116 protein-coding genes (2 of these 116 running past the window's edge) are annotated in these 110,759 nt (G+C 64.8%); 66 read left to right on the top strand and 50 right to left on the bottom strand.

Annotation, left to right across the window (positions count from 1 at the left end; all coding sequences use genetic code 11):
- Both DTX69_RS16115 and DTX69_RS16110 read left to right on the top strand, forming a co-directional pair.
- Positions 1-77, top strand: the end of a protein-coding gene (locus tag DTX69_RS16115) for a 2OG-Fe(II) oxygenase family protein (protein WP_284735814.1). Its footprint begins 613 nt before the window's first position; 77 of the gene's 690 nt are visible here — the last part of the coding sequence; the start codon falls outside the window, past its left edge; it ends in the stop codon at positions 75-77.
- Between the two features lie 111 nt (positions 78-188).
- A complete protein-coding gene (locus tag DTX69_RS16110) occupies positions 189-788 on the top strand; it encodes a hypothetical protein (protein ID WP_119302572.1) in 600 nt (199 codons plus the stop codon).
- 1 nt (position 789) lies between these two features.
- On the opposite strand, the gene DTX69_RS30690 is transcribed toward DTX69_RS16110, so the two are convergent.
- Positions 790-1,362 (bottom strand): CGNR zinc finger domain-containing protein, encoded by a 573-nt coding sequence (locus tag DTX69_RS30690; protein ID WP_119302571.1) that lies wholly within the window; start codon positions 1,360-1,362, stop codon positions 790-792.
- A gap of 91 nt (positions 1,363-1,453) precedes the next feature.
- Here DTX69_RS30690 and DTX69_RS16100 point away from each other — a divergent pair, with 91 nt between their 5' ends.
- The 3 genes from DTX69_RS16100 to DTX69_RS16090 all read left to right on the top strand — a co-directional run bounded on the left by DTX69_RS16100 (position 1,454) and on the right by DTX69_RS16090 (position 3,635).
- Positions 1,454-2,401, top strand: a complete 948-nt coding sequence (locus DTX69_RS16100) for an alpha/beta fold hydrolase (protein WP_119302570.1) — start codon at positions 1,454-1,456, stop codon at positions 2,399-2,401.
- 120 nt (positions 2,402-2,521) lie between these two features.
- Positions 2,522-2,911 carry an antitoxin Xre-like helix-turn-helix domain-containing protein gene (locus tag DTX69_RS16095; RefSeq protein WP_119302569.1) on the top strand — a complete coding sequence of 130 codons (390 nt, stop codon included), beginning with the start codon at positions 2,522-2,524 and terminating at the stop codon, positions 2,909-2,911.
- On the top strand, positions 2,889-3,635 hold the full coding sequence (locus tag DTX69_RS16090; RefSeq protein WP_119302568.1) for an RES family NAD+ phosphorylase: 747 nt from the start codon (positions 2,889-2,891) through the stop codon (positions 3,633-3,635). Before DTX69_RS16095 ends, DTX69_RS16090 begins: the two co-directional genes overlap by 23 nt.
- Position 3,636: 1 nt before the next feature.
- On the opposite strand, the gene DTX69_RS16085 is transcribed toward DTX69_RS16090, so the two are convergent.
- Positions 3,637-3,870: a dodecin family protein gene (locus tag DTX69_RS16085; protein WP_119302567.1), complete on the bottom strand. Its 234-nt coding sequence runs from the start codon at positions 3,868-3,870 to the stop codon at positions 3,637-3,639.
- Between the two features lie 131 nt (positions 3,871-4,001).
- Between DTX69_RS16085 and DTX69_RS16080 the strand changes: the two genes are divergently transcribed.
- From DTX69_RS16080 to DTX69_RS16070, 4 genes are all read left to right on the top strand, one after another.
- The gene (locus tag DTX69_RS16080; RefSeq protein WP_119302566.1) at positions 4,002-4,634 is read left to right on the top strand and encodes a hypothetical protein; all 633 of its coding nucleotides are present in this window, start codon (positions 4,002-4,004) and stop codon (positions 4,632-4,634) included.
- Between the two features lie 103 nt (positions 4,635-4,737).
- Complete coding sequence (locus DTX69_RS30210; RefSeq protein WP_162917264.1) at positions 4,738-5,325, top strand: hypothetical protein; 588 nt, start codon at positions 4,738-4,740, stop codon at positions 5,323-5,325.
- Positions 5,322-6,212, top strand: a complete 891-nt coding sequence (locus DTX69_RS16075; RefSeq protein WP_162917263.1) for a translation factor GTPase family protein — start codon at positions 5,322-5,324, stop codon at positions 6,210-6,212. Before DTX69_RS30210 ends, DTX69_RS16075 begins: the two co-directional genes overlap by 4 nt.
- A gap of 12 nt (positions 6,213-6,224) precedes the next feature.
- Positions 6,225-7,145, top strand: a complete 921-nt coding sequence (locus DTX69_RS16070) for a translation factor GTPase family protein (protein WP_119302564.1) — start codon at positions 6,225-6,227, stop codon at positions 7,143-7,145.
- Between the two features lie 10 nt (positions 7,146-7,155).
- Here DTX69_RS16070 and DTX69_RS16065 read toward each other — a convergent pair whose 3' ends face one another.
- Positions 7,156-7,653, bottom strand: coding sequence for a DUF302 domain-containing protein (locus DTX69_RS16065; protein WP_119302563.1), 498 nt, complete (start codon positions 7,651-7,653; stop codon positions 7,156-7,158).
- Between the two features lie 142 nt (positions 7,654-7,795).
- Positions 7,796-9,010 carry an EAL domain-containing response regulator gene (locus tag DTX69_RS16060; protein ID WP_162917262.1) on the bottom strand — a complete coding sequence of 405 codons (1,215 nt, stop codon included), beginning with the start codon at positions 9,008-9,010 and terminating at the stop codon, positions 7,796-7,798.
- 322 nt (positions 9,011-9,332) lie between these two features.
- Here DTX69_RS16060 and DTX69_RS16055 point away from each other — a divergent pair, with 322 nt between their 5' ends.
- A complete protein-coding gene (locus DTX69_RS16055; protein WP_162917261.1) occupies positions 9,333-9,527 on the top strand; it encodes a hypothetical protein in 195 nt (64 codons plus the stop codon).
- A 58-nt stretch (positions 9,528-9,585) separates the two neighbouring features.
- Here DTX69_RS16055 and DTX69_RS16050 read toward each other — a convergent pair whose 3' ends face one another.
- The gene (locus DTX69_RS16050) at positions 9,586-9,861 is read right to left on the bottom strand and encodes a hypothetical protein (RefSeq protein ID WP_162917195.1); all 276 of its coding nucleotides are present in this window, start codon (positions 9,859-9,861) and stop codon (positions 9,586-9,588) included.
- A gap of 121 nt (positions 9,862-9,982) precedes the next feature.
- On the opposite strand from DTX69_RS16050, the gene DTX69_RS16045 reads away from it, so the two are divergent.
- The 4 genes from DTX69_RS16045 (at position 9,983) to DTX69_RS16030 (ending at position 13,778) form a co-directional block, all read left to right on the top strand.
- Positions 9,983-10,309, top strand: a complete 327-nt coding sequence (locus DTX69_RS16045) for an antibiotic biosynthesis monooxygenase family protein (RefSeq protein WP_119302559.1) — start codon at positions 9,983-9,985, stop codon at positions 10,307-10,309.
- 384 nt (positions 10,310-10,693) lie between these two features.
- On the top strand, positions 10,694-11,203 hold the full coding sequence (locus tag DTX69_RS16040; protein ID WP_119302558.1) for a PAS domain-containing protein: 510 nt from the start codon (positions 10,694-10,696) through the stop codon (positions 11,201-11,203).
- Between the two features lie 216 nt (positions 11,204-11,419).
- Positions 11,420-12,328, top strand: coding sequence for a 2OG-Fe(II) oxygenase family protein (locus tag DTX69_RS16035; RefSeq protein ID WP_119302557.1), 909 nt, complete (start codon positions 11,420-11,422; stop codon positions 12,326-12,328).
- Between the two features lie 121 nt (positions 12,329-12,449).
- Positions 12,450-13,778 carry a sugar-transfer associated ATP-grasp domain-containing protein gene (locus tag DTX69_RS16030; RefSeq protein WP_162917260.1) on the top strand — a complete coding sequence of 443 codons (1,329 nt, stop codon included), beginning with the start codon at positions 12,450-12,452 and terminating at the stop codon, positions 13,776-13,778.
- A gap of 2 nt (positions 13,779-13,780) precedes the next feature.
- Here DTX69_RS16030 and DTX69_RS16025 read toward each other — a convergent pair whose 3' ends face one another.
- On the bottom strand, positions 13,781-14,809 hold the full coding sequence (locus tag DTX69_RS16025) for an LpxL/LpxP family acyltransferase (RefSeq protein WP_119302555.1): 1,029 nt from the start codon (positions 14,807-14,809) through the stop codon (positions 13,781-13,783).
- Between the two features lie 215 nt (positions 14,810-15,024).
- Here DTX69_RS16025 and DTX69_RS16020 point away from each other — a divergent pair, with 215 nt between their 5' ends.
- The 3 genes from DTX69_RS16020 to DTX69_RS16010 all read left to right on the top strand — a co-directional run bounded on the left by DTX69_RS16020 (position 15,025) and on the right by DTX69_RS16010 (position 18,761).
- Positions 15,025-16,287 (top strand): DUF2252 domain-containing protein, encoded by a 1,263-nt coding sequence (locus tag DTX69_RS16020; RefSeq protein ID WP_119302554.1) that lies wholly within the window; start codon positions 15,025-15,027, stop codon positions 16,285-16,287.
- 133 nt (positions 16,288-16,420) lie between these two features.
- The gene (locus DTX69_RS16015) at positions 16,421-18,112 is read left to right on the top strand and encodes a sensor histidine kinase (protein WP_119302553.1); all 1,692 of its coding nucleotides are present in this window, start codon (positions 16,421-16,423) and stop codon (positions 18,110-18,112) included.
- Between the two features lie 262 nt (positions 18,113-18,374).
- On the top strand, positions 18,375-18,761 hold the full coding sequence (locus DTX69_RS16010) for a nuclear transport factor 2 family protein (protein ID WP_119302552.1): 387 nt from the start codon (positions 18,375-18,377) through the stop codon (positions 18,759-18,761).
- 10 nt (positions 18,762-18,771) lie between these two features.
- On the opposite strand, the gene DTX69_RS16005 is transcribed toward DTX69_RS16010, so the two are convergent.
- From DTX69_RS16005 to DTX69_RS15990, 4 genes are all read right to left on the bottom strand, one after another.
- Positions 18,772-19,563 carry a DUF2182 domain-containing protein gene (locus tag DTX69_RS16005; RefSeq protein WP_119302551.1) on the bottom strand — a complete coding sequence of 264 codons (792 nt, stop codon included), beginning with the start codon at positions 19,561-19,563 and terminating at the stop codon, positions 18,772-18,774.
- A gap of 176 nt (positions 19,564-19,739) precedes the next feature.
- Positions 19,740-21,089 (bottom strand): adenylate/guanylate cyclase domain-containing protein, encoded by a 1,350-nt coding sequence (locus DTX69_RS16000; RefSeq protein ID WP_119302550.1) that lies wholly within the window; start codon positions 21,087-21,089, stop codon positions 19,740-19,742.
- 235 nt (positions 21,090-21,324) lie between these two features.
- Positions 21,325-22,176, bottom strand: coding sequence for a class I SAM-dependent methyltransferase (locus tag DTX69_RS15995; protein ID WP_119302549.1), 852 nt, complete (start codon positions 22,174-22,176; stop codon positions 21,325-21,327).
- A 343-nt stretch (positions 22,177-22,519) separates the two neighbouring features.
- Complete coding sequence (locus DTX69_RS15990) at positions 22,520-23,350, bottom strand: MBL fold metallo-hydrolase (RefSeq protein ID WP_284735813.1); 831 nt, start codon at positions 23,348-23,350, stop codon at positions 22,520-22,522.
- A gap of 161 nt (positions 23,351-23,511) precedes the next feature.
- Here DTX69_RS15990 and DTX69_RS15985 point away from each other — a divergent pair, with 161 nt between their 5' ends.
- Entirely contained in the window at positions 23,512-24,714 is a 1,203-nt protein-coding gene (locus DTX69_RS15985) for an MFS transporter (RefSeq protein ID WP_119302547.1), read from the top strand.
- A gap of 49 nt (positions 24,715-24,763) precedes the next feature.
- Complete coding sequence (locus tag DTX69_RS15980) at positions 24,764-25,528, top strand: sulfite exporter TauE/SafE family protein (protein ID WP_119302546.1); 765 nt, start codon at positions 24,764-24,766, stop codon at positions 25,526-25,528.
- 8 nt (positions 25,529-25,536) lie between these two features.
- Here the strand turns inward: DTX69_RS15980 and DTX69_RS30205 are convergent, their stop codons facing one another.
- Together DTX69_RS30205 and DTX69_RS15970 are read right to left on the bottom strand one after the other, a co-directional pair.
- Positions 25,537-26,133 carry a hypothetical protein gene (locus DTX69_RS30205; RefSeq protein WP_162917259.1) on the bottom strand — a complete coding sequence of 199 codons (597 nt, stop codon included), beginning with the start codon at positions 26,131-26,133 and terminating at the stop codon, positions 25,537-25,539.
- A 75-nt stretch (positions 26,134-26,208) separates the two neighbouring features.
- Positions 26,209-26,784 (bottom strand): NADPH-dependent FMN reductase, encoded by a 576-nt coding sequence (locus DTX69_RS15970; RefSeq protein WP_119302544.1) that lies wholly within the window; start codon positions 26,782-26,784, stop codon positions 26,209-26,211.
- 120 nt (positions 26,785-26,904) lie between these two features.
- Here DTX69_RS15970 and DTX69_RS15965 point away from each other — a divergent pair, with 120 nt between their 5' ends.
- Both DTX69_RS15965 and DTX69_RS15960 read left to right on the top strand, forming a co-directional pair.
- Positions 26,905-27,300 (top strand): winged helix-turn-helix transcriptional regulator, encoded by a 396-nt coding sequence (locus DTX69_RS15965; RefSeq protein WP_119302543.1) that lies wholly within the window; start codon positions 26,905-26,907, stop codon positions 27,298-27,300.
- Positions 27,301-27,325: 25 nt separating this feature from the next.
- Positions 27,326-27,931: a gamma carbonic anhydrase family protein gene (locus DTX69_RS15960; RefSeq protein ID WP_119302542.1), complete on the top strand. Its 606-nt coding sequence runs from the start codon at positions 27,326-27,328 to the stop codon at positions 27,929-27,931.
- 14 nt (positions 27,932-27,945) lie between these two features.
- Here DTX69_RS15960 and DTX69_RS15955 read toward each other — a convergent pair whose 3' ends face one another.
- Positions 27,946-28,641 (bottom strand): response regulator transcription factor, encoded by a 696-nt coding sequence (locus DTX69_RS15955; protein ID WP_119302541.1) that lies wholly within the window; start codon positions 28,639-28,641, stop codon positions 27,946-27,948.
- Positions 28,642-28,786: 145 nt separating this feature from the next.
- Here DTX69_RS15955 and ribA point away from each other — a divergent pair, with 145 nt between their 5' ends.
- From ribA to DTX69_RS15935, 4 genes are all read left to right on the top strand, one after another.
- On the top strand, positions 28,787-29,944 hold the full coding sequence (ribA, locus tag DTX69_RS15950) for a GTP cyclohydrolase II (RefSeq protein WP_119302540.1): 1,158 nt from the start codon (positions 28,787-28,789) through the stop codon (positions 29,942-29,944).
- A gap of 198 nt (positions 29,945-30,142) precedes the next feature.
- A complete protein-coding gene (locus DTX69_RS15945) occupies positions 30,143-30,985 on the top strand; it encodes a hypothetical protein (protein WP_162917258.1) in 843 nt (280 codons plus the stop codon).
- A gap of 123 nt (positions 30,986-31,108) precedes the next feature.
- Positions 31,109-32,176, top strand: a complete 1,068-nt coding sequence (locus tag DTX69_RS15940; protein ID WP_162917257.1) for a hypothetical protein — start codon at positions 31,109-31,111, stop codon at positions 32,174-32,176.
- Between the two features lie 33 nt (positions 32,177-32,209).
- Positions 32,210-32,725: a L,D-transpeptidase family protein gene (locus DTX69_RS15935; protein WP_119302537.1), complete on the top strand. Its 516-nt coding sequence runs from the start codon at positions 32,210-32,212 to the stop codon at positions 32,723-32,725.
- Between the two features lie 129 nt (positions 32,726-32,854).
- Here DTX69_RS15935 and DTX69_RS15930 read toward each other — a convergent pair whose 3' ends face one another.
- The 7 genes from DTX69_RS15930 to DTX69_RS15900 all read right to left on the bottom strand — a co-directional run bounded on the left by DTX69_RS15930 (position 32,855) and on the right by DTX69_RS15900 (position 41,369).
- Positions 32,855-33,538 carry a YggS family pyridoxal phosphate-dependent enzyme gene (locus DTX69_RS15930; RefSeq protein WP_119302644.1) on the bottom strand — a complete coding sequence of 228 codons (684 nt, stop codon included), beginning with the start codon at positions 33,536-33,538 and terminating at the stop codon, positions 32,855-32,857.
- A 22-nt stretch (positions 33,539-33,560) separates the two neighbouring features.
- Positions 33,561-34,793 carry a porin gene (locus DTX69_RS15925; protein WP_119302536.1) on the bottom strand — a complete coding sequence of 411 codons (1,233 nt, stop codon included), beginning with the start codon at positions 34,791-34,793 and terminating at the stop codon, positions 33,561-33,563.
- A 213-nt stretch (positions 34,794-35,006) separates the two neighbouring features.
- Complete coding sequence (locus tag DTX69_RS15920) at positions 35,007-36,215, bottom strand: porin (RefSeq protein ID WP_119302535.1); 1,209 nt, start codon at positions 36,213-36,215, stop codon at positions 35,007-35,009.
- 451 nt (positions 36,216-36,666) lie between these two features.
- Complete coding sequence (locus DTX69_RS15915) at positions 36,667-37,692, bottom strand: porin (RefSeq protein WP_162917256.1); 1,026 nt, start codon at positions 37,690-37,692, stop codon at positions 36,667-36,669.
- A 102-nt stretch (positions 37,693-37,794) separates the two neighbouring features.
- On the bottom strand, positions 37,795-38,814 hold the full coding sequence (locus DTX69_RS15910; RefSeq protein ID WP_284735824.1) for a 2OG-Fe(II) oxygenase family protein: 1,020 nt from the start codon (positions 38,812-38,814) through the stop codon (positions 37,795-37,797).
- 201 nt (positions 38,815-39,015) lie between these two features.
- Positions 39,016-40,206: a porin gene (locus DTX69_RS15905; RefSeq protein ID WP_162917254.1), complete on the bottom strand. Its 1,191-nt coding sequence runs from the start codon at positions 40,204-40,206 to the stop codon at positions 39,016-39,018.
- Between the two features lie 329 nt (positions 40,207-40,535).
- Entirely contained in the window at positions 40,536-41,369 is an 834-nt protein-coding gene (locus DTX69_RS15900; protein WP_162917253.1) for a sulfotransferase domain-containing protein, read from the bottom strand.
- 240 nt (positions 41,370-41,609) lie between these two features.
- Between DTX69_RS15900 and DTX69_RS15895 the strand changes: the two genes are divergently transcribed.
- From DTX69_RS15895 to holA, 4 genes are all read left to right on the top strand, one after another.
- On the top strand, positions 41,610-42,167 hold the full coding sequence (locus DTX69_RS15895; protein ID WP_119302530.1) for a DUF3576 domain-containing protein: 558 nt from the start codon (positions 41,610-41,612) through the stop codon (positions 42,165-42,167).
- A gap of 78 nt (positions 42,168-42,245) precedes the next feature.
- The gene (gene leuS, locus DTX69_RS15890) at positions 42,246-44,825 is read left to right on the top strand and encodes a leucine--tRNA ligase (protein WP_119302529.1); all 2,580 of its coding nucleotides are present in this window, start codon (positions 42,246-42,248) and stop codon (positions 44,823-44,825) included.
- Positions 44,812-45,393: an LPS assembly lipoprotein LptE gene (lptE, locus tag DTX69_RS15885; RefSeq protein ID WP_119302528.1), complete on the top strand. Its 582-nt coding sequence runs from the start codon at positions 44,812-44,814 to the stop codon at positions 45,391-45,393. The genes leuS and lptE overlap by 14 nt, the downstream gene beginning before the upstream one ends.
- A 22-nt stretch (positions 45,394-45,415) precedes the next feature.
- Positions 45,416-46,468 (top strand): DNA polymerase III subunit delta, encoded by a 1,053-nt coding sequence (gene holA / locus DTX69_RS15880; RefSeq protein WP_119302527.1) that lies wholly within the window; start codon positions 45,416-45,418, stop codon positions 46,466-46,468.
- 43 nt (positions 46,469-46,511) lie between these two features.
- Here holA and DTX69_RS15875 read toward each other — a convergent pair whose 3' ends face one another.
- On the bottom strand, positions 46,512-47,354 hold the full coding sequence (locus tag DTX69_RS15875; protein ID WP_119302526.1) for an alpha/beta fold hydrolase: 843 nt from the start codon (positions 47,352-47,354) through the stop codon (positions 46,512-46,514).
- A gap of 77 nt (positions 47,355-47,431) precedes the next feature.
- Here DTX69_RS15875 and DTX69_RS15870 point away from each other — a divergent pair, with 77 nt between their 5' ends.
- Both DTX69_RS15870 and DTX69_RS15865 read left to right on the top strand, forming a co-directional pair.
- On the top strand, positions 47,432-48,574 hold the full coding sequence (locus DTX69_RS15870; RefSeq protein WP_119302525.1) for a 2OG-Fe(II) oxygenase: 1,143 nt from the start codon (positions 47,432-47,434) through the stop codon (positions 48,572-48,574).
- Between the two features lie 103 nt (positions 48,575-48,677).
- Entirely contained in the window at positions 48,678-51,389 is a 2,712-nt protein-coding gene (locus DTX69_RS15865; protein ID WP_119302524.1) for an ATP-binding protein, read from the top strand.
- Positions 51,390-51,404: 15 nt separating this feature from the next.
- Here DTX69_RS15865 and DTX69_RS15860 read toward each other — a convergent pair whose 3' ends face one another.
- The 3 genes from DTX69_RS15860 to DTX69_RS15850 form a co-directional block, all read right to left on the bottom strand.
- On the bottom strand, positions 51,405-53,930 hold the full coding sequence (locus DTX69_RS15860; RefSeq protein ID WP_119302523.1) for a TPR end-of-group domain-containing protein: 2,526 nt from the start codon (positions 53,928-53,930) through the stop codon (positions 51,405-51,407).
- Between the two features lie 178 nt (positions 53,931-54,108).
- A complete protein-coding gene (locus DTX69_RS15855; protein WP_162917252.1) occupies positions 54,109-54,261 on the bottom strand; it encodes a hypothetical protein in 153 nt (50 codons plus the stop codon).
- A gap of 114 nt (positions 54,262-54,375) precedes the next feature.
- Positions 54,376-56,076: a winged helix-turn-helix domain-containing tetratricopeptide repeat protein gene (locus DTX69_RS15850; protein WP_119302521.1), complete on the bottom strand. Its 1,701-nt coding sequence runs from the start codon at positions 56,074-56,076 to the stop codon at positions 54,376-54,378.
- Between the two features lie 360 nt (positions 56,077-56,436).
- On the opposite strand from DTX69_RS15850, the gene DTX69_RS15845 reads away from it, so the two are divergent.
- The 3 genes from DTX69_RS15845 (at position 56,437) to DTX69_RS15840 (ending at position 57,760) form a co-directional block, all read left to right on the top strand.
- A complete protein-coding gene (locus DTX69_RS15845) occupies positions 56,437-56,916 on the top strand; it encodes a PAS domain-containing protein (RefSeq protein ID WP_162917249.1) in 480 nt (159 codons plus the stop codon).
- Positions 56,917-56,996: 80 nt separating this feature from the next.
- On the top strand, positions 56,997-57,149 hold the full coding sequence (locus tag DTX69_RS30200) for a hypothetical protein (RefSeq protein ID WP_162917243.1): 153 nt from the start codon (positions 56,997-56,999) through the stop codon (positions 57,147-57,149).
- 140 nt (positions 57,150-57,289) lie between these two features.
- The gene (locus tag DTX69_RS15840) at positions 57,290-57,760 is read left to right on the top strand and encodes a hypothetical protein (RefSeq protein ID WP_119302519.1); all 471 of its coding nucleotides are present in this window, start codon (positions 57,290-57,292) and stop codon (positions 57,758-57,760) included.
- A gap of 12 nt (positions 57,761-57,772) precedes the next feature.
- Here the strand turns inward: DTX69_RS15840 and DTX69_RS15835 are convergent, their stop codons facing one another.
- Complete coding sequence (locus DTX69_RS15835) at positions 57,773-59,731, bottom strand: BTAD domain-containing putative transcriptional regulator (protein ID WP_162917236.1); 1,959 nt, start codon at positions 59,729-59,731, stop codon at positions 57,773-57,775.
- A gap of 190 nt (positions 59,732-59,921) precedes the next feature.
- On the opposite strand from DTX69_RS15835, the gene DTX69_RS30195 reads away from it, so the two are divergent.
- The 3 genes from DTX69_RS30195 (at position 59,922) to DTX69_RS15815 (ending at position 66,484) form a co-directional block, all read left to right on the top strand.
- Positions 59,922-60,878 (top strand): DMT family transporter, encoded by a 957-nt coding sequence (locus DTX69_RS30195; RefSeq protein ID WP_162917231.1) that lies wholly within the window; start codon positions 59,922-59,924, stop codon positions 60,876-60,878.
- Between the two features lie 98 nt (positions 60,879-60,976).
- Complete coding sequence (locus DTX69_RS15820; protein WP_119302516.1) at positions 60,977-65,794, top strand: calcium-binding protein; 4,818 nt, start codon at positions 60,977-60,979, stop codon at positions 65,792-65,794.
- A gap of 219 nt (positions 65,795-66,013) precedes the next feature.
- On the top strand, positions 66,014-66,484 hold the full coding sequence (locus tag DTX69_RS15815; RefSeq protein WP_119302515.1) for a hypothetical protein: 471 nt from the start codon (positions 66,014-66,016) through the stop codon (positions 66,482-66,484).
- Between the two features lie 290 nt (positions 66,485-66,774).
- Here the strand turns inward: DTX69_RS15815 and DTX69_RS15805 are convergent, their stop codons facing one another.
- From DTX69_RS15805 to DTX69_RS15775, 7 genes are all read right to left on the bottom strand, one after another.
- Entirely contained in the window at positions 66,775-67,233 is a 459-nt protein-coding gene (locus DTX69_RS15805; protein ID WP_119302513.1) for a response regulator, read from the bottom strand.
- A gap of 347 nt (positions 67,234-67,580) precedes the next feature.
- Positions 67,581-68,483, bottom strand: a complete 903-nt coding sequence (locus DTX69_RS15800) for a ParB/RepB/Spo0J family partition protein (protein ID WP_119302512.1) — start codon at positions 68,481-68,483, stop codon at positions 67,581-67,583.
- On the bottom strand, positions 68,480-69,301 hold the full coding sequence (locus tag DTX69_RS15795; RefSeq protein WP_119302511.1) for a ParA family protein: 822 nt from the start codon (positions 69,299-69,301) through the stop codon (positions 68,480-68,482). Before DTX69_RS15795 ends, DTX69_RS15800 begins: the two co-directional genes overlap by 4 nt.
- Positions 69,301-69,975, bottom strand: a complete 675-nt coding sequence (gene rsmG / locus DTX69_RS15790) for a 16S rRNA (guanine(527)-N(7))-methyltransferase RsmG (RefSeq protein WP_119302510.1) — start codon at positions 69,973-69,975, stop codon at positions 69,301-69,303. The genes DTX69_RS15795 and rsmG overlap by 1 nt, the downstream gene beginning before the upstream one ends.
- A complete protein-coding gene (mnmG, locus tag DTX69_RS15785; RefSeq protein WP_119302643.1) occupies positions 69,975-71,861 on the bottom strand; it encodes a tRNA uridine-5-carboxymethylaminomethyl(34) synthesis enzyme MnmG in 1,887 nt (628 codons plus the stop codon). The genes rsmG and mnmG overlap by 1 nt, the downstream gene beginning before the upstream one ends.
- Positions 71,862-71,891: 30 nt before the next feature.
- Positions 71,892-73,220: a tRNA uridine-5-carboxymethylaminomethyl(34) synthesis GTPase MnmE gene (gene mnmE / locus DTX69_RS15780; protein ID WP_119302509.1), complete on the bottom strand. Its 1,329-nt coding sequence runs from the start codon at positions 73,218-73,220 to the stop codon at positions 71,892-71,894.
- Positions 73,221-73,382: 162 nt separating this feature from the next.
- Complete coding sequence (locus DTX69_RS15775) at positions 73,383-73,754, bottom strand: (2Fe-2S) ferredoxin domain-containing protein (protein ID WP_119302508.1); 372 nt, start codon at positions 73,752-73,754, stop codon at positions 73,383-73,385.
- Positions 73,755-74,021: 267 nt separating this feature from the next.
- On the opposite strand from DTX69_RS15775, the gene DTX69_RS15770 reads away from it, so the two are divergent.
- A complete protein-coding gene (locus DTX69_RS15770; protein ID WP_284735812.1) occupies positions 74,022-74,543 on the top strand; it encodes a molybdopterin-dependent oxidoreductase in 522 nt (173 codons plus the stop codon).
- Positions 74,544-74,617: 74 nt separating this feature from the next.
- A complete protein-coding gene (locus DTX69_RS15765) occupies positions 74,618-76,045 on the top strand; it encodes a sensor histidine kinase (RefSeq protein ID WP_162917225.1) in 1,428 nt (475 codons plus the stop codon).
- Positions 76,046-76,060: 15 nt separating this feature from the next.
- On the opposite strand, the gene DTX69_RS15760 is transcribed toward DTX69_RS15765, so the two are convergent.
- Positions 76,061-76,309 carry a DUF6489 family protein gene (locus DTX69_RS15760; RefSeq protein ID WP_119302506.1) on the bottom strand — a complete coding sequence of 83 codons (249 nt, stop codon included), beginning with the start codon at positions 76,307-76,309 and terminating at the stop codon, positions 76,061-76,063.
- 131 nt (positions 76,310-76,440) lie between these two features.
- Between DTX69_RS15760 and DTX69_RS15755 the strand changes: the two genes are divergently transcribed.
- Entirely contained in the window at positions 76,441-77,262 is an 822-nt protein-coding gene (locus DTX69_RS15755) for a DUF6065 family protein (RefSeq protein WP_162917224.1), read from the top strand.
- Between the two features lie 191 nt (positions 77,263-77,453).
- On the opposite strand, the gene DTX69_RS15750 is transcribed toward DTX69_RS15755, so the two are convergent.
- Positions 77,454-78,422 (bottom strand): hypothetical protein, encoded by a 969-nt coding sequence (locus DTX69_RS15750; RefSeq protein WP_119302504.1) that lies wholly within the window; start codon positions 78,420-78,422, stop codon positions 77,454-77,456.
- A complete protein-coding gene (locus DTX69_RS15745; RefSeq protein ID WP_162917223.1) occupies positions 78,419-79,489 on the bottom strand; it encodes a glycosyltransferase family 8 protein in 1,071 nt (356 codons plus the stop codon). The genes DTX69_RS15750 and DTX69_RS15745 overlap by 4 nt, the downstream gene beginning before the upstream one ends.
- A 155-nt stretch (positions 79,490-79,644) precedes the next feature.
- Between DTX69_RS15745 and DTX69_RS15740 the strand changes: the two genes are divergently transcribed.
- Positions 79,645-80,106: a carboxymuconolactone decarboxylase family protein gene (locus DTX69_RS15740; protein WP_119302502.1), complete on the top strand. Its 462-nt coding sequence runs from the start codon at positions 79,645-79,647 to the stop codon at positions 80,104-80,106.
- Between the two features lie 12 nt (positions 80,107-80,118).
- Positions 80,119-80,526, top strand: a complete 408-nt coding sequence (locus tag DTX69_RS15735) for a cupin domain-containing protein (RefSeq protein ID WP_119302501.1) — start codon at positions 80,119-80,121, stop codon at positions 80,524-80,526.
- Positions 80,527-80,530: 4 nt separating this feature from the next.
- Here DTX69_RS15735 and DTX69_RS15730 read toward each other — a convergent pair whose 3' ends face one another.
- Complete coding sequence (locus tag DTX69_RS15730; protein ID WP_119302500.1) at positions 80,531-81,361, bottom strand: methyltransferase domain-containing protein; 831 nt, start codon at positions 81,359-81,361, stop codon at positions 80,531-80,533.
- 140 nt (positions 81,362-81,501) lie between these two features.
- Between DTX69_RS15730 and DTX69_RS15725 the strand changes: the two genes are divergently transcribed.
- The 3 genes from DTX69_RS15725 to DTX69_RS15715 all read left to right on the top strand — a co-directional run bounded on the left by DTX69_RS15725 (position 81,502) and on the right by DTX69_RS15715 (position 83,670).
- Complete coding sequence (locus DTX69_RS15725; RefSeq protein WP_119302499.1) at positions 81,502-82,275, top strand: helix-turn-helix domain-containing protein; 774 nt, start codon at positions 81,502-81,504, stop codon at positions 82,273-82,275.
- A 42-nt stretch (positions 82,276-82,317) separates the two neighbouring features.
- Positions 82,318-82,692: a VOC family protein gene (locus DTX69_RS15720; protein ID WP_119302498.1), complete on the top strand. Its 375-nt coding sequence runs from the start codon at positions 82,318-82,320 to the stop codon at positions 82,690-82,692.
- A 129-nt stretch (positions 82,693-82,821) separates the two neighbouring features.
- Positions 82,822-83,670 (top strand): CmcJ/NvfI family oxidoreductase, encoded by an 849-nt coding sequence (locus tag DTX69_RS15715; protein WP_119302497.1) that lies wholly within the window; start codon positions 82,822-82,824, stop codon positions 83,668-83,670.
- A 1-nt stretch (position 83,671) separates the two neighbouring features.
- Here the strand turns inward: DTX69_RS15715 and coaE are convergent, their stop codons facing one another.
- The 5 genes from coaE to DTX69_RS15690 all read right to left on the bottom strand — a co-directional run bounded on the left by coaE (position 83,672) and on the right by DTX69_RS15690 (position 87,082).
- A complete protein-coding gene (coaE, locus tag DTX69_RS15710; protein WP_119302496.1) occupies positions 83,672-84,268 on the bottom strand; it encodes a dephospho-CoA kinase in 597 nt (198 codons plus the stop codon).
- Entirely contained in the window at positions 84,269-84,634 is a 366-nt protein-coding gene (locus DTX69_RS15705) for a hypothetical protein (protein WP_119302495.1), read from the bottom strand.
- Between the two features lie 4 nt (positions 84,635-84,638).
- Positions 84,639-85,490, bottom strand: a complete 852-nt coding sequence (locus tag DTX69_RS15700; protein WP_119302494.1) for a shikimate dehydrogenase — start codon at positions 85,488-85,490, stop codon at positions 84,639-84,641.
- The gene (locus DTX69_RS15695) at positions 85,487-86,092 is read right to left on the bottom strand and encodes a Maf family protein (RefSeq protein WP_119302493.1); all 606 of its coding nucleotides are present in this window, start codon (positions 86,090-86,092) and stop codon (positions 85,487-85,489) included. The genes DTX69_RS15700 and DTX69_RS15695 overlap by 4 nt, the downstream gene beginning before the upstream one ends.
- A gap of 138 nt (positions 86,093-86,230) precedes the next feature.
- Entirely contained in the window at positions 86,231-87,082 is an 852-nt protein-coding gene (locus tag DTX69_RS15690; RefSeq protein WP_119302641.1) for a pyruvate, water dikinase regulatory protein, read from the bottom strand.
- Between the two features lie 399 nt (positions 87,083-87,481).
- Between DTX69_RS15690 and hemE the strand changes: the two genes are divergently transcribed.
- The 8 genes from hemE (at position 87,482) to DTX69_RS30190 (ending at position 93,328) form a co-directional block, all read left to right on the top strand.
- Positions 87,482-88,522 (top strand): uroporphyrinogen decarboxylase, encoded by a 1,041-nt coding sequence (hemE, locus tag DTX69_RS15685; protein ID WP_119302492.1) that lies wholly within the window; start codon positions 87,482-87,484, stop codon positions 88,520-88,522.
- A 157-nt stretch (positions 88,523-88,679) separates the two neighbouring features.
- Positions 88,680-89,720, top strand: coding sequence for a ferrochelatase (gene hemH, locus DTX69_RS15680; protein WP_119302491.1), 1,041 nt, complete (start codon positions 88,680-88,682; stop codon positions 89,718-89,720).
- The gene (gene hemJ, locus DTX69_RS15675) at positions 89,717-90,145 is read left to right on the top strand and encodes a protoporphyrinogen oxidase HemJ (protein ID WP_119302640.1); all 429 of its coding nucleotides are present in this window, start codon (positions 89,717-89,719) and stop codon (positions 90,143-90,145) included. Before hemH ends, hemJ begins: the two co-directional genes overlap by 4 nt.
- An 83-nt stretch (positions 90,146-90,228) precedes the next feature.
- Positions 90,229-90,549 carry a hypothetical protein gene (locus DTX69_RS15670; RefSeq protein ID WP_119302490.1) on the top strand — a complete coding sequence of 107 codons (321 nt, stop codon included), beginning with the start codon at positions 90,229-90,231 and terminating at the stop codon, positions 90,547-90,549.
- A 15-nt stretch (positions 90,550-90,564) separates the two neighbouring features.
- Positions 90,565-91,206, top strand: coding sequence for a hypothetical protein (locus DTX69_RS15665; RefSeq protein ID WP_162917222.1), 642 nt, complete (start codon positions 90,565-90,567; stop codon positions 91,204-91,206).
- A 201-nt stretch (positions 91,207-91,407) separates the two neighbouring features.
- Positions 91,408-91,548, top strand: a complete 141-nt coding sequence (locus DTX69_RS30685) for a hypothetical protein (RefSeq protein ID WP_284735811.1) — start codon at positions 91,408-91,410, stop codon at positions 91,546-91,548.
- A 242-nt stretch (positions 91,549-91,790) separates the two neighbouring features.
- On the top strand, positions 91,791-93,047 hold the full coding sequence (gene rho / locus DTX69_RS15660) for a transcription termination factor Rho (protein ID WP_119302639.1): 1,257 nt from the start codon (positions 91,791-91,793) through the stop codon (positions 93,045-93,047).
- Positions 93,048-93,187: 140 nt separating this feature from the next.
- The gene (locus DTX69_RS30190; protein ID WP_162917221.1) at positions 93,188-93,328 is read left to right on the top strand and encodes a helix-turn-helix domain-containing protein; all 141 of its coding nucleotides are present in this window, start codon (positions 93,188-93,190) and stop codon (positions 93,326-93,328) included.
- 166 nt (positions 93,329-93,494) lie between these two features.
- On the opposite strand, the gene DTX69_RS15655 is transcribed toward DTX69_RS30190, so the two are convergent.
- The 5 genes from DTX69_RS15655 to DTX69_RS15635 form a co-directional block, all read right to left on the bottom strand.
- Positions 93,495-94,085, bottom strand: coding sequence for a TetR/AcrR family transcriptional regulator (locus DTX69_RS15655; protein ID WP_162917220.1), 591 nt, complete (start codon positions 94,083-94,085; stop codon positions 93,495-93,497).
- Between the two features lie 413 nt (positions 94,086-94,498).
- A complete protein-coding gene (locus DTX69_RS15650; RefSeq protein ID WP_119302487.1) occupies positions 94,499-95,479 on the bottom strand; it encodes a quinone oxidoreductase family protein in 981 nt (326 codons plus the stop codon).
- Positions 95,480-95,557: 78 nt separating this feature from the next.
- Positions 95,558-96,295 carry a class I SAM-dependent methyltransferase gene (locus tag DTX69_RS15645; protein ID WP_119302486.1) on the bottom strand — a complete coding sequence of 246 codons (738 nt, stop codon included), beginning with the start codon at positions 96,293-96,295 and terminating at the stop codon, positions 95,558-95,560.
- A 154-nt stretch (positions 96,296-96,449) separates the two neighbouring features.
- Positions 96,450-96,740 carry a GIY-YIG nuclease family protein gene (locus tag DTX69_RS15640; RefSeq protein WP_119302485.1) on the bottom strand — a complete coding sequence of 97 codons (291 nt, stop codon included), beginning with the start codon at positions 96,738-96,740 and terminating at the stop codon, positions 96,450-96,452.
- 82 nt (positions 96,741-96,822) lie between these two features.
- A complete protein-coding gene (locus tag DTX69_RS15635; RefSeq protein WP_119302484.1) occupies positions 96,823-98,025 on the bottom strand; it encodes a penicillin-binding protein activator in 1,203 nt (400 codons plus the stop codon).
- 30 nt (positions 98,026-98,055) lie between these two features.
- Between DTX69_RS15635 and rsmI the strand changes: the two genes are divergently transcribed.
- The 4 genes from rsmI (at position 98,056) to DTX69_RS15615 (ending at position 101,008) form a co-directional block, all read left to right on the top strand.
- Positions 98,056-98,952: a 16S rRNA (cytidine(1402)-2'-O)-methyltransferase gene (gene rsmI / locus DTX69_RS15630; protein WP_119302483.1), complete on the top strand. Its 897-nt coding sequence runs from the start codon at positions 98,056-98,058 to the stop codon at positions 98,950-98,952.
- Between the two features lie 76 nt (positions 98,953-99,028).
- Positions 99,029-99,463, top strand: coding sequence for a YraN family protein (locus DTX69_RS15625; protein ID WP_284735809.1), 435 nt, complete (start codon positions 99,029-99,031; stop codon positions 99,461-99,463).
- Between the two features lie 13 nt (positions 99,464-99,476).
- On the top strand, positions 99,477-100,166 hold the full coding sequence (locus DTX69_RS15620) for a BON domain-containing protein (protein ID WP_119302481.1): 690 nt from the start codon (positions 99,477-99,479) through the stop codon (positions 100,164-100,166).
- Positions 100,163-101,008 carry a SirB1 family protein gene (locus tag DTX69_RS15615; RefSeq protein WP_119302480.1) on the top strand — a complete coding sequence of 282 codons (846 nt, stop codon included), beginning with the start codon at positions 100,163-100,165 and terminating at the stop codon, positions 101,006-101,008. The genes DTX69_RS15620 and DTX69_RS15615 overlap by 4 nt, the downstream gene beginning before the upstream one ends.
- Positions 101,009-101,159: 151 nt before the next feature.
- Here DTX69_RS15615 and DTX69_RS15610 read toward each other — a convergent pair whose 3' ends face one another.
- The gene (locus DTX69_RS15610; protein WP_162917219.1) at positions 101,160-102,512 is read right to left on the bottom strand and encodes an arylsulfotransferase family protein; all 1,353 of its coding nucleotides are present in this window, start codon (positions 102,510-102,512) and stop codon (positions 101,160-101,162) included.
- A gap of 159 nt (positions 102,513-102,671) precedes the next feature.
- Between DTX69_RS15610 and DTX69_RS30185 the strand changes: the two genes are divergently transcribed.
- Both DTX69_RS30185 and DTX69_RS30180 read left to right on the top strand, forming a co-directional pair.
- Complete coding sequence (locus DTX69_RS30185; RefSeq protein WP_162917218.1) at positions 102,672-103,052, top strand: hypothetical protein; 381 nt, start codon at positions 102,672-102,674, stop codon at positions 103,050-103,052.
- 11 nt (positions 103,053-103,063) lie between these two features.
- Positions 103,064-103,474 carry a gamma-glutamylcyclotransferase family protein gene (locus tag DTX69_RS30180; protein WP_162917217.1) on the top strand — a complete coding sequence of 137 codons (411 nt, stop codon included), beginning with the start codon at positions 103,064-103,066 and terminating at the stop codon, positions 103,472-103,474.
- A gap of 6 nt (positions 103,475-103,480) precedes the next feature.
- Here DTX69_RS30180 and DTX69_RS15600 read toward each other — a convergent pair whose 3' ends face one another.
- A complete protein-coding gene (locus DTX69_RS15600; protein ID WP_284735808.1) occupies positions 103,481-103,870 on the bottom strand; it encodes a VOC family protein in 390 nt (129 codons plus the stop codon).
- Positions 103,871-103,949: 79 nt separating this feature from the next.
- On the opposite strand from DTX69_RS15600, the gene DTX69_RS15595 reads away from it, so the two are divergent.
- From DTX69_RS15595 to gshB, 4 genes are all read left to right on the top strand, one after another.
- Positions 103,950-105,152 (top strand): FAD-dependent oxidoreductase, encoded by a 1,203-nt coding sequence (locus DTX69_RS15595; RefSeq protein WP_119302478.1) that lies wholly within the window; start codon positions 103,950-103,952, stop codon positions 105,150-105,152.
- A 21-nt stretch (positions 105,153-105,173) separates the two neighbouring features.
- Positions 105,174-105,515, top strand: coding sequence for a TraR/DksA family transcriptional regulator (locus DTX69_RS15590; RefSeq protein ID WP_119302477.1), 342 nt, complete (start codon positions 105,174-105,176; stop codon positions 105,513-105,515).
- Between the two features lie 23 nt (positions 105,516-105,538).
- Positions 105,539-106,765, top strand: a complete 1,227-nt coding sequence (locus tag DTX69_RS15585) for an MFS transporter (protein WP_119302476.1) — start codon at positions 105,539-105,541, stop codon at positions 106,763-106,765.
- Positions 106,766-106,873: 108 nt separating this feature from the next.
- The gene (gene gshB, locus DTX69_RS15580) at positions 106,874-107,821 is read left to right on the top strand and encodes a glutathione synthase (protein ID WP_119302475.1); all 948 of its coding nucleotides are present in this window, start codon (positions 106,874-106,876) and stop codon (positions 107,819-107,821) included.
- A 15-nt stretch (positions 107,822-107,836) separates the two neighbouring features.
- On the opposite strand, the gene DTX69_RS15575 is transcribed toward gshB, so the two are convergent.
- Positions 107,837-108,247, bottom strand: a complete 411-nt coding sequence (locus DTX69_RS15575; protein WP_119302474.1) for a hypothetical protein — start codon at positions 108,245-108,247, stop codon at positions 107,837-107,839.
- 302 nt (positions 108,248-108,549) lie between these two features.
- Between DTX69_RS15575 and DTX69_RS15570 the strand changes: the two genes are divergently transcribed.
- The 3 genes from DTX69_RS15570 (at position 108,550) to DTX69_RS15560 (ending at position 110,253) form a co-directional block, all read left to right on the top strand.
- Entirely contained in the window at positions 108,550-108,969 is a 420-nt protein-coding gene (locus DTX69_RS15570) for an ester cyclase (RefSeq protein ID WP_119302473.1), read from the top strand.
- Position 108,970: 1 nt separating this feature from the next.
- Positions 108,971-109,591, top strand: coding sequence for a TetR/AcrR family transcriptional regulator (locus DTX69_RS15565; protein ID WP_119302472.1), 621 nt, complete (start codon positions 108,971-108,973; stop codon positions 109,589-109,591).
- Between the two features lie 170 nt (positions 109,592-109,761).
- On the top strand, positions 109,762-110,253 hold the full coding sequence (locus DTX69_RS15560) for a c-type cytochrome (protein ID WP_119302471.1): 492 nt from the start codon (positions 109,762-109,764) through the stop codon (positions 110,251-110,253).
- 9 nt (positions 110,254-110,262) lie between these two features.
- Here DTX69_RS15560 and DTX69_RS15555 read toward each other — a convergent pair whose 3' ends face one another.
- Positions 110,263-110,759: the 3' portion of an EamA family transporter gene (locus DTX69_RS15555; protein ID WP_119302470.1), read on the bottom strand. Its footprint extends 379 nt past the window's final position; only the last 497 of its 876 coding nucleotides appear in the window; the start codon falls outside the window, past its right edge; it ends in the stop codon at positions 110,263-110,265.

Genomic DNA, 110,759 nt, shown 5'->3' with positions numbered 1-110,759 from the left:
TCTCGTTCAACCTGATGTTCCGGAGCTACGCCGAAACCATGGCGCGCCCGCTCTGGGAGCCGGGAACAAGGTCGTGAGCTTGCGGCACGCGGATCCGGTGCAAGATCCGGGTCGCGCGGTAAAGGCAGCTGACACACTCCGTCACACTGCCGGCGCAGTGTCTGGCACCGACGATGGCGGAGACCCTTATGCCCCTGCAGAACCGCGTGAACCCCTTCGGCGAGCTCGTCGCCACTGCGGCGCGCGGAACCATGATGGGCAATCGCGGCGGAAAGTTCCATCGGGACGATCGCACCCTCGGCAAGCGCCGGTGGGCCAGCCGGCATTGGATCTGCTGCGACATCCACTACAAGGGCAATCAGCACGAGGCCATGGGCGATGGCTATACCTCGCTCTTCTTCCTCGATGAGGTGACGGCGCTCAGCGCCGGGCATCGGCCGTGCTTCTTCTGCCGGCGGCAGGAGGCGTTGCAGTTCCTCTCGCTGGCGGAGCCACCGCTGATGGCGGACGCGGCGGACCGCATTCTGCACGATGAGCGCCGCGCCTCGCGCAGGGACGCCGTCGCGCAGAAGCACATCGTTGCCGATCTGCCGGACAGCGCAATGATCGCGATCGACGGCGCCGCCTATGCCGTGCGCGGCCAACGCCTGCTGCGCTGGTCGTTCGACGGCTACACCGAAGCGCTGCCGCGCAGCGCGGTGCGCCAGGCAGACCTCATCACCCCGCCGCTGTTTCTCATCATCCTCGCGCGCGGCTACAGGCCGCGCTGGCACGCAAGCGCCGGCTAGCCTAGTTGGCAGCGCTGCGGGCGCGGTGGCGCGCCACCTTGTGCCGGTTGCCGCACGCCGCCATCGAGCACCAGCGGCGCGTCGCGTTGCGGGCGGTGTCGTAGAAGACGAGGCTGCAGCCGGGGCCGTTGCATGCGCGCAGGCGGTGCGGCTCGAACCCCGCGATGAAGTCGGTGAGGTCGGAGGCGATGCGGCCGAACACGTCGCTTTCCAGAGTCTCCGTCACGCGCAGGTGGCCCTTTGCCGATTCGAGCGTCCGCAAGCGCGGCGCCTCGGCCAGGTGCCGGTTGATCTCGGCAATCGCCTTGGCCGGCGGTGCCGTTCCCTCCGACAGTGCGTGATAGATACCGCGCAATGCGCTGCGCAGGGCGTGCGCGGTCGCCAGGTCGCCGCGCGTGAAGTGGGCGCGGCCATCCCGTGCGATCCCCGCCGCCGCGGCCCAACGCCCGAGATCCTCCGGCGTGGCGATCAATTCGCCCATCGCGGCGGGCGCGGAGTTCAGGAAATCCAGCCACAAGCGGCCGCCTAGGAACGGAAAGCCCTCCCGTATCTCCTCAGTGCTCGTATCAACCATCGTTGAAACCGCTCAAATACCACTTGACAGGTTACGGCGCGCTGGCGTAACCGTTCACATGCTGCTTGAACGGTAACACACGGAGCCTCCCATGGTCAAAGTCCATCGCATCCTGGCCGCCGCCGCTGTTCTGGCCGCGGCATCGCTCGCCTCGCTTCCCGCCAGTGCCGACGAAGTCGCCTACAAGACCGTCCAGGTGAATGGCCTCGACATCTTCTATCGCGAGGCTGGCCCGACCTCGGCGCCGACCGTGCTGCTGTTGCACGGCTTCCCGTCCTCCTCCCACATGTTCCGCAATCTGATTCCGGACCTCGCCACCCGATATCACGTGATCGCGCCGGACTATCCCGGCTTCGGTCAGTCGAGCGCGCCGTCGGTCGATCAATTCGACTACACCTTCGCCAATCTCGCCAACGTGATCGAAGGCTTCACCGAGCAGCTCGGCCTCACCGCCTACGTGCTCTATATGCAGGATTACGGCGGGCCGGTCGGCATCCGCCTCGCGATCAAGCATCCGGAAAAAGTGCGCGGCATCGTGGTGCAGAACGCGGTCACCAGCATCGACGGCTGGCACCCGGTGAACACGGCGCCGCTGCAGGCCTATTGGAAGGAGCGCACGCCGGAGACCGAAGCGCCGGTGCGCGACATCATCACCGCAGAAGGCACCAAGTGGCAGTACGTGACGGGCGAGTCGCGTCCGCAACTCATCAGCCCCGATTCCTGGACCATGGACCAGGTTGGGCTCGACCGGCCCGGCAACGACAGGATCCAGCTCGAGCTGCTGTATCAATACCGCGACAACGTCGCGAACTATCCGAGGTGGCAGCAGTTCCTGAAGGAGCTGCAGCCGCCCATGCTCATCACGTGGGGCAAGAACGATCCCGTGTTCACCAGGGCAGGGATGGAGAAATTCAAGGAACTGGTGCCGGACGCGGAGGTGCACCTGCTGGATGCCGGCCACTTCGCGCTCGAGAGCCAGGAACCGGCGATCGCCGCCGCCATGCTCGCTTTTCTCGACCGCCTGCCGGCCGCGAATTGATCGCTGTCGCAGACCACAGCGCCGGGCCGCAGCCAAACAGGCTGCGGCCTGCGTGCAGTCGCCCCTTCGAAGCAGCCGTATCCTTGATTTCCATGGAAATATTCCGGTATATTATTCCACATGAAATCACCCTCTGTTACTGCCAGGCATCCCGACGAAAGCGCAGACGGCGCCCTGGTCACCAAGGCCACCTTGCGCGCGGCCGCGCGGCTGGACGTCTCGAACAGAGAACTGGCACGCATCATCGGTGTTTCGGAGGCGACCGTGTCGCGCATGGGCAGTGGGGCCTATGCTCTGCCTCCTGGACAGAAGCCGTTCGAGCTGGCGCTTCTGCTGGTGCGCCTCTATCGCTCGCTGGATTCGATCGTGGGCGGTGACCAGCGGGTGGCGCAGGCCTGGCTGCGGGTGGAGAACACGGCCTTGGGCGGCGTTCCGCTCCAGCGCATCATGAACATCGCGGGGCTTCTCGAAACAATCGCCTATCTCGATGCCCGCCGCGCCGTTGCGTGATGCGCGCCGCGCGGCAGGCGCCTGCTGGCGCGTGGTGGAGGGGCAGCACCACGTTTCCACCCTGGCGCTGGTGGATTCTCTCGCCGAACAGGAGCGGCTCGAGCGGCTGATCGACGCGACCAAGCCGACGGTTCCCATCGAATGCCGGGATCTTCACTACCTGCTGTTCACTCCGTTCCGCTACCGACCCTATCCGCGAGGCTCCCGCTTTCGCCCGGCCGGGCTGTCGCCGGGTGTCTTCTATGCCTCCGCCGAAGTGGAGACTGCGATCGCAGAGCTGGCCTTCTATCGGCTGCTTTTCTTCGCCGAATCACCTGCGACGCCCTGGCCCAGCAATGCGAGCGAACACACCACCTTTTCCATGCGCTACGGCAGCGGGAAAGCGATCGATCTGACACGCCCACCCTTTTTGCGCCGGCGCAAGGACTGGATGCATCCGACCGATTACGCGCCATGCCAGGCCTTGGCCGACGAAGCGCGGGCGGCCGGCGTCGAGATCATACGCTTCGCCTCGGTGCGCGACCCGCAACACCGGCTCAATATCGCGCTCCTAACCTGTCGCGCTTTTCGCGCCAAGGCACCGGCCGAGCGGCAAAGCTGGCGCATCCGCGTCGGTTCCACTGGAGTTCAAGCCGTGCGCGACTTTCCGAGATCCAGCCTGGAATTCGGCCGCGATACCTTTGCGGCCGATCCGCGCATTGCGGAAATGGATTGGAGGAGATAGCTCAGCGCGCTTTCTTCCGTGCCACTTCTTCCTCGTATTTGAAGGAGACCTTCAGCTTGGTGCGGAAGGCTTCGACCTTGCCGCCTTCGATCACCAGGTCCTGCTCCACGACTTCCGCGACGCGCAGGTCGCGCAGCGTGCGAGAGGCACGGTTGACCGCGACCATTGCCGCGTCTTCCCAGGATTTGGTGCTGGTTCCGATCAGCTCGAGGACTTTGTAGACGCTTTCCGCCATTGTTTCCTCCCAGCTTGTGAGCCGCGCCGCGAAGGCCGGCAGGGCCCTTCCCTTATACGCCCACAATCATTGCTTAACCAAGCGCGGCTACCCTGGGCGTCACCGTTACGCAACAGATGGCCACGCCAAGCATGCCATCACCCGCCGTCCGCATCCTGATCGCCTTCATCTGCATCGCGAGCGGCGTCGTTCCCATGCTCGCTGCCTTCGATCTCGGGCCGCTCGACAGCAGCGCCATCAACGGCCCGCGCTGGCTCGGCTTCCTCGCCGGTGCAGTCTTCGTCGCGGCCGGTATCGCCCTTGTGCTCGGCGAGCGGCTGCAGCGCAGCGTGCTCGCCTCCGGGTTCTTCGCCCTCGTCATCGGATCCTTCGCCGCCATCGGAAACTGGATCGCATTCGGTCCCGGCCCACGCGAATGCACGATCGCGATGGCCGGCTTTCTGCTCGACTCGTACTGGGCGAACGCGATCGCCTGCCGCGCCGGTTTTGGTATCGGCGCACTGCTGCTCGACGGGATCGTGCTGTGGATGATCGCCGCGTCGCTGCGCACCATCCTCGGTCCCGGCGCCTTGCCGACATTCGTCGAGAAGGTCGGCGTCACGCTGATGCTGCTTGTGCTGGCGCCGATCCTCCTGCCGATGCTGCTCTTCGGAATCGGAAGAATTTTGCTCGAAAGCTTCGCAACCTGGCGTGCCACCGGCCGATGGCCGCGCAATGAGGCCTTCATCCGCCGCATGAAAGCCAAGCGCGCCACAAAGCCTTGAGCAGCAGCGCGCGATCCGTCGTCAGCAGGTCAGCGTTCCCAACCTTTGATTAACCATCGGTCGCTAGGCTCAGTCGAAAGTCATAATCGCTTGGGGAACGACGATGAATGCAGGGCAGCGCGCAGCCGACGCGCTAGACATCGTTCAGACACGCGCGTTCACCGCGCAGGAGAAGCGCGAGGTTGGCCACCTGTGGGAAAAGGTGATCTGGCGCGGCGGAGCGGGCCGTCTCCACGCCATATCCTTCTATCTCTGGTATGCCTTTGCCGCGTTCATGATCGTGTCAGTCCTGATGGCGGTGAAGGCTCTTGACGTTGTCAAGCCGGACCTCGCGCTGCAGCTGGCCGTTGCGGCCGCCGGTTTCGCATTCGCCCTCGGCTTCAACCGTTGGGTCACGACGCGGCTACACCTGGAAAAACATTGGAGCATCTTCGATGCCGGCGATCGCTATGCCCTGCAGGCCGACGGCATCCAAAAGATCACGCGGCGCGGCCGGTTCTCATGCAACTGGGAGAACATCGAGACCATCATCAACGACGGCCGCACTCTGGTGGCCGTGTTGCCGGGCAACGCCGGCTTGGTCATGATCAAGGCGGCGTTCGAAGGCCAGGATGTCGAAAGCTTCGGCGCGGAACTGGTGCGCCGTTGGCAAGCCAGCCGGGACGCCGTGCGGCCGGAATCCTCGCCATGACTGTCGTGACCCACGTCCTCTCCATCCCGCTCGAGCCGGGCGATGCGCGCGCCGCGGAAAGGCTGCGCGCCAGTCTGGAAGCGGTGTGCGCGGAAGATGCAACGCTGACTGTCGAGGATGGACCCACCGGCGAAGTCATCCTTAAAGGCATCAGCGAACCGCAGCTGGAATGGGTCATTGGCTATCTGCAGCGTCAACCGGAGCTTGCGTTCCAGGTCGGCATGCCGGAGGTCCAATATCGCGAGACTGTCACGCGCACCCTCGAATGGACCTACACCCATAAGGAATCCGACCCGCCGCAATTCGCCGTGCTGCGCATCCAGCTGACGCCGCTCATCCGCGGGGCAGGGATCGAGACGGAGATCCGCTGTCCGTCCGACGAGATCCCGACCCACATTCCGCTGGCAGATTTTCAGCACGCCATCGATACCGGCGTGCATGCCGCGTGCAAGGCCGGTGTGGTCGACGGATTCCCACTCACCGATCTGCAGGTGGTGATCCTGGACGCCGGCTGGCACGACACGGATTCGACGCCCGAGGCGTTCGAGATCGCCGCGCGCCTCGCCCTGCGCGAGGCCCTGCCGCGCGCGCGGCCATGGCTGCTGGAGCCGATGATGGTGGTGGTCGCCCTGACGCCCGAAGAGTTCATGAGCGACGTGATCACCGATTTGGGCGGCCGGCGTGGCAAAGTGCAGAACCTCGCGATGCATGGCAGCATCGCCGCGATCACCGCGCTGGTGCCGTTCGCCAATCTAGCAGGCTATGACAACGACCTGCGCGCCATGACCCAGCGCCGCGGCGCCAGCACCATGGCCTTCGACCACTACAGCGAAGTGCCGCCCCGCCTCGACAGCGAGGAAGCGCTCCCCCTGCGCCTGCGCGCGTAGAGCGTGTGGCAAATGGGACGCGCGCGCGAAAATCGTGTAGTGTCTGCCCCCATGGTGACCCACCTTATCTCCGTCGACCTCGTGCCTCCCGATGCGATCGCGGCGATGAAGCTGCGCGCTGCCATCGACGAACTATGCGCTGAGGATCCTACGCTCGGTGTCACGACCGGTCCGATCAACGAGATCGTGCTGCAAGGCATGGGCGAACTGCACCTGGAGATCGCCATCGATCGCCTGAAGCGCGTCAAAGGCCTCGACTTCGAGGTCGGCGCCCCGGAAGTCGCCTATCGCGAGTCGATCACCAAAACCATCGAGTGGAACTACACCCACAAGAAGCTCGCTTGCCCACCGCAATACGCGAAGGTCAAGATCCGTTTCGAACCGGGCGACCCCGGCAGCGGCTTCGTCTTTGAGAACGCAGCCACCGGCGGTGCAGTGCCCATGGAGTACGTGCGCGGTGTCGAAAAAGGCCTGGCGGCCGCGAAGGAGACTGGCGTCTTAGCCGGCTTTCCGCTCATCGACATCAAGTGCACGTTGGTCGACGGCGACTATCACGACGTGGACTCGAACGTCATGACGTTCGACATCGCGGCGCGCGCCTGTTTCCGCGGAGCGATGCCCAAGGCCGGTCCGCGGATCCTCGAGCCTGTCATGAAGATCGAGGTCGTGACGCCGCAGGAGCACATGGGCGACGTGATTGGTGACCTCAATTTGCGGCGCGGTCAGGTGCAGAGCACGGAAAGTCGTGACAACGCACACGTTATTGCGGCGCTGGTGCCTCTTGCGAACATGTTCGGCTACACGGCCACACTGATGCAGATGTCGCGCGGCCACGCGCAATACACGATGACCTTCGACCACTACGAACAGATCCCGCCAAATCTTCCTGATGACCGTGGTCCGTTCGCGCCGGCGGCCGCGTTGCGCTGGTAGCGGCTTCTAGCTAGTTCGCGACGCTGCCCGCGATCGACGCGATCACCTCCGACGCCTTCTGGAATTGTGGGTCGCGGCTGGCGATGGCGTGGCGTTCGGCGATGTAGGCGAAGTCGGTGTATTCGGCCCACACCGCGCCTTGCGCGTCCTGATAGACCAGGAGGCGCACCGGCCAGTCGATGCCGGCCTGCGGGTTGGCAGTGATGAATTGCGTGCCGAGCGCGGGATTGCCGAACACCAGCAGGGTCGAGGGCTGGGTCGCGATGCCCGCCTCCGCCGCCAGCTTCTGCTGGTCCACTTCCTGGAAGAACACCAGGCCCTTCGCCGCGACGTCTTCCTTTAGCCGCGCCACCGTCTCGGGGAACGGATGCGCGCTCTTCACCGCCACGATGCCATACGAGCTGGCGGCGGGATGAGCGGCAAGCCTGGTTTCCGGCTGCGACGCGCAGCCCGCGAGACCGGCAGCGAGAACGGCCGCCGCGCACACGGCACCGATGCGGATGGACATGGATCTTCCTTCATCTTTTCGGCCGCGCGCCATGCCGGCCTCTCCGCTGCATCATGATGACGGCGACGCGCAGGCGGAAATGCCGGGTGCCTATGATGTCGATGCGTCTGGACTATGAGGGGATACTGGCCGGCGCCGGCGCTCAGCCGCGGCTGGCAACGTCGTTCGTGCTTGGCGCGCTCCGGGATCGCAGCTGGCGGACCCAGTCGCTCTGGCTATGTCGCTCGATCGCGAGCGGCACCTCGCTTGCCGCGACCGGGCGGGAGATGAAATAGCCCTGCGCTTCATCGCAGCCAAGCGTGCGCAGCAGGTCGAGCGCCTCGGCACTCTCCACCCCTTCCGCCACCGCTTGCATGCCCAGCGCGTGGGCCAGGTCGATCACCACGCGCACGATGCTGCGGCTCTCCGCCGAGGTCGTGCAGTCTGCGACGAAGGTGCGGTCGATCTTGATCTCGTTAAACGGCAGGCGATGCAACTGCACCAGCGAGGAATATCCGGTGCCAAAATCGTCGATTGCGAGCTTGAATCCCTTCACCCGAAGGCGCGTCAGCACGTCCATCATCTGGATCGCATCCTGCATCGCCGCGGTCTCGGTCAGCTCCAGCGTTATGCGCGCGGGCGCCAGCTCCGCCTTGCGGCATTGACTTTCCAGCGCTTCGGCGAGCCGCGGCTCATGCAAGGTGCGGGCGGAGATGTTGAGCGCGACGTCCAGTGTCAGTCCGGCTTCGTTCCATGCACGTACCTGCTCGCACGCGGCCCGATTCACCCAATGCGTCAATTGGTCGATAGCGGCGGAGGATTCCGCGAACGGAATGAATTCGAGCGGCGAGATCGGGCCGCGTTGGGAATGCTGCCAGCGGATCAGCGCCTCCACGCCCTGGATCTCGCCCGATTCCAAGATCACCTTCGGCTGATAGACGAGATGGAATTCGTCGTGGTCGATCGCGGCGGCGATGGCGGCGACGGTGAGCCACGGCTCCTCGCGCTTGAGCTCGTTCAGAATTCCAGTCAAGTCCGCGACGCGGATCGGCTTGGTCAGCGCGCTGACCACATCGAGTCCGCGCTCGATGGCGATGCGGCGCGCCGCCTCCACCACGCTGCGGTCAACACCGCTGATCAAGATGATGCTGGCTTTGCATTTCTGCGCCGCCAAATGCGAGAGCAGGGCGAGGCCGTCCACCACCGGCATCTGCAGGTCCATCATGATGTGGGTCGGCCGCCAGTTGCGGACATGCTCCAGGAACTTGTCCGCGGTGGACACTGCGAGGATCTCGTAACCCGCATTGGCCGCGACGCGACCGATGAAAGCGCCGATCGCCGGTTCGTCATCGACGATCAAAAGACGATTGGCCGTCATCGTCCAATCCTCCCCAACGCAATGGACCCTCTGTCGAGCGAAAGTATAGGGAAGGTTAGGACTAACCTCCGAGCTTTGCCAGAACATTCAACCAGCCGGCAGCCACTAAACTCGCGATATCTCTGTACAATAGTGCCTTACTGTACAAGATGCGCAGTTCTGCGGATCAAGAGCTGCGCCCGAAGCGCCGCTGCCGGATTTGCAACTGGAGATTCCTCCACCCGAGCGGATCCATTGGACTCCACGGCAAGCAGAATGGGCCGGACCCATGGGAACCTACTCCGCGACGCGGTGTTTCCTTCCCAAGTGCCGCGTGGACGCCATGACCAGTTCGGACGAATATCGCCGGCGAGCGGGGGAATGCCTTCTGTTCACCCACTATGTGACGAGCGAGCGGAGCAAGCATCTGCTGGTTGAGATGGCGCGCGGCTGGTACGATCTCGCCGAACGCGCGGAGCAGCAGAAACTGGCGGCGAACGCAGCCGAGCCCCGCGTCGACAAGCCCGACAAGACCTGATCCGCAACCGCCGACTCGCCTGTCATGGACAAGGCGCTGGCGCGCCCTAACCTAAGAGCTACCCGTGCACGAGCACGGCGCCCGGCGGCACCCGATATTGCAGGACGTGGCATGGGCCCGGCGGCGGCTGATGGCCCGGCGGACGGTCGGGATACCAGACGCGGCATTGGCCCGGTGGCGGATAGTGCCCCGGCGGAACATGCACCGGCTGCCCGCCATGATAGACCGGCACCGGCTCCGCATAGACCGCACAACCGGCCAGCAGGGCCGTGGCGATCAGAAGGCCGGCTCGCGGAAATACGCCCCGAAATACGCCCTGTGTGACTCGCAGCATGCTGGCTCCCTCCACGCGAGCCTTGAGCTTGGCGAGGCAAAGATGAATGTTTCCTGAATAGGACAGCAGCTCTCTCGTTTGTGAGCAGATCATATCTACGTCATATCTGGGGAGAAGCATCATGATCGTGCGCATGTGGCGCGGGCAAGCGAAAGCGTCGAATGCCGATGCCTATGAGCGTTTCGTCACCAGCCGCGTGTTCACGGAACTGCCGGCGCTCGAGGGCCATCGCGGTGCCTACCTCCTGAAGCGTTCGATTGGCGAGGAGGTCGAGTTCATCGCCGTCACGCTGTGGGAGTCGCGCGATGCGATCCGCAAGTTCGCCGGCGATTCCATCGATCACGCCGTCGTCGAACCTGAAGCGCGCGCGGTCCTTTCCAGCTTCGACGACTTCGTGCGCCATTTCGAGCTGGCATACGGCGACTGCCCCGCACCGCAGGATCGGTGACGCACCTCAGCGCACCTGCCAGACTCGCAGCGGCCTGATCTCCGCAAGGCCAAGCGCTTTCATGCGCGCGAGATCATCGCCGCTTTCATGGCCGACCAGCCGCGCCCGGTGCACAACGCGTCGCTGCGCGGCGAGGTATCCGCTTTGCTCTTTCCATGATGCGGCGGGCAATCGCATGTGACAGGATGAGTTGCGAAGAATGCGTCTGGCGTTTCGGACCAACAGCGCTCCCACACTGCGCACCTTCGGCGCAACGCGTCGATGGCGGCGCGGTGCGCCCGATCGCTTAAACAGGTTTTGGAGCGCGCGCGGTACTGGCGCTTTCCAAATACCTCCTTTCGGCAGGTTGACAGGGCCGCAGCGGCAGGCTGAGGATAGCCGTCCATGACCGATCATCCCACCTCCGATACAATCTATGAGAGCGTGGAATCAGTACGCTCGCCCCTGATCCTTTCCATGCTGGATTACTGGCGGAGCAAGGTCGCGGGCGGCCGCCTGCCGCGCCCGGCGGACATCGACCCGACCGAGATCCCGAAGCTGATCGCCTCGATGGTGATCTGCGATCTGGAGGAGCAGCCGTTCCGCGTGCGCTACCGTCTGGCCGGCACCCGCCAGGTGCACATCCTGGGCAACGAGCTGACCGGCCGGTACGTCGACGAGCTGAACTGGGAAGAAGGCCCGTTCGTGCACAGCATCTTCGCCCGCGCCCGCGACACGAAGGCGCCGGTTTTCGGCTTCTATCACTGGGGCTTCCGCGAGAATACACCGGGCGCGTCGGAGTTCGGTCTGTTCCCGTTGTCGGAGGACGGGCAGACCGTGACCCGCGTCATCGGCATCGACGAGTTCTTTCCCCGGCCGGGTTCCCCGGCCTTCGGCGGGCGCTCACGCCTGTAACGGTGCCGGTCGCGGTTCACAGCATGCCGCGGCACTATGTCGCCGAATCGCGGGGCCTTTGGTCAGCGTTCCATCACACCGGAGCCCATAGGTTGAAGCCGAAACGGATACTACCGAGAATAGTCCTTTGGATCCGCGCTAGACACAACCAATCTGATAGGTATTTTGGGGGTCATTGGGGACCCACTCGAATCCGCCTTTGAGGAACGTTTGCTCATGAGTCCGCTTTCTGTCGACCGTGCGCCGTCGCGCGATCGCAGCAGCTATTTGGCGATGATGCCCCAACTGGAGCGGAGGGGTTTCCTGCGCATTCCGGTCGATTTGGAAATGCGCAAGGCCGCCGATCATGTGTTCATGCTGGCCAACACGTTCTTCGCGCGTCCCGCCGCTGAAAAGTATCGCTATGCCAATCCGGCCTGGGTCGAAGGCTACCGTGAGATGGGACCGGAATATGCCTTGGTGCCGGAGCGGCCGGACCTCACCGAATCCTTTTCCGTCTGGAACCACACCCGGATGCGGCCCAATCTGGATGCCTGGGCGGTCGGCTGCCCGCTGCACGGCGCGCTGCGCCGGGCCTCCGATCTCCTCGGCGACGTCGTGCGTGACCTGTTTGCGGCGATGGCGGACTACTTCCAGCCGGGCGCGCCGGAGCTCCGCTTTTTCAGAACCACGCATGTGCAGCTCAATTTCTATGAGCCAGCCAAGCATTCTCGCGACCTGCTGCAGGACTCCCACGAAGACGGTCATCTGGTCACGATGGTCAGCACAAACGCGCCGGGTCTCGAGATCGAAGTGGATGGGGAGTTCATCCCGGCGGGGGTGGATAAGGATCAGCTACTGGTGATGCCCGGCAGCCTCCTGTCACTGATGACCGGCTATCGGGTGAAGCCCCTCTATCACCGGGTCGTGAACACGCACCGCGCCGATCCGCGCTGCTCGATGCTCTATTTCGTGAATCCGGAAATCGACCAGCAGCTGACACCCTGGATCACAAATGACAGCAACAGGGGCGTTGACGTCATCGAGCGCGCCAATCTTGCTCCCAAGAAGTTCGGCTTGCCCACGCTCGAGGAGACCCTTGCCGGCAAGGCCGGCTCTCGCGTGATCGCTGGCGCGGCGCAGTAGGCGCTCCACCTGCCTTGCCGAGCTGATATCCCACGTGTTAGGTGGCGGCATGCGGCGCCAGGAATTGGCGCCTGCAGGTATCTCCGGTTGTCGTCCAACAGTGGTGTGGAACGCGCGTCCTATGCGTCAGTCAGCCTTGCCCGAGGATAGCGCCCAGCAGCCGCTCGCTTCAGCCACCGCAGCCATCTCCGATCGGCCGGCATCGCAGGCGAAGCCTGTGTCGCTGCCCGTCGGCACCCGCGCGCGTCGCCTGCAGCGCCGGATCCTGCTCCGGGACCGCTCGCTCGAGGGCCTCTACTGGCTATTCGACCAGTTCCTCGGCCGGCCGCTGGTGAATCTCTATCGGATCGCGGCGATGATCAGGCTGGTGGGTGCACAGGCGCGCCGCGATTGCAGCGTCTCGGTTCGGCGGCAGGTCTGGGATCAGGTGCGCTTGATCCTGTTCCACGGCGCGAAGCCCTGGATCTACTATGTGCTGGAGCTGTATCGCGACGGCGGCATGGCAGAGGCCGGCGCCTACATGATGCGCAACGAGGTGAAGCACGGGCTATTCAAGGCGCTGAACCGCATCGATCCGGATGCGAAAGACCGCGCGCAGAAGCTGGGCGACAAGCTGGAAGTCTCGCGCTGGTGCGCCGAGAACGATATCGCGCACCCCCATCCGATCATGCTGGTGGAGGGCGGCCAGATCTCCTGGCCTGGCGGTTCGCGGGCCGACCTGGACCGCGACCTGTTCGTGAAGCGCCGTCGCGGAAGAGGCGCGTATAGTTCCGCTTCTTATTGGCGCACCGGGCCATTCGAGTATCGGGACGAGGAGAACCGGCCCGTGACGCTGGAGCAGATCACGGAAGGGCTTCAGCGCCGCTCGGAGCGCTCGGAGCGCGAACGGCTGATGGTGATGCCGCTGCTGCACAACCACCCGGCGATCGCCGATCTGGCGGACGTGACGCTGATCACGTTCCGCCTGATCACCTGCCTCGACGAGGAGCTGCGCCCGGTTCTGACCAACGCCTATCTTCGCTCGATGACGAAGCTCGAGCCGAACTGGGACGTGGGCTGGATTGAGGAGTACGGCGCGCCGATCGATCTCGAGACCGGCGCACTCGACCGGATTACGGGCGACAAGCCGCCGTGCCTATCGGGGTGGTTCGACCACCATCCGGTCACCGGCTCTACGGTGACGGGGCGCATCGTGCCCTGTTGGCCCGAGCTCGCCGCGCTCGCGGTCAAGGCCCATAGCATCGTCCCGGAGCGTGTCATGATCGGCTGGGACATGGCGATCACGCCGGACGGCCCGGCGCTGTTGGAAGGCAACAGCTTTCTGGATCTTGTCTTTCCTCAGCGCGTGTTCCGGCAGCCCGTCGGCCAAATGCGGCTCGGCCAGCTGCTGGACTTTCATCTCGATCGCCTGGAAGCCAAGCTCAATGAGCCGGGCTGGCGCTATCCCTGACGTTACTTCTGCCGCCACTTGCTCCAGGCGCGCCATTGCTCCGGAAATTGTCGCACCCACGGCTCGCTGCGACGCAGGAATTCGGCGGTCGCGGCGATGCAGCGCTCATCGTTGCTTCGACCGGAGGAAATCTCGACCGGATGCTCGATCGCGATCCGCCAACCGCGCTTTGGATCGCGCACGGTGAAGACCGGCAGCAGTGGCGCGCCGGTCAGCATCGCGAGGCGCGGCGCGCCGACCGCGACCGGTAGCCGGCCACCGAAGATCGACCCCTTGATCATCTCGTAGCCTTCGGTGGAGGAGGCGACAATCGACACCACCTCGCCTGCCTTTAGCGCACGCACCATGCGGCGCATCGCGGTCGAAGGCGCGGCGCTGTCGAACACGATGCGATCCACCAGATAGCGGTCTTCCGGAATGCAGCGAATGCGATTGAGGGTGCGCACGCCGAAACGTGTCTCCGACACGCCATGCTTCGGGCTGCTCAGGTGCGAGACGCGATAGCCCTTCTGATGGAACACGATCTTGGTCGGGCCGCTGTTGAAGACGAACGGCGCCAGCCAGAGGATCGCGCCTTTGCCGCCCTTGAGCGCGCTGCTGAGATGCTCTTCGCCCTCCAGCGTCGTTTGCGGCGTCCATCCGCCCGGCCGCCAGCCGCGCAGATCCTGCATCCGCATCTCGTAGACCGCGGCTTTCAAGTCACGCGCGATCGCTTCCGAGTGCGCGACGTCCGACAGCCCCAGAGCTGTTCGGATGGTCTTGCCATTGCGCTTCATGGCGCTCCGCTTGACCAGGGAGACGACGCCGATCCAGCCGCGCCACAGCGGCGCCCACAGCCGCTCCGGCAAAATCCACGCCGGCAGCACCAGCAGGATGAGGCTCGCAGCGGTGACCAGGTCGGACAGCTTCCAGGCCGGTCCCGCCTTGAGCTTGCGCTTCTTGCGCTTGATCGCGTCGCCCGGACCTGCACGGTCGGCGGTTGTCCCAGGTTGCTCCGGCAGCACGGTGCCCGATTGCTTCACATCACTCATGGCGCCGAACTATAGCGCGCACGCGAAAATCAGCCAGTCATTCTCCTTCGTCCAGGCCGGCAAAACTATCGCGCATTGGGAACGCACGCTGTGATCCCATCCCCCAAACTGGGGGAGGGTTAGGGACGGGGAAGCCGCGTCTCGGTGCGAGGCAATCATCGCTCGCTTCCCCCCACCCCGACCCTCCCCCCGTTTGGGGAGGGGGAACTCGCGCGATGAGTCTGCTCGCGCTACCATGCGCCATGCCGAGTCGCGCCGACCCGCTTCGCAAGATCGCTTCGTTCAACAAGGGCCGCCATCCGGAGCTGCTCGCGCTCAAATATCGCAAGATGGCGGCGAGCCCCTTCGGCTATTTCCGCGGTACCAATCATCTGTTCCACGCCGACTGGCCCGGCCATGGCTGGCTGGAGCGCATGCCCGCGGTGTGGCTGAACGGCGATCTGCATCTCGAGAATTTCGGCACCTATCGCGGCGACAACCGCCTGGTCTATTTCGACGTCGGCGATTTCGACGACGGCGCGCTCGGGCCGCTGGGGCGAGACCTGGTGCGCTTCATGGTCGGCGTGCACATCGCCGGGTACGAGATGGGATTCGGTGCGCGCCGCGCGCAGGCGCTCAACCGCATCTTCGTCGCCGCCTATCGTGCGGCCCTGATCGAGGGCAAGGCGCGCTGGATCGAGCGGCGCACCGCGCGCGGCGTGATCGGCGAGCTGCTGATGAAGCTGGACCGCCGCACCCAGGCCGATCTGCTCGCCAAGCGCACCGTCACCCGCAACGGCAAGCGCCGCCTGCGCACCGACACCGGCAAGGCGCTCGCCCTCTCGCCGGAGGAGCGCGCACGCGTCGTCGCCTTCATGAAACGCTTCGCCGAAGGACGCGCGGTTCCCAGCTTCTTCAAGGTGCTGGATGTGGCGCAGCGCGTCGCCGGCGTTGGTGCACTGGGCCTCAAGCGCTATGTCGTGCTGATGCAAGGCGACGGCGGGCGCGACGGTGCGGCCTTGATCGACCTCAAGAGCCAGATCGGCTCCACCCTCGCCCCGCGCCTCAAACAGCGCCAGCCGAAATTCGGCAGCGAGGCAGCGCGCGTGGTCGCGATCGAGAATCGCATGCAGGCCGTCGGCCCTGCTTTCCTGGCCGCCGTGCGCATCGCGGGGCGCAGCTTCACGCTGCGCGAACTGCAGCCGAGCGCCGACAAGCTCGACCTCTCCATCACGCATCCCGAGCGTGCCGCGTTCGAGACCGTCATCGCCGCGATGGGCGAGCTGACCGCCTGGGCGCAGCTGCGCTGCGCCGGGCGCGACGGTGCGACGGACATCGAAGGATTGATGGCATTTGCGCGAAATACCGGCTGGTCCCGCCCCCTGGTCGCTCTCGCCAAGGACTGGGCCTCGGTGATCTTCGAGGATTGGCGCAGCTTTCGCGAGTCGAAGCTCGCCGCCTGGGCGGAGGCGCAGACCGGATTGGCCCGCCGCACCTAGACCAATCTGCCGTGACAAAGCCATGCTGCCGGCATGACTTTTCCCCGCGAATCGTGAACAATGCGTCGCGGCAACCGGCGAGGGCGGATTGGGAAAAGCCGGCAACCGCGCTTTGGCTGTATTGGGCTGATGCATGGAATTCGGGTCCTTCGCGATCGTCGTGATCGCGGTGCTTGCCCCACTGGCTGCGGTCGGCGCCTGGCATCTCTGGCGCGGCGGTGCCGCGTTTATGCGGCCGGAGCGACAGCCCCCGCAAGCACCCCTTTCCCCATTCGATCCCTGGGCCAAGCTGCCGCTCGCCATCGCCGGCTTCGATCGGGAGGATCGCCTGATCGGCGCCAGCCATGCCTTTCGCGACGAGCTTGGCGCACGCAATATCGCGCTCGATGATGTGCTGAAGCCCGGCGTCGCGGCGCAGGCCCTGTTCGATGCCTGGAGCCAGCGCAGCGGCGGCACCATTACACCCATCACAGCCATCGCGACCCTGCCGGCGCACGAACTGATCTGGCCGGCCAACGGCAACCGCGCGCCGCATCGCTTGGCGTGCGTGGCACTGCACGATGCAGCAGGCGCGTCCTATCGCCTGCTGGTTGATCCCGCCATTCTCAGCGCCGCGCCGATCATTCCGGCACCCGAATCGGCCGCCGACACGCGCGCGATCATCGCGCGCAATGCGGTACTCGCCTCCGCGCTGCAATCCATCACCATCGGCGTTGCGTTGTGCGATGCGACCACGCCGGAGGCAACCATCCTCTATGTCAATCCTGCTTTCGGGCGCATCACCGGCTATGAGCGGCAGGAGGTGATCGGACAGCCCTTGCGCTTCCTGCAAGCCCGCGGGACGCCACAGGACCAGCTGGAGCGGCTGGAGCGCGCCCTGATCCAGCGCCGCGCCGCCAACCTGCTGCTGCGCAGCCAGCGCAAGGACGGCAAGCCGTTCTGGAACGACATGCATGTCAATCCGATCCTGGAGGATGGCGGCCACGTCGCGCACTTCGTCGCTTTCATCACCGATGCTTCGCCGCGCATCCGCGCCGAGGAGAATCTGCGCGAGGCCAAGCACCAGGCGGAGATCGCCAACCGCGCCAAGTCCGACTTCCTTGCCAATGTGAGCCACGAGCTGCGCACGCCCTTGAACGCCATCATCGGCTTTTCCGAGATCATGAAGATGCAGATGTTCGGGCCGATGGGGCACAAGCAATACGCCACCTATGCCGATGACATCCATGCCAGCGGCAACCATCTGCTCAGTATCATCAACGACATCCTCGACCTCTCGAAGATCGAGGCGGGGCGCTATCAATTGCACATCGAGGCCGTCGATCTCGACGAGACGTTCGAGGATTGCGCCCGCCTGGTGCGCGAGCGCGCGGAGAATGCCGGCCTTAAGCTTACCCGCGCGATCGACCCCGCGACCCCGCAGCTCGTCGCCGACAAGCGCGCGGTGAAGCAGATCCTGATCAACCTGCTCTCCAACGCGATCAAGTTCACGCCGCAGGGCGGCGCGGTCACGATGACCGCGAAGCCCGCCGGCGCCGGCTGGGTCGCGCTTTCGGTCACCGACACCGGCATCGGCATTCCGCCCGAGCAGCTCGACAACGCCTTGAGCGCCTTCGGCCAGGTCGACAACCCCTTCACCCGCAGCCAGGAAGGCACCGGACTAGGCCTGCCGATCGTGAAGTCGCTGGTGGAGCTGCACGGCGGCCAGTTCCAGATCGAAAGCGCCGTCGGCAAGGGCACCAAGATCACCATGACCATGCCCGCGCAGAAGCTGGAGGCCAGCCGCCAATCCGACGCGGACGCGGAAGCGGCGCATGGAGTGTAGTCGGCAAGCCCGCCGCATCATCATGGTCGTGCCAACGATGCGCCTCTTTCTGTCACCCCGGACAAGCCACGAAGTGGCGCGATCCGGGGCCCATCGTTGGGCTTGGCGCGAGCGGCGCAATGGACCCCGGGTCAAGCCGGGTGACAGTGGAGGTGGTGGGTAGAGCGGTGCATTACCCGCGCGCTCCCGGACCATCACGAATCGAGAAAGCGAAGGTGCTTCAGAGCCACTTTCGATAGGGCAAACGCAAGGGAGTAGAGTCGTGAAGACGACATCCGACAAGCGTGCGAGTGATTTTGCGGCGGTGCATGCGGTTGCGTGCGACTATCTCGACGGCATGATGTATGCGGACGAGGCGAAGCTCCGACGTGCCTTTCATCCGAAATGCCTCATTGTTGGCCACTTCAGGGACCGGCTCGAATACGACCCGCTCGATGCCTTCATTGAGGCTTGCAAAAAGGAAGGGTCGATCCCGCCTGGCACGCCCTACTTCGCCGAGATGCTCTCCATTGACGTCACCGGTGACACCGCCGTGGTCAAGTTGACCGACGACTATCTGGGTGTCCGGTTCACCGACTATCTGACGATGGTCAAAACTGAAGGCCGTTGGGTGATCGTCAACAAGGCTTTCTACGTGCACGCTGATTGAACGGCGCGGATTACCCCAATACCAACCACCCTGCGCCCATGATGAGCGCGGCGCCCGCGGCGTGGGACGGCAGCCGCGTCCGTGGCAGCAGCCGTTCCAGCAGCACGAAGGCGGCGATCGCAGCGAGCCACATCACATTCATGATCCCGAGCGCGAACAGCAGCAGCATCAGCGCCCAGCAGCAGCCGACGCAATAGGTGCCGTGGCGCAGCCCGAGAGACAAGGCACCGCCCGCCGTCCTGCGGAAACCGCCATGGCGCTGGATGAAAGCAAGTGGCGATTGGCAATGCGAGAGGCACGCCTCTTTGAGTGGCGTGAACTGATAGCATCCGGCCGCGAACAGGATCGCCGCAGCCAGCGGCGTGCTCGCGAGCGCCATCGATCCGGTCAGCAACGCCGCACGCTCCAGCGCCCATTGGCCGATGGTTGCGGCGAGGGAGAAGAGAGTCCAGGCGAGGAGATAACCGCCGAAGAACCAGCCGCTGCCGGTCATGACATGGCCGCTTGCCGCCGCCTGCCGTCCGACGCGCGCATGGAGCAGAACCATCGGCGCAGCCGCTGGCGTCATCATGCCGACCATCATGATGGCCCACATCGCAAAGAGGAGCGCGAACTCCGTAGGGCTCCAGGGCTGGATCTGCGGCATCATCGCCGGCGCGAAGGGATTGGCGTCCATGCGCAGGTCGGGCGTTCCCATGCCCGGCATGCGCATGAGATCCGCCAGCCAGAGCGTGTAGCTCCAGGCCAGGGCCGCGAGCAGAGCCAGGGCGGCGGCGATGACGCGCCGGTCCCGCCGCAGCATCTGCTCGAGCGCGGTTTCGGCCCTCGCGCTCAGTGGACCACGCCGCTCTGGGTCATGTTGAGCTGCGGCGGTGATGCTTCCTGCGAATTTCGAAAGTGCGCGAGAAGCCTCGCCGCGACGGCGCCGCTTGTCAACCTTTCCAGAGTGCTAAGGACTCCAATCCTCGGATCGCGCCTTTATGCGATGGCCACCAGATCGAGCGGCACGGCAACGCCGCCCACCATCGCTCCGCTCAGCACGCGATACAGACCCTGCGGTTTGTACCCCTGCGCCAACGCTGCGTCATGCGTCTCCTTCAACGCGAGCGCACGGCAGCCTTCCGTCTTGTTGTGCTTCTCGAGCTTGGCGGACAAGTTCACTGCGTCGCCGATGACCGTGTATTCCAGCCGCGTCGCATCGCCGACGGCGCCGGCGACGATACGCCCTGATGCGAGCGCGCCGTTGATGATGAGCGGCGGGCGGCCCGCCGCCGCTTGCTCGGCGCTCCATTCGGCCGCCGCCGCCATGCATTCCTCCAGCGCCCGCATGGCCCGCGCCGCGTAGTCTTCCACGGGCCGCGTGGCGCCGAAGGTCGCCATGATGCCGTCGCCGAGGAACTTGTCGATGGCGCCGCCATGGCGCTGGATGATCGGCACCATGCGGCGTTGATAGTCGGCGAGCACGCTCATCACCTCCTGCGGGCTTGCCATCGACGCAAGCTTCGTGAAGCCGCGCACATCGAGGTTGAGGATGGCGGCGTCGCGCGCCTCGCCGTCACCGGCACGGATCGCATCGCCCGAGCGGCTGATTTGACGCGCGATCTCCGGCGCGAAGAAGCGCGACAGGTTCTCCTGCGCCTGGGCGCCGGTCACCGCCTGGGTCATCATGCGCCGGGCGCCGTGGATCGCGAAGGCAAGGATGGTGGTGACCGCGGCGATGGTGATGATCTTGTCGAACTCCGCGCCCAGCAGCACGGAATTCGAGGTCAGATATTGCACGTAGTTGCGGGTGATCATCGCGTCATGGGGATCGGCGAACACGACATAGCCCACCATGGTGAGCCAGCCGAGCGCTGCCGCCGCGCCCGCGAGCACGACATAGCGCACCTCGAAGCGCAGCGCGCGCAACGCGATGAAGATGTAGACGTATTGCTGGGTCGGCGCCTTCAGATAGAAGGACGCCGGCTGCATGTATTGCAGATGGAAGCTCCAGATGAGGCTGTAGAGCAGCGCCATGTCGATCAGGATCGATCCCGCCAACAGCCAGAAGCCCATGCGGATGCGATAGGACAGCACAAGGCGGATCACCGTCGCGATGAAATAGAGCCCGATCGCCGCCGGCGTAATGAGCCAGATCGCCGTGGTCATCGGCGCGGTCTGGCGGCTCAAGCCATAGAGCACGCCGAACATGATGATGATGGCGAGCTGGATCCAGCCGATCAGCCGTTCGCTCGAGTCCTGCAACGTGATGATGCGCGCCCGCACCGCCGGCGGCAGGTCGGCGTTGGCATCGTCATCAGCGACCAGCTGTATGCGCTTGAGCTCCAAAGTATATTCGCTCCTCTGCCGCCCGCTCTCTTCCTGTCATCCCCGCCTTGAGCCGGGATCCATTTGTCGGCCGCACGAGCGTCTGCCCAATGGACCCCGGCTCGCGGCTCACACTTGGCCGGGGTGACGGGTGCAGTAGGGTCGCGCGTTGTGCGCGAGGATGGCCCAAGTCTAGGCCAACTGTTCCACCACGCCAGTCACGGGCGAGTGTACGCGTGTCCGCGATGTTTTTTGGTTATCGTTTCGCGAGCCACAGGCTGGTGGCCGGGCCTGCGGCATCGACATGGGCGCCGAGCGGTCCCTCGCGCAGGCGCTTATCGAAGCGCGCTCGGGCAAAGCGGCTGGCGAACAGGATGTCCCAGCGGCCGCCGGCCAGCAGGGCCGCCACTGCCGCCTGCTCGTTATAACCGCGCCAAGCCCAGCTCTCCGGATAGGCTTCGGGCAGGAAGATGTCGTGGATGTGCACCAGCGCGCCTTCCGGCAGGCGCGGCAGCAGCTCGGCCAGGATCAGCTCCACGTCGGTGCCCGGCATCAGGATGTGGCTGGAATCCACGAACAGCAGATCGCCCGGATGCAGCGCGGCAAGGAGGTCCCCGCCTGAGTTCTCCAGCGCCTCTTGCAGCGTCGCGCGGTGCCATTCCACCTTCAGCGCAGCCAAGTTCGCGCGCGGCTTGGGATCGATCGCGATCAAGCGCGTTGCAAGTCCGCCATCCGCGATCGCGCGCGCGGCGAAGCGTGTGGAATGACCGCTGCCGATCTCGACCACGTGGGCAGGACGATGCTGGCGGATCTGCGCATAGAGCATCGCGGCATCGAGGCCGCAGAACCAGTCCTGGTCCCACCGCGGTTCGGGCGCTTTCGCGTCACGTGCAATGCGCGTCAGGTCCTCCGCCACCGCTTCGAGCGCATCAAGCGCTGAGGCCATCTCCGGCAGCGCTTCCTCGAACATCGCCTCAATCGCGGGATAGCGCTTTGGCGGTGTCACCGACCGCGCATAGCGGTACGGAATGAAAAATCCCAGCCGATCGAGCGACAGCACCGTGTCGAGCCCGAAGCGCAAGCGCCGGAACCACTCGCGGGGAGTCATGATGATGCCCCCTGTTCCCGCATAGCAATTCCCTTCCCCCCTTGCGGGGGAAGGATGCGAAGGCTTAGCGAGGCGCAGCCGACCCCCGGGTCGAAAGAGCCCGGGGGCGAAGCTGGGTGAGGGGGCCGCGCCGACAGGCGCGCATCGCGCGAGCGCTGTGGCTCAGATGTTATCGCGTGCATGGCGCTCTTGCGAGCGCGCGCAGCTATCGGTGCGCTACCCCCCATCCAGCTCCGCCGAAGCTCACTGTCGTTCGCTAAGGCTGCGCATCCTTCCCCCGCAAGGGAGGAAGGGGAACTCTTGGAGGGGGAAGAGCGCGCGCAATCTGCCATCGCACTGTGCGCTAGATGCCGAGTTCCAGCCCCTCGCGCGCGGCGATGGTGCCGGGGCGGAGCTTGTTGGCTTCGGCCACCACCTTGTCCATGAAATCGTCGTCATGGCTGGGGTCGTGGTGGAACAGCACCAGCTGCTTCACCTGCGCCGCGTCCGCGAGGCGCACGCCCTCCTGCCAGGTGGAATGGCCCCAGCCGACATATTTCGAGAACTCTTCGTCGGTGTAGGTCGAGTCGTAGATGAAGAGGTCCGTGCCGCGCACCAGGTCGAGAATGAGCGGATCGAGCGTGCCCGGCTTGTGCTCGCAATCGGTGACGTAGCAGAACGACCGGCCGCCGAACTCGACGCGATAGCCGGTGGCGCCGTTGGGATGGTTGAGCGGCGTGGTACGCACGTGGATGCCGGGCTGCGGATCGAATTCGTCGCCGGCCGCGAAGTCGTGATAGTCCGGCCGGGAGGCGAAGACGTCGAGCGGCACCGGGAACAACGGCTCCACCATCATGCCGGAGAGCGCGTCCTTGAGAGTCGTGCGCGGCTTCAGGTGCCCCGCCCACAGATGGAGGTTGCAGGCCGGCTGATAGAGCGGCGCGAAGAACGGCAAGCCGACGATGTGGTCGAGATGCGTATGGGTGAAGAAGATGTCGGCTTCGATCGGCCCATTTGTGAGCAGCTTCTTGCCCAGGGGCCGCATGCCGGTGCCGCCATCCATGATGAGCAGATGCGGCCCGCATCGTACCTCAAGGCACGACGTATTGCCGCCATATCTGACATATTCCTGTCCGGGGCAGGAAAGCGATCCGCGTACGCCCCAGAAGCACACCGTAAAGGCTGCCGTCGTCACCTTGCTTACTACTCCCGGCGTCCCCGGTGTCGGCGGCCGCACCCTCGGCCGAGATGATGTCCGTCCGAGCGCAGACCGACTCTTGGTGGCCGGTTCCAAGCTAGGCGTTTCGTCAGGGATGATGGCATTGTTTCGCCGCCGAGGAAAAGGGGAAAGTCGGGATGGTCACAGGCACCGTAGGGGCAAGTGAATCCCATCACAGAACCTGGTGGCCGGGCGTTGCGCTGGGGGTGGGGGTCAGCTGCGCCGGCGCCTTCCAGCAGTTCAAGCTGCCGCCGGTCCTGCCCGATTTGCTGCGCGCCCACCCTCATGACCCGGCCGTCGCCGCCGGCTTCATGTCGATTTATGCCCTTGTGGCGGTTGTGGTTTCCCAGCCCTTGGGCCGCTGGCTGCAGGATACGGGGCGGCCAGGTCATGGACGTTTGGGGCGCGGCCTTGCGCTCGCCGGCCTGGTGATGGCCCTGGGCGGTGCGCTGGCGCTGATCTGGCCGGATTCCTCCGTCCTGTTTCTGGCCGGACGCGGATTGGAAGGGCTGGGTTTCGCGCTCTGCGCCATTGCCGGCCCGGCGATCGCCGCACAGGCGGCCGCACCGCGCGACCTGCCGCTGGTCACCGGGCTGCTCGCCGGCTGGATCCCCATTGGCCAGATCATCGCCGCGTTGGTCGCTGCGCCCTTTCCCGATTGGCGGGTCCTGTGGTGGCTCGGCATCGTCCTGGCGCTCGGGCTTGCTCTGCTGGGCCGGCGCAGCGCCGGCGCGCTGACCCGCAAGACAACGGCGGAAGAAGCGCTCACCGCGCGGCAGAAGAAGCTGCTCTGGCTCGGCGGCTCGATCTTCCTGCTGTGGTCGGGCCAGTATTTCGCCTTCATGACGTGGCTCACCTCCTATCTCGAGATCCGCTACGGCCTCTCGCTGCGTGAGTCGGTCGGCGCCTATCTGCTGCCCGTCGTGGTGTTGCTTGGCTTCAACATCCTGACCGGCTGGGCGCTGGGCCGAGGACTGCCGCTGCTGCGCGCGCTCACTCTCGGCCTGCTCTCGCAGGCAATCGTGTGGATGGCAGCGCCCTTCGCGGAGGGCTGGATCGGGCTTGCGCTCCTGCTCTTCTACGGCATCGGCGCGGGCATCGTGCCGACCTGCCTCTTCCAGGTGCCGCATCGCATCGTCGGCGGCGCCGCGCGCGCCGGCGCCTTCGGCATCGTGATGGCGGCGCGCAACGTCGGCGTCTTCCTGGGCCCCCTTCTACTGGGTGTTCTCATCAAAGGACCGGAGGACTGGCCGCTATCCTTCACCATCATGACCGCCGTGACACTCGGCGCGACCGCGCTCGCGATCGCACTGCGCTGGCTGTTGCTGAGACAAAGCTGATGGCAGGCACGCGGTGCAATCCCCTCCCCCGACACGGGGGCGCACGCGCATGATGAGTGAGCTTTTCACGCGCCAGTCCGTCGGCGCACTCTTCTTCCTGATCGTCGCATCCTTCATCGCCTCGCTGGCGCGGGGCTTCTCGGGGTTCGGCGGTGCTCTCATCTTTATGCCACTCGCCAGTGCCGCGGTCGGGCCGCAGGCCGCGGCGCCGATCCTGCTGGTGATCGATGGCGTCGCGCAGCTCGCACTACTCAAGAGTGCCTGGCGGGAGGCCGATCGCCAGGAAGTGGCGATCATGGCGGCCGGTGCGCTGATCGGCATTCCGCTCGGCGCGGCGATCCTGCGTTCCGTCGATCCGATCCTGCTGCGCTGGGCGATCGCCGCGTTGATCATCGCCATGCTGGCGCTACTGATCTCCGGCTGGCGCTATCACGGCCGGCCGACACCCGCGACGACCGGCAGCGTCGGCTTCGCCGCCGGCATCCTGAGCGGCGCCGTGCAGACCGCCGGCCCGCCGATTGTCGCCTATTGGCTCGGCGGCAGCGGCGCGGCCTTGACCGTGCGCGCCAACATCATCCTGTTCTTCTTCTGCACCTCCGTCGTCGCGGCGATCAGCTATGTCGCGACCGGCCTGCTGGGCGTGCATGTGCTGCTGCTCGCCCTGATCACCGCGCCCTTCTATGCGCTCGGCATGTATCTCGGCACGCGCATGTTCGGCCTGGCGAGTGAGCGCCTCTTCCGCCGCATCTGCCTGGCGCTGATCGCGGGCGCTGCGCTTGTTTCACTGCCGACTTTCGATTCAATATTGCGCTGAGTTCGCAATCAGTTCGAAACGCCATGTTCACTATGGATGCATAGTCTTCTGTGGAGAAGCCGCACATTCGACTTTTCTGCCGCCAACTTGCTTAGCATGCGAGAGGCTTCAATTTCACCACTGAGCAAATCGATGACTTGCTTGCGCTCGGGAGGCGTAAGTTGGTCTGACCCGAGCGTCATCATGAAATCAAACTGCTGACCATGGCGTATCAGTCGCTTCGGCACTGGGCCATCGTAGTTTCCTACAATGATTCCGTATCGGAGGTAGGGATGCAGCGACCTATGGGTTGCCGCTTTGGCCGAGTAGGTGAGAGCATCATGAGTTGTCACGGATGAGAATTTGAACTCAACGACTACACGGGGCGCCCATTCTGGACTCTCTCCTGCGACAACGCGCTCGGAAATCAGCAGATCTGTATGATATCCGTGATTGGCCGGCGGAGTTGGATCGTCGAGATTGGGGCTCTCGAGGCTCCCTCGATAGGTGACCACGTTACTCGCGTAACTGAGGCGACGTTGCGTCTCAATTGCCAAGCGTTGATCCCGGATGGCTTTTTCAAGCTCACTCCGGATTGTCTCGACCCATTCCCGTTCGCTCGCCATGGCTCCCTCCGCTAACGAGGCTTCTACTATAGCAGAGGGAGCGCAATTCAATGCAACTTAAGATGGTGGGATAGCTTACGCCGCCTTCTCCTTGCCCGCCGGGGCAAGTTGTGCCACCCACGGGACGAATGTGTCGACGAAGCCCTGCAGGATCTGCTTGGCCTGCGGGTCCGTCACGTTGTGCTCGGCATCGAACACGCCGTCCTTGTAGGTGAAATAGATTTCGGGACGCCCCAGCACGGCGATGCCTTGGGTCAACGCAACGGAACGCAGGTGATCCTGCGCGAGGGCCGTCCCGATCTGGCCGCCGGAGGTGCCGACGATGGCGCCCGGCTTGCCGAGCCAATTGCTCTTGCCATAGGGCCGCGCCACCCAGTCGATGACGTTCTTGAGCGCCGCGGGAATCGAGCGGCTGTGCTCCGGCGTCACGAACAGGACTGCATCGGCCGCGGCGATCTCGTTCTTCACGCGCGTCGCGGCGGCGGGGAAGTTCGCCTCGAGATCCTGGTTGTAGAGCGGTAAGTCGGCGATATCGAGCAGCTGGAGATCGAGCCTCCCGGCGGCCAGCTTCGCGATCGCCAGCGCCAGCTTCTTGTTGATCGACTCCTTGCGCAGGCTGCCGTTGATGACCGCGACCTTGGGAAGTGCCATGATTTCCGCTCCTATTTCACAGTAACCAAATGTGACTGGTATTCTTTTGTTCCTGGGGCTACATATGTGACCAAGCGTGCCGTGCACAAGAAGGCACATCCCTGAAACGAGGGCACACCGATGAAACCGGACAAGCGTTACCTGTCGGAGAATTGCCAGGCGGTGAGTGAAGTCCTGCAGCGCGTCGGCGATAAATGGACCGTCCTGGTGGTCAAGATCCTGGGCCGCGGGCCGATGCGCTTCAACGAGCTGAGGCGCACCATCGACGGCATCTCCCAGCGCATGCTGACCTTGACGCTGCGGGCGCTGGAGCGCGACGGCCTGGTGACGCGCACGATCTATCCCAGCGTTCCGCCGCGCGTCGAGTACGAGCTGACTGCGCTCGGCCGCTCGCTGCTGCAGCCGGTCTCGGCACTCGCCGCCTGGGCGATCGATCACCGCACCTCGATCGACGGCGCACGCAAGAAGTTCGACGCACGCGAAACCGCGAAAGCGCCCAAGCCACGGGCGGCATAGCGGCCGCCTTCATAAGGAGGACGCCATGATCCTCTCTCATGCCGGCAAGGCGCCGCGCATCGATCCGGCCGCCTGGGTCGCGCCGGACGCAACCATCTGCGGCGATGTCGAGATCGCGGCGGGCAGCCGCGTGCTGCATGGCGCGCGCATCATCGGCGAGGCGGGCGGCACGATCCGCATCGGCCGCAACGTCATCGTGATGGAGAACGCCGTGGTGCGCGCCGGGCCGCGCCACCCGTGCCAGATCGGCGATCATTGCCTGATCGGCCCGCACGCCCACGTCACCGGCTGCACGATCGAGGAGCAGGTGTTTATCGCAACCGGCGCCTCGATCTTCCACGGCGCCCACGTGGGCAAGGGATCGGTCATTCGAGTCGACGGCATCGTGCACCTGAAGACGCGGCTGGAGCCGGGCGCGGTCGTGCCGATCAAATGGATCGCGCTCGGCAATCCGGTGCAGATGTTCCCGCCGGAGAAGCACGATAAAGTGTCCGCCGTGCTGCGAGAGCTGAACTTCTCGATGACGGTCTACGGCATCGATCCGGCGACCCCGAACCGGATGATGGAAGTGACCAAGCGCCTATCCGCCGCGCTCGGCACGCACGTGAGTGATCTGACTTCTGATAACTGATTACTGACTTCTGATCACGGCACCAGCCGATAACCACCCTGATCCGTCACCAGGATCGCCGCCTTCGACGGATCCTTCTCGATCTTCTGGCGCAGGCGGTAGACGTGGGTCTCCAGCGTGTGCGTGGTGACGCCGGCGTTGTAGCCCCACACCTCGCCCAGCAGCGTATCGCGGCTCACCGACTTCTGCCCAGCGCGGTAGAGATATTTCAGGATGGCGGCCTCTTTCTCGGTCAAGCGGATCTTCTTCTTGGCCGCCTCCTCCACCAGCATCTTCACCGCCGGCTTGAACACATAGGGGCCGATATGCAGCACGGCGTCTTCGCTGTGCTCGTGCTGGCGCAGATGCGCACGCACCCGCGCCACCAGCTCGCCCAGTCGGAACGGCTTGGTGACGTAGTCGTTGGCGCCGGAATCCAGGCCGCGGATGGTATCCGCCTCGCCTTCCACTGCGGTCAGCATGATGATGGGGGCGGCGATCTGGGCTCGGCGCATCTCCAGGCACAGGTCGCGGCCGTCGCCGTCGGGCAGGCCGACGTCCAGCAGGATCACGTCGAACCGTCCCGCCTTCGCCTTCTGCAGCCCTTCGGTCGCGGTTGCGGCCTCTTCGGCCTCGAACTCGCCATCCATGGTCAGCTGCTCGGCCAAGGTCCGCCGCAGATTATCGTCGTCGTCAACCAACAGGATTTTCTTTGCCGCAGCAGCGGGCATGGGTCTCCCCTCAGCTCTCCCGGTTCCGTCCGGCCCACATAACACCTTGGAACAGCGGGAAACAAGCCTACTTCCCCCGTTCTGGGGCCGTCCGCCGCAGCCCCCGGGCCTTGACCCGTCATCGCTGCGGGAGCCATATCCAGGCATGAACAGCGATTTCCAGGCCCGCAGCGCCACCTATCGCGCCACCGTCGAGCGGTGTCTGGCGGAGCTGCGCCGTGGCGGGGCCATCGGTCTGACCGGGCGGGGCTTTGCCGGCATTGCGCTGGCCGCCGAGATGGTCGAGGAGGCGAGCTTCGCCAATCTGCAGTCGGCCAGCCCGGACGGTGCGCCCCTCGATTCCAACGGCGGCCCGCGTCTCATCCTGACCGCCTCGCGCGCCGCCGATCTCGGACTGATGCCGCCGGGCGGCGCCGGCCGTGCGCTCGCCATCTGCAAGCTGCCCGCCGCGATCGGCGCCGAAGCCGTCCGCCAGCTCGCCGACCCGACGACCGAGACGCCCGACACGCCCGCGCTGGGTGTCACCCTGGCTGATGACCTGCCGCTGAAGCTGGCGGAGGCCGCGATCGACCTGGCCAAGGCCGCGCGCCTGCTGCCCGCCGCCATCATGATCGCGCTGGCGCCGGACGCCCTCACCAATTGGGTCGATGAAACCTTCGTGCTGGATTGCACCGGCCTCGCCGCGCACCAGCGCGCGCTCGCTGGGTCGCTGAAGCGCGTCGGCTCCGCGCGCGTGCCGCTGCATGGCGCGGAGAATACCGAGATCATCGCCTTCCGCCCCGCCGACGGCGGCAAGGAGCATCTGGCGATCGTGATCGGCAACCCCGATCCGGCGCAGCCCGTGCTCATCCGCCTGCACTCGGAATGCTTCACCGGCGATCTGCTCGGTTCCTTGCGCTGCGATTGCGGCGACCAGCTGCGCGGCGCGATCGAGACCATCGCCCGGAATAAACCAGGGGCCGGATCGGGCATCGTGCTCTATCTCGCACAGGAAGGCCGCGGCATCGGTCTCATCAACAAGCTGCGCGCTTACAACCTGCAGGACGAAGGCGCCGACACGCTCGAAGCGAACCTGCAATTGGGCTTTGGCGCCGATGAGCGCGTCTATCAGCCCGCCGCGGAAATGCTGCGCCAGCTCGGCTTCACTGCCGTGCGCCTGCTCACCAACAATCCCGAAAAGATGAGCGGCCTCGAACAATGCGGCATCCGCGTCGTCGAGCGCGTGCCCCACATCTTCCCCTCCAACGAACACAACACGCAGTACCTGGTCACCAAGGCACGCCGCTTCGGGCACATGTTCTGATTCAGTGACCAGAGGTCAGAGATCAGAAACAGATCACGACTGTCGGATCGCCACGGCGTAGATTGATATCCGCCTGGTCTTGCCATCGACCGCCCCCACATGCGGTGGCTTCATTCCAGTGCGCTAATCCTAGAGAAATTATCCGATTCTTAACCAACGGCGTGATCTCTTGGTTGTGCAATCGCTGAGGGGCACGCCATGAGATCACCCACTTTCGGTGCTCGCCGCACGCGCGCCAGCTTGGCGGCGACCCTTGCCGCGCTCCTCGCCCTCTCCGCTATCCCCGCCTCTGCCGACGATCCGACCGCCGAGAAGATCCAGGCCGATGCCTATCTGATGGCGCGCCTGCGCGCCGGGCAGTCGTGGGATTCGCCCAAGTTCTCCATCACCGAGATGCGCCCCGGCACGGTCGATCAGGGCCATTTCGCGAAATACATCCAGGAGGTCAACGCGGAGCCGTCCGTCAACACCTCGACGCTTGAGATGCTCGCGGCGCTGGGTCCGCAGATCGTGACCGAAGAGGGCGACATCCTGATGCTGCAGACCGCGTCTGCCAGCTGGGGCGACCCCGGCATCATGCCGCGCTCGCATCTTGGCGCCGACGGCGTGTGGGAATTTCCCCGCCGGCCCGACAAGGACGAGCTCGACATGCTGGACGGGCAGCGCTGGCGCATCGTCGAGAATGTCGAATCGCAGATCCTGTTTCTCGGCCCCGATCAGGAATTCGGCTGGGACGATTTCGCCGACCTGGTCAATCCGCTGCAGCATATCCCCCTCATCAGCATCGCCTATCGCGCCATCACCGGGGACAAGATCTATGGCGCGGCCAGCCTGATCGATGTCGGCTTCGGCCCGTTGGCCGGCGCCGGAACCATCTTCCAGTTGGCCTACCAATCGACCACGGGCACATCGCTCGAGGATCAGGCCGTGGCCGCCGTCTTCGGCCCGCGCGCGACCGACGATCTCGCCGGCCTCTACACCACCACCGCCAGCCGGCAAGTCGCCGACCGCCAGCCCGTCCGCCGCGGCAGTAATCAGTAATCAGGCATCAGGAATCAGAAGAGCGCATCTGATCCCTGATTCCTGATGCCTGATCCCTTCGCAATCGTTGGCATAGCCCATGCAGACGAGCTGACAGGGCAAAGTCCCGTCAGGAAAGACGCCATGGCGCAAATGCCGATTCACTTCATGTCCGGTCGCGCGGATCCCTATTCCGCCGCAGGTCCGGCCCAGGCTTCCACCCCGCCCCAGGCGGCGGTGCCGCGCGCCTCGTATCGCTATGATACGAATGGAATTTCGGGCGGCTTGCTGCGCCCAGGTGCGATCGACCAGGAGCTGTTCAAGGCCCATCTGGCCGCCGCCCAGACGGAGGCCGCGGTGGCGCCGCAGGCACCGGCCAGGGCTCCGTCCTTTGCCGGCATTCCGACCCTCAGCCCGGCACAACTTGCCGCCCTCGGGGTCGATGTGGGGGCCGTCGAGGAGCCGGCCCGAAGCGAGCCCGTCCTCGACATCCCCGCGCCGAGAGCGGCCACGCCCGGGAACGGTATTAGCCCTGAGCTGGCACGTGCGTTTCCCTTCCTGGCTGCCGGGGCGAAGAACGGCACCGGCACTCCGGCCACGCCGCTCCACGACACGACGCTGGTCGAAGCGGCGCCAACCGCACCTGAGTCAACGGCCGACGCGACGGGCACGCCCGAGACACCGCCTGCTCCGCCGTCTGCGGCGCCCGCAGCGCAGGCGAGCAGCGCACCCGGGCCCATCCCGGGATCGCGCCGCGGTGCCGACGGCGTGTGGGAGCTGCCGCGCCTGCCCGACAAGGATGAGCGCGAGATGCTGCGCGGCCAGAAGTGGCGCGTGGTGGAGAGCGAGCAGGCGAGCAAGCTGTTCCTCGGCCCTGATGGCGAGTTCGGCTGGGACGATTTCCTCGACATCATCAACCCGCTGCAGCACATCCCGCTCGTCAACGTCGCCTATCGCGCCATCACCGGCGATGAGATCTATGGCGCCGCGCGCATGGTCGACGTGGCCTTCGGGCCATTGGCGGCCGTTTCGACCGTGGTGGACCTTGCCTTCCGCGATGTGACTGGCGAAAGCATGGCGAGCAACGCCGTCGCCGCCTTGTTCGGTCCGGACGAGGAACCCGCGGCCGAGATCGGCAGCATCAACACCGCCTCCGCCAATGACGTGCACCGCACGGAAACCAGATTGTTCCGCCGCGGTTCGAACAAATAGCGGCTGCGCTTTCTCTTCTGCTAAGCTCGCGTCATGGACCTGATCGTCGAAGCGAAGCTGGGCGAGACGCGCGGGCTTGCGCGGCTTGGCGATCGTACCTTTCCGTGTGCGCTGGGCCGCTCCGGCCTCATTGCCAACAAGCGCGAGGGCGATGGCGGCACGCCAATAGGGCGCTTCCCTTTTCGTCGCCTTCTCTATCGCGCCGATCGCGTGCCGCATATCGAGACGCGGCTGCCCGCGCGCCATATCGAGCCTGCGGACGGCTGGTGCGATGATCCCGCCTCACCGGACTACAACCGGATGGTCCACCTGCCCCATCCCGCGCGCCACGAAGAACTCTGGCGCGACGATCATCTCTACGACCTGATCGTGGTGATCGGCCACAATGACGATCCGATCGTCCCCGGCGCCGGCAGCGCCGTGTTCGTGCATGTCGCGCGCGATGATTGGGGCCCGACCGCGGGATGCATCGCGTTCCGCAGAGAGGATCTGCTCGCGATCCTGGCGCAGGTCAGAGTCGGTGACGCCGTTCGCATTCAAGCAACGTGACAACACTCTTCCGTCACCCCGGCCAAGCGAAGCGCGAGCCGGGGTCCATTCCGCAGGCGCACGTGCGGTGGATTGATGGATCCCGGCTCAAGGCCGGGATAATGAGTGAGTGGTAGAGGCCGCGCGCCTCTACGCCTTCGTCTCCCGCGCCCCGAAGATCGCCGTGCCGACGCGCACGTGCGTGGCGCCCATCTGGATCGCGAGCTCGTAGTCGCCGCTCATGCCCATGCTGAGCTGCGTCAGGCCGTGGCGCTTGGCGATCTCTCCAAGCAGCGCGAAGTGCGGCGCGGGATGCTCGTCCGCCGGCGGGATGCACATGAGGCCGACGATCGGCAGCTTGTATTCCTCGCGGCAGCGGCGGATGAAATCGTCGGCATCGCGCGGATGGATGCCGGCCTTCTGTTCCTCCTCGCCGGAGTTCACCTGGATGAAGAGATCGATGTGCCTGCCGCTTTTCGCCAGCTCCGCCGCGATGCCTTGCGCCAGCTTGTCGCGATCCACCGTCTGGATCGCATCGCACGTCTCGATCGCCTGGCGGATCTTGTTGGTCTGCAACGGGCCGATCAGGTGCAGCTTCAGATCGGGATAGCGCGCGCGCAGCGCCGGGAACTTCGCCGCCGCTTCCTGCACGCGGTTCTCACCGAACAGGCGATGGCCGGCGGCCAAGGCAGCCTCCATCGCCTCCGCCGAATGGGTCTTGCCGACGGCGACCAGATGCACGTCATCGGGCGATCGGTTCCAGGCCTTCGCCTGCGCCGCGATGCGCGCCTGCACGTCCGCGAGGTTGGCGGCGATATGCGAGTGGGAGGTCATGCCGAACGATATCAGATGCGCGTCAGAAGGTGAGAGCGGTTCCGATGCCGAATTCCAGGCCATCGTAATCGTCGTCGGTCTCGAGCACCGTGTCGGGATCCCAGTCCCGCCAAGTATAGCCAATCTCGCCATCCAGGTTGATGCCGGGCCCGAGCGCGTAGTTGACGGTCGCCACCGCGCGCTGCTGTACCTGCTCCTGTTTGAAGTCGAAGCCCACAACGTGCAGTCGATAGGTGTCCTGGCGATAGGCGTATTGCGCGCCGAAGGTCCACGCACGGTAGGCATAGGCGATGCCGCCGCCGGCGACCCAGGCGTTGAGATCCTCGCTGAAGTCGAACCCGATGGAACGGCTGCTGTTGAGGTCGTGGTAGTACTCGAACACACCACCGATCGAGAACCGGTCGATATCGAGCGTGAGTGCGGTCTGGTAGAAGTCCTGGTCCTCGTAATCGGTGGACGCAGTCGAGTCCGTGCCGAATTCCCACGACGCGCCGCCGCCCCAGGTCAGGCCCCAATTCCGTCCCTGGTAGCTGTAGGTGAGATAGACCGAGGCGTCATGGTCGGCATCGGGATCGGCACCACCGAAGGTCTTTGGCGGCATGCCGGTGTGTGGGCCGGCACCGTCGTCGTGCGTCTCGGAATCGGGATTGGGCGTGTAGGACGCCGAGAGCTGGAAGCCGTAGAACACCGGCGAGAAGTAGATCACCTTCTGCGCGTCGCCCTTGTCATCGACGCCGGTGCAGGCGCTGTTGCTGACCACGCCGAAAGGGGAGGAGCCGAGCGCGTTGGCACCCCATTGGTTGGGCGAGAAGGCCGAGAAATTGGCAGTGCCGCCCGGCGGCAGGATGCAGGAATTCTCCAGCGCCTCGTCATCAGAGCCGATGCGGATCTCGCCGAAGCCGCCGGCGAAATAGACCCAGGCCTCGTCGATCTGGTCCTCGTCGGTCTCGCCCTCCAGCTCGACCCGGGCGCCGACTTCGAGCCCGTTATCGAGCACCGTCCGGCCGGTCAGATGGATCTCCGCATCGCTGAAGACGCCGTCCTCGCCCCTGTCGTCGCCGGGCTCCTGATTGTTGTTCTCGGGGTCGCTTCGATCGTCATCCAGCACGACCATGTAGGCGGTGCGGAAGAAGCCACCGACCGAAAGCTGGATCGGGCTTTCTGCCACGGCGGGCGACGCGTTCCCCAGGACGCCCAGACCGCCAGCCAGACCGGCGCCAACCAAGGCGGTCGCGCTGAGCAAACCCTGTTTCATTCCGCAATCCCCCGGACTCGGGCGGGGACTGGCGCCCCCGCCGACACCGAGGCTCGCTGAATTATGCGCCGATGTCAAAGAGATGAAGAACCGCAGCAGAAGGCCGGGAGTAGTCCGGCAGGGCCGCCAAATAAAATCCCTCCCCCAGTGGGTTCTGGGAGAGGGAGAGGGGAGGAGGCAATCGCAATGAGACTTCAGAGACCGAAAGGTCGGCTAGAACGTGAGCGCAGTGCCGATACCGATCTCCAAGGCATCGTAGTCATCGATATTGTCGCCGGCCTCGGGGCTGGTATCGATCCAGCTGTAGCCGACCTCGCCGTCTAGATTGATGCCGGGGCCGAGCGCGTAGTCGGCGGTGAGGACAGCGCGATCCATGGTGAAGTCGACGCCGTCGCCACCATCGTCGTCGGCATCCTGGTGGGAGTATTGAGCACCCAAGGTCCAGGCATCCAGCGTGTAGGCCACGCCGCCGCCCGCAACCCAGGCATCGACATTGTGATCGCCGATCAGGTCGCCATCGGCGTTGATGAACGAACCCTGGTCCAGCAGGTTATTGTAGTACTCGAACACACCGCCGATCGCGAACTGACCGAAAGTGAGATTCAAGGCCGCTTGATAGAACTTCTGCTCGTCGCGGTCAGGCGCACCGTTGCTCTGTTCCACGTGCCCTTCGAAGGATCCGCCGCCGCCGGCGCTCAAGCCCCAGCCGTCGCCTTCATAGGTGTAGGTCGCGTAGGCTGCGAAATTGTGGCGCGATTCCGCGTCTTCATTGATCGGCATGCCGATATGGGGGCCGCCGAACTCCTCATGGGTCTCATCGCCGCCGTTCGGCGTATAGGACAGAGCGAGCTGGAACCCGCCGAAGCTTGGCGTGATGTAGACGAGCTTCTGGGCGTCCTCGTTGTCATCGACTCCGATGCACGCTGCGTTGGAGGTCAGGCCGACGACACCGCCGACCGCCGCATTGCCAGTCGTCGCGAGTCCATCGTTGTTGGCGCCCCACTGGTTCGGCGAGAAGGCCGAGAAGTTGGCCGTGCCGCCCGGCGGCAGAAGGCAGGAACCCGCCAGCGCATCGTCCTGCGATCCGGCGCGCATTTCGCCGAATCCGCCGGAGAAGAACACATAGGCTTCGTCGATCTGGTCGGTGCTTTGCTCGCCCTCCAGCTCGACATGCGCGCCGGCGGTGAGGCCGTTGTCCAGCGTGGTTTCGCCGTCGAAATAGATTTCAGCGTCGCTGAACACACCATCCGTGTTCCGCTCATTGCCGAGTTCACCTTCGCTGTCGTCATCGAAGGTCGCCATGTAGGCGGTGCGGAAGAAGCCGCCGAGGCCGAGCTTGATTCCGTCGGCAGCCATGGCGGGGTTGGCCATCATCCCTGCACCGACCAAGGCGGTGCTTCCCAAAAGGGTAATTCTTTTCATTGGGGGACTCCCTCAAATGGCAAGGCGCTGAATCGGCTGCTGAAACGTCCCCCTAGAACGCGCTTCGAAGCAGGCGGGCGGAGATTGGCGGAACCTTTACCTGGGCCTCAAGCGATAAGTGGTTGTAAAACAAAACCCTTCTTGCGAGCCGGATTAGGAATTTACAACTCTTAGCCGTAACCTGCACGGTTACGATAATTGAAAGATGCTGACAATAGGTGCAGGGAATTTTGGCCGTTTGGCCAAGGATCAGAAGGGGATACGGGACTCACCTGCGCGATTGCGGCGGGCCACGATCAGCCCACGTCACGCCACCGTGGACATCATGCAACGTACGGGGTGACTTTTCGGTACAAGCGCAAATCGGCGCAGTGCTGCGGCTGTCATCCCATCTCAGGAGGCAACGCTCGCGCCGAGCGAGTCGCGCGGTCGGGCGCAGGTGTGGCGCACGCTAGAACGTGAAGTTGGTGCCGATACCGATCTCGAGCGCGCTGCCGTCGTCCGCCTCGATGCCCTCGGTGGTGTCGGCCTCCGGATCGGCCTCGATCCACCGATAGCCGATCTCGCCGTCGATGTTGACGCCCGGGCCGAACGCATAGCTACCGGTCAGCGAAAAGCGATCCTGCTGAAGCTCGTCGGCCGCGGCGTCCCCGTTCTGGTCCATGTGCGCGTATTGCGCACCGAACGTCCAGGCGTCCATCGTGTAGGCGATGCCCGCGCCTGCGACCCAGCGGTCGAGATCGGTCAGGTTCCGGTCGACCAGGTCCTTGTAGTATTCGAACACGGCGCCGGCCGCGAAATCGCCGACAGTGAGATTCAAGCCCGCCTGGTAGAACGTTTGCTCGCTGCGGTCGGGGCCAGCCTCCTGGCTGGCTTCACCCGCGAACGATGAGCCCAAGCCGGCGCTCAAGTCCCAGCCGTCGCCCTCGAACGAATACGTGCTGTAGAGCAGGACATCCTGGCGCGGTTCGTCCTGGGGACCGGTCGGCAACCCAGTCAGCCCGCGCGCAGCATCCACCTCAGTACCGCCGCGGGACATGTACGACAGCGCGAGCTGGAAGCCGGCGAAAGCTGGCGTCATGTAGACGAAGGTCTGCGCGTCGTCTGTGTTGTCAACGCCTGCGCATGCACTGGAGGTCAGCGCGTCCGGATCCCACGGATTGAGGGCGAAGGCCGAGAAGTGGCTGGTGCCGCCAGGGGCAACCACACAGGTATTGGGGAGCGCATCGTCGGCGCCGACGCGGACTTCGCCGAAGCTGCCGGAAACCTGCTCGTATCCGAGATCGCCTTCGCCGCTATCATCGGATGTCGCCATGTAGGCGTTCTCGAAGAAGCCACCAGGGCTCAGCGCCACATCATCGATTGCGGCCGCCGGGCTTGCCATCGCGCCCACACCCAAGAGAGCAGTGCTCACCAGGAGCGTCTTTGTCACGTGCACTCCCGAAGAAACCGAACGGCCGGCATGGACCACCACCATGAACCGTGACCGCATTGTTTCAGAGCTATGGTTTCCGAACCGTTAAGGCACGTCAACTCAGCTTTGTGTGTCAAACGTGTATAGGTCATTATTCATGACCCATCAGGCGCTCTGATTCGCGTCCCGAAGGAAGGTAAGGAGGGCAAAGCGCCGGCCCTCAGTCACCGGCAGCGCCTCGTGCAGCAGCGAGCAGGAGAACAGGATCGCGCCGCCGGCCGGCGGCTTGTAGCGCTGGTCGCCATACTCGGGAAAGATCAGCTCGCCGCCTTCGTACCCGCTGTTGAGGTTGAGGGTCAGCGCGAACTGGCGGTTGGCGGTGGCCGGGGTCTGGTTGTCGCGATGACGGCGGAAATAATCGCCGCGCTCCGCGTCGTAGCAGACGATCAGAGGCCGATCCATGCGGAACCGCCGATAGTGATAAGCCTTGTCGAGTTCGGGCGCCAGGCGTCGGGCAAGCAAAGCCAGCAGCGGTTCGGCCACCCGCTGCTCGGCGATCGTGTGGTCGCGGCGCTTTTTCATCTTTTCATATTCGCGCTGGACGACCTCGCCCTTGATGATCGAGGCCACCGTGCCTTCGCGGTTGTCGCGCGACCAACGTTCGATGAGCGCGTGGCATTCCAGGGGTGAGAGCACATTCGGCACGATCAGGACCGGCGCCACCGCGCTCACCTGGTCGCTGCGCTTGGCAGCCTCGATGCCCTCCGTCCAACGCCGGAGCGCCCATTGCGCCAAGTCGCCGTCGCTTTCCACCGCGATGACCCGCTGGTTGCGGTCGAGCAGGAAGGCCAATGGCCGCACCGCCTGTTGCCCGCTCATCTCGCGCAGGCCGGCGCGGACCTTGCCCACGGAGTCGGCGAGGACACAGAGATCGGAGTCGTCGGCCGCTTCGTTGTCCAGCACGATGCAGTCGAGCTCGGCGGCACCGTAACCCGGCCCAAGCTCTTTCAAGGTCGCCCTGAGCGCCTGGTCGGGGTCGAGGAAGACGGCTAGGCCCCAGCCCCGTGCGCGCTCGAGAAGCGAGCGGACCGCGCCGGTCCGATCGGGCAGCAGAAAGTTCGGAAAGCGGTCGCCGCGCTCCAGCCGCGCGCGCCGGGCGGTCAGGATCGCGTCGGCATCAAGCATCGTCACAAAATCCGATCCTTCGCCGATCATTCAAGCTGCGGACAATAACGCCGCCGCCAGCGCCGGAAAAGGCCACCACGCGCGGTGCCGCTCTGAGATGGTTGCCGGCGCCACGCGCGAATAAGAAAGGGGGAGCGGTTGCCCGCTCCCCCCAAAGTGACTGACACTTGAGACCCGGCGAACCGGATCTCGCGTTTCGGTTTAGAACGTGAAACGCGTGCCGAGGCCGATCTCGAAGGCGTCGTAGTCGTCGAAACCAGCCGCGAGCTCTGGATCAGTATCGACCCAGGTGTAGCCGACCGAGGCATCGAGGTTGATGCCCGGGCCCATGGCGTAGTCGCCCGTCAGGACGATGCGATCCATGGTGGTGTCGAGATCGCCGATGACGGAATCGAACTCAGCGTCCTGGTGCGAATACTGCGCACCCACGGTGAACGCATCCATCGTGTAGGCGATACCGCCGCCTGCAACCCAAGCGTCGCCGTCGACAACGCCGTTGAACGAGAACAGGTCGTTGAAGTACTCGAACACACCACCGATGGCGAAGTTGCCGAAGGTGAGGTTCACGGCAGCCTGGTAGAAGTCCTGCTCCTTACGATTCGGTCCCGGCTGCTGTTCGACATGACCTTCGAACGAAGCGCCCGCACCAGCGTCGATGCCCCAACCGTCTCCCGCAAAGGAGTAGGTCAGGTAGCCCGCGAGGTTATGACGGGACTCGCCGTCCAGGTTGACCGGCATGCCGGTGTGCGGACCACCAACATGGCCGCCATTGTGGAACTCGTCACCGCCGTTCGGCGTGTACGACAACGCCAGCTGGAAGCCGGCGAAGTTCGGCGTGACGTAGAGGACCTTCTGGGCGTCGCCGCGATCGTCAACGCCGGTGCAAGCCGTGTTGGACGTCAAAGCGATCGGAGAAGCAACCAAGCCGGCGTTGTTGGCGCCCCACTGGTTCGGCGAGAAGGCCGAGAAGTTGCCGGTGCCGCCGGGCGGCAGCAAGCAGTTGTTGGCCAGAGCGTCGTCTTCCGAACCGATGTGGATTTCACCGAAACCACCGGAGAAGAACACCCACGCTTCGTCGATCTGGTCGGTGTCCTGCTCGGCTTCGAGCTCGACGCGCGCACCGACTTCGAGGCCGTTGTCGAGCACAGTCGAACCGGTGAAGTAGATTTCACCATCGCTGAAGATGCCGTCGGTGTTGGCTTCATTGCCAAGTTCACCTTCGTCATCGTCGTCGAACACGACCATGTAGGCGGTGCGGAAGTAGCCGCCCAGGCCGAGCTTGATCCCATCGGCCGCGAACGCCGGGCTGGCGACCAAGCCAGCACACGCCACGGCCGTGGTACCCAAGAGAACTTTCTTCATCTCGAGATTCCCTAAGTTTGCGATTGCCACCGGGGGAGATTGAAGTTCCCCCAGGTGCCCCACGGCTCAAACCCTGCGTGTTTATCTGGTGCTACCTAGCAACTACGCAGTCACCGGTGACGGCAGAACCAGCCAAACCATCGGGCTTGAAGCCACGCAAACCATCCTCAATGCGCTATCGAGTGTCAAACCAATTGCGCCCGTGGGGCCACTCAGCTGTGGCAAATTCCCAAGACCTGTGGCGGCAGGGCCACAGGACGAAAGGCCAGCCGCAAGTGCCGGTGAAACCATGGAGAATCAGATCATAGTCCTTATACGAAGGGCGACGTGTAGCCCTTCTGTCGACGACCTTCCTGCCCTCAGGTGAGGGGCCAGTAGCCGAATCGCTGCATCTGTTCCTTGTGCAGGGAGACAACTTTGTCTACCTGTGTTGGCGTCAACACATCGCGCCATTGGCCGGCCCGCCCTTCGCGGAAGAACTTCTGGGCGTGCGGGGATTTCTCCTTGAAGCCCTTCTGGTCCTCCTGGTCGCGCAGCGCCTTGAAGGAGGAGCGCTCGATCGCGCGCTCGAGCCGCTGCCGCGGCGGATTGAGGCCCATGAAGCTGACGAGGCCGCCGAAGGACTTGATCGGGTTCTTCAGCATATCTTCGTAACGCAGCACCGCGAGGCCGGGGCGCTGCTGGCCGGTCCAGGAATCGACGTGCGTAGACCAGCCCTTGTGAACCTCGTAGACCAGCTTGTCGTTGGTGTTCGACCCTGTCGTTTCATCCGACATGATATCGATCGCGCGGTCGAGATCGCAGCCGTAATGGTGGGCGAGCGAGATGCACACATCCAGTGGGTTGCGGACGATGTAGATGGCCCCTGCGGTCAGGTCCGGATAGATGAGTGGGTAGCCCAGGAACAGGATCGACGCATTGTGCGTCTTCACGAAGGTGTCGTCGCGCCGCCAGGCGCAGATCGCGAGCTGGGTGCCGCGGCGCATCCGCGCCACGTCGAGCGGCGTCCATTGGTCCCACGGCTTCTTGGTCTGCGCGTGGTACCAGTTGATGGACGAGTCGCTCGTGGAGAAGTCCGTGATCTTGTTGATGTCGTAGGACTCGCTGGGATTGCGCAGCAGGTTATGCAGGAAAGCCCGCATCCAGGTATTGCCGCTCTTGGGATAGCTCGCGAGCCAGATGATCTTGGACATGCCGTCCGCCGTTCCCGTGATTTTTTGCCGCGCCGGCTTGGCCAAAACGGCCCGCTTACGGCGGTTTAGCGTACTTGACCGGGCTGCGCCATTTCGCGTACCAGAATGCTCGTTCGCCAGCATGCCAAGGGGCCTTGGAGGCGAGGTCGCCGGCGGAGCCAAAAGGGGCGCGCCCGAACGTCCCAGCATCCGAAGGCAGCAGCGCGGCGTTCTTAGGAAATGCACAGAAGGGCCGTCAATATGAATGTTGCCGCAAAAAGTGGCGGATCGCGCCAACTGGGAACGTGGGCGCGCAGAGCCTTTGTGGCCGCAGCATGTCTGGTCCTGGCCGGCTGCAACTTTGATCTGGGCGGCGAAGCGAAGTACCCGGTTCCCCGGCAGAAGCCCGGGTCCAGGGTTCAGTACGAGCAGGAAGCCGGCGTCTTCGGCGAAGGCGGCATTTTCGGCCCGGACCTCCCGCAGGACCAGGGCGGCGGGGGCATCGGCGTCAACAACCTGCTGTGGCGCGCCTCCCTCGACACCGTTTCCTTCATGCCGCTGGTCTCGGCCGACCCGTTCGGCGGGGTCATCATCACCGACTGGTACACCCCGCCTTCTGCACCGGATGAGCGGTTCAAGGTCAACATCTACATCCTGGGCCGGGCGCTTAGGGCCGACGGCATCCGCGCCTCGGTATTCCGCCAGCAGATACGCGGCAGCACCTGGGTCGATGCGCCGGTCGCGCTCAACACCGCGACCGACCTCGAGAACGCGATCCTGACCCGCGCCCGCCAGATGCGCCTCGCCGGATCCCAATAACGGCATTACAGGAGCTTGCAGGCCGGCTGGCAGTTGTTATGGTGCCGGCCGAATCCCTTTGTGCAAGTTTAGAGCCTGATGTCGCGCTACAACTTCCAAGAAACCGAGCCGAAATGGCAGGCCGCCTGGGCTGAGCGCCGCGCCTTTGCAAGCGAGGCCGACCCCAGCCGCCCCAAGTATTATGTGCTGGAGATGTTCCCCTATCCGTCGGGGCGCATCCATATGGGCCATGTGCGCAACTACACGATGGGCGACCTGGTTGCCCGCTATAAGCGCGCGCGCGGTTTCAACGTCCTGCACCCCATGGGCTGGGATGCGTTCGGCCTGCCGGCGGAGAACGCTGCGCGCGACCAGAAAATCCACCCCGCCAGCTGGACCTACGACAACATCGCAACCATGCGCGCCGAGCTGCAGCGCATGGGGCTGTCGCTGGATTGGGAGCGCGAGCTCGCGACCTGCCATCCCGGCTATTACGCCCAGCAGCAGCGCCTGTTCCTGGATTTCCACAAGGCCGGTCTCGCCTATCGCAAGGAGGCCTTCGTCAATTGGGACCCAGTGGACCACACGGTGCTCGCCAACGAGCAGGTGATCGACGGCCGCGGCTGGCGCTCCGGCGCGCCGGTGGAGAAGCGCAAGCTCTCCCAATGGTTCCTGAAGATCACCGCCTACGCCGACGACCTGCTGGCAGCGCTGAAGAAGATGGACCGCTGGCCCGAGAAGGTCCGCCTGATGCAGGAGAACTGGATCGGCAGGTCGACCGGCGCCTATGTCCATTTCCAGATCGACGGCATTGCCGAGAAGCAGACCATCTTCACCACGCGGCCCGACACGCTCTATGGCGCGTCGTTCCTGGCGCTGTCGCCCGACCATCCGCTGTCGGACAAGGTGGCGAAGAGCGATCCCGGTGCGGCCGCCTTCATCGCCGAATGCCGCGCGGCCGGCACGTCCGAGGCGGTGATCGAGGCCCAGGAGAAGCGCGGACATCGCCTGAAGCTGGAGGCAATCCATCCCTTCACGGGCAAGCGGCTGCCGGTCTACATCGCCAACTTCGTGCTGATGGAATACGGCACCGGCGCGATCTTCGGATCGGCCGGTCACGACCAGCGCGACCTGGACTTTGCGCGCAAGTACGGTCTCGAGGTCATTCCGGTGGTGCTGCCGCCGGGCGAGACGCCGGAGACCTTCCAGGTCGACGACGTCGCCTATACCGGCGACGGCACGATCTACAATTCCGATTTCCTGAACGGCCTTTCGATCCCGGACGCCATCCAAAAGGCCTGCGACAAACTGCAGGAGATCGGCGCGGGCGAGGGAACCACCATCTATCGCCTGCGCGATTGGCTGGTGTCGCGCCAGCGTTACTGGGGCTGCCCGATCCCGATGGTTCATTGCGGCGACTGCGGCATTGTGCCGGTGCCGGCCGAGCAATTGCCGGTGCTGCTGCCTGACGACGTGACGTTCGACAAGCCGGGCAATCCGTTGGACCACCATCCGACCTGGAAGCACACGAAGTGCCCGAGCTGTGGCAAGGATGCGCAGCGCGAGACCGACACCTTCGATACCTTCGTCGATTCCAGCTGGTATTTCGCGCGCTTCTGCTCACCGCGCGTGATGGACAAGCCGGTCGACCGCGCCGCGGTCGATTACTGGCTCCCGGTCGACCAGTACATCGGCGGCGTCGAGCACGCGATCCTGCACCTGCTCTATTCGCGCTTCTTCATGCGCGCCATGCACCTGACCGGCCATGCCAAGCTGGACGAGCCGTTCGAGGGCCTGTTCACGCAAGGCATGGTGCTGCACGAATCATACAAGGACGACGCCGGCAAGTGGCTCTATCCCGAAGAGGTGGAGAAGCATCCCGACGGGACAGCCGTGCATGTCAAGACCCGGCAGCCGATCGAGATCGGTCGCAAGGAGGTCATGTCCAAGTCCAAGAAGAATGTCGTGCCGCCGGCGCGCATCATCGAGACCTATGGCGCCGATACCGCGCGCTGGTTCGTGCTCTCGGATTCACCGCCCGAGCGTGACATGGAGTGGACCGAGGCGGGCGTCGAGGGCGCCTGGCGCTTCACCCAGCGCCTGTGGCGCATCGTCACCGGCTGGATCGAGGATCATCCGGCCTTGGCCAAGCCGGCCAATGCGTCGGCGGGCTCGAACGGTGCCGCGGAGCAGCTGCGCCGCGCCACCCACAAGGCGATTGCCGGCGTCACCGACGATATCGAGAAGTTCCGCTTCAACCGGGCGGTCGCGCGCATCTACGAGTACGCGAACGTTCTGGCCGAGGTGAAGGCGCCGGATCTCAGCGATCCCGCCGGCTTGGCGGCGCGGCGCGAGGCGCTGGAAACGCTGGTCCTGCTGATCGGCCCCGCCATGCCGCACTTGGCGGAGGAGTTGTGGCAGCGCCTGGGCCATGGCACGTTGCTGGCCGAGACCGCCTGGCCGCTCGCCGATCCCAAGCTGGTGATCGACGAGACCGTGACGGTCGCGGTGCAGGTGAACGGCAAGCTGCGCGCAACCATCCACCTGCCGCGCGACTGCGACCAGGCGGAAGCGGAGCGGGTGGCCCTGGCCGAGCCGGCGGTGATCAAGGCGCTGGACGGGAAGAAGCCCAAGAAAGTGATCGTGGTGCCGAACCGGATCGTCAATGTGGTCGCGTAGGGGGATTCTGCAGTCGCTGGTTCTGGCCGGTGCGTTCGCGGCGCTGGCGGGCTGCGGCTTTCGCCCGATGTATGGCAGCGCCAACACCAATGAGGCCGGCGTCACCGTCCATCAGCAGGTGGCGCGCGTCGAGATCTCGCCGATCAGCAACCGCGAAGGGCAGCAGCTGCACAACGCGCTGCGGGACCGTTTCAATCCGCTGGGCCAGCCCGACTTGTCCACCTATTCGCTGGACGTCAGCCTCAGCATCCGGACGTATGGCGCGCTCTCCAGGCGCGACCTCAGCGCCTCGCGGCGCAATGTCGAGATGAACGCCTTCTATTCGCTGCGCGACAGGTCCGGCAATGTCGTGATGACGGAGCGCGCGGCGATCACCACCGGCTATGACGAATTCGACGATCCGCTGAACGACCTCACGGCATATCAGGACACGCTACGGCGTGGCACCTTGCAGCTGGCGGATCAGATCCACACCCGCGTTGCCGTGTTCCTGACTGCCGGAACGCCGGCGCCGGTGATCCCCGGCCCGCCCGGCGAAGAGCCCGTCGGCGCCTGGGCCAACCCTTAAGCCGATCCCGCCAAGCACGGGCATGAAGCTCGACAAGTCCAAGCTCGACCGCGTGTTGAAGTCTCCCGATTCGATCGGTGCGCTGCTGTTCTATGGCCCCGACGAAGGGCTGGCGCATGAATATGCCGGACTTGCGCAAAGAGCCGTCCTGGGCGCTGGCGACGATCCCTTTCGCCTGGCCGAGCTGACACCAGACGACATCCGCAGTGACGGCGCGCGCCTGACCGACGAGCTCAACGCCATCTCCATGCTGGGCGGACGGCGCGTGGTGTGCGTCGCGCAAGCCACCAACGCCATCGCCGACCAGATCGCCTCGGCCATCGCGGCGCAGGCGCCGGGCTCCGCCCTGCTGATCGTGGAGGCCGGCGACATCGGCAGCAGGGCGGAACTGGTGAAGGTCTTCGAATCCGCCGGGACCGCTGGCGCCTTCGGGTGCTATCGCGACAGCGAATCCCAGCTCGGTCCGCTCATCGCCGCCCATCTCAAGGCCGGTGGCTATTCCATTGCGCGCGATGCGCAGGCCTACCTGGCCGAGCACCTGGGCGGCGACCGCGGCGTCACGCGCAGCGAGCTCGACAAGCTCATGCTCTATATGGGCGAGCCCCAAGTGGGCGCACCGGCGCGCGAGGTCACTTTGGCCGACGCCATGACCTGCATCGGCGATCGCGCCGCCTTTGCGCTCGACGACCTGATCGCCGCGGCGGCGGAAGGCAACGTTGCCGATCTGGACCGGCACTATGCCCGCAGCTTTGCGGAGGTGGAGGCGATCCAGCTGTTGCGCAGCGCCGCGCGCCATTTCCAGCGCCTGCACCAGGTGGTCGCCCGGATGGCGGCCGGCGACACGTTCGAAGCCGCCGCCGGCGCGCTGCGCCCGCCCTTGTTCTGGAATCAGCGCGAGCGCATGCAGCGCGAGGCGCGCCAATGGTCGACCACACGCATCGGCCGCGCCCTCGAGCGCCTGATCGAAGCCGAAGCGCAAGCCATGCGCGCCTACGCCATCAAGGACGAGATCGCCCAGCGCGCGCTGATGGACATCGCCACGCTCGCACGGGCAGGGCAAGCGCGGCGGACGTAGGCCTCCTTCCGCTCTTCAGTCGTGATGAAGTGGGCGGCTTTCATCACTCCGCCAGGAAATCCCGCACCGCCTTGTTGTAGCCTGCCGGGTCCTGCAGCATCGCGAAGTGGCTGGTATTGCGCAGGATCACCTCCTTCGCCCCCGGGATGACCGCGGCCAGGTGGTCGGTATGCTTGCGCGTAATGGCCTCGTCATGGTCGCCGAGCACGATCGCAGTCGGCACAGTGATCCTGGCGAGCTCGGCATCGCTGTAGGCGGGTTGGGTCTCCCACATGTGGCTGAGCTGCTCGACGAAGGCGTCATACTGGTCAGGCGTCTTGGAGAGTTTCTGGTAGTCCTCGCCGCACTTCTCGATGTAGGCGTTGAATATCTTGTTCTCCATGACATCCGGCGCCAAGCCATCGACCGTCGCGTTGGCGGCATGCGCGAACAGCTTGCTCAGCCGCTCTGGATGTTTCATGGCGATGTCGAGGCCGATGATGCCGCCGTCGCTCCACCCCACCAGCGCCACCTTGTCCACCTTGAGATAATCCAGCAGCGCCAAGTAGTCCGACGCCATCAGCTCGTAGCTATAGGGCTGGTCGTTGCGCGTGGAGCGGCCGTGACCCCGGCTGTCTGCCACAATCACCATGTGATCCCTGCTCAAGTCCTTGACCTGGCTGGCCCAGATATTGGCGTGGCCGAGGCCGCCGTGGATCAAGAGGACTGGGTCGCCCGCGCCATAGACGGCGTAATACATGTGAATGACTGGCGCGTAGCCGGCCGCGACCGAGACCGGCATGGCGGGCGGGGACGGAAGCCTTTGCCAGCGTTCGGCGCCGAAAGCAGGGGCGAGCGTGACCGCTGTCCCGAGCACCGCAGCCAGCAAAGTTGACAGAAGACACATGGTGATTTCTCCTCAAGGTGGGATTGCGGCGCCAGCATAGCGCCGATCCACTCGAGGGCAATCAAGGTTACAGATACATGATCCCGCAGAAGGCGAAGCCCAAGACATTCGTCAACCTGTCGCCGGGCGATCCCGCGCCGTGGTTCCATCAGCGCTGCGGCAACAACCCGGCCTATGCATTCGACACGGTCGGCGGGCGCTGGATCGTCCTGTGCTTCTACGGAACCGCAGGCGACGAAGACGGCCGGCGCGCGCTCGCAGCCATCGTCGCCAACCGCGCTTTGTTCGACGACAATCACGCCTGCTTCTTCGGCGTTAGCCTCGATCCCAATGACGAGACGCAAGGCCGCGTCGCCGATTCCATGCCGGGCCTGCGTTTCTTCTGGGATTTTGATGGTACCGTCGCGCGGCTCTATGGCGCCATTTCCACGCAGGCGGTGCCCAATCCCAAGCGGCTGGAGATGCGGCGCTTCTGGGTCGTACTCGATCCCACGCTGCGAGTCAGGCGCGTGATGCCTTTCCAGCCGCAGGGCGGAGAGATTCCCGGCCTCATCGACTATCTCAAGGCTCTGCCCGCGCCCGAGAGATTCGCCGGGATCGACGTGCCGGTGCCTGTGCTCATCCTGCCCAATGTGTTCGAGCCGGAATTCTGTGCGCAGCTGATCGCGATCTATGAGGCGAGAGGCGGCAAGGAATCCGGCTTCATGCGCGAGGTCGACGGCAAGACGGTGGAGATCCGCGACACCAAGCACAAGGTGCGCCGCGACGTGCTCTTGGAAGATCAGGCGATGATCCGCCAGACCCAGGTGCGCATCCACCGCCGCATCGTGCCGGAGATCCTGAAGGTGCATCAGTTCCAGGTGACGCGCATGGAGCGCTACCTCGTCGGCTGCTACACCGCTGACGAGCGCGGCCATTTCCGCGCTCATCGCGACAACACCACCAAGGGCACGGCGCATCGCCGCTTCGCCGTTTCCATCAATCTCAATGATGCGTTCGAGGGCGGCGAGATCAGCTTCCCCGAATATGGCCCGAAAGGCTTCAAGCTGCCGACCGGCACAGCCTGCGTGTTCTCCTGCTCGCTGTTACATCAAGTGTCGCCCGTCACCGCCGGCAGGCGCTACGCCTTCCTGCCCTTCCTCTACGACGACGCGGCCGCCAAGGTGCGCGAAGCCAACAACGAATTCCTCGGCGAGGGGGTCGGGGCGTACAAGGCTTAGCGGCACCGCGCCCGCTATTGTCTCCCATCCGGATTCCATGCGAGCGTTGCCGAGCGCAAGGAGGGACCGCACTCCGGTGCGGCCTCGGCGGATCGGGGGACGCGTGGAAGCCAAGCACGGCATATGGCGGCCGGTGAAGTCGGGCAGGCTGCCCCGGTTCTCGACGCGGGCGCTGCTCGTCTTCCTGATCGTGCTGCTGCTCGGGCCGGGGCTGGTGTTCACCAGCCTTTTGCTGCTGCGCTATGCGACAGGCGAGCGGGACCGCTACGCGCAGGGGGCGCTGACCAGCGCGCGTCATATCGCGGCGGTGATCGACCGCGATCTCAACGGCCTCATCACCACGCTGAACACACTGGCAATTTCATCGCGTCTGAGGGCCGGCGATTTCGCCGGCTTCCACGCCCAGGCCACGCAGGTATCGCAGATGGTGGGGGCTCGCCTGACATTGCGCACTCCGGACGGGCGGCAGATGGTGAACAGTGCTCAGCCATGGGGCGCGACGTTGCCGACGTCCCATCTGGCGGTCGATGCGGAGGTGATCGCGATCAAGCGACCGATCGTGTCCGATGTCTTTCTGGAGCCGGCGACGAACGAGCCGGCTTTCGCCGTCGTCGTGCCGGTGATCATCGACGGGGACTTTCGCTATCTCCTCAGTCTCCAGGCACCGACCCAACGCATCGCCACCCTGTTGACGCCAGGCATGGTCGGTCCGTGGGTGGTTGGCATCGGCGATCGGCAAGGAACTTATGTCACGCGCGCGCCTGGGCACGCCTCCTTCAGCGGCAAGCCGGGCGTGCCGGCCTTCCTCGAGCTGGCCACCGGCCCCGAAGGCAATTTCCGCGGCCCCAACCCTTATCACGAGGAGATTCTGGTCGGCTATGCCCGCACCTTGCTCTCGAACTGGCTGGTCGCCGCCAGCCTGCCGACCGCGACCATCGAGGCGCCGCTGCGCGACGAGGTGATCGGGTTCCTGGGCTTTGGCGTCTTGACCTTGACGGTCTCGATCTTCCTGGTGTTCTCGCTCTGGCGTGTGGCGTCGCGCCCGTTGCGGGAGCTTGCGAACACTGGCTTCACGAACGCCGAGGCGATGCAGGCACTCGACCTGCATTCGCCGGTGCGCGAGATCCATGATTTGGCGGCCGCCTTGTTGCGGCAGGCGCAGGCACGCGACTGGATCGAGGATGAGCTGCGCCGCAACGAGTCGCGCGTGCGCGCCATCCTGGATACGGTGCCTGTCGGCGTAGTGATTGCCGGGCCGCAGGGCGAAGTGCTGGACGGCAACCGGGAGCTCGAGCGGTTCCTGGGCCCCGAGAGCCGCCGGGCCGGATCCTTCTTCGCCTGGCCGCTCAGCCATGGTGACGGCACGCCGGTGCGCGAGGACGAGCTGCCGGTCTATCGCGTGCTGCACGGCCATGCCGAGACCGCGGAGATCGAATGTATCGCCGAGACCGCCGACGGCACGCGCCACTGGATCCGCAAGATCGCGGCGCCGATCCGCGACCTCTCCGGCAGCATCGTTGGCGCCGTCGCCTCGGTCATCGACATCGAGCGCGAGAAGCGCGCGGAGGAAATCCTGGAGCGACAGGTCGCAGCGCGCACGCAGGAGCTGGAGGCCGCCAATCGATCGCTGGTCGCCGAGATGAGCAGCCGCCAAGAGGCCGAGCAGCAGGTGCGCCAGCTGCAGAAGATGGAGGCGATCGGCCACTTGAGCGGCGGCATTGCCCACGACTTCAACAACATGCTGGCGGTCGTGATGAGCGCCCTCAACATGGTCGAGCGGCGGCTGGCCAAGGGCGAGACGGATTACGCCAAATATCTTGAGATGGCGCGCGATGGTGCGACGCGCGCCGCCAACCTTACCAAGCGCCTGCTCGCCTTCTCGCGCCAGCAGGCGCTGGCGCCGGTGCCGGTCGATGCCAACAAGCTGGTCACGTCCATGTCCGACCTGTTGCGCCGCACCCTGGGCCCGAGCATCCGGCTGGAGACCGTGCTGGCCGGCGGGCTCTGGCTGACCCATGTCGACGCCAACCAGCTGGAAAGCGCCATCCTCAATCTCGCGCTCAATGCGCGTGACGCAATGAGCGGGCAAGGCCGGCTCACCATTGAGACCGCGAACTACCTGCTGGACGAGGCTTACTCTCGCCAGCACGACGACGTGCCGCCGGGCCAATATGTCCTGATCGCCATAACCGACACCGGCGCCGGCATGAGCCCGCAGGTAATCGCGAGGGCGTTCGATCCGTTCTTCACCACCAAGGACGTGGGCAAGGGTACCGGGCTCGGTCTTTCCATGGTCTATGGCTTCGTCAAGCAGTCGGGCGGGCACGTGAAGATCTATTCGGAGGTCGGACAAGGCACGACGATCAAGATCTATCTGCCGCGCTTCTACGGCGCGGAGGAGGTGCCGAGCGAGGATACGCGGCACGCCGCCGAAGCAGATGGCCAAGGGCAGCTCATCCTGCTGGTCGAGGACGAGCAGAACGTACGCACGCTGACTGCCGATTCGCTACGCGAGCTTGGCTACGCCGTGATCGAGGCCGAGGGCGCCGCGGCGGCGCTGCGTGCGCTCGATGCCAATCCGGAGATCGCGCTGTTGTTCACCGACATCGTGATGCCGGACATGAACGGCCGCAAGCTGGCGGAGGAAGCCGTGAAGCGCAAGCCGGACCTGCGCGTCATCTACACCACCGGCTTCACGCGCAATGCGGTCGTGCACAACGGCGTGCTCGATCCCGGCGTCAATTTCCTGCCCAAGCCCTTCACCGTGCAGCAACTCGGCGACAAGCTGCGCGAGGTCCTGGCCCGCGGCACATGACGCCGGCCGCCTGACCTACTCAGCCGATCGCAGGAGTGACGCCGTTTCCGCTGAATGATCCAGGAGCTCCTCCTCCAGCCTGTGCTCCAGGCGCTGGAACTCCGGCAGAGGGCGCAGGGGGTCGAGCGAGATGTCCATCCGCATCCACGCGGTGAGAGCCCGCCGACTGAGCGGATCGCCTGGGATCGCGCAGTGCAGGCAGCGCATCGCGCGCTCGAACTCGCCGAGCGCCGCGTAGGTGCAGGCAAGATTGTAATTCACCACGAGATCGTCGGGATCGATCGCGTTTGCCCGCGCCGCCCAGTCCAACGCCAACTCCCGGTCGTGCAGCTCGGCCGCGATAATGGCGCCGAAGGCAAGCGCGCTGGAATTGTCGGGATGGGCGGAGACCTCGACGCTGATCCGCTCCAGGCAGCGGCGCGCGGCATCCATGCTGTCCTCGTGCCGGCCCAGCTGGCGATACGCATCGACCAGCAGGCCGAGCGCACCGTAATCGTTCTGGTTCAGGTCCGCAGCCAGCTCGAACAAGCGCGCCGCGCCGGCGTGCCGTCCCTCCGACAGGCAGTGCCTGCCATAGAAGAAGTGCGCATCGAAGCAGCACGGCCCCAGCGCGATCGCCTGCTGGAACGCTTCGTCGGCCAGCTCGGATTCGCCAGCCGCGAAATGCGCCATCCCCTTGGCGGCATAGGCCTCGGGAAGATCGGGCTTGAGCTCTAGCGCACGGGCGCTTTCCATCGCGATGGTCTGGAAGGTGACGTCGGGCACCTCCAGCAGCAGCCGATGACAATCGCAGCTGGCCAGTGCCGCATAGGCTTGTGCGAAATCGGGATCGGCCTCGATCGCCTTGACGAACAATTGCCGCGCGACTTCGAGCGCGCGCTTGCCCCAGCCGCCATTGATGAAGAAGGAGCGGCCCATCAGGTAGTACTGGTGCGCCTCCGCGCAGTTGGTCTGCGGCACTTCGGCTGCGGGCTCGGCCGCGGCCAGAAGCCCCGCCAAATGCAAGCCGACGCGCAGATGCTCGAGATCCGTGGCCTTTTGGTAGGGCTCCTTGCGCAGCAGGTCGGCAGCGGAGAACTCCGGCGCGTCCGCCGCCAGCTTCGCGGCCGCCGCGCGTGCAGCGTCGATGCGGCCGGCCAGCGCCTGGGCGGCGGCGGCATAGGCCCTGACCCACGCCGGCGGCTTCGGATTGCGCGCGATCGCAGCGAGCGCGTCCTCGTACCGCCGGAGATTGAAACAGGCGGCACCCAGCAGGCTCCAGTACCAGTACGGCTCGAAGAACGGATCGACCTTTTTCGCCAACTCGAACCAGCCGATGCCTTCCTCCGGACGGCCGAAATAGGAACAGGCGATGCCCATCGCGGCCAGTTCCTCGGGGGAGTTGGGGTTGAGCTCGACCGCGCGGCGATAGTGCTGCTCGCTCAGGTCGAACGAACGCCGATGCAACAGGACCCAGCCCAGTGTCTCCTGGCACTCGTTGTCGTCGCCGTCCAGGGCCACCGCCTTCTGGGCGTGGAACAACGCGCGCTCCATGGCGGTCTCCGCGCCGGCGCCGCCGTGGAACCAGTCGCGCAGCATCATGATGGCGACGCCGACATGCGCGCGCGGATAGTCCGGGTCCAGGCGCAGCGCCTGCTCGAACAGGCGCAACGCCTCGGCTTCCGCTTCGGGATCCCCGATCTTGTGCGACGCCAAGTGTCCGCGCAGGGCACAGTCATAGGCCGCGAGATTCGCCGGCGGCCTGCGCTTGGCGAGGGCCGCGCGCACGCGGCCGGCGAGGGTGCCGACGATGGTGCGCACCAGCTCGTCGGTCGCCGCGAACACATCCTCTGTGTTGCGGTCGAACCGTTCGGCCCACAGCTCGTTGCAGCCGTCGGCAGCCGTCAATTGTGCGCTGAGGCGCAGCTGCGATCCTTGCCAGCGCACGCTGCCGGTCACCACGTAATCGGCGCCGAGCGCCTTGGCGATCTCCTTGATGCCCGCGCTGGACGCGCGGTGGCGGAAGCAGGAATCGCGCGCGATCACGCGCAGCTGGCGGAAGCGCGACAGGTCGGTGATGATGTCTTGGGTCAGGCCGTCGATCAGATGGCTATGCTCTGGATCGCCGCCGGCATTGGCGAAGGGCAGCACGGCGATCGACGGCACGCCGGCACTCGAGGAGAGATCCGGCGCGATCTCTGGCGGCGGTCCCACGTGTGCCGCTGCTGAATCGGGCGCCACCCTGACTTCGCCGACGAAGCGCACACCGCGACTATGGACGGTCTTGATCAGCCTTTGCTGCTCGCCGTCATCGCCAATGGCCCGGCGCGCGGATTTGAGCCGGCTGGCGAGGGTGGCATCGGACACGATGCGCCCGCCCCAGACGTGTTCGATCAGATCGTTCTTGGTGATCAGCCGGCCGGCATTGCGCACGAGATAGACCAGCAGCTCCAGCACCTGCGGCTCCACCGCGCAAGGCTGGCCGTCCCGGCGCAGCTCAAAGGCTGCCACGTCGATTTCATAGGCCCCGAGGTAAAGATGCAGAGGTTGGGGATCTGCCATGCGCCGCCCTCAGTCTGCGGCATCATCCCCCGCGCGCTCTCTTCCCTGCAAGCTTCCCTGCAGCAATCCATGAAATCTGCAAGAATTCTGCAGGTTTTTTCCTGGAAGCCGGGAGTGTTAGGGACTTTTTGCGGCGGCTGGCCGTCCGTCCCTGCGGCCAGCTGCACCCACCCCACCGTCACTCGTTCACGTGCCGCGGATGGTGATTTGCGCGATCATTCGGGTGGTAGGACACGGGCTCCTCGGCGGTCAGCGACACGCTGACAAAGCCGGCAAGAACGATGGCGCTGAGCGCCGCCAGGGCGATCAGAACAGCCTTCTTATAGTGCACGATCTCCTCCTCATCGGTTGCGCCGCCCATCGACGGCGGCGCGGACCCTACGCAGGTGCGCGCCGGAATGCTTGGAGGATGCGTGGAGATTTCGAGGAGAGCAGATGATCGCGATCACGAAGAGGCGCGGAAGGTCGGCTTGCCGCGCAGACCGTGGATGAACGGCGAACGCCCGGTCAGATAGTACTGCGAAGAGCCATCGATGTCGCGGTCTTCGTGATTCGTTCCCGGAGTTTCAGTCAACAATCCTGCCTTGCTCAGCCCTTCCGCCAGATGCGCCAGGTCTGCGGGATTCCGGTAAGGCTCCTTGCGCACGATGGCCCGGGCGCAGAAGCTGGGCGCGTCTTTTGCCAGGGCGGCGGTGATATCCCGCGCCGCATCGATGCGGCCGGCCATGGCGTGGCTGGCCGCCGAATACGCCTTAACCCAAGCTGGCGGATTGGTCACGCGGTCGAGCGCCACGACCGCATCGTCATAGCGCCGCGCATTGAAGTAGGTGGCTCCCAGCAGATTCCAGTACCAGGTGGCGTCGAAATAGGGATCGACGCGCCGCGCCAACTCGAACCACTGGATGCCTTCGTCGGGACGCCCGAGGAAGCTGCATGCCGAGCCCATCGCCGCCAATTCCGCAGGACTGTTGGGATTGAGCTCGATGGCGCGGCGATAGTGCAGCTCGCTAAGCTCGTATGACTTGCAGTGCAGCAGGATCCAGCCGAGGGTTTCGCGGCACTCGTAATCCTCGGGATCCATCGCCACCGCCTTTTCCGCATGCTCCAGCGCGCGGTCGAGCAGCGCCTGCGCATCATCCGGCGTGCGGAACCACTCGCACAGCAGCACCACAGCCAACCCGGCATGCGCACGGGGATAATCGGGGTCGAGCGCCAGCGCCTGCTCGAAGAACTGGCGCGCCGCCGTTTCCTGCGCCGGCTCGCCGATCAGCGCCTGCGCCGCCTGTCCGCGCAGCACGCATTCATAGGCCGCGAGATTGGCTGGCGCCTTGCGCCTGGCGAGCGCGGAGCCGGTCGATCGTACCCGGCCGACCAAGGTGCCCGCGATGGTGCGCACCAGCTCATCGGACAGCGCGAACAGATCCTCGGCATTGCGGTCGAAGCGCTCGGCCCACAGCTGCTCGCCGCTGTCGGTCTGGGTCAGCTGCGCGGTGAGGCGCAGCTTCGCGCCGCGCCGGCGGATGCTGCCGGTGACGACATAATCGGCGGAGAGGTCGCGGCCGATGGCCTGCAGATCGGCGCCGGGCGTGCGGAAGCGGAAGCAGGAATCGCGCGCCACCACCCGCAGTTCGCGGAAGCGCGACAGGTCGGTGATGATGTCTTCGGTCACACCGTCCGCGAAATGATCCTGGTCCGCGTCGTTGCCGAGGTTGGCGAAGGGCAGCACGGCGATGGCGGGCCAGCTGGGCCGCGCCGCCGCGCGCGGCGCCGCGTTGCCGCTCGGTGCACCGCCGGTCGCGATGATGTCAGCGCCGGTGCGGCACGCTCGGGTCCTGACGGGGGCGATGAAGCGCACGCCGCGGCCATGCACGGTGCGGATGAATTTCTGCTGGCTGCCGTCGTCGCCGATTGCCTTGCGCGCCGACTTGACCCTGCTGGTCACGGTCGTGTCGGAGACGATCCGCCCGTGCCAGACATGCTTGATGAGATCGTCCCTGGTGATCAGTCGGTCGGGATGGCGCACCAGATAGAGCAGCAGCTCCAGCACCTGCGGCTCGATCGGACTCGGTTGGCCGTTGCGGTACAGCGCAAAGCCCGCGACATCGATTTCGCAGTCGCCGAATTGGATACAGATGGAGTCAGCCATGCAGCCCGGTGCCCATGCAGGCACCTCCCCAGCCGTACGGGCCCTGATCCGCAGGCTGTCGCGCCGCAATCTACGCGTTTCGCGGGAAACCGCCAGTCTCCTGACGACACGATTGTCGCTCTAACCGCCAGCTGCGGATACGCCTCAGCTGATAGATCAAGGGGTTAGCCAAATCTGCCTTTGCGCGATTTATGCGCTGATAAGCCGGCGCGATGGCGCCGGCACAGCCTTAGTGCTTCTGACTTAAGTGCGGCCGCGCCCGCTTTCATATGTGCTTAATTTCCCGGGCGAAGAATGCAGGTCAGTGGCCGGAGTCGTGCCGTGACCCTTTTAGTGACAGAGCAGGAGCTGCGGTCGGACATGGTCCGATCGGTTCACCGCTGGTGGCTCGATAAGAGTGCCGGCGACATTCCCGATCGTGCCGATCTTGATCCGGCCGACCTGAAGCGCCTCCTGCCGAATCTCTTCATTGCCGATGTCGAGCACGCACCGTTCCGCATCCGCTACCGCCTGATGGGAACACGGGCGATCGAGGCAACCGGCATGGACCTGACCGGCCGCTATCTCGATGAGCTGCTGCCCGCTGATCTCGACGAGCCGTGGATGGACTATTATCACCGCGCCTACCGGACGCGCCGGCCCTTGTTCGGCGCGTGCGAGGCGCCAACCACCAGCGGCCGCCGCTTCATCTACGAGTTCGGCCTGTTCCCGCTGCGCAAGGGCGGGGCCACGGTCGAGCAGTTCCTGGCCATTGAGGATTATTTCGACCTCACATCCACGCTCATTGAGCTGGTGGAATGGCGTGCCCGCAAGGCCGCCGGCGCACCGAGGAGCGCATAGCGCGGCGCGATCGACGCGCGCTGCACCCAAGCCGGCCGCCCTGTTGCGGGATGCCGGTACGCGGTAAGATTGCGCCCGCCATGCGGTCGATGATCACGCTCGGCCTGGTCCTGATGCTCGCCGGCTGCCAGTCCTGGGACTGGCGCGGCGTCGGGCGCAGCCTGCTCTATTCCGCCTGCTACACGGTCGACAATTGCTCGGCCAGCGACGGCCAGCTTCCGCCAGAAGAATAGCGGCGAAGAAAAGCGCGCAACATTTCCGCGCCGTCTGAGTTTCCCCCGTTACAGCAAAAATCCTCTGCTCACCCGCGCGGCGGGGGCAGGCGTATAGTTCCGCTCTATGGCGGGCTGTTGATCAAGATCGAGAGGACGTCATGAAACACCAGGGTCTGGACGAGATCCGCACGCGCGCTTTGGTCCAATCAAGCCAGCCCAAGGCGCGGCCGTTGTCCAAGGTCGAACGGCTCGAGCGGTGGGCCGCCGCCCTCGAACGCGAAGGCGACAAGCAGCTCAATACCTTGTTCGAGATCGAGCACATGCCGCGCGCGAAGCGCCGGGCGATGCGGGCCGACAATTCGCTGCTGAGCGTGGCGTACGCCGACCCCGTCCTACGCGCCGATGGGCTCGCCGGCGACGCGGTGGGCGACGTGCTCACCTATTTCCGTATTAAGGAGCGTGAGCTGCACGACGTCGCCTGCTATTGCAACAACGGGCCTTCGCGATCCGGCTGGTCGGCCGCGGCGCGGGTCCGCGGCCTCGCCACGCGCCCGCCGGCCGACGTACGGCCGCTGATCGCCGCCGCCGGCGTCGCGCTGTCGCTCGTGGCTGCCGTGGTACTGCTCTAGGGCGTACGGGGGTCAGCGTCGCTCCAGGCGAACGACCGTTCCGCCGCGCGTCAAGGCGATCGCCTTCTCGATGCCTTCGACCAGCCGCGCGCGGTCCTCCTCGCGCCAGAACGGCTCCATGCGCGCCGCCTCGATCAGCGGCAGCTTGGAGAACTGTGCACGGAACCAGGCTAGCAGCGTGTCGGCTTCCTCGCGCAGACCGAGATGCCCATTGCAGGCGAGGAGATAGAGCTTGTCCCAATAGGTGTCCGGCGCGTTCTCGAAGCCGATCCTGGCATCCTCGTACCGGCCGGCGACAAAGGCGGCGACGGAGTGGAACTCCTCGTGCCAGGCGGGGGGATAAGGGTTGAGCGCCTGGGCCGCGTCCAGATAACGGAGGCATTCGTCGGGCCGGCCCTTGTAGGCCTCGATGAGGGAGAACTGCGCAGTGATATAGGCGTCTCCGGGATTGAGCGCCAAGGCGCGGCGGCCATGCGTCTCCCCCCGCACCCGGTCGCCAGCGGTCAGCAGGCAATAACCCAGCATCATGTGGCAGCGCGCACTGTAGGGGTCGAGCTCCACGCCCTGCTGCGCGACCTTGATGGCGCGATCGAGGGCGGGCCGGTCGTAATCGAACTGCCATTTCAGGAGCAGCGCGATCGAAAGCCAGCCATATGCTTCCGAGTAGCTGGGGTCCAGCGCAATTGCCCGCTCCAGGTAGTCGATGGCGAGCGGGGTGTCTTTGCGCGTGGTGCGCTGCTGGTGCTGAAGGCCACGCATCCCGAGATCATAGACCGCTACGCTCCCTGGGTGCTTGTGCGCGGCACGGGTCGCTATATCGAGTTCCACCTGGTCGGTCAGCGTGGCCGCGATGGTCCGGACGACCTCGTCCTGCAGCGCGAAGATCTCGGCGAGTTCGCGGGCATAGTTCTGAGCCCACACCACCGCCTGTGTGCCCACATCGATGAGTTCGACGGAAAACTGCACGCGCTTCCCGAGCGTACGGAGGCTTCCGGTCACCAGGTAGTTGGCGCCAAGTTTGGTGCCGATCTCGGCGATCCCCAGCGGGCTGTCCCGGAATGCAAAGGAGGAGGGGCGTGCGATGACGGCTAGGCTGCGAAAGCGGGACAGCGCCAAGATGATGTCGCTTACGATCCCGTCACACAGAAACTGTTGGTCCGCGGGCGCGCCGAGACTTGTGAAAGGTAGGACGGCGATGCTCGGTCTTGCGTGTTGCGCGCGCTGCGGTGCCGGCGCGACTGGCTGCGGCGTGTCCTTGGCGATTGCGATGGCGCGGCGCAGCTCCTCGGTCGCCTGCGCCGCTGCGACGCCCAGTTCGCGTTTCAGCATGTCGCGGCAGGCTTCGTATTGCTTGAGCGCAAGAGCCGTTTCCCCGGCCTCGTGATAGGCGGACATCAGGGCGCGGTGTGACGCTTCCCGTAGCGGGTCGAGCGCTAGCAGTCGCTTGGCAGTGGCGATGCGCGCCTCGCCCCGCTGCTCCGCCGCCAATTGTTCCAATACGGTGACAGCCTTGCCGATGACGAGGTCGCGCTGCAGGCGCAGCCAGTCCTCGAATGCTTCACCGCTGGGATTGAGCCCCGCGAGCAGTGTGCCGCGGTAGAGCTCCGCCGCTGCGCTCCAGTTGCCTGCGGCGGCCAGGTCGCGGAACGCGACGACATCGATGCTGAAGCGCGCGAGATCCAGCTTCACCCGGTCATCCTGGAGCACGAGCGGCGAGGGCTCGATCGCAGCCAGGTCGCGCCGCAGCGCCACCAGCGCCTGGCGCAGGCTGTTGCGCGCCTGTTGCTCGCCGCGATCGCCCCATAGGAGAGGAACCAGCTGGTCGCGCGAGGCCGTGCATCCTGGCGCCAGTGCCAGGATGGCGAGGAGCGCGCGGTTTTTCCGGCTGGACACCGCAATGTCCGCTCCGGTTGCCGAGGTCAGTCGGAAGCCCCCGAACAGCTCGAGCCGCGCAGCTTCCGATCCCGGCATCACCGCATGCAATGGCCGAAACTCCCTCTTCGGTCCCCCGTATAGTCTTTTAGCGTCTTTTTCACGCTCATTTATAGCACTTTTCACGCGAGATCGACGGTGGCGGGCGTATCTCGCGGGCCTCGGACTGCCGGGCGCCGACATGGTTCGGGCGCGGCGCCGAAACGAGAACCAATCCTCGGAGCCCGCGATGTCTACGCTGCACGCCAATTTGCTGCTTCTTCTCTCCGCAATCTTCTGGGGCGCGGGCAACGTCGCACAGAAATCGGTGCTGGAGGATCTAGGGCCGCTCACCACGGTCGGCCTGCGCTGCCTGACGGGCGCCGTGATCGTTGCGCCACTGCTGTTGCGCGAAAGCGGCTGCAGCGTCCCCATTCACCGTTTCTGGCGCCATATCCTGATCGCGGCTGGGCTGTTCACGGCTGCAATTGGTTCGCAGCAATTCGCCTTCAGCGGCACCTCTGTGACCAACGGCAGCTTTCTCATCACCACGACGACGGTGATCACGCCGATCGTCGCCTGGCTGCTGCTGCGCGAGCGGCCGAGCCTCATCCTGTGGCCCACGGTCGGCCTTACGCTGCTCGGCGTGCTTCTGCTCGGCGGTGGCGGTCTCTCCGCGCTTGCCTGGGGTGATCTCGTCGCGCTGGCTTCGGCGCTGATCTATTCGATCTGGATCGTCTATCTCGGCCGGCTGGTGGCCGAGACGCGGCGTCCCGGCGCCGTCACGCTGGCGCAGTTCCTGCTGGCCGGCGCGCTCGCCCTCGCGTTGGGGCTTGCGCTCGAACCGCTGTCGCTCGCCGGCCTTGGCAACGCGCTGCCGGAGCTGATCGTGCTCGGGGTGTTCTCAACCGGCCTTGCCTATGTGTTCCAGGCGCTGGCGCAGCAGCGCACCTCCGCCAGCATCGCCGCCGTCATCATGAGCGCGGAATGCGTGTTCGGCGCGCTGGGCGGCTATCTCGTGCTGGGTGAGCGCTTGACGATGATGGCGGGCGTCGGCGCCGGCCTCATCCTCACGGCCGTGCTGCTGGTGCAGGTGAGCCCGACACCGGCGCAGCTCGCCGCGTTGCGCCACCTGGTCACGAGCATCACGCCGCGGTCACGCGCCGCGCGCCCAGCGCGCCTCAGCGGCTCATTTCGGTCGATTTGACGTCTTTTTCACGCGCTCCGGCCGGCGCTTTCACACGGCACTGACGGCGGGGCGCGTATCCCCATCGCCAACGCAAGCCTGATTTGAGGAGGGACAACATGGCTACGATTCGAGGTACCAGCGGCAACGATGTCATCACCGGTGGCATCCAGAACGACTTCATCAATGGCCTTGCAGGCGCCGACACGATGGTGGGCGGCAAGGGCAACGACGTCTACTACGTCGACAATCTGGGCGACACGATCCTGGAGAATGTGGGCGAGGGTGTCGACACCGTCGTCGCGACCGTGGCAATCAGCACCGCCTATACTAACGTCGAGAACTATGATTTCAGCAAGCTGGCACCCGGGATCAACTTCACCGGCAACGGCCTCAACAACGAGAGCAAGGGCACTAGCGGCATCGATACCCTGGCCGGCAGCACCGGCAGCGACACCTACTATCTCAACAGCAAGCAGGATGTCGTCGTGGAGAACGCCGCGTCCGGCAACGACACGATCGCAACCACCTTCAGCGCCGATCTTGCCGACTATGCCGACGTCGAGAACATCCGCCTGCTGGGCTCGGCGGCGCTCAACGCGACCGGCAACGCGGTCGGCAACGTGCTCGAGGGCAACAGCGGCGCCAACATCCTGGATGGCAAGGGCGGTGCCGACACCATGGCCGGCGGCAAGGGCAACGACACCTACTATGTCGACAGTGCCGGCGATGTGGTGAGCGAGAACGCCGGGCAAGGCATCGATACGGTCATCAGCTCGGTTACGTACGAGCTGCCCGCGAATGTCGAGAACATAACCCTGGCGGCGGGTTCCGGCGCGTTCCAGGCCAGGGGGAACGATCTGAACAACCGCCTGATCGGCAACGAGAGCGACAACTTCCTCGACGGCAAAGGCGGCGCCGACACCATGACCGGTGGTAAGGGCAACGATGCCTATGTCGTCGATCACGTCGGGGACAAGGTCATCGAGAATGCCAACGAAGGCACTGATGATGTCGTCTACAGCTACATCGATTTCAGCCTGGCATCGCTTCCCAACATCGAGCACCTGCTACTCGTAGGCAGCGCGACCAAGGGGACCGGCAATTCCCTGAACAACCTGCTTGTCGGCAATGACTATGACAACGTGCTCAATGGCCGCGCTGGCGCCGACACCATGGTCGGCGGCAAGGGCAACGACACCTACTACTTCGACAATCCTGGCGATTCCGTGACGGAAGTGGCCGGCGAAGGTGTCGACACCATCATCTCCACCATCGCCTTCAACAACGCCATTGCCAACATCGAAAACTACGATTTCAGCAAGCTGACGGGCGGCGTCGATTTCACCGGGAACGCGCTGGACAACGTCATCAAGGGGGGCGCCGGCAACGATTTGCTCATTGGCGGGCTCGGCAACGATACCTACTACCTCAACAGCAAGCTCGATCAGATCTGGGAGATTGCCGCTGGTGGCACTGACACGATCGCGGCGACTTTCAGCGCCAGCCTTGGCGACTATTTCCATGTCGAGAATCTCCGCCTGCTCGGCGCCGCGGCCCTGAATGCCACCGGCAACGGTGCGGCCAACGTGCTCGAAGGCAATGCCGGCGCCAACATCCTCGACGGCAAGGCCGGCGCCGACACCATGGCCGGCGGCAAGGGCAACGATACTTACTACGTCAATCATGCCGGCGATGTGGTCGTCGAATACGCCAAAGAGGGCACTGACACTGTCATCAGCACAGTCAGCTACACCCTCAGCGACCACGTGGAGAATCTGACCCTGGCGGGCACGGGCAACAGCGGCGGCGGCGGAAACGCGCTCAACAACGTCATTATCGGCAACGAGGGCAACAACACGATCTCCGGCGCCGGCGGCGGCGACACCATGAAAGGCGGAAAGGGCGACGACACCTACTATGTCGACAATGCCAAGGACAAAGTGATCGAGAACGCCAATGAGGGCAACGACTGGGTCGTGAGTTCCATCGACTTCAGCCTTGCGGCCTTGGCAAATGTCGAGAACCTGGCCCTGACGGACAATGCCGTGAAGGCGACCGGCAACGCGCAGAATAACCGCCTCTATGGCAATTTCGTGAATAACGTTCTGGATGGCGGCGCCGGCGCCGACACGATGGCGGGCGGCGACGGCAACGACATCTACTACGTCGACAATGTCGGCGATCTGGTCACGGAACTGTTCGGTGAGGGTGTCGACACCATCATCTCCACCATCGCCCTCACCAGCGCTATCAACGAAGTCGAGAACTATGATTTCAGCAAGCTCGCGATCGGAGTCAACTTCACCGGCAGCGATTCCTACGATAACGTCATCAAGGGCGGGGTGGGCGCCGATACCCTGGCGGGCGGAGCCGGCAACGACACCTACTACCTGAACAGCGCCAAGGACGTCGTAGACGAAGAAGGCGGCGGCGGAGACTCCGATACCATAGCCGTCACCTTCAGCGCCGACCTCTCTAACTATAATTTCGTCGAAAACATCCGCCTGCTCGGCGCCGCGGCCCTGAATGCCACCGGCAACGCCGGCGCCAACGTCCTCGAGGGCAATGCCGGCGCAAACATCCTGGACGGCAAAGGCGGCGCCGACACCATGGCCGGCGGCAAGGGCAACGATACTTACTACGTCAATCATGCCGGCGATGTGGTCGTCGAATACGCCAAAGAGGGCACTGACACTGTCATCAGCACAGTCAGCTACACCCTCAGCGACCACGTGGAGAATCTGACCCTGGCGGGCACGGGCAACAGCGGCGGCGGCGGAAACGCGCTCAACAACGTCATTATCGGCAACGAGGGCAACAACACGATCTCCGGCGCCGGCGGCGGCGACACCATGAAAGGCGGAAAGGGCGACGACACCTACTATGTCGACAATGCCAAGGACAAAGTGATCGAGAACGCCAATGAGGGCAACGACTGGGTCGTGAGTTCCATCGACTTCAGCCTTGCGGCCTTGGCAAATGTCGAGAACCTTTACCTGCAAGGCACAGCGATCCGTGCGACCGGCAACGCCAAGAACAACCTGATATACGGCAATCTCGAGGATAACATCCTCAACGGCGGTGCCGGTGCCGATGTGATGGTGGGCGGCCTTGGTAATGACAGCTATTATATCGACAACGTCGGCGACCTGGTCAGCGAGGGAGCCGGAGAGGGCGTCGATACCATCATCTCCACCATCGCCTTCTCCAATGCCGTCGCCAACATCGAGAACTACGACTTCAGCAAGCTGGCAGCCGGCATCAACTTCACCGGCAACGATCTCGACAACGTCATCAAGGGCGGCGCGGGGGTGGATACGCTGACCGGCGGGCTCGGCAACGACGCCTACTACCTCAACAGCAGCAAGGACGTGGTGATCGAAAGTGGCGGCCAGGGCAACGACACCATCGCCACGACCTTCAGCGCCAACCTCGCCGATTATGCCCATATCGAGAACATCCGCCTGCTCGGCACCGCGGGGCTGAAGGCGACGGGCAATATCACGGCCAATGTGCTGGAGGGCAATGACGGCGCCAACATCCTCGACGGCAAGGCCGGCGCGGACACCATGAAGGGCGGCAAGGGGAACGACACCTATTATGTCGATCATGCCGGCGATGTGGTGATCGAGTCAGCCAACGAAGGAATCGATCAGGTCATCAGCTCAATCAGCCACATGTTGGCCACCAACGTGGAAAACCTGACACTCAGTGGAGCCGCCAACCTCAATGGATACGGCAATGCCCTCGGCAACAAGATCGTCGGAAATGCCGGAGACAACATTCTTGACGGGAAAGGCGGCGCCGATACCATGACAGGCGGCAAGGGGAGCGACACCTACTACGTTGACAATGCCGGCGACAAGATCGTCGAGCTCGCCAACGAAGGCACCGAGGTCGTCTACAGCAGCATCAATTTCAGCCTGGCCAGCCTGGTCAATGTCGAGGAGCTCCATTTGACCGGCGCAGCCATCAGCGGTACCGGCAATGCGCTTGCCAACCTCATCGTCGGCAACGACCTCGATAACGTCATCGACGGCGGCAAGGGCGCCGACACCATGCGGGGCGGTCAGGGCTACGATACCTACTATGTCGACAATGTGGGCGACGTGGTCGAGGAGTTGGCGGGTCAGGGCACCGATATGGTCGTCTCAACCGTTGCCCTAGTGAATGGCTTTGAAAACGTCGAGAACTACGACTTCACCAAGGCGAAGACGGCTGTCAATTTCGCAGCAACCGACGATGTGAACTTCATCTGGTCCAGCGCCTTTGCCGACACCTTGGCGGGCGCGAAGGGTGACGACTTCTACTTCCTCAACACGTCCGGCGACACGATCGTGGAACTGGCCGGCGAGGGCCACGATACCGCCTATGTGAGCTTCTCGGTGAGCAAGCTCTGGGACAACGTGGAAGACCTTGCGCATATCAATGGCACAAGCACAACTGCCTGGAATGCTACCGGCAACGATCTCGACAATCTCATCTCGGGCAACAACGGAAAGAACGCGCTGAGTGGCGGCCTTGGTGCGGACTACCTGTTTGGTGCTGGCGGTGACGACACGCTGACCGGCGGAGCGGGTGCGGACACTTTGTTCGGCGGCGCCGGCAACGATGCGCTGACCGGCGGAACGGGCGCGGATCACTTCTCGTTCACTCAGATCTCGACCGGCAATGCCTTATCGGGCCACGACGTCATCACCGACTTCGACAAGGGCCTCGACATCCTCTACTTCGACACGTCCGACACCGACGGCGACGGCACACTCGAGCAGGAGGATTTCGTGTCCGGCATCGTCGATCTTGGCGCGGGCAAGAACGTCGTCCTGCATCTGCTGAACGGCGGGTCGATCACCTTCGCCGGCGCCGGCACCGGATCGGTCGACAGCCTGGACGACCTGGTCGCCAACGCCTCGACTCAGATCGTCATCGCGTAGAATGGAAAGGATGCCCAGGAACCGCACCGGCCGGCGCACGGCGCCGACCGGACTTCCCGTTCAGTGCGCTTTGTTCCGCCGAAGCATCACCAACACTTCCGCAGCCTCGTTGGTTCCACGGCGCCAGGAATATTCCCGATTCACGCATCGCGTGGAGGAGGAGTATAATTGCGCGCAGGGGAATGCGTACGAAGGGGGATGTGTGGACCGGAGGATCTCATGGAACACAAGACCCTGGAGAAGCTCCGCGATGTCGCGGTGGTCGTGCCGAACTGGCGCAGCACTCGTTCGCTCTCCAAATATGAGCGGCTGCAATGCTGGGCCGAAGCCCTCGACCGGGAAGGCGGAAGACAACTCAATACCTTGTTCCGTGTCGAGTATGCGCCGCCGGCCGAGCGGGCGAAGCTGCGGGCCGACGATTCGCTGTTGAGCGTGGCGTATGCCGATCCGCGCCTGCGGACGGAAGGCCTCGCCGGCGACACGGTCGGTCATGCGACGGCCTTCTTCGGCTTGAGCGAGCGAGAGCTGCACGACATCACCTGCTTCTGCCATTACGGCCCGACCATCGCCGCCGACACCGCGGCCGCGCAGATCCGCGCGACGGCTGCGCGCCAGCGCTATGAGACGCGGCCGATGCTGGCCTGCGCCGTGATCGCAGCCTCGTTGGCGGCCGGTCTGCTGCTGCTGTAGCTGGAGCGGACCGGGCCGATCGAGGCCGAAGCTTGGAAAAGTTATAAGCTTCCGCGACGTCTGCGCGGAAGAATGGGGTTTGTACGGCTGCTTCTCCCACCGGATGAGCCCTACCAATTGATCTTGATGCCGGCTGTTGCGGCGCGTGTCCCGCATGGTCTCGGCACCTCGGCTGGCGCAAACGCCGTGCTGGTGACGAACCGGACGCGCCGCCGCCAACCGATCGGCAAGCCCTGCCCCGCGCTGCAGAGTGATGACGTCCATGCGAACGGAGAGGAGCGAAAGGTGCGCTAGATCGCGGAACGCATGGCGCTGGCGGCGGGCGCGCAGCGTTCAAGCGCCTGAATCATCTCCGCAGCTCGCACCGGCTTCGCCAGGCTCGCCGCAACCCGCAGTCCTCTCGCCTCGGCGCTCTTGCGCGCGAGATCGAGATATCTTGGATCGTGCGCGGTCACAAGGACGAGCTCACCATCGAAGCCCTGTTCGGTCAGCAACTGGACGATTTCGAATCCATCCAGTTCGGGCAGCACGATCTCGATCACCAGGACATGGGGGCGCCAAGCGCGCATGCGTTCGGCCAACCCACGTGGATCAGTCACGACCTCCGTCTCATATCCCAGGCGCTGCGCGGCCAGCCGAGCGAAGTCGACGAACGCATGCTGCTGGTCGACCACGAGCAACCTGCGGTTGTTATCGGCGCCGGCGCGCAAGGAGGTGTCACAAGGTACGAATTCAGCCGCAAACGGCATATTGCCTCCAACTGCCTAAATCGTTGATCGGCGGTCCGCGCTCGGGAGAGCGGGGCCGCCGATGGGAAAGCCGCGGAACATCCGACACCCTCGGCTCTGCGCGGGATGTCGCGTTGGAAACGATTCCACCGCACTCCGGCTGAACCCGGCCTGAATTCGCCTGGGCCCGATGTCGGGACCGGTTCGTTTCACCATACTATTGTGTTGGCTTCGAGGAATTCCGCGGAGACAGTTCGGTTCCGAGGCCAAATGAGACAAGGCCCGCGCGGCGGAACCATGGCTCCTCGCGCCGGTGCTCTGTCGGAACCGATTATCGAGCGCGTTGCACGATCTTGTGGTGCGCTTCGTCAGCTGTTCAGCTTCGCGATCACTTCGTCGAGCTGTTCCAGGGTCTGATAGTGGATGACGAGCGCGCCGCCCTTGCCGTCGAACTGGATCTCGGCCTTGAGGCCGAGCTTGGCGGTGAGATCGCGTTCGAGGGCCTTGGTGTCGGCGTCCTTCTCGCGCGCGGGCTTCGCGATGCGGCCGTACTTCGTTTTCTTCTTCTGCGCCAGGCGCTCGGCATCGCGCACCGAGAGCCCTTTGGCGACGATCGTTTGTGCGAGTTCGATCACGTTCGGCAGGTTGATGATCGGCCGCGCATGGCCGACCGTGAGACGGCCGTCGGCCAGCATCTCGCGCACCACCTCCGGCAGTTCCAGCAGGCGCAACAGGTTCGAGATGTGCGGGCGGCTCTTGCCGATATGCTCGGACAAGGTTTCCTGTGTGTAGGCGAATTCCTGCATCAGGCGGCGATAAGCACGCGCTTCTTCGATCGGGTTGAGGTCCTGGCGCTGGACGTTCTCGATCAGCGCGATCTCGAGCGTGTCGCGATCGGAGAGATCGCGCACCACGATCGGCACGTCGTGCAATTGCGCCTTCTGCGCCGCGCGCCAGCGACGCTCGCCGGCGACGATCTCCCACTCGCCTTGCTTGGTGCGATGCTCGCGCACCAGGATCGGCTGCAGCACGCCCTTCTCGCGAATGGACTGCGCGAGCTGCTCCAGCTTCTCTTCGTCGAACGCGGTGCGCGGCTGCATCGCGCTCGGATGCAGGAACTCGATCGGCGCAGTGCGTGTCGGCGTCACCGGCGCCGCAGCCGGCGTGCCGGCCGGCGCTTCGGCCTCATCGCCGCCGAGCAAGGCGGACAGGCCGCGCCCGAGATGGCGTTTCGCGAATTCCTGGCGTCGTCTTCCGGTTGGCTCGTTCATGCTGCACTCACCAGCGAGCGGCCGGTGCGGCCCTGCTCGCGTTTCAGAACTTCACTCGCCAGCAGGATATAAGCCTGGCTGCCGGCGCAACGGATGTCGTAGAGCAGCGCCGGCATGCCATAGCTCGGCGCTTCCGCGATGCGCACGTTGCGCGGGATCGCGGTGTCGTACACCTTGTCGCCGAAGTGCTGGCGCACGTCCGACGCCACCTGCTCGTTGAGGCTGCTGCGCTTGTCGAACATGGTGAGCACGACGCCCTGGATCTCCAGCACGGGATTCAGATTCTTCTTCACCCGTTCGATGGTCTTGATGAGCTGCGAGAGTCCTTCGAGCGCGTAGAATTCGCACTGCAGCGGCACCAGTACGCAATCCGCGGCCACCATAGCATTGAGGGTCAGCAGCGTCAGAGAGGGCGGACAGTCTATAAGAATAAAGTCATAAGAGAGGCTGGCCTTCGCGAGGGCATCGCGCAGCCGGAATTCGCGCCGATCGAGATCGATGAGCTCGATCTCGGCGCCGGCTAGGTCAGGCGTGGTCGGCACGATCCACATATTGGGCACGTTGGTGGGCTTGGTCGCCTCGGTGATTGACACTCCGTCGACCAGCATTTCATAGGATCCGGTCTTGCGGTCGCCGCGCTCCATACCGAGGCCGGTTGAAGCATTGCCTTGGGGGTCGAGGTCGACGACCAGCACGCGCTTGCCGCAGGCGGCGAGGGCCGTTGCCAAGTTGATGGCGGTGGTCGTCTTGCCGACTCCGCCCTTCTGATTCGCCACCGCGATGATGCGCGGCTGCCCAGTCCCGGAACTGTCTGCCATTATTGGCTTTTCCGCCTCAGCTCGGTTATGACGAGGATAGTCCCCGCAGGGTCCGAAACACTCCCCCGCTTCTCGACTCGCATTGTCCAGTGCCGCTCGGCCTGGGTCAATTCCTCTTCCGCCTGAGCGCCCTTTAAGAAGACGCAACTGCCCCCCTCGCCCACGACGGGCGCCGCCAACCCCAGCAGCTCGTCCAGCGGCGCGCAGGCCCTCGCCGTCACCACATCCGCCGCGATTCCCGTCACCTGCTCGATCCGGTTGGCGTGAATGGTCACGCGGTCGAGCATGCCGCAATCCAGCGCCGCCTGGCGCAGGAAGGCACACTTGCGCTGATCGGAATCAATGAGATGGACCCGCCAGTTGGTCATGATGGCGAGGACCAGGCCGGGGAATCCGGCACCGGAACCAAGGTCGACCAAGGTTCCCGCTCCCCACACTGAAGATTTCCCTCCCCTAGCTTGGGGGAGGCAATTGAGGAGCAGCACGAGCTGCGCGCTATCCAGGAAATGCCGGCGCCAGAGGTCGGGCAGGGTGGCTGGGCCGACCAGGTTGATTTTGGCCTGCCATTTCGTCAGCAGCGCCGCGTAGGTCTCCAGTCGGTCTAATGTTCCACGTGGAACATTGATATCTAGCGCGTTGAGATCCTTCGCAAATTCGCTTGGGCCGTACGCCATCAGGCCGTCAGCCGATCCGGGCCGCTGCGCCGCTTCACATATTTGAGCAGGATGGTGAGGGCCGCCGGCGTCACGCCGGAAATCCGCTCCGCGGCGCCCAAAGTCGCCGGCTTGGCGGCCTGGAGTTTCTGCCGCACTTCGGCCGAGAGCGATGGGATCACCGTATAGTCCAGGTCCGTGGGCAGGCGCAGATCCTCATCCCGCCGGAAGGCGCGGATGTCCGCCTCCTGGCGCTTGAGGTAGCCGGCATACTGCCCTTCGATCTCCATCTGCTCCCGAGCGATGGCAGAGAGCCCGTTGATCTCCGGCCAGATGGTGGCTAGCCGATCCAGGTCGATCTCCGAATAGCCCAGCAGCTCCAAGGCCGAGCGCCGGACGCCGTCGAGATTGATGTTGAGCCCCTGCCCGCGCAGCTCGTTCGGCGTGGCGCTCAGGCCCTGCAGCAGCGACCGCGCCTCATCGATGTCGGCCTTCTTGGCGCGGAATGCGGCCAAGCGCCCTGCCCCGATGCAGCCGATGCCGGCGCCCCGTTCGGTCAGGCGCTGGTCGGCATTGTCCTGGCGGAGGTGCAGCCGGTATTCGGCGCGGGAGGTGAACATCCGGTAGGGTTCGTTGGTCCCGCGGGTCACCAGATCATCAATCAGGACCCCGATATAGGCCTCGGCCCGGTCGAGCACGAAGCCGTCGCCTTGCCCGCCCGCGAAGCGCGCGGCGTTGATCCCAGCCATCAGGCCTTGGGCCGCCGCCTCTTCATAGCCGGTGGTCCCGTTGATCTGACCGGCGAAAAAGAGGCCCGCGGCCGCCTTGGTCTCGAGGCTCGGCTTCAGGCTGCGCGGATCGACGAAATCGTACTCGATTGCATAGCCCGGCCGCAGCATCACCGCGTTTTCGAGGCCCGGAATGGTCTCGAGCAGTTCCCGCTGCACCTCTTCGGGCAGTGAGGTCGAGATCCCGTTGGGATAGACCGTGTGGTCATCGAGCCCTTCCGGCTCCAGGAAGATCTGGTGCCGCTCCTTCTCCGCGAACCGCACCACCTTGTCCTCGATCGAGGGGCAATAGCGCGGCCCCGTGCTCTCGATTTGGCCGGAATACATCGGCGACCGCTGCAGGTTGGCCCGGATCAGATCGTGACCAGCCCCGGAGGTATAGGTGATGCCGCAGGCAATCTGCGGGGTCTCAATCCACTCCGTCAGATAAGACATCGGCGCCGGCGGGTTGTCGCCCGGCTGGCTCTCCAGTCCGGCCCAATCGATGGTGCGGCCATCCAGCCGCGGCGGCGTTCCGGTCTTGAGCCGCCCCAGCGGAAAGCCGAGGCGCATCAGGGTCTCGGCCAGCTTCAGCGCCGGCGCTTCGCCGACCCGGCCGGCGGGAATCTTCTTCTCCCCGCAATGGATCAGACCGCGCAGGAAGGTGCCGGTGGTCAGGACCACCGCGCCGGTCGCGATCCGCTCGCCCTGGTCTGTGATGATGGCGGCGACCCGGCCGTTCTCGTCGATCTCGATATCGTCGACCCCGGCGGCCAGAATCTCAAGGTTCGGCTGCTCGGCGAGCAGCGCCTGGACGGCTTGGCGATAGAGCTTGCGGTCGGCCTGGGCGCGGGGGCCGCGCACGGCGGGACCCTTCGACGCGTTGAGCATGCGGAACTGGATCCCGCCGCGGTCGATTGCGCGGGCCATGATGCCGTCCAGCGCGTCGATCTCGCGCACCAGGTGGCCCTTGGCGAGGCCGCCGATGGCCGGATTGCAGGACATCTCGCCGATCTTGCCAGGGTCATGGGTCACCAGCAGGATCTCGGCCCCCAGGCGCGCAGCCGCCGCCGCGGCCTCGGTCCCAGCGTGACCGCCGCCCACCACCACGACATCATAAGTCCCTGCTCTGCTTCGCATTTCGTCCAAATGTTTCACGTGGAACATCGGCTATTTGCCGATGCAGAACTCCTTGAAGATCAGGTCCAGGACCTCTTCGACGTCAACCCGGCCCGTGATCCGGCCGATCGCCCGCACCGCCAGCCGCAGATCCTCGGCCTTCAGTTCCAATTGGCCCGCGACTCGTGCCCGATCCAGTGCCGCCTTCGCTTCGGTGACGGCCGCCCGGTGGCGCGCCCGGCTTAGGAGCTCCGCCCCGCCCATCGCGTTCCGGGCCGCCATGGCAACCGTCTCGACCAGGGACTCCAGCCCGATGCCCGTCTTGCACGACAGCTTCAGCACCGCCCGGCCTTGGATCGCGATCGGCTCCGGCTCCGCCAACAAATCGGCCTTGTTCACCACAAGGAGGCTTCCATCGTCAATCAGCTTCGCGGTCTCAGCATCAACTGCCGGCCAGTCGCCGCCGTCAAACACCAGCAACTTGAGGTCGGCGTGCTCGGCGCGTCCCAATGCGCGCCGTACGCCTTCGGCTTCGATCTCATCGGCAGTTGCCCGCAGGCCGGCAGTGTCGGCCAACGTCACGGGAAAGCCGGCGATGTCCATTCGCACCTCGATGACGTCGCGCGTGGTGCCGGCGATGCTGGAGACGATGGCCGCCTCGCGCTGCGCTAACCTATTGAGAATGCTTGATTTTCCAACGTTGGGCGCACCCAGTATCGCGATCGTCAGGCCGTCGCGCAGCCGCTCCGCCGCATGCCCGGCCAGTTCCTTGCCGAGCGCACCAGCGATGTGCTCGATCTCCAGCTCGATCGAGGAGAGCAATTGCTGGGGCAGGTCTTCATCGGGAAAATCGATGTAGGCTTCGAGCCGCGCGAGCACCCGCGTCAGGTCCGTCCGCCAGGATTCCAGGCGCCGCGACAGCTCTCCCTCCGCCTGGCGCAGGGCCTGGCGGCGCTGCATCTCGGTCTCCGCGGCGATCAGGTCGGCGAGGCCTTCGACCTGCGCGAGATCCAGCTTGTCGTTGTCGAAGGCGCGGCGCGTGAACTCGCCCGGCTCGGCCAGCCGCAAGTCCTGTTGCAGCGAGAGCGCAGCGAGTGTTGCAGCGATGACCGACGGGCCGCCGTGCAGGTGCAGCTCCGCCACATCTTCGCCAGTGAAGGAACCCGGCGCGGGAAACCACAACACAAGCGCATCGTCGATCGGCACGTCGTCCGTGCCGAACAGGCGCTGCAGCGTCGCCGCGCGCGGCTTCGGCACTGCACGCTGTGTCAGCGTTTCCAGCGCGGCGCGCGCTTGCCGCCCAGAGATGCGCACCACCGCCACGCCCGACCGCCCCGGCGGCGTCGCGAGTGCGTAGATGGTGTCGGTGTGGGCCGTCATCCGCTTCCAACTTTCCCGTCATTGCCGGACAGCCGCGCAGCGGATGATCCGGCAATCCAAGTTATAGCGGTACCACTGGAGAGAAAACTTGGATCACCGGGTCTCGACACTGCGTGTCGGCCCGGTGATGACGGGAAAAAGAGTGGGCAGGTGAAAGACCCGCTACCGCTTGCGATCCTCCGGCACCTTGTCGGTCGGCTGCAGCATCAGGCGTTCGACGCGCTCGCCCTTGATCAGGTGTCTTTGCAGGATCTCCTCCGCATCCTCGATGGTGCGGTAGGTGTACCAGACCTGCTCGGGATAGATCACCATCGTGGGACCGAGCTCGCACCGATCGAGGCACAGCGCTTGGTTGACGCGCACGGTTTCGAGGCCCAGCTCCTTGGCGCGCGCCTTCAGGTAATTGCGCAGGCGTTCCGACCCCTTCCTCTTGCAGCAGCCGCGCGGGTGGCCCTCCGGCCGCTCATTCACGCAGCAGAAGACATGCGCCTCGTAATAAGGCGCGGGATCGCCCGGCAACTTGCGATCGGACATGATTGTTGTCGGCTCCGTTCCATCCATTCTCGGTCCGGCACTCTAAGGGTGAACAAGCGCCGCCGCAAATCCATGCGCCTCAGCACTCAGCACCGGCCGCGCTCATGCAATCGGCTGGAACCCTGATGCAAAGGGATAGGCCGGCCGGTCGAGCGCGAAGAATTAATCCGTCGCTCATCTTTAGGTCCCTAGCTTTCGGGCACAGCAAACACGCGGGGTCGGGAGAGAGGTTTTGATTCCCGACCATCTTGATGGAGCGAGGTCACCATGCAGTTCATGAGCCGAATCGTTGCGGCATTCGCCTTGATCTTTTCGCTGTCTTCCTGGCAGGCAGACGCCGACTCGGGCGCCCTGCCCCCACCGCAAGGCACCCCCATTCTCACCATGACCGGCGCCATCGCGAAGACCAATGCCGACGCTGGCGCACAATTCGATGCTGCCATGATCGCCGCCCTGCCGCGTCATGCGATCACGACTGGCACGCCCTGGTATGACGAGCCGCGCACGTTCGAGGGCCCATTGCTGCGCGACGTGCTTGCCGCCGTCGGCGCCAGCGGAAAGACGCTGACGGTCGCAGCGCTGAACGACTACGCTTCGGACGTGCCGTTCAGCGACGCCCTGACCTACGACGTGGTGATCGCCGATCGCATCGACGGCCAGCCCATTCCCATCCGCGATCGCGGGCCGCTCTTCATCATCTATCCGTTTGACCAGGTGCCGGCGCTGAAGAGCGAGCAGTACTATCAACGGTCGGTGTGGCAGGTGAAATCGATCAAGGTTCAGCCATAGGGGGCGGCGCGCTTCGGCAGCTCATGTCTGACGCTTTACCTCGAATAGCGAAGCCCGGCGCCTCGGTCCAGTCGATGCGCCGGGTCGTCATTGGCATGATCTGCGTGCTCGGCTTTGCCCTCGCGGCGGTGGTCGGACTGAAACTGCTGCAGACACAGCACATCACAACGCTCATCGGCTATTCCGAGGACAACGCCTCCTGGGCGGTGCATCAGTTGGGGGCCGAGCAGCTTCGGTTCGAGACCGCGCTGCTGCGCGCCAAGGACGGTGATCCGCGCGCCTTGGACGAAGCGGCCCTCCGTTACGAGACCTTCGCCAGCCGGCGCAGCGTCCTGGCGGACGGCGTCTTTCGCCATAAGCTCGAACGACTGCCCCCCTTTGGCGCGCTCATGACGGCATTCGACCGGATGCTCGCCGCCCACGATCCGATGATGGCAGATGGATTGCAGCCGGACGAGATCGCACCGTTGCTCGCCGCCGCGAGCGCAATGCGCGGGCCGGTGCATGACCTCGTGCTGGCGGAGAACGAGCTGTTGAACACCGTCGAGGCGGACACGCGCACACACATCCTCATCATCCGCCACATATCGCTGGTCACCTTGTTGGTGCTGAGCGTTCTCCTTATCAGCTTCGCCGCCTACGCGCTCGTGATGCTGCGGCACGCGCAGAATTCCGAGCTGGCTCTGCGGCATTCGGAAAATGTGCTGCGGAGCGCGCTGAAGGAGGCGCAGAGCGCGAGTGCTGCCAAATCGGTATTCCTCGCCAACATGAGCCACGAACTGCGCACGCCGCTCAACGCGGTCATCGGATTCTCCGAGTTCCTGGAGATCTCCGCCGCTCACAAGCTGGACGAGCGGCAGCGTGGCTATCTCTGCGACATCCGCACCAGCGGCCGGCATCTGCTCGAGGTCCTCAGCACGATTCTCGAGGTTTCCAAGCTTGAAGCCGGCAAGGTGGAGCTGCACATCGACGCAGTGCCGGCCCGCATGGTGATCGCGGAATGCCTGCGGATGGTCTCGGGCAAGGCGAAACAGAAGAGCATCGCCATCGACAGCATCGGGTTGGAGGACCTGCCGCCGATCCAGGGCGACGCGACGCGCTTGCGCCAGATCTTCCTCAACCTGCTGACCAACGCCGTCAAATATTCCAACGAAGGCGGACAGGTGCGCGTGGTGGGCGCCGCGGAAGGCGGCTTTGTCATCATGCGGATCGAGGATGAAGGCATCGGCATGAAGACCGCCGATATCGAAACCGCCTTGCGCCCGTTCGAGCGCATCCGCAATGCCGAAACCGCGAACCAGGAAGGGGTGGGTCTCGGCCTCACCATCGTCAAGACGCTGGTCGAGATCCATAACGGGCGGCTGGAGATCGACTCAGAGATCGGACAAGGAACAACTGTATCGGTGTGCCTGCCGGCCGGGACGCCGCGCGCGTCCATCATAGAGACGACGTCCCACGCCGCAGCCCTGACGCCGCCGTTCGAGTTGGCGGTCGGCCGTTGAGGCCTTCCGCCGCGTCTACTTCTTCTTGGCGCCGTCGGGATTGCCGAATTGCTGCCAGAACGCCTTCTGCATCTGCTCCAGGCCGGCGATCCCGGCGGGCATCCAGGTCTTCATCAAGGTTTCCGGATCCATCGAGCGCATGGCGGACATCATGCGGTCCTGCATTTCTTTCATCACCGCGTCCTGCATCGGCTGCACGTCCGGCAACCCCATGAAGGTCCGCGCCTCCTCCGGCGTGCAATCGATGTCGATATGGATTTTCATGGGTGGCCTCCCGATGCGCTGGCTCGGCGCACTGTAGGCGCAGGTGCGGAGCAAGGGCAAATCAGGCGTGGCGCGCGCCGCACGGCATGCCTTATGTTTTCCCGCGCGCTTTCGCGTTGGGGGGCCGCATCTTGAACCGACTGACCTGCTATCAGATCCGCGACCAGGCACCACGCCTGGCGGCCGCGCCGGGAGACCGGTCGTGGATGGACGCGACCGCCAAACGCGGCGCCTATCGTTGCATCCCCCTCACCATCGCCAACGCGATGGGCTGGGAGCTGCTGTCGCCTGCACGCGTGACGGCGGAATGGAACGGCGGAGGCGAGCTCGGCGACATCACGATCACCATCGACGATCCGGCGTGGGGCGGGGACAAGCTCGCCACCTCGCATTTCGGCTACGGCATTCTGACCTTCTCGACCGGCTATCTATTCCGCACCGATCTCGGCATCGGCGTGTGGGCGCGCGGCACGCCAAACCGCCCGAAGGATGGGATCGCGCCGCTGGACGGCATCATCGAAACCGACTGGCTTCCCTTCACCTTCACGATGAACTGGCAGTTCACCCGGCCCGGCCGTGTGACTTTCGAGCGGGACGAGCCGTTCTGTTTCCTGACACTCCTGGCCTATCGAGCCCTGGAAGAGGTTCAGCCGGAAATCGTGCCGATCGGGTCCGACTCGCAACTCTCCGCGCAGCACCAAGCTTGGCGCACCGCTCGCTTGGGTTTCATCGACCGTTTGGCGAAGAACGAAGCCGAAACTGTCCGCCAGGGCTGGCAGAAGTTCTATGTCCGCGGCGACGGCAACCCGAGCGGGACGGCTCCCAGCGCCACGCACACGTCCAAGGTCAAGCTGGCCGAGCCTATCCGACGCGAATCTTCAGCCAGTGCCGGCCCCAACTCCGTCGTGACAGGAATAACAGCCCAGCTGCCGGAAGACGCTTCGCAGCCCTGAAGACTTTGGGTGCAAAAGGGGTTGGTCTTCCCCAGGGATTTGTGTAGAGTCCCGCACGAACTGGCGGGGCTGGCCAGTTCCCATCCTGCAACTTTCGGGGATCCATCATGTCCGATCATTTGCTCGGCCCATTGCCGCCACCGCCGCCCGCGCCGGTTCTTTAACTCAAACTGTCGAGAACGCCCGGCTCCTTACGGCCGCTTGGGAACCTGGACTCCAAAGCTCCAGGCCCGCCGCGTACCGAAGGGAGCGGGCGGGTTCGTCTTTATTGATCCTGACTCCTTGCAATCGATGGCTGCGAGCGCTGCCGCCAATCGCTCGCGCGCCAGTGTCTGCGTCTTTCGCCGGAGCGGGATGGGGTCCGGGACGTAGTAGTACACATAAGGATTGGTGTTGATCTCGTAGACGACCATGCGCCCGTCGACCGTGGCATGGTCCGCTCGGCCGAACTCGATCCCCGCGAACGCGAATATCTTCGCCAATTCGACGGCGAACCGGTTCGATGTCGCGGCTTCGTGCTCCTCGGCCACCGCCCTCTCGTTCAGCAGATCCCACTTCCCGACTTTGACGTACCAGGTGTCGTCGACCGAGATGTGGTCGACCGACATGCGATCCGCTACGCAGAAGGTGCCCCACTTGTGCCAAAGCCCGTCGTAATAGGGCGCGGGCCAATGTTCGACCACCAGCGCGCCCCGCACGGGAAGGCCGTGCGCACGCCGCTCTTCTAGAGCCGCCTCCAACTCCTGCTGGCTGGCGATGAGCACCGGCGAAGGGCTGGCATGGTGCTCCTCGTCGCGCAGGAAAACCGGAAAGCGCGCCGGATGCGGATGCTCGTCGGCACGGTAAACATCGAACGGATTGAGGCCGGCGCGATACAGGCCGCGCAGCAATTCGAAGCGCGTCATCGCGCGCGCCGGATCGTTGAGGCACCGCAGGCCGCGTTTCTTCAGACGCCGATAGACCGTGGCGGCGAGCTGCAGCTCCCACGATGAAAGCCTTTCCAGGTCGGCGAAGATGTAGGTGGCACGCGGCACGCGCCTGGCACAAAACAGATCCTCGTACGCCATGGTGCGCAGATCGGGTGCGGCGAAGCCGTAGGTTCCGTCGCGGAACGTCGCGAACGTGTTCGCATGATCCTTGACGGTGATCACGATGATCACGGTCGCACCTTCGCGGGATTGAGCATCAGGCGGCCGCCGTTGCGGATGGTGATGCCCTGTTCCACGTCGGCGAATGTCGCGCGCGCAAGATGGGCCTGCACGGACTCGCAAGTTCGGCGTTGCTTGCTGCGCCTCGGCACGCCGGGCGTGCGCCGGCCGCGCAGCCGATCCAGAAGAATGCGCCCCTCGTAGGCAAGGGTGTTGCGCAGGTCGCGCAGCGTCCACTGCCGAGCGAGCCAAACACTCCAGGGTGTTCCGGCACAGAAGCCACGGTAGCGACGGTGCGCTTCACGCAGCGCAAACCATCGCCGATTGCGACCGAAGCGCTTCCACGGTTTGTCGGGGCCGTCATAGTGACAGACTACCGGCGCGGCCAGCGCCGCCGCGCATGGCAGCTCCATCAGGTGGCCGCGGAAGTTCCAGATCGGTGATAGATCCAGGATATGCCCGTCGAGAACGGCATTCAGCGCATCCTCATCCGGCAACAGGCAGATGGTCGGATTGCGCTCGATGAAATCGAGCGCGCGCTCACCGATGCGCTCCGCATTCCAGCGCGCCACATCGATCAGCATGAGGCCATCATTGAAGTAGCGGAACGGCTCCGTCATGCCGAGCGCACGGAAATGCTCTTCGCGTTTGCGTACCGCAGCCGGAGCGAGCCGTTCCGTGATTCGCCCGGCGGCCGCTGCCGCCAGCACCCGGCCTTGCAGGTCCAGACCGAACAACGGCGCCAAGTCGCCATGGATCTCGGTGTCCGCATCGAGATAGAGCAAGCGGTCGTAGCGACCGGCGAGCAGCTCGGGAGCCACCAGCCGGATCAGGCTCGCCGGCGAGATTCGTCCCGCGGTCGCGCCGGTCTTATGCAGGCGTGGAAAGGAAAGCGCGCCGATCGCCTGGATGCCGTGCCGCGCCATCCAGGCACGATGCTCATCGTCAAGCTCGCCTTCCTCCGCGAACACATGGACGTCGTAGGCGCCGCGGGCGCGGCGAGCCGCCTCGGTCGCAACGTAGAGAGCAGGCACCGCCATGTTCCGGTCGGTGCAGAGGCAAACCGCGTTCCTGGTCAAAGAATCCCCCTTGCCCGCGCAGGGGCGATCCTTCTATCGGCGCGGTGACGCTGTCAACGTTCCGATGGGTCATGTCACATCCGCCATGTCACATCCCCTGGGGCCGGATCGTCCCTTGGGCATAGACCTGAACAACGACCCCCAGGAGGACAAGGATGAAACCCAGACTGAACCACCAACACGTGGCGCCGGATACCATCAAAGCGGCCGTGGCACTGGAAACCCACCTCGCGAACAGCGGATTGGAGCGGTCGCTCTACGACCTGGTGAAGACCCGTGCATCGCAGATAAACGGCTGCGCCTATTGCATCCACATGCACACCCGCGACGCCCGCGCCCACGGCGAGACCGAGGAAAGGCTCTATCTGCTCAGCGCCTGGCGGGAGTCCCCGCTCTACAGCGACCGTGAGCGTGCGGCCCTCGCCTGGACCGAGGCGCTGACGCTGATCGCCGAGACCCACGCGCCCGACGAGCTCTACCAGGAGGTCAGGCGGCATTTCAGCGAGCAGGAGACCGTCAATCTCACCGTCCTCATCGGCATGATCAATCTGTGGAACCGCCTCGCCATCAGCATGCGCGCCGTGCATCCGGTGACGCAGCCCAAGGCGGCGCAATAAAGGAGACGCGACATGAAACGACATTTCTTATGGTTCGCCGCTGCGCTTTGCGCTGCCATCCTGCAACCGAACGCGGCCGGCGCCGACGAGACCGTGAAGCCGGTATTCGCCGGCTCACTGCCCAACGTGCCGGGCAACAACCTCACGGCCGTTCTGGTCAGCTACAAGCCGGGCGAAAAGTCGGAGACGCATCATCACGCCGGCAGCGTGTTCGCTTATGTCATCTCCGGCGAAATCCGCTCGCAGATTGCGCCGGGCGGACCGGCCAAAGTGTACAAGGCCGGCGAAAGCTTCTTCGAGCCGCCGGGCAGCACGCACCTGGTCAGCGAGAACGCCAGCGACACCGAGCCCGCCAGCTTGCTCGCGGTGATCGTCGCCGAGGACGGCGCCAAGCTGACGGAAGCCGGCCAAAGAAAGTAGCGAACTAGATCGGCCGCCGGCGCGCAAAGAGGAACTCGACTTCGATCGTAACCTGCGTGGCGCGCGGCACCTGCATCGATGGCAGCAGGTGCCGCGCATTGGGGCCCATCAGGATCGCGTCTTGAATGTCTTCCGGATCGAAGAAGGTGCGGCGAGTAACGGTGTGCGGCACCAGCTCGTCGAACACAACGGCGAGCCGATCGCGGTATCGCCCGGTCTTGTGGTCCGATAACCCAAGCAAACTGAAAGCCGCGCGCAGCTCCCGCAGATGGCGCTCACCTGGAAAGACCAGCGCCACGATGCCGCCGGGTCGCAGCACGCGTGCCATCTCGCCGTAGTTCTTCGGCGCGAAGATGCTCACGACCAGATCCACCGATCCATCATGGATCGGCCAGTGCGTCCAGATATCGGTAACAGCAAACGCGAGGTCCGGGTGGCGGCGCGCGGACCACGCCGCGGCTTCCTTGGAGAGATCGATGCCGGCGCCACGCGCTGTGGACAGAAGCTCCGCCAGGCGCGCCAGGTGAAAGCCGGTGCCGCAGCCGGCATCGAGGATCGCTTCCCCACCGCCTGCCCGAGCGGCGATTGTCTCAACGATGAAGTCGAAATGCGCCTTCGCAAGGAAGCGCTCCCGATGCTCGAGCTGCAGGCGCGTATCGCCGCCGCTGGGCCGCGCATGTTTGCGCGCCGGCGCCAGGTTGACATAGCCGCTTTTCGCCAGATCGAAGCTGTGGCCCTTGGCGCAGATCAGCCGGTGTTCAACGAGCGCGAGATCCAGCGTGCAGACCGGACAGCGGAACAGTGCGAAGTGGCCCGAGGAAATCGGACGCTGCACGGCGCCGTACCCGACGCAGCAGGATAATCATGCCCATGTCATCCTCCTCGACTCTCCGCGATGGCCCGCATTATCCGTCATGAGCACAGCTCCTGTCGACCGTTGACGCGCCGCCGCATCACGCTCAGGCTGTTAGCGCGATGACGAAGGGCTATCAGCAATTCCGCCCGATCGAGGCGTTCCACACGCTGGTCGATGCCTATTGGACCAATCAGCCGGGCAGCGCGGCATTTGATCGTGTGCTGCCGGATGGATGCATCGATCTCATCTTCCGCAGCGGAGCGGATGGCGGCCGCCTGTTCACCAGCGCCTTGATCGAGCGGCCGCTGTTTGTCGAAGGTGCCGGTCAAGATTGGTATGTCGGCGTGCGGTTTCGGCCTGCGATGACGCGCACTCTACTCGAGATCGATCCAGTGGACTGCCGCGACCGCGAGATCTCGGCCGTCGAAATTGATGCCGCATTCACTGCCTTGGAGCATGCGCTGCAGGATTGCGCATCGGCGGAGCAGGCGCTCTCCGTGCTCAAGCGTGCGGTCGACGGGCGCCTCATGCGGCTCGAGCGGGACGCAGCGCCAGCGCGCGTGCGGGAAGCGATCGCCCTGCTGGCGCGCGGCGGCGAAGTCCATTCGATCGCGCGCGCCCTCGGCATCACGGAGCGCAGCCTGCATCGCGACCTGCTGCGCTGGAGCGGCCTGGCGCCGAAATCGCTGGCGCGCATCCTGCGCATGCAGCGTTGCCTGGCCGCGATCCGCGCCGGGCGCAGGCCGCTGGCGCTGATCGCCCTGCACACAGGCTATGCCGACCAGGCGCACATGACGCGCGAGCTGAAGACCTTGACCGGCTTCAGCCCGGCAGAGATCGCGCGGCCCAGCCGCTATCGGCGACCTGTCCGAAATCTTCAAGACGCCGCGTGAGCCGCCGCCCTATCTCGGGTGAAACCTCAATGGAGCGGACCCATGAAATTCGGCTACACGATCATCTATGTGGATAGCGTCGAGACAACCATCGCCTTCTATGAAACGGCGTTCGGCCTGAAGCGCGGCATGGTGGCCGAGGGCGAGTTCGGCGAGCTCGCGACCGGCGAGACGAAGCTCGCTTTCGCCGCCAAGAAAATGATCCACGAGCCGGCGCATTTCGCCAGCGCCGACGGCAAGGTGCTGGGCGTCGAGATCGCGCTGACCACCGACGACGTGCCGGCTGCATTCGACAAGGCGGTCGCCGCCGGCGCCAAGCTGGTGAGCAAACCGGAGAAGAAATCCTGGGGCCAGATCGTCGCTTATGTGCGGGATAACAACGGGTTCCTGGTTGAGCTCTGCACGCCCATGGGTTAGCTGGGCTCACAAGTCCCACGAGCTTTTATCGCTTGTGGCGAGCCGGCCGCAGCCGTACCTAAGGTCTCGAGAGCAGCTGGGTTGCGAAGCGATCATCGCACTTCGCATCCCGTCCTTGAGTGATGGCGCATGAACCAGATCAGTCCGAAACGCGCGCGGGTCGAGACCCATCCCTCCGGCTACGTGCTGGCCACCATGAACTACACCCGTTCCGGCGGGCCGAAACCGGCGGTCTATATGTATGATAGGCCCGCAGGCGTGCCCCCGATCGAGGAGCGCCACGAGCCGCACCAGGTCGCGATCCATTCTGCGCGGCCGATCCTCGAGACCTTGTCTCTCGACCTGCAGGGTTTTGCGCTGACCCACGAGCGGACCGCGGTGCGCAATTTCGACGATCCCGACGAACTCAAGCGCATCTATGACGCGGAGGTGGCGGATCTGGTGCTCTCGCGGACCGGTGCGCGCACGGCTTTGGTGTTTGATCACACGATCCGCCGCATCGGCGGCGACGATGCGAGCGCGTCGCGTCGCGCGCCGGTGCATGTCGTGCACAACGACTACACGGCCAAGTCCGGTCCGCAGCGGGTACGCGATCTGCTACCGCCGCACGAAGCCGAGCAAGCGCTGAAACGGCGCTTCGCCATCGTCAATGTCTGGCGCTCCATCAACGGGCCGGTCAGCGACACGCCCCTCGCGTTTGCCGACGCACGCACCGTCGCGGACGAGGACTGGATCGCCACCGATTTGAAGTATCCCGACCGCACGGGCGAGGTCTATCGCGTCGCCTTCAACCCCGCGCATCGCTGGTTCTACGTGCCGAACCTGCAGCCGGAGGAGATCCTGCTGCTCAAGACCTACGATTCCGACAGGAACGGTCGCGCGCGCTACATGCCGCACTCGGCGTTCAATGATCCCGCGACTGCGCCAGGCACGGCCAAGCGGCAGAGCATCGAATCGCGGGTGCTGGCGTTCTTCTAGACTAGGCGCTGCGTCGTTGTAGCTTGCCGACCGCGCGCTTGAGCGCCGCCCAGGTGGCGCGCTTGCCGCGGCCGGTGGGGATCACGATGTCGGCGCGCTTGCGCTTTTCGGCGTCGGACATCTGACGCTGTTCGATGCCTTTGAGCTTTGCGAGCGTCATGGCGGGGCGGGAGAGCACGCGCTGCAGCTGCACGGCACGCGGGGCGGAGACCACCAGAACGGCATCGCAGCGCTTCTCGCCACCAGTTTCGAACAGCAGCGGGATGTCGAGCACGACCAAGTTGCTGCCCTTCGCGCGTTCGCGGGCCAGGAACCTGCGTTCCTCTGCACGCACCATCGGATGCAGGATGCGCTCCAATGTCTGCAGCACCGCTGGATCCTTGAAGGCGCGCTTGGATAGCTCCGGGCGGTTGAGGCCGGCCTCGGTGACGAGATCGGGAAAATGTTGCTTGATCGCCGGCAGTGCCTTGCCGCCGGGCCTCGTCAGATTGTGCACCACCTCATCCGCATCATGCACCGGCACGCCCATCCGCCGCAGCATCGCGGCGGCGGTCGACTTGCCCATCGCGATGGACCCGGTCAAACCTAGGACACGCATCTACTGCCTGTCTTTGATGCGAGGACTGATCCGCAGCAGGTCCTTGAGAGACGAGCCGATCCAGGCGAGCACGAACTCCACGTCAGGCAGATGGATCATTCCAATCCGCTCGAGAAATGCAATCTTGCTGCTGATTAAAGCGACGAGGAACGGCAGAGTAGTCGCGAGTTTGATAGACTCTTTGACTACAGCAACCACATCATTGTCTGGCGCGCCCTGCCAGCCAATACCTTGCAACAATTCGGGTAGTGCTTCGGCCAATGCGAAACCGAATCCACCGAAAAAGGCGAGCGCAAGCATAATAGTTATCGAGCGCGTCATCGAGGTGTGCGCTCGGGGCAACAAGTAGGTGAGAAGGCCGATCATATCTTCACTGTCCCAGCACGAAGGCGCGCAGCTCCGCAGTCACTTGCGGGTCGGGGCCGAACCAGGCTCGGAAGCCGGGGCGCGCCTGGTGCAGAAGCATGCCGATACCGTCGACGATGGGATTGCCGCGCGCTTGCGCCGCTTTCAGCAGCTCCGTCAGCAGCGGCACATAGACGATGTCATAGACCAGGGCACTCGTCGGTAGGTTCGCGAGGTCGATCTCGAGCGGCGCCTGCCCGGCCATGCCGATATTGGTGCTGTTGGTGAGCAGCGCGGCATCCTTCAGCGCATCGGCGCGGGCCTCCCACGGAAGCACCTTGATGGGGCCGCCGACCGCCTCCGCGATTTCCTCGGCGCGGCGTGTTGTGCGGTTGACCAGGCGAATCTCCGGAACGCCTTCATCGAGCAGCGCGACAACGATGGCGCGCGCCGCGCCGCCGGCGCCGAGTACCACGGCGGGGCCTGCCGCACCGCGCCAGCTGGGCTGGAGCTGCTGCAAATTGGCGATGAAGCCGAAGCCGTCGGAATTGTCGCCGAGGATCGAGCCATCCTCGCGCACCACCAGCGTGTTGACGGCGCCGATGCGCCTGGCGAGCAGCGTCACCTCATCGACGAAGGAGAGCGCGCGCTCCTTGTGCGGCAGCGTTACGTTGCCGCCGCGGAAGCCGAGTGATGGCAGCGCGCGGATCCCCTGCTCCAGCTTGCTGGGATGCGTGGCAAAGGGAATGTAGGCACCGTCGATGTCGAACTGCTTCAGCCAATAGCCATGCAGCCGCGGCGAGCGCGAATGATCGACGGGCCAGCCAAACACGCCGGCGATGCGGCTCTTGCCGGTGAGGGTGCCAAGCGCGCTCATCGCGCCACCATGCTATGCTCGCGCAGGATGCCAAGCACCGGCAGCAGGGGCAAACCGAGGATGGTGAAGAAATCGCCGGTCACGCGCTCGAACAATTGCGCGCCGATACCTTCGAGCTGGTAGGCGCCGACCGAGCGCAGCACGCCCTCGCCGGCCTGTTCAAGATACTGCTCCAGGAACGCGTCGGTGAAATTGCGCATGCGCAGTTCGGCGCGATCGGTCACGTGCCAGATGCGCGCGCCATCGTGCACCAGGACGGCGCTGGTGATCAGGCTGTGGTCCTTGCCGCGCAGCGTCTTCAGCTGCTCGCGCGCGCCATCGCGCGTTTCGGGCTTGTCGAGCCAAGCGCGATCGCACTCAAGCATCTGATCGCAGCCCAGGACAAAGCGGCCACCGACGCGCGACGAAACGCGCTGGGCTTTCAGTTCTGCCAGCGTCTCCGCGACGCGCGCTGCCAGCGCGCCTTCCTGTTTCAGGCTCGCTTTGATTTCCGCTTCGTCGACCGCCGGGACAGCAGTCTCGATGGCAACGCCGGCGTCGCGCAGCATCTTGGCGCGGGTCGCACTGCCGGACGCGAGGATGAGGGGATCAACGTCAGGCATACATACTCCCAACGCACCGTTCATTCCCACTGTCACCCCGGGCGTGACCCGGGGCCCATGGATGGGCTTGGCGCAAGCGGCGCAATGGATCCCAGATCAAGTCCGGGATGAAGTTTGTGGTGATGCTCACCGCAAACGTCACTTGCTCACCGCTACCTCGCCCGCCGGCGGCGTGTTGCCGTCGCGGTGGTTCTGCAGCATTTGCAGGATGGTGGCGGCGGTCTCCTCGATCGAGCGGCGGGTGACGTCGATCACGGGCCAGCCATGCTCGGTGCACAGGCGCCGCGCGGTCGCCACCTCCTCGCGCACCACCGACAGCTCGACATAGTCCGTGTCCTCGTCGCGCGCGATCATCTGCAGACGGTTGCGGCGGATCTGCACCAGGTGCGAGGCGTCCTTGGTCAATCCGACGATCAGCGGCTTCTTGACCAGGAACAGCTCCGGCGGGAGCGGGCAATTCGGCACGATCGGCACGTTCGCGCACTTGATGCCGCGGTTTGCCAAATAGATGCAGGTGGGAGTCTTGGAAGAGCGCGAGACACCGACCAGGATCACGTCCGCCTCGTTGTAGGAGCGGCTGGATTGGCCATCGTCGTGTGCGAGCGCGAAGTTCATCGCCTCGATCCGGTCGAAATATTCCGCATCGAGCTCGTGCTGCCGGCCGGACTGGCCGCGCGCTTTCTGGCCGAAATGGGCCGCCATCGCATTCATCACCGGTTCCAGCACGGGAACAACCGGCACCTGCAAGGTACGGCAGCCGGCGACCAGCTGCTCCCGCAGGCGATCGTTCACGATGGTGTAGAGGACGAGACCGGGGTTCTGCTTGATGCCGGCGAGCGCACGGTCCATCTGCCCGGGTGTGCGGACCAGGGACCAGGAATGCTCCGTCACGTCGGTGTCCTCGAACTGGACCAGGCAGGCACGCATCACGCTGTTGATGGTCTCGCCGGTCGCGTCCGACACCAGATGAACGTGAAAACTCCTAGGCATGACGCTGAGCAGCCCCGCTTCGTTTTTGTCCACACCGTCCAGTGGATAACGCGTTGGAAACCGCCGGTCTTATCCCGGAACGCCCTTTGATCCACTTCCGCTAGTCTTTCTTCGCATCGGTTATGCGGGGGATCAACCCCTGGCGCGAAAAGGCTGGATCCGGTGGATAAGTCGACTCCCCACCTGATTCACCTTTTCCCGGCTTTCCACAGGCCTGCCAATCCGGCCTCTCCACAGACTTTTCCACCGGTCCCGTGCCGGGATTCTTACCCAACCTTGTCCAGACCCGACCTGAAAAGCGGTAATCCCCATGACTCCTATCACCAATCACCACCACCATTCTTCTCTTATAAGAATCTATGTTAGGGGTGAGCTCTGGACCCGGGAACCGAACCCAGCATGAAGACAGCCGACAAGCCTCTGACCCGAGCCCTGAAAGGCAAGGCGCTGAAGCACCCGCCCATCTGGCTCATGCGCCAGGCCGGGCGCTATCTGCCGGAGTATCGCGAGGTCAGGGCTCGGGCCGGCTCGTTCCTGGACCTGTGCTACAACCCGGCGCTGGCGACCGAGGTGACCTTGCAGCCGATCCGGCGCTTCGGGTTCGATGCCGCCATCCTGTTCTCCGACATCCTGGTGGTGGCGGATGCCTTGGGCCAGTCCGTTGCCTTCGAGGAGGGGCGAGGGCCGGTCCTCGAGCCGCTGCAGACCGGCAAGGACTTGGCAAAGCTCAAGCTCGACCGGTTTCATGACCGTTTGGCGCCGGTCTACGAGACGCTCGATCGGATCAAGGCGGCCTTGCCGGCCGAGACGGCCCTGATCGGCTTCGCCGGCGCACCGTGGACCGTCGCCTCCTACATGATCGAAGGCGGATCCAGCCGCGACTTCGCCAAGGTGAAGGGCTGGATGCACGGGCAGATCACCGAATTCGCGGCCTTGATCGACCTGCTGGTGGAGGCGACTAGCCAATATCTGATTCGCCAAGTCGAAGCGGGGGCCGAAGTCCTGCAGCTGTTCGATTCCTGGGCCGGCGCCCTCTCCCATCCCGATATGCGGCAGTTCAGCTTGGCGCCGCTGCGCAAGATCGTCGCCAACGTGCGGGCAAAGCACCCGAACGTGCCGATCATCCTGTTCCCGCGGGCGGTTGGCGCCGGCTATCTGGATTTCGCGGTGGAGAAGTTCGCGCAAGGCCTCAGCCTCGATCCCGGCGTGCCGCTGGAATGGGCACGCGACCACTTGCAGAGCCAGACGTGCCTGCAAGGGAACCTGGATCCGCAGCTGCTGGTTATCGGCGGGCGCAGCATGAACGCCGGCGTCGCGCGCATCCTTCACCGGCTAGGCAAAGGACCGTTCATCTTCAACCTCGGCCACGGCATCGTGCCGGAAACGCCGCCGGAACATGTGGCGGAGCTGGTCAAGCTGGTGCGGGAAGGCGCGGGGTGACGCGCGAGCCTACCTACTACTCTACTGTCGCTCCGGGCTTGACCCGGGGTCCGTTGCGCCGCTCACGCCAAGCCCAACCATGGACCCCGGATCGGGCTATTTTATGGCTTGTTGGGGGTGACAGAAAGAGAGCGCATCGCTACGGCGGGTCCACTACATGACCCGCACCGCGATCGTGCTGTTCAATCTCGGCGGGCCGGATTCCCTCGAAGCCGTCAAGCCGTTCCTCACCAACCTCTTCAACGACCCGGCGATCATCCGGCTGCCCACTTTGCTGCGCAGCATGATTGCAGCATTGATCGCCCGCCGGCGCACGCCGGTGGCGCGGGAGATCTATGCCAGGATGGGCAACCGCTCGCCGATCCTGCCCAATACCGAGGCGCAGGCGCGCGCTCTGGAGCAGGCGCTGGGCGGCGAAGTGAAGACCTTTATCGCCATGCGCTACTGGCATCCGATGACGGTGGAGACGGTCGCGGCGGTGAAGGCCTATGCGCCGGACGAGGTCATCCTGTTGCCGCTTTATCCGCAATTCTCCACCACCACGACGGCCTCGTCCTACAAGCTCTGGCGCGAGGAAGCGGCGCGACAGAGTCTCACCGTGCCGCAGCGCCTCGTCTGCTGCTATCCGACCGATCCGGGCTTCATCGAGGCGGCGTGCGACTTGGTGCGCCAGAGCATCACCACTGCCGCGAGGGAAGCGCCGGGCATCAACCCGCTGGTCGTGTTCTCCGCACACGGCCTGCCGAAGAAGGTGGTCGATGACGGCGACCCCTATGTCTCGCAGGTCGAAGCGAGTGCCGCGGCGATCGTCGCGAAGCTCGGGCTGCAGGACGGCGCGTGGATCATCTCCTACCAGAGCCGGGTCGGGCCGCTCGCATGGGTCCAGCCCGCGACCGACCAGGTCATTTTGCAGGCATCCAAGGACAAGCGCGCCCTGGTCGTGTTCCCGATCGCCTTCGTCTCCGAGCACTCGGAAACGCTGGTCGAGCTCGATATCGAATATCGCCACCTGGCCGACGCGAACGGCGCCGCCGCCTATGTGCGCGTCCCGACGGTCGACACCCATTCGGCCTTCATCGGCGGATTGGCGGCGCTGGTGAAAGGCGCCCTCGCCCGCGACGCCGCCGTGCAGGACGGCAGCGGCCAGCAACACTGCGCCAACTGGCGGCGCTGCGCGTGCAAGGCGGCCAGCGCATGATCCTGTACGATTGGCTGAAGGCGCTGCATGTCATCGCCGTCATCGCCTGGATGGCGGGGATGCTCTATCTGCCGCGGCTCTTCGTCTATCACGCCGATGCCAAGCCGGGCTCGGAGCTCTCTGAGACCCTCAAAGTGATGGAGCGGCGCCTGCTGCGCGCCATCATCAACCCGGCAATGGGCGCGGCCTGGATCTTCGGGCTCTGGATGGCATGGGAGGGCGACCTCTGGGGGAACTACTGGTTCCAGGTCAAGCTCGCGCTGGTCGTCCTGATGTCGGCGCTGCACGGCTTTCTGTCGCGCTGGCGCCGCGATTTCGCCAGCAACGCCAACCGCCACTCGGCCAAGTTCTATCGCATCGCCAACGAGGCCGTCACCGTGCTGCTGATCGGCATCGTCATCATGGTGATCGTGCGGCCGTTCTAGGCGCGTGACATCGACCATTTAAAGTCGTAAAGTTCGCACGACTACAATCTAAATTTGGAAGCTGTCCTTTATGGAGGCGGGGAATGCCACGTGCGTTCGTGGCGGCGCTGATCGCGGGTCTGGTGGTGATGGCGACGGCTCCCGATGCGCAGGAAGTGCAGGGCGGCGCTGAATTCAACGACGCCTTCAAGTTCAACGACAACGCCTTAAATCCCGCCCAGACGCCTGGCTTTAATGACGGTAGCGGCTACAAGTTCCCCATTCCGGGTCTCGGCCAGGCAGCTCAGCCGGGAACTCTGCTCTCCAGCGACGAGGTCAGCGAAGTAGTGGCGCTCTGTAAAGCCGCGCAAGACCCGGCCAATTATGAAGTCTGCAAGCGATTTAAGGTTGGAACGGCGCCATAGGGAGGAAGAGGCACCATGGTCCGAACCATCCTTCGTTATGCATTGGCAGTGATGATTGTTGCCACCCTCGGCCAGGGACTGGCCCAGCGAGCGCTGGCCCAGGCGACCGTCTCCAACGCATCGACGCAATTTGCTTCGCCGGCTGGCCTCGACCCACAGATCGCACACCATGCGCTCGAGGCCTATGTGAGAGTCATCGAGGCGGACAACGACGCTCTTCTGCAGCACCGCATCGCTCTGATGAAGCACGACCAGGCCATCTATGAATGGCAACGCTTCGCCAGCAGCGTGCTGCTTTGGGTGGTGGTCGCTGTGGTCGCTGCGGGACTCTGCTTCTCCGGCTATCAGCTTGTCGTGGTGATGGAGCTGGCACGCCGTCGCGCCGTCCGGGAATTGCGCACCTCACGCGGTGCCGCGCCGGGTGCTGGCGGCCTGGAACCCGCGCCCGCATCGGCGCCTGCAGCGGGCGCCGACCTCGGATCGCAGGTCGGGATCAGCGCCCAGAGCCTTCAGGTCACCTCATCCGTCGTCGGGGTGACCGTGCTCGTGATCTCGATCGCGTTTCTGTATCTGTTCGTGCGGGAGGTCTACACGATCAAGCCGCTCACGACGACCAACACAGCCGAAGCGCCCGCCGCACCCGCCAATCCAAAATAGCTGCAGGGCTGGCTGGCTCTCCCTTCATCGCGACCTGAGCGGCGACTTGCGCACAAACGTAAGCGTTGATCCGATTTATTTTGCTGCAGCAAAGGTGCAGCATAACGCGAGCGCGCAATGCCTCTCGGCCGGCGCGCCACTGGTTGCGGCGCGCCGAGTGTGCAATATTGAGGGCTTCCAGCCTGGGAGAACAACCTCGCCATGGCGTTCGATCCGCGCGATCGGCAAGCCGGCGACAAGTCCCCCTTCCAGGCTTTTGTCAAACCTCACAACCGCTTGATCGGTACGGGCTTTTCGGGGCGCTTTGATCTTTCACTTGACCGGTCGGAGGGAATGCATTAACTCTTTGGGCAATCCGGTCTCGCGAAGACCGCCTACCTGACGCGCCCTCGCCGTCATCTCCGACCCATCTTAAGAATCGGTTCGCCGTGCGAGGCAAAACCCAGGACTTCAATGGCGATCTTGTCGCGTGAGCCCTGCCGCTCCGGAACTTCCATACCGGCAAACCAATTGTTTTTCAGAAAAGCGCTGCCTTGAACGACATACCCGACAAGCCCCAGACGGACAAACCGACACCGCCGCCGATGAATCTCCAGGACCTGAAGCACAAGTCTCCGGCCGAGCTGCTCGAGTACGCCGAGAGTCTGCAGATCGAGAATGCCAGCACGCTGCGCCGGCAGGACATGATGTTCGCCATCCTGAAGCAGCTGGCGGAGAACGATACCGCCATCCACGGCGACGGCGTGCTGGAAGTGCTGCCCGACGGGTTTGGATTCCTGCGCTCGCCGGAAGCCAACTACCTGCCCGGCCCGGACGATATCTATGTGAGCCCGAGCCAGGTGCGCCGCTTTGGCCTCAGGACCGGCGACACGGTCGAGGGCCAGATCCGCGCACCCAAGGACGGCGAGCGCTACTTCGCCTTGCTCAAGGTCAACAAGATCAATTTCGACGAGCCGGAGAAGATCCGCCATCGGATCAACTTCGACAACCTCACCCCCCTCTACCCCGACGAGCGGCTGAAGCTGGAGCACGACGACCCGACGCGCAAGGACGTGACCAGCCGGGTCATCGACCTCATCTCGCCGCAGGGCAAGGGCCAGCGCGCGCTCATCGTCGCGCCGCCGCGCACCGGCAAGACCGTGATGCTGCAGAACATCGCGCACGCGATCGCGGCCAACCATCCGGAATGCTACCTGATCGTGCTGCTGATCGACGAGCGGCCGGAGGAAGTCACCGACATGTCGCGCTCGGTGAAGGGCGAGGTCATCTCCTCCACCTTCGACGAGCCGGCCTCGCGCCACGTGCAGGTGACCGAGATGGTGCTGGAGAAAGCCAAGCGCCTGGTCGAGCACAAGCGCGACGTGATCATCCTTTTGGATTCGATCACCCGCCTCGCCCGCGCCTACAACACCGTGGTGCCGTCATCTGGCAAGGTGCTGACCGGCGGTGTCGACGCCAACGCGCTGCAGCGGCCGAAGCGCTTCTTCGGCGCCGCGCGCAACATCGAGGAAGGCGGCTCGCTCACCATCGTGGCGACGGCGCTGGTCGATACCGGCAGCCGCATGGACGAAGTGATCTTCGAAGAGTTCAAGGGCACCGGCAACTCGGAAATCATCCTCGACCGCAAGCTCTCCGACAAGCGCACCTTCCCCTCGATCGACATCACCAAGTCGGGCACGCGCAAGGAAGAGCTGCTGGTCGACAAGGGGACGCTCAGCAAGATGTGGGTGCTGCGCCGCATCCTCATGCCGATGGGCGTGACGGACGCGATGGAGTTCCTGCTCGACAAGCTGAAGCACAGCAAGACCAACCAGGACTTCTTCCAGTCGATGAACCAGTAGCGGCTGGGACGATCTCTCGAAACAAGAACGGCGCGGGTGGCAACCTCCGCGCCGTTCTGCTGTGCGCAGCTGCCCATGCCTATTCCATTTCATTTGGCACCTACAGCATGTGCGGGGCTCGACGCACTGCCCAGCCACGCTTGAACGATCTGCTCAAGGATTGCTTCAACACGTTCAGTCTCGGCGCACTATTCGACCTGGCGACGCGAGCTGGCCTCAAGGTGAAGCTGTCGATCGACGATACAGGCAAGAAAACAAAAACGCCCAAGAGGGCTGCATAAGTGATGGATGCCGCATCCGCGTCGCGGCCATACGCGTAACTCCCCAGAAGCCGGGCGGCTCATCGTCCCCGGTGGGTGGCGCAGCCCATCGAACGGCTCGCCTTGCTTCGGACGGATCGCGGTCCCATGGGTCGCGATCCGTCTTTGCGCGTCGTGGCGGCGCGATCTACCTGCGGAACGCCTGGTCGATCAGCTGCGCGGCGATGCCCTTCGCGGTGGTCGCGGCGTCGGGGCGGGCGGAGACCTGCGCCACCGTCGTGGCGCCTTCGAACAGCAGCGCGATCTGGTCGGCGAGCGTGTCGGGATCCGCGGCGCCGCCCGCCGCGGCCTGCTCACGCGCGAAACTACGCAGCAGCGTCTTGAACTCGCGCGCGCAGGCATTGATGGGATGGCTTGCTTCCGAATATTCCACCGCCGCGTTGATGAAGAGGCAGCCGTAGAAATCGGGATCCGAGAACCAGCTCTTGGCGAGCTCGAACAAGCTGAGCAGACGTTCGCGCGGATCATCCGAGGTCGCGAGCACGGTGGGCAGAAACTTGTCCGCGAAAGCCGCGCGCTTGCGCGAGAGCGCGGCTAGAATCAGCTCTTCCTTGGATGGGAAGTGCGCATAGAGCGTCTTCTTCGCCACCTTCGCCACCGCCACGATCCGGTCGACACCGGTGGCGTGGAACCCATGGCGGTTGAACAGAGTGATGGCAGTGTCGATGAGGCGGTCACGCGCGGTCGCGGTAGGGGGGTTTACGAGCGGAGCATCCATGACTCGGAATCGCAGTAATGAACAAAGATAAAGAGCATGCGTCGCGGTCGCGCGCCGCGCAAGATGACCAAATGTAATGATACGATTTCGTTCCTTTCTCACGGCACCGTGACTTGACGGGAAACTGATCTGTCTCCACGATAGATGCAACGAATTCAGCGCGTTATCGGCGCATCCAAGCTTCATTCTGGCGCGTAGCTCTTGAGTAACCGGGCCGCAAAAAGGCCCAGAGGACTGGAATTTTGGGGATTGTCAGACCTTGGGGGGCGGTGATCCGCAGCTAAACCGCCCTCCGCAGGAATGACAAGCGACCGGCCGCCGGCATCTCCGGCGGCCGGTTTTGCTTTGCGCTACATCCTTCCCTCACAATGGGGAAGAGGCCATCCCGTGTGTGGGAGCAGCGCGGTTCGACTCTACGGAACCAGCACTACCGAGCCTGTTGTCTTGCGCGCTTCGAGGTCGCGGTGGGCCTGCGCGGCATCCTTCAGCGGATAGGTGTGCGGCACCTTGATCTTGATCCAGCCTTTGGTGACGGCCTCGATCACGCGGCCGGCGGAAAGCTCGAGGTCGGCGCGGGTGGCCGTATAGGACATGAGAGTCGGACGAGTCAGGAACAGCGACCCCTTCTGGCTCAGCAAAAGCGGCGAGATCTCCGGCACCGGGCCCGACGCATTGCCGAACTGGACCATGTAGCCGCGGGGCTTCAGGCAATCGAGCGATTGCATGAACACATCCTTGCCGACGCCGTCATAGACCACGGCGACCCCCTGCCCGCTTGTGATCTCCTTGACGCGCTTCACCCAATCCTCGGTGCGGTAGTTGATGACGTGATGGCACCCCTGCTCTTTCGCCAGCGCGAGCTTCTCGGGCGAGCCCGCGGTGCCGATCACCTGTGCACCCAACTTGTTCAGCCACTGCGACGCGATGGAACCCACGCCGCCAGCCGCCGCGTGCAGCAGCACCCACTCGCCCTGCTTCACCGGATAGGTGCGGTGGATCAGGTATTCGACCGTCATGCCCTGCAGCATCATGGCGGCGGCAGTCTTGTCGTCGATCGCATCGGGGATCTTGATCAGCTTCTCGGCGGGATAGTTGCGCCGCTCTGCATAGGCGCCGACCGGCCCGCTGGCGTGCGCCACGCGGTCGCCGGCCTTGAGGCCGGTGACGCCCTCACCCACCGCTTCGACGATCGCGCACGCCTCGAGGCCCAGGCCGGTCGGCAGCGGCACCGGATAAAGCCCGGTGCGATGATAGGTGTCGATGAAGTTGAGCCCGCAGGCCAGGTTCTTCAGCTGCACCTCACCCTTGCCCGGCGCGGGCAGGTCCAGCTCCACCCATTTCATCTGCTCCGGCCCGCCGGCCTTCTCGACACGAATGGCGTGGGTCTTGGGCATGGCAGAGCTCCTTCTTGTTTGTGGTTGCGCACAGCTTAACGCGCCAACAAGCGCGCGAAAACCGCGTTGCGGGCGCGGCTACCGGCTGCCGGCGAGGACGATGATCTCCGGGCTTTGCGGCGTGATCGGAGAACGGTCCCAATCGCCGAACCAGGTGAGCTCGGTGAAGCCGGCGTTGGCGAGGAAGGCCGCGAGCTCAGCCTGGCTCATGAAGCGCAGCGTATCGCGCGTTACCACGATATCGTCGGGTGCGAAGCGGAAGTGCGTCTCGTAGGTGACGAGGGCGCCCTCCGCCGCGGCGATGTCGTTGTGGACCTCAATCTTGCCGATGCCCGGCACCTGCACAGTCTCGCGCGAGCGCGATGGAATCCACTCGCGCCATTCCTCCACCAATGGGTTGCGCGTCTCGAACGCAAGCGCCCCGCCGGGCGCCAAGTGCCGGCGCAGGGTGCGTAAGGTCGCGCTGACCGCGTCATCCTCCAGGAACACCTGGAACACGTGGCCGGTCATGATGATGAGGTCGAAGCGCTGTTCGAGCGAAAGGTGGGCCGCATCACTGTCGACCCAGTTGACGCGCGCAGTGCCCGGCCGGCTGCGCGCCACTTTCATCATGCCGGCGGATGGATCGGCACCGGTGACGCGATGCCCGCACTCCGCCAGCGCAACGGCGAGCCGCCCTGTCCCGCTTCCCATGTCGAGAATCGTCTTCGGCTGTTCGCCGGCGAGCGCGATATAGAACGCATCCCCCGCATCCGGCAGATTCATCGCATCGTAGCACGCCGCAAGGCGCGGATCGGTGTAGGCAGTGCAGGGCATTCAACGATTCCTGTTTCGTACGCAGTTGATGCAATTCTCTCCCGTCACCCCGGCCTTGAGCCGGCGCGGCTCGTTCTCGACAGTAAAGGCATTTCCGTCTCTCTTACCGTCATTGCCGGACGGACGCGAAGCGGCTGATCTGGCAATCCAAGTTCTATTGCAGCGCGATCTCGTCGAACAAGTCGCGCCATCCCGGATTCATTTTGCGCACCAACTCGATCTTCCACGCCCGCGGCCAGTGCTTGATATTCTTCTCGCGCCGGATCGCTTCTGGGGCGCTCGCGTGTTCCTCGTAGTAGACCAGCATCTTGAGGCCGTAGCGCTTGGTGAAACCTTCGAACAAGCCTTGGCGGTGCTGGTATGCCCGGAACACAAGGTCATTCGTCATGCCGACATAGAGCGTACCGAACGGCTTGTTGGTCATGATGTAGACCCAGAAGCCCATCGCGGGTCAGAGTAATTTGGATCACCGGGTCTCGTCGCTACGCTCCTCGCCCGGTGATGACGGGGAGGGGAGCACTGCTGGCTCAATTGATCGCCGCCGCAAAGGTCGGTGGTGCGGCTTCGCGCACGACGCCACCGCCGGGGACGATTTCGATAACGGCGAGCTGGCGGTCGACGGTGCCGTCCTGGTTCAGGCGGAACACGCCGGTGACGCCGGAAAAGCCGCTGGGGTTGGTCAAGGCGGCCTCGGAGTAATCGGGCGTCGACGACTTGCCGAGCGCGACGATCAAGGTGATCGCGTCATAGACCAGGCCCGCGCGCTGATCCGGCACGGCGCCGTAGATGCCGCGATAGCGATCGGCGAACTGCTGCCACTTGCCGGGGTCGGTGGTGGCGTACCAACCGCCGGTCAAGCCGGTCTCCTGCGCCAAGGCGGGGTCGTTGGCCCAGAGAGCCGTGCCGAGGATCCGCAAGTTCTGCGGACCGATCTGGAACGCGGGCAGGAGCGGGGCGAGCTGGCGCAATTTCGCGCCGCCTTCCGGCAGCATCAGCGCATCAAACGGCTGGCGCTGGTACGTCGTCGAGAGTTGCTCGATGATGCCGGTATAGTCCGGCGAATTGGGATCGTAGAGTTCCATTCCGGCGATCACGGCGTTCGACCGTTGCACGGCATTGCGGAACGCCTGGTTCACGATGCTGCCGTAAGGCGAGGTGGGGGCGAGGATCGCGAAGCGCCGGCTGCCCTGGCTCGCGGCATATTGCACCACGCGCTCCACCTGGTCCTGCGGCGTCACGCCCATGACGTAGAGACCGGGCTGCGCAGCCGACTGATCGTTGGTGAAGGCCAACACCGGAATCTGCGCGCCCTGCGTGACCGGCGCGACCTTGCGCGCATCGGCGGCGAAGACCGGGCCGAGCAGGATATTAGCGCCCTGGGCCAGCAGCTTGCGCGCGGCGGAATCCGGCCCGGCCGCGGTCGCGGTATCCTCGACCATCAAGGTGAAGCGGTCGTCGCCTACCTCGAACAATCCCATTTCCGCCGCCTGGAGCAGCGTGCGGCCCAACGCCGCCTGTTGACCGGACAAGGGCAGGAGCAGGCCGATCTTGGTGCCGGTCTCGGTCTGCTCGTAAGGGAGCGTCTCATATTGCGGCTGGGTCGGGGTGGGCTGGTCCGGCGCCTGGGGCGGCGGTACACTCGGTGCGCAGCCGGCGGCAAAGCCCAAAATCAGCGCGCCCACCCAGCGTTTCGCCTGTTGCGCCACGTCGCCAAAGACCGCCTGATACATTCTGTTAGTCCCGCCCGGAAATGATGCGTGATGAAGCCTAGCCAGAGCCAAGAGCGAAGTAAACGTGGCGCGGAGCAGGGCGGCGGGACGCAAACCGGCTGCCTGGTCCTGGTCGCAACGCCCATCGGCAATCTGGGCGACATCACGGCGCGCGCGCTGGAGGGGCTGAAATCGGCCGATCTCATCGCCTGCGAGGACAGCCGCGTGACGAGCAAGCTGTTGCAGCACGCCGGGATCGAGAAGCCGCTCCTGCCGTATCACGATCACAATGCCGAGATGATGCGGCCGAAGATCCTGGCGCGCATCGCGGCGGGCGAGCGCGTCGCCCTGGTCAGCGATGCCGGCACGCCCTTGATCTCCGACCCCGGCTACAAGCTGGTGCAGGCGGCGGTGGAGGCGGGGCTTCCTGTCACCATGCTGCCGGGGCCGAGCGCACCGATCATGGCGCTGGCCTTGTCGGGACTGCCGAGCGACCGGTTCCTGTTCGCCGGCTTCCTGCCGTCCAAGAGCAAGGCGCGGCGCGATGCGATCGCCGAGGCTGCGCGCGCGCCCGTCACCTTGATCTTCTTCGAGACCGCGCCGCGGCTCATCGACTCCCTGCAGGACCTGCAGGCCGTGCTGGGCGATCGGCGCGCGGCAGTGGCGCGGGAATTGACCAAGCTGTTCGAGGAGGTGCGGCGCCACCGGCTGTCGGCCCTCATCGCGCACTATGAGGAGGCGGGACCGCCGAAGGGCGAGATCGTGATCGTGGTCGGGCCGCCGGAAGAAGAGGGGGTCTCGGCCGATGACGTCGACACGCTGCTGCGCCGCGCCCTGCAGAGCATGAGCGTGAAAGACGCCGCCGCAACCGTGGCCGCCGCAACCGGCACGCCGAAGCGCACGGTGTATGCCCGCGCGCTGGAGATCGCGGGGGAGAAAGGAAAATGAGATCCGATCGAACCCCCAAGAAAAATTCCTTCCCCCGCAAGGGGGGAAGGGACGTCTATTTTTGGGAGGAGGGGGAGTGAAACGCAATCGGCAGCGCGCGTATCTCTCCGGCCGGCGGGCGGAGCGGATTGCGTGTTGGTTGCTCAGGCTCAAGGGCTATCGCATCCTGGCGGTGAATTGGCGCTGCCCGGTGGGGGAGGTTGACATCCTGGCGCGGCGCGGCACTGTGCTGGCGGCGATCGAGGTGAAGCGGCGCAGCGCCGGCCTGATCGAGAGCGAAAGCGCGGGCGACGCAGCCCTCTTCGCGATCTCGCCCCATCAGCAGGCCCGGGTGGCGCGGGCGGCGGAAGTCTTCGCGTCGCGTCGCAGCGATTGCCAGGGCCTGGAACTTCGGCTTGACGCCATCACCGTCACCGAACCGACATCCCGGCTCTTGGCGCACTTGGCACGCGTTCTGCAGTGGGGTTGGCCGCGGCACTTCCCGGCGGCATGGCAAGCCGAGATTCGTTAGGGCATAGTGGGGCATGCGAGTCGCGCCTTGCCTGGCAGCACCCATTGTCCTCGTCGCATACGGGGCGCTCAGCGGCTGCTCGCCCGTCGGAACCGCGATCGGTGCCGCAGCATTTACGGCGGACCTTGCAACCCAGGAGCGCGGGCTGTACCAGGGCCTGGACGACCATCGCATGTGGATCGCGATCAATGGCCGCTTCGTCGCCGCAGATCTCGAGGTGGCGCAGAATGTTCATTTGCAGGTGCAGGAAGGGCGGGTGCTCCTGAGCGGCGTCGTACAGAAGCAGGAGCAGCGCTTGGCTGCAGTCAAGGCCGCGTGGGAAGAGCCGGGCGTGCGCGAAGTCATCAATCATATCCAGATCGCGAACAGCCGCGATCTCGGCCAAGTGGCGCAGGACGAATTCCTCGCACGCAGGGTCTGGCTCAAGCTGTTCGTGGACCGGCAGATCCGCGCCAACAACTACTCGGTCGAATGCATCGACGACGTGGTCTATCTGATCGGTGTCGGACAGGATGAAGCCGAGATCCAGCGCGTGGTGGATCACACGCGCGACGTCGCCTATGTGCGCGATGTGAAGAACTACGTGCGTGTGAAGACGGATCCGCTGCCGCCCGAGCCGCCGCCGCCCGCCAACGTCCCCGATATCATGCCGGCGGAGCAGCAGCCCGGTCTGGACGGCTTCGCCCAAGCGAGCGAATCGTGACCAAGGCCGCAATCGACGAGGCCCTGCGCGCGATCGGCGAAAGCGCGGACGAGGCGATCGACCTGGCGGAGGCCGCGTTGCTGTGCGCGGCCCACGAGCAGCGTGACCTCGACCTCGCACCCAGCCGCTATCACCTGCAGATGATCGCGGGCGAGATGAAGCGTGCCGCGGCACTGGATGCGCTGCAGCCGAGCGACGAAAAGCTCGATGCCTGCTGCGATGCGTTGCGCTACGTGATGGCGGAGAAGTTCAGCTATCGCGGCGATGATGAGAACTACGATGATCTGCGCAACGCCGACATGGTCGCCGTGATCCAGCGCCGGCGCGGCTTGCCGGTGGCGCTCTCGATTCTATACATGCACGCGGCGCGCACGCTCGGCTGGCGCATCGAGGGACTCAACTTCCCCGGCCATTTCGTCATCCGGCTCTATGGTGACCGGCAGGCCGCCATCCTCGATCCGTTTGCGGGCGGCACGACGCGCTCGATCCAGGATTTGCGGCAGCTGCTGAAGGCGCAATCGACCGACAAGACCGAGGTCAAGCCGGAGCATTTCGCGGCGCTCGACAACCGGCAGGTCCTGATGCGCCTGCAGAACAACATCAAGGTGCGGCGCATCCAGGAAGGCGACCTCAAGGGTGCCGAGCGCGCCTTGCAGCGCATGCTGCTGATCGCGCCGGGTTATGCGGAGCTCTGGCGGGAAAGCGGCATCCTCAATGCGCGGTTGGAGAACCTGCTCGCCGCGCGCCGCGCCTTGACGCGCTATCTCGAGCTCGCGGAAAGCGACCAGCAACGGCAACGCGCCGCCCGCCTGCTGCAGGAGCTGGGGCAGCAGTTACATTGACCGAGCCCAACACAAAGAAGCACCTCTTCCCCTTGCGGGGGAAGGATGCGCAGGCTTAGCGAGGCCCAAGGATATCTCATAAGCGATAGCCTTGCCCGCGAGGGAGGAGGGCGCATCTGTTGTGGCTACGTCTGATGGGCTTGTGCCGCCCTCACTTCGCCGCGAAGAAATTCTCCAGCTCTCCCGGGGCGAAGCGTTGACCGCCGCACACGATTGGGATGCGGCCGTCGTGATCGCCGGCGCGGACGGGGTTGATGTATTCCCACACGATCTCACCATCCTTCGTGACTTCGAACAGGCGTCCGCCATCGGATTCGGTGACGAAGGTGTTGCCGTTGGGCAGGCGCTGCTGCTCCGAACGGACGTTGCTTTCGAACGGCTGCTCACGCGTGCCGCCGTAGCTCCAGGTGATCTTGTGGGTCTCCGGATCGAACTCCAGCACCCGCGACGTGCCGCTCGGCCCCAGATCGCCGAGGTTGTCGAACAACAGGATGTGGCCGTTGGGCAGCAGGTCCGGATCATGTTGCAGAGCCCATGGTCCCTTGGTGCCCCAGACGAAGTTCTCCGTCTCAGGATCAAGCGCGACGATCAGACTGGTGGAGCGGAACGAGAGCAGCACCGTGCCAGGCTCGGCGAACGGGAAGTTCACCGCGGCGTCGGCCTCCATCGGCTCCACCGCGTTGGCGTGCTGCGGATCCTGCTGGGCGAAGGCCGGCAGCCACTCCAGGAACCGGCTGAATGCGGGGGAGCGGACCTGCGCTTCCAGCAGCGAGATCTCTTTCTCCACCTTGCCGTTGGGCGAGAGGATGACCAGGAAATCCTCGATCAGCGGCATTTCCAGATGATGAGCGCCCTTGATCGGCTCCGTCTTGATGCGGTGGGTGAGCACGTAAATGCGGCCGTCGCTTCCGACCTCCACGTCATGATGCGCGCGCTCGAGATATTTCCAGATGACGTTCGAATCCTTATCCAGCTTCACGAGGCCGAAGCCATAGGGCGTATCGCCCGCGCCTTCATAGAGCGCGAGCAAATCGCCGTTGGGAAAGAGATAGGCATTGCGGAAATAGATCAGCGGATCCGGCCGTGGCTTGGCGACCGCGGAGCTCTCGTCCCATACCGCGCTGAACGGCACGCGCCACGTGTGCATGACGGTGCCGTCCATGTCGACGAGGAAGGCGGCGGAATCGTGGCCGGAGGTGTAGAGCGTGTAGCCCTGATAGGCCTTCGCGGCATTGTGAATGGTGACGCCGCGGTCGGCTCGGCGCGCATCGGCCCACAGGTCGGTATCCACCGGATCGCGATAGCCGCTAATCTGATTCAACAGAGCATGGCCGGCCTGATGCGCGGATTTGAACAGCGGATAAGGCGGCAGCCGTTCCAGCACGACCAGCGCACCGGCCATGAAAATGAGAAAGCCGGAGGCAAGCAGGAAAGCGCTGAATCCCAGCCAGTGCGGCCATCCGTGCGAGTCCTGCCAACGGGGATCGATCGTTGTTTGGGTCACGGGCATCATTCCTCCGAAATGATAATGTCGGCACGGCGGGAGGGTTCCACAACGCACATTGCCGCAGCGCAGCAATCGGCGCACGGTTGTGGTATAAAAGCTCTGATATGACAGCCGCGGCGGGGCGGCTAGTCTTCGTGTCGGGGGAGAGTTGCGAAAATGAAACGTCTGTTGCACACCGCGAGCGCAATCGTGGGCAGTGTCGGGCTGACTTTGCTGTCGACGCCGATGGCCGCAGCCGACGCACTGCCCATGCCGGTCATGCGCTACGTCGAGCTTTGCCAGCAGAGCGGGGGCAGCTTTGCACAGCATCTCACCGGCGGCGTTGGCATCGTGCAATGCCAATGGCCGGAGCACGGCCGTACCGAATGCAAGGTCGGCGGCAATCAGGTGAATGTGTGCGGCATCGCGTGCCAGTCGAATGCCTGTCTGAAGCAGAATCCGGCGCGCCGCAGTCCGGCATGGCCGCTGCAGGGCGGGCCGAACAGCGCGGCCCTGCCGACGCTTCCCGGCAGCGGAACGCTGGCGCCCGCAAACTGACGGGCGGTCCGATGATCAATCCCATCGATACGTTCTTCTATGGCCTCTACATGGATGACGAAGTGCTGGCAGGCATGGGTGTCACGCCGCGCTCCCCCCGCAAGGCCAGCGCGGCCGGCTTCGCTCTCAGGATCGGCACGCGCGCAACACTCGTGCGTAAGCGGGGCGGCACGGTCTGGGGCGTGGTCTACGCGCTTGCGCCGGAGGAGCTCGCCAGACTCTATGGCGGGGCCGGGCTCGAGGCCTACCAACCCGAAGACATCGAGGTCGCGCTGGAGAACCGCGCCATCATCCCGGCGCGCGTCTACAACCTGCCGCTTCCGCCGCCGCCGGATGAGCGGAATCCGGAGTACGTCGAGAAGTTGAAAGCCGTGTTGACGCGGCTACGCTTTCCTCCAGATTATATCGCGGGCATTCAATAACGATGCTCAGCGCACCCATGTGCGGCTGGTGAGCACCACGCGATGTCCGTCGGGGTCCTCGAAGGTCGCCCCGCCTTCGTCCCAAAACGGATTGTAGGATTTCACTGGCGCGAATCCAGCTTTCGCCATGCGTGCAAGCGCGGCCTGATAATGCGATGGATCGGGCAGATAAAACACCAGCAGATGGTCCTGGCTCGGTGCGCGGCCGACCGTGTGGCCGCGGTGGTGCGTGAACTCCAGGTGATACGGATAGCCGGGATGACCGGCCATGAATCCGTCGAATTCATCGTGGCCGCCGAAGCGATACAGGATCTCGAAGCCCAGCCCCTCGATGTAGAACGACATCAGCGCATCGAGATCATCGGTCGGCCTGGCCACGCGCAGGATCGGAACCACGGGGGACACCTCGTCGCAAAGACCGGGTCGATCTTAACCAGGACTTCATCTGGCGACAAAGCTCGTCTAAGAAGTCTCCATGCGAATCATTGTGGTTGGCGGCGGAGTCATCGGCGTCACCTCGGCGTATTGGCTGAGGCTGGCGGGGCATGAGGTTGCGCTGATCGAGCAGGATGTGGAGGCCGGGCGCGGCGTCTCCGCCGGCAATGGCGGGCAGCTCTCCTATGCTTATGTCGAGCCACTGGCCGGGCCCGATCTCTGGACCAAGTTCCCGGCGATCCTGCTCGGGCTCGACAGCGCGGTGCGCATGCGGCCCGACCTCTCGCTGGACTCGATCCGCTGGGGCCTTTCCTTCCTGCGTCACTGCATCGGCAAGCGCCAGACGGACTCGCTGAAATCGCTGCTGGTGCTGGCGGCGGAAAGCCATCGCGCGCTGGCGGAGCTCTTGAACGACGTGCCGCTGCAGTTCGACTACGCCGCCGCTGGCAAGCTCATTCTCTATCGCGACGCCAAGGCGCTGGACGAGGCGGGCCGGCTGGCGGAGATCAAGCGGCAACATGGGTTCCGCATCGAGACGTTGGGCCGCGCGCGCTGCCTCGCGCTCGAGCCCGCGCTCGATCGCTACCGCAATGGCTTCGCTGGCGGCATCTATGCGCCGGAGGATGCGGCCGGCGATTGCGGGCTCTTCACCCGCGGACTCTACGATCATCTCGGCCGCGCGATGGGGGTGGAGACGCACGGCAGCATGCGGGTCACGCACTTGACCATGCGCGATGGGCGCGTGGTCGGTGTGGAGCTCGACACCGATGACATGCGCGCCGATGCCGTGGTGCTGGCGAACGGCATCGATGCGCCGCGCCTCGCCGCGACCGTTGGATTGAAGCTGCCGATCGAGCCGGTGAAGGGCTACAGCATCACCGCGCCGGCGCGCCCCGATGCGCCGATCGTCAGCCTCACCGACCGGGCGGAGAAGATCGTGTTCGCGCACCTGGGCCACCGCCTGCGCGCCGCGGCCTTCGCCGATCTCGACGGCTGGTCGCCTTCCGTCAATCCGAAGCGTGCGCAGCAATTGCTGGCGCTGGCGCTGCACCTGTTCCCCGCCGCGGCGGATTGGGACCGCGCCGAGCCCATCTGGGCCGGCCAGCGCCCGATGACGCCGAGCGGTATGCCGCTGATCGGCGCGAGCAGGGTGCCCGGGTTGTATCTCAATGCCGGCCATGGCGGGCTGGGCTGGACGCTGGCGTGCGGTGCCGGCAAGCGGCTGGCGGGGATCATCGCCTGAGCTGTCAGGCAGGAGCATGCGATGGATCAGACGACGATTGCACGATTCCGCGACCAGCTGCAACGCCGGGCTGAGGCGCTCCGCGCCGAAAGCGCCATCTCGGCGGAAGGCCGCAGCGTGGTGGAGCTGGACCAGGCCTCCGTTGGTCGACTATCGCGCATGGATGCGATGCAGGTGCAGGCCATGGCCCTGGCGAACGAGCAACGGCGCCAGGCGGAGCTGCAGCGCATCGCGGCCGCCCTGGATCGGATCGAGCGTGGCACGTTCGGCGACTGCATCGCATGCGGGGAGGAGATCGAGACCAGGCGCCTCGAGATCGATCCGACAATCCAGAGATGCATCGCGTGCGCGCGACAGGGCTGAGCGCTCAAAGGTTCGGGTGAGCCTTGCGATATCTGCAGTTCATCCGTCCCAATCTGCGCCTGCTGTCGTTCGGTTCCGCCGCCTTCTTCTTCTCGAGCTTCGGCCAGACCTTTTTCGTGTCCCTGTTCAACGCGCCGCTGCAGGCGGAGCTCAGCCTCGGCAGCGGCGAGATCGGCTTGCTCTATTCCGCCGCCACGCTGCTGAGCGCCCTGAGCCTGATGTGGCTGGGGCGCAAGATCGACGAGTGGGACCTCAGGGTCTACACCGTCCTTGCCTGTACGCTGGTGCTGCTAGGTGCCTGGACGTTGGCGGCGGCGCCGACGGCGATCCTGGTTGGAGTCGGGTTCTACTTTCTGCGCATCGGCGGGCAGGGCCTGCTATCCCACGCCGCGCTGACCAGCATGGGCCGCTATTTCAGCGAGACCAGGGGAAGGGCGATCGGTTTCGCTTCCCTCGGCTTCGCGCTGGGCGAGGCGGTCCTGCCCTTGTGCGCAGTTGCGCTGACTGCGTGGATCGGGTGGCGCCAAGCCTGGGGCGGGATCGGCACCTTCGTCGCAATCGGCGTCATACCGATCCTGTTGTGGCTGCTCAAGGGCCAGGCTGCGCGGCACCGGGCCTTCGCCGAGGCGAATCCCGGGCAGCCGGCGGCGCTTGCGTCGCGGCGCCTTTCGATCTTGCGCGACGTGCGGTTCTATCTCTGTCTGCCGACGGTGCTGGCGCCGCCCTTCGTCATCACCGGGCTCTTCTTCCACCAGACCTCGGTGGCCGCCGAGAATGGATGGAGCCTCACTTGGCTCGCCAGCTGCTTCATCGCCTTCGCGATCGTGCAGGCCTATTCGAGCTTCCAGTCCGGCGTGCTGGTGGACCGCATCGGCGCCGTCCGGTTGCTCCCCTTCTATCTGGCGCCGATGGCGGGCGGACTGCTTGTGCTGGCCGTGTTCGATCATCCCGTGGCGGCGCTGCTCTACATGATCGGCCTCGGGTTGACGGCGGGACTCGATGCCACGGTCGGGACCAGCGCCTGGGCGGAGCTGTTCGGCGCGCAGAGGCTCGGCTCGATCCGCGCCGTCGCCGCGTCCCTGATGGTGTTCTCGACGGCGCTGTCGCCGGTCCTGATCGGCTGGGCGCTGGATCACGGAATCACGATTTCGGCGGTCGCGGGCCTGTGCATCCTCTATTGCGGCATCTGCCTGGCGCTGGCGTTGCGGCTGGTTGCGATCAGCCGCAAGCCTGGTGGCGGCGACCGGTAGGCTCCCGCCGGATCGCGCCCATCGAATCCAGGTCCATCGGGCAGCTTGACGTGGGCCTTTCCGCGCGCCCACATACTCGCACGAGAGCCTTTGCCGGAAAGACCACCCATGCCCCTGCGTGTTGCCATCCAGATGGACCCGATCGAGAACGTCAATATCGAGGGGGATTCCTCCTTCGTGATGGGGCTCTCCGCCGAGGCGCGCGGGCATAAGCTCTGGCACTACTTGCCGTGGCAGCTCACGCTGCGCGACGGCAAGGCCTATGCCCGGGCGCGGCCGATGAGCCTCAGGCGCAAGGCGGGCGATCATTTCACGCTGGGCGAAGAGGAGCTGCTCGAGCTCTCGACCATGGACGTGATCCTGATGCGGCAGGATCCGCCATTCGACATGGCCTACATCACCGCGACGCACATCCTGGAAACGGTGCACCCTAAGACCCTGGTGGTGAACGATCCCGTGCATGTGCGCAACGCGCCGGAGAAATTGTTCGTCACGCAGTTCGCGGACCTGATGCCGCCCACCGTGATCACCTCCGACCGGCAGGAGATCCTGGCCTTCCGCGACTATCACAAGGACATCATCGTGAAGCCGCTGTTCGGCAATGGCGGCGCAGGCGTGTTCCACATCACGCCCGGGGACGAGAATCTCAACGCGCTACTGGAGCTGTTCACGCAGCTCTATCGCGAGCCGATCCAGGTGCAGCGCTACGTGCCGGAAGTGCGCCAGGGCGACAAGCGCATCATCCTGATCGATGGCGAAGCAGTTGGCGCCATCAACCGCGTGCCGGCCAAGGGCGAATCACGCTCCAACATGCATGTCGGAGGAAGGCCGGAGAAATCGGTGCTCACGCCGCGCGACCGGGAAATCTGCGATGCGATCGGTCCGACGCTGCGCGAGCGCGGCATGATCTTCGTCGGCATTGACGTGATCGGCAATTACCTGACCGAGATCAACGTGACTTCGCCCACAGGCCTGCAGGAAGTCAACCGCTTCGACAAGGTCGTGCTCGAAGACCGCATCTGGGACGCGATCGAGAAAAGGCTGGTGCGGAAGTAGCGCAACGCCTTGCCGCTACGGTTTCAGCACCCATCCGGTGTTCGCGATCAACTGGTTGCACCGCCGACCGGGCGTATCCCAATCGCTCCCATAGAGCGTCACGAACACCTTGCTGACAATCGGGTCAGATCCCAGGAAGAACTCCACCACGTAGCCGTCGCCTTGCTCACGACCCACAAAGTACGGGTATCTTGGCCGTCTAAGTGCGCTCAGAAGCAGGCGCGGCCTAAGAACAAAGCGCAAGGGACCGCCGACCTTGATCTGCGACACGGCGCGAAAACGATCCATCCGCGATAACGCGAGGATGGGATCGTGCTGGACAGCGAACGTTGCAGAGGGAAATACCTTTGCGATCTCCTGCTGGACATGCTCCACCGTGCCCAGTGGTCGCCAATATCTGCCGCGAATCTTGACCGTGTAGCCCATGACGCTATCCAGCTGCGCATCCCCTTGTAGACATAGCAGCGTCAGCATGACAGTGCCGTCAGCCGTGACCGTGTCACCAGGTCGTGCTCGAAGACCGCATCTGGGACGCGATCGAGAAAAGGCTGGGGCGGAAGTAGCGCCAGGCACCCTGTCCGCTCTCAAAACTGGAACAAAAACGGGCCCATCAGTCAGCGGCGACCCTGTCTGCGCCGGTCGCCTTATGAGCGAAACGTCTTGACACGAGACGATCGTCTCATTATATGACGGCCGTATTGAGTTGACGACCTGCATGGAGCCGCGACATGGGCCTGACGCCTGCGGACATGGACCGGAAGATCGACGAGCATTTCGGCTTCGAGGCGCGCGACGACGTGGCGGGCGTCCTTTCCACCCTCGCCACCGACGTGGAGCATGACGTGGTCGGCTGGCCGAACGGCCCATCGCACGGCCGCGATCACGTGCGGCCGTTCTACGAGACGCTGTTCGCCGACCTGGCGGACGGCCAGGTCACCTGCATCAGGCGGCTGTACGGCGATGGCTTCCTGGTGGACGAATCGCTCTGGAAGGGCAGGGCGGTCGGCCGGCCGTTCGGCCTCGAGGGCAAGGGCCGCCCGCTGGAGTTCCGCCTCCTCCACGTCATGGAGTTCGATGAGGACGGTCAGATCCGGCGCGAGGCGGTGTGGCCAGATCTGGCGGCGGTGATCCAGCAGCTGCAGGGCTGAGATGTCAAAGAGAAAGCCACCCGAGCGGAGCAACCAGCGCTACCGGACCCGCAAAGACCTGATCGATGCGGCCGGGCGCCTGATGAAGAACGGGCACAAGCCGAGCCTCGAAGAGGTGGCCGAGGCCGCGCGGGTGTCGCGCGCAACGGCATACCGCTACTTCCCGAATGTCGAGGCGCTCCTGGTGGAAGCACCGCTGGACACCGCAGCGCCGGATTGGGACGCGCTATTCGCCGGCGACGCGTCGATCGACCCGGAAGAGCGGGTCGACCGGGCCGAAGCTGCCATGCATCGGATGGTATTCGATAACGAGGCCGCGATCCGGCTCATGCTGTCGGCCTCTGTCGCGCGTGCCGCGCGTGAGACGGACGGCGAAGCGGTGCCATATCGGCAGAACCGCCGGACGCCCCTGATCGAAGCGGCGCTCGCCCCCGCCCGCACCCGGTTCAAGAAGGCCAACTACAATAGGCTGCGCGCCGCGCTGGCCATGATCTTCGGTTCGGAATCGATGGTGGTGTTCCGCGACGTCCTGCGCCTCGACGAGAAGACCGCACGCGCCGTGAAGAGCTGGGCGGTGCGTGCCCTGGTTCGCGCCGCGCTCGACGAATCCCAGGCGCAATGACCCGGCATTCAAAGGTTCATGCCCGGCACGAGGAGAAGCGGATCGTCGCGGGCCGCCGCGCTCGCTCGGCGGTGGTCGCTGTGATCCAGGTCACAACCCGAGTGAGCGCGGCTTGCGCCGCGCTGTTTGAGTGTGGTGTGAAGCGCTACTGACTAGGGGAGAAGCCCATCATGCACGTGTGTATCCTGGTGGCCGGCGTTGCCGCCATATCCTTCCTCTCTTATGGCGCCGCTGCCGAGACGCCGGTCGAACGCGGCCAGTATCTCGCGCACATCATGGATTGCGGCGGCTGTCACAATACCGGCGCCTTCACGCCGCAGCCGAATCTGGAGACACCGCTTTCCGGCTCCGACATCGGGTTCGAGATGCCGGGCATGGGCGTCTTGTATCCACCGAACCTGACGCCGGACGAGGAGACGGGTCTCGGCAAATGGACGGATGCGGAGATCATCACCGCCTTCACGACCGGCGTCCGCCCGGACGGCCGCCAGCTCGCGCCAATCATGCCGTGGATGTCCTATAGCCACATCAGCGCTGATGATGCCGAGGCACTGGTCGCCTATCTGCGCTCGCTGAAGCCGGTGAAGCACAGGGTGCCGGGGCCGTTCGCGGCAACCGACAAGCCGACGGCGCCTTACTTCACGGTCGTCGCGCCGAAGTAGCGAACTGGGCTAGCGTCGCGTTTCCGCGCGGTGGAGCGCGACGCCTAGGATCACCAGCGCGAGGCCGGCGCATTCCACACTGGTCGGAATCTGCTGCAGCACGATCGCGCCAATGACGGCCGCGGTGGCGGGCAGGAGCGCGAGCATCAAGGCGAATGTCGCGCGCGGCAGGCGCGCCATCGCGAGCTGGTCGCACACATAGGGAATGACCGACGACGAGATGCCGACGCCGATTCCCGCGGCCAGCAGCAGCGGGTTGGTGAAGGCCGGCATCGCCTGCTCGATGCCGACGGGCAGCGCGAAGATGGAAGCCACCAGCATCGACGCGCTCAAACGTTCGATGCCGCCGGCACCGCCTTGCGCCGCCAGGCGATGGCCGAGCACAATGTAGAGCACGAACAAGGCGCAGTTCGCGAACGCGTAGAGATAGCCCACCGGCTCCGCCAGCCAGCGCGCATCGGTCAGGAACCACACGCCCGCCACGGCCAGCGAGAGCGCGACAATGT

This window comes from Dongia deserti, assembly GCF_003574735.1.
Lineage (GTDB): Bacteria > Pseudomonadota > Alphaproteobacteria > Dongiales > Dongiaceae > Dongia_A > Dongia_A deserti.
The sequence above is the reverse complement of the archived record's forward strand: the minus strand, read 5'-3'. Positions and strand labels throughout refer to the sequence as shown.

Coding starts and splice junctions, on each gene's coding strand:
- DTX69_RS15575 (WP_119302474.1), bottom strand. CDS start 108,247: ATGGGCTACACGGTCAAGATTCGCGGCAGATATTGGCGACCACTGGGC.
- DTX69_RS15895 (WP_119302530.1), top strand. CDS start 41,610: ATGAATGTTGCCGCAAAAAGTGGCGGATCGCGCCAACTGGGAACGTGG.
- DTX69_RS15995 (WP_119302549.1), bottom strand. CDS start 22,176: ATGACTCCCCGCGAGTGGTTCCGGCGCTTGCGCTTCGGGCTCGACACG.
- DTX69_RS16070 (WP_119302564.1), top strand. CDS start 6,225: ATGGGACGCGCGCGCGAAAATCGTGTAGTGTCTGCCCCCATGGTGACC.
- DTX69_RS16100 (WP_119302570.1), top strand. CDS start 1,454: ATGGTCAAAGTCCATCGCATCCTGGCCGCCGCCGCTGTTCTGGCCGCG.
- DTX69_RS15760 (WP_119302506.1), bottom strand. CDS start 76,309: ATGAAAATCCATATCGACATCGATTGCACGCCGGAGGAGGCGCGGACC.
- DTX69_RS16110 (WP_119302572.1), top strand. CDS start 189: ATGCCCCTGCAGAACCGCGTGAACCCCTTCGGCGAGCTCGTCGCCACT.
- coaE (WP_119302496.1), bottom strand. CDS start 84,268: ATGCGTGTCCTAGGTTTGACCGGGTCCATCGCGATGGGCAAGTCGACC.
- DTX69_RS15775 (WP_119302508.1), bottom strand. CDS start 73,754: ATGTCCGATCGCAAGTTGCCGGGCGATCCCGCGCCTTATTACGAGGCG.
- DTX69_RS16075 (WP_162917263.1), top strand. CDS start 5,322: ATGACTGTCGTGACCCACGTCCTCTCCATCCCGCTCGAGCCGGGCGAT.
- DTX69_RS15980 (WP_119302546.1), top strand. CDS start 24,764: ATGATGAGTGAGCTTTTCACGCGCCAGTCCGTCGGCGCACTCTTCTTC.
- DTX69_RS15860 (WP_119302523.1), bottom strand. CDS start 53,930: ATGGCAGATCCCCAACCTCTGCATCTTTACCTCGGGGCCTATGAAATC.
- DTX69_RS15715 (WP_119302497.1), top strand. CDS start 82,822: ATGAACCAGATCAGTCCGAAACGCGCGCGGGTCGAGACCCATCCCTCC.
- mnmG (WP_119302643.1), bottom strand. CDS start 71,861: ATGCGAAGCAGAGCAGGGACTTATGATGTCGTGGTGGTGGGCGGCGGT.
- DTX69_RS15930 (WP_119302644.1), bottom strand. CDS start 33,538: ATGACCTCCCACTCGCATATCGCCGCCAACCTCGCGGACGTGCAGGCG.
- mnmE (WP_119302509.1), bottom strand. CDS start 73,220: ATGACGGCCCACACCGACACCATCTACGCACTCGCGACGCCGCCGGGG.
- DTX69_RS15800 (WP_119302512.1), bottom strand. CDS start 68,483: ATGAACGAGCCAACCGGAAGACGACGCCAGGAATTCGCGAAACGCCAT.
- hemJ (WP_119302640.1), top strand. CDS start 89,717: ATGATCCTGTACGATTGGCTGAAGGCGCTGCATGTCATCGCCGTCATC.
- holA (WP_119302527.1), top strand. CDS start 45,416: ATGAAGCTCGACAAGTCCAAGCTCGACCGCGTGTTGAAGTCTCCCGAT.
- DTX69_RS15720 (WP_119302498.1), top strand. CDS start 82,318: ATGAAATTCGGCTACACGATCATCTATGTGGATAGCGTCGAGACAACC.
- hemH (WP_119302491.1), top strand. CDS start 88,680: ATGACCCGCACCGCGATCGTGCTGTTCAATCTCGGCGGGCCGGATTCC.
- DTX69_RS15570 (WP_119302473.1), top strand. CDS start 108,550: ATGGGCCTGACGCCTGCGGACATGGACCGGAAGATCGACGAGCATTTC.
- DTX69_RS15935 (WP_119302537.1), top strand. CDS start 32,210: ATGGACCTGATCGTCGAAGCGAAGCTGGGCGAGACGCGCGGGCTTGCG.
- DTX69_RS15985 (WP_119302547.1), top strand. CDS start 23,512: ATGGTCACAGGCACCGTAGGGGCAAGTGAATCCCATCACAGAACCTGG.
- DTX69_RS15945 (WP_162917258.1), top strand. CDS start 30,143: ATGAGATCACCCACTTTCGGTGCTCGCCGCACGCGCGCCAGCTTGGCG.
- DTX69_RS15665 (WP_162917222.1), top strand. CDS start 90,565: ATGGTCCGAACCATCCTTCGTTATGCATTGGCAGTGATGATTGTTGCC.
- DTX69_RS15705 (WP_119302495.1), bottom strand. CDS start 84,634: ATGATCGGCCTTCTCACCTACTTGTTGCCCCGAGCGCACACCTCGATG.
- rsmI (WP_119302483.1), top strand. CDS start 98,056: ATGAAGCCTAGCCAGAGCCAAGAGCGAAGTAAACGTGGCGCGGAGCAG.
- DTX69_RS15635 (WP_119302484.1), bottom strand. CDS start 98,025: ATGTATCAGGCGGTCTTTGGCGACGTGGCGCAACAGGCGAAACGCTGG.
- DTX69_RS16040 (WP_119302558.1), top strand. CDS start 10,694: ATGACCGATCATCCCACCTCCGATACAATCTATGAGAGCGTGGAATCA.
- DTX69_RS15900 (WP_162917253.1), bottom strand. CDS start 41,369: ATGTCCAAGATCATCTGGCTCGCGAGCTATCCCAAGAGCGGCAATACC.
- DTX69_RS15970 (WP_119302544.1), bottom strand. CDS start 26,784: ATGGCACTTCCCAAGGTCGCGGTCATCAACGGCAGCCTGCGCAAGGAG.
- DTX69_RS15765 (WP_162917225.1), top strand. CDS start 74,618: ATGCGCCGGGTCGTCATTGGCATGATCTGCGTGCTCGGCTTTGCCCTC.
- DTX69_RS15835 (WP_162917236.1), bottom strand. CDS start 59,731: ATGCCGGGATCGGAAGCTGCGCGGCTCGAGCTGTTCGGGGGCTTCCGA.
- DTX69_RS15815 (WP_119302515.1), top strand. CDS start 66,014: ATGGAACACAAGACCCTGGAGAAGCTCCGCGATGTCGCGGTGGTCGTG.
- DTX69_RS30205 (WP_162917259.1), bottom strand. CDS start 26,133: ATGGCGAGCGAACGGGAATGGGTCGAGACAATCCGGAGTGAGCTTGAA.
- DTX69_RS15670 (WP_119302490.1), top strand. CDS start 90,229: ATGCCACGTGCGTTCGTGGCGGCGCTGATCGCGGGTCTGGTGGTGATG.
- DTX69_RS15920 (WP_119302535.1), bottom strand. CDS start 36,215: ATGAAAAGAATTACCCTTTTGGGAAGCACCGCCTTGGTCGGTGCAGGG.
- DTX69_RS15770 (WP_284735812.1), top strand. CDS start 74,022: ATGCAGTTCATGAGCCGAATCGTTGCGGCATTCGCCTTGATCTTTTCG.
- DTX69_RS16055 (WP_162917261.1), top strand. CDS start 9,333: ATGACCAGTTCGGACGAATATCGCCGGCGAGCGGGGGAATGCCTTCTG.
- DTX69_RS15845 (WP_162917249.1), top strand. CDS start 56,437: ATGGTCCGATCGGTTCACCGCTGGTGGCTCGATAAGAGTGCCGGCGAC.
- DTX69_RS16005 (WP_119302551.1), bottom strand. CDS start 19,563: ATGCTGCGGCGGGACCGGCGCGTCATCGCCGCCGCCCTGGCTCTGCTC.
- DTX69_RS15595 (WP_119302478.1), top strand. CDS start 103,950: ATGCGAATCATTGTGGTTGGCGGCGGAGTCATCGGCGTCACCTCGGCG.
- DTX69_RS15700 (WP_119302494.1), bottom strand. CDS start 85,490: ATGAGCGCGCTTGGCACCCTCACCGGCAAGAGCCGCATCGCCGGCGTG.
- DTX69_RS16020 (WP_119302554.1), top strand. CDS start 15,025: ATGAGTCTGCTCGCGCTACCATGCGCCATGCCGAGTCGCGCCGACCCG.
- DTX69_RS15650 (WP_119302487.1), bottom strand. CDS start 95,479: ATGCCCAAGACCCACGCCATTCGTGTCGAGAAGGCCGGCGGGCCGGAG.
- DTX69_RS16065 (WP_119302563.1), bottom strand. CDS start 7,653: ATGTCCATCCGCATCGGTGCCGTGTGCGCGGCGGCCGTTCTCGCTGCC.
- DTX69_RS15820 (WP_119302516.1), top strand. CDS start 60,977: ATGGCTACGATTCGAGGTACCAGCGGCAACGATGTCATCACCGGTGGC.
- DTX69_RS16095 (WP_119302569.1), top strand. CDS start 2,522: ATGAAATCACCCTCTGTTACTGCCAGGCATCCCGACGAAAGCGCAGAC.
- DTX69_RS15955 (WP_119302541.1), bottom strand. CDS start 28,641: ATGCCCGCTGCTGCGGCAAAGAAAATCCTGTTGGTTGACGACGACGAT.
- rsmG (WP_119302510.1), bottom strand. CDS start 69,975: ATGGCGTACGGCCCAAGCGAATTTGCGAAGGATCTCAACGCGCTAGAT.
- DTX69_RS15875 (WP_119302526.1), bottom strand. CDS start 47,354: ATGTGTCTTCTGTCAACTTTGCTGGCTGCGGTGCTCGGGACAGCGGTC.
- DTX69_RS15740 (WP_119302502.1), top strand. CDS start 79,645: ATGAAACCCAGACTGAACCACCAACACGTGGCGCCGGATACCATCAAA.
- DTX69_RS15795 (WP_119302511.1), bottom strand. CDS start 69,301: ATGGCAGACAGTTCCGGGACTGGGCAGCCGCGCATCATCGCGGTGGCG.
- leuS (WP_119302529.1), top strand. CDS start 42,246: ATGTCGCGCTACAACTTCCAAGAAACCGAGCCGAAATGGCAGGCCGCC.
- DTX69_RS30210 (WP_162917264.1), top strand. CDS start 4,738: ATGAATGCAGGGCAGCGCGCAGCCGACGCGCTAGACATCGTTCAGACA.
- DTX69_RS30195 (WP_162917231.1), top strand. CDS start 59,922: ATGTCTACGCTGCACGCCAATTTGCTGCTTCTTCTCTCCGCAATCTTC.
- gshB (WP_119302475.1), top strand. CDS start 106,874: ATGCCCCTGCGTGTTGCCATCCAGATGGACCCGATCGAGAACGTCAAT.
- DTX69_RS15560 (WP_119302471.1), top strand. CDS start 109,762: ATGCACGTGTGTATCCTGGTGGCCGGCGTTGCCGCCATATCCTTCCTC.
- DTX69_RS15840 (WP_119302519.1), top strand. CDS start 57,290: ATGAAACACCAGGGTCTGGACGAGATCCGCACGCGCGCTTTGGTCCAA.
- DTX69_RS15870 (WP_119302525.1), top strand. CDS start 47,432: ATGATCCCGCAGAAGGCGAAGCCCAAGACATTCGTCAACCTGTCGCCG.
- rho (WP_119302639.1), top strand. CDS start 91,791: ATGAATCTCCAGGACCTGAAGCACAAGTCTCCGGCCGAGCTGCTCGAG.
- DTX69_RS15725 (WP_119302499.1), top strand. CDS start 81,502: ATGACGAAGGGCTATCAGCAATTCCGCCCGATCGAGGCGTTCCACACG.
- DTX69_RS15695 (WP_119302493.1), bottom strand. CDS start 86,092: ATGCCTGACGTTGATCCCCTCATCCTCGCGTCCGGCAGTGCGACCCGC.
- DTX69_RS15965 (WP_119302543.1), top strand. CDS start 26,905: ATGAAACCGGACAAGCGTTACCTGTCGGAGAATTGCCAGGCGGTGAGT.
- DTX69_RS15805 (WP_119302513.1), bottom strand. CDS start 67,233: ATGCCGTTTGCGGCTGAATTCGTACCTTGTGACACCTCCTTGCGCGCC.
- DTX69_RS15565 (WP_119302472.1), top strand. CDS start 108,971: ATGTCAAAGAGAAAGCCACCCGAGCGGAGCAACCAGCGCTACCGGACC.
- DTX69_RS16015 (WP_119302553.1), top strand. CDS start 16,421: ATGGAATTCGGGTCCTTCGCGATCGTCGTGATCGCGGTGCTTGCCCCA.
- DTX69_RS15590 (WP_119302477.1), top strand. CDS start 105,174: ATGGATCAGACGACGATTGCACGATTCCGCGACCAGCTGCAACGCCGG.
- lptE (WP_119302528.1), top strand. CDS start 44,812: ATGTGGTCGCGTAGGGGGATTCTGCAGTCGCTGGTTCTGGCCGGTGCG.
- DTX69_RS16045 (WP_119302559.1), top strand. CDS start 9,983: ATGATCGTGCGCATGTGGCGCGGGCAAGCGAAAGCGTCGAATGCCGAT.
- DTX69_RS15925 (WP_119302536.1), bottom strand. CDS start 34,793: ATGAAACAGGGTTTGCTCAGCGCGACCGCCTTGGTTGGCGCCGGTCTG.
- DTX69_RS15645 (WP_119302486.1), bottom strand. CDS start 96,295: ATGCCCTGCACTGCCTACACCGATCCGCGCCTTGCGGCGTGCTACGAT.
- DTX69_RS16060 (WP_162917262.1), bottom strand. CDS start 9,010: ATGACGGCCAATCGTCTTTTGATCGTCGATGACGAACCGGCGATCGGC.
- DTX69_RS16035 (WP_119302557.1), top strand. CDS start 11,420: ATGAGTCCGCTTTCTGTCGACCGTGCGCCGTCGCGCGATCGCAGCAGC.
- DTX69_RS16050 (WP_162917195.1), bottom strand. CDS start 9,861: ATGCTGCGAGTCACACAGGGCGTATTTCGGGGCGTATTTCCGCGAGCC.
- DTX69_RS15910 (WP_284735824.1), bottom strand. CDS start 38,814: ATGCTTGATGCCGACGCGATCCTGACCGCCCGGCGCGCGCGGCTGGAG.
- DTX69_RS16085 (WP_119302567.1), bottom strand. CDS start 3,870: ATGGCGGAAAGCGTCTACAAAGTCCTCGAGCTGATCGGAACCAGCACC.
- DTX69_RS15915 (WP_162917256.1), bottom strand. CDS start 37,692: ATGGTGGTGGTCCATGCCGGCCGTTCGGTTTCTTCGGGAGTGCACGTG.
- DTX69_RS15960 (WP_119302542.1), top strand. CDS start 27,326: ATGATCCTCTCTCATGCCGGCAAGGCGCCGCGCATCGATCCGGCCGCC.
- DTX69_RS15850 (WP_119302521.1), bottom strand. CDS start 56,076: ATGGCTGACTCCATCTGTATCCAATTCGGCGACTGCGAAATCGATGTC.
- DTX69_RS30690 (WP_119302571.1), bottom strand. CDS start 1,362: ATGGTTGATACGAGCACTGAGGAGATACGGGAGGGCTTTCCGTTCCTA.
- DTX69_RS30180 (WP_162917217.1), top strand. CDS start 103,064: ATGATCAATCCCATCGATACGTTCTTCTATGGCCTCTACATGGATGAC.
- DTX69_RS15640 (WP_119302485.1), bottom strand. CDS start 96,740: ATGGGCTTCTGGGTCTACATCATGACCAACAAGCCGTTCGGTACGCTC.
- DTX69_RS30685 (WP_284735811.1), top strand. CDS start 91,408: ATGGCGTTCGATCCGCGCGATCGGCAAGCCGGCGACAAGTCCCCCTTC.
- DTX69_RS15735 (WP_119302501.1), top strand. CDS start 80,119: ATGAAACGACATTTCTTATGGTTCGCCGCTGCGCTTTGCGCTGCCATC.
- DTX69_RS30200 (WP_162917243.1), top strand. CDS start 56,997: ATGCGGTCGATGATCACGCTCGGCCTGGTCCTGATGCTCGCCGGCTGC.
- DTX69_RS30185 (WP_162917218.1), top strand. CDS start 102,672: ATGAAACGTCTGTTGCACACCGCGAGCGCAATCGTGGGCAGTGTCGGG.
- DTX69_RS15655 (WP_162917220.1), bottom strand. CDS start 94,085: ATGGATGCTCCGCTCGTAAACCCCCCTACCGCGACCGCGCGTGACCGC.
- hemE (WP_119302492.1), top strand. CDS start 87,482: ATGAAGACAGCCGACAAGCCTCTGACCCGAGCCCTGAAAGGCAAGGCG.
- DTX69_RS15620 (WP_119302481.1), top strand. CDS start 99,477: ATGCGAGTCGCGCCTTGCCTGGCAGCACCCATTGTCCTCGTCGCATAC.
- DTX69_RS15690 (WP_119302641.1), bottom strand. CDS start 87,082: ATGCCTAGGAGTTTTCACGTTCATCTGGTGTCGGACGCGACCGGCGAG.
- DTX69_RS16080 (WP_119302566.1), top strand. CDS start 4,002: ATGCCATCACCCGCCGTCCGCATCCTGATCGCCTTCATCTGCATCGCG.
- DTX69_RS16025 (WP_119302555.1), bottom strand. CDS start 14,809: ATGAGTGATGTGAAGCAATCGGGCACCGTGCTGCCGGAGCAACCTGGG.
- DTX69_RS16090 (WP_119302568.1), top strand. CDS start 2,889: ATGCCCGCCGCGCCGTTGCGTGATGCGCGCCGCGCGGCAGGCGCCTGC.
- DTX69_RS16030 (WP_162917260.1), top strand. CDS start 12,450: ATGCGTCAGTCAGCCTTGCCCGAGGATAGCGCCCAGCAGCCGCTCGCT.
- ribA (WP_119302540.1), top strand. CDS start 28,787: ATGAACAGCGATTTCCAGGCCCGCAGCGCCACCTATCGCGCCACCGTC.
- DTX69_RS15940 (WP_162917257.1), top strand. CDS start 31,109: ATGGCGCAAATGCCGATTCACTTCATGTCCGGTCGCGCGGATCCCTAT.